Origin of the sequence: Bradyrhizobium sp. 45 (assembly GCF_023073155.1) — a bacterium.
In the GTDB taxonomy this organism is placed as follows: domain Bacteria; phylum Pseudomonadota; class Alphaproteobacteria; order Rhizobiales; family Xanthobacteraceae; genus Bradyrhizobium; species Bradyrhizobium canariense_D.
On record NZ_JADPIX010000144.1, the window covers coordinates 1 to 111182 of the forward strand.

Here is a 111182-nt window from a genome sequence, read left to right on the forward strand (position 1 = left end):
TCAACAATTGCAGAAGGTCCCCGCCGCCAGGACGATAGCGCAGCTGATGACGACGAAGCGCGACCACCTAACCAGGGCGGAGACCGTCACGCTTGCGGTCATCGAACAAAACGTTCCTATGCTGGCCGATGCCCAAGCTCTCGTTGGCCGCTTCCACGCGATGATCCGAAAGAAGGCCGAGATGGAGCTCGAACCTTGGATTGATGACTCCAAGCGGAGCCTCATTGCCTCGTTCGCGAATGGCATTGCCAACGATAAGGCCGCGGTGCACGCGGCTATCACGCAACCATGGTCCAATGGCCAAGTGGAAGCTCAGATCACCAAGCTCAAGCTGGTCAAACGGCAAATGTACGGGCGCGCTAAGCTCGATCTCCTTCAGGCTAGGCTGATTGGCGCGCCATAAAAACAATCACGATCATCGAATATGCGTCAGAGCCAATTTTGGACGCCGATCCCCCGGCTTAGGGGGTCAATATTGCAGGCCGAATGACAAATTGGTGTCAGCGCGTCCGACGGGATGCTTAGGCTCGCATCCAATCGTTCCGGATAGGCCTCGATCGCTCCGACGGCGGTCGGTTTGAGGTCCTTCCGACGCTCTTCCTCCAGGCTGATTGACGGAAACAACGACACCTCCATGCGGTCGGTCTTCAGCCCGGTCGGCCGCAGAAGCCGGCCCTTGATCTCCACGTGCCGGTGCTCGTGATAGGGATCGAGCGCGTTACGAAGGGTGTTGAGCGCTAGCCAATAGGTGAAATCCCAGTTTTCGACCTGCACGATGTAGTCAATGATCTCCTCCGTCGGCTTGCGCCGGCGCTTTGCCCTTCTAGACGCCTTTTTCTTCGGCTCGGTGACCATCGCGGCCTGTCCGAGAGTTTAGGCTGGAGCGTCGGCTCTACGGAGCTAGATGATCATAGAACACGATCGTTGACACGAATTTGGATAGGGCTGCCGGATCCTCGATTACCATGTCGACTCATCAGAATCTCGCGTCTGCACCCGTTCGGCGTCCTCGTCGTCGACGAGTTGCTCGAGCATCTGCTTCTGCTTCTGGAGCGCGGCGCTTTGATCTTCCGCCTCGCTCGCTTCGATCTCGCCCAGGACCTTTCGCCGTTTGGCCTCCGACTCCTCCACTCTTTGGTCGAGATTCGGCAGCCATCCGACTTCCAGATAATGCGGCGACGTGGATCGCTCGTCGTGGACGCCCAAAATGCGAATACGACGATTGCGAGGCTCCGCGAACCAAGAGGTCGGAAGCCCGAGATTTTTCCAGCGGATTAAGGTAATGACCGAAGACGGGTCGATGACGACTGCCCACCGGGGCAGTCTTTCGATGCCTGCTTGTCTCGCGAGATCGGCGAGCAATGTAACGCCCCAACGGAAGACGGGAGGCTTCTCGAAAAAACGGCCGAAGCTGATGTAGATAGCGTGCTCGCGTTCGTTCCCGACAATCCTATCCTGCTCGATTTCCGCCGCCAGTTTAAGCAGCCCGATATCTTGGAAGCGAAGCGTGCTTTCTTCAATCGTATCGAGGATTGCCAGAAGGCCGGACCAGTTTTGCCGATCATACTCGGCGTATGCGGCAGCGATTGCGAGTAGAGTAAAGTCCTCCGCGGTTCCGTCGGGAATCTTGCCGTTCAGTCTTTTGATTAGTCCCGCGGGATCCGCTATGTTCAATCGTCCGACCGTTAGAAGCTCGTCCCACTCCCTCAGAGAAGTTTCAGAATAGGGCTCGGCGCGAATTCCGCCTTCCGTCTCGAGCACGGCGACGGGCGTTGCCAGGGCCGGAAGCACCCAAATTTCGAATTGATCCCTATTCCGAACCGCGATCGGGGTCACGGTCGCGTCGGTGAGGTCGGGCTCGTCGGGTCGTACCAGTTCCGGGCCGAAGACGTCATCGCGCCGGTAGCGGTTGCGGAGGGGCTCGAGGCCGATCCCCTGCGGCAACTGCACCGTGTCGGCCTTGACGCCGACCCTCAGTCTTCTGGTCCAACGGCCCCAGGGTAGATCGATAGTGATCCGGTACTGGCCGGGAGCGAGCAATTCGATCGGATGATCTTCCAGGTCCTGAAGCGACATCTTGCGGGAGGGCATTTCGTCGGAGAAGCTCTCCAAGGTCACGCACTCGTCGTCCTTCAGAAAGCCGCCGAGCAGTGCAGCGCCTGATTTGTCGAAATCGAAATGGACGTTCGGCTCGGCGTTCTTGGGTTGTCCGAACGGTGACATGATCACGCGACCGCCTTCGCCCGGGCTCCCGCGTCTCAGGATCTTCAGCCAATCGATCGCGATCTCGTGCGCATCGCGGATCGAAGTGTCCTCGATATGATTGAATGTGAGTGATGGGCCGTTGGCGTCCTTCCTGAAGGTCAAATTCGGCGGAAGTCTCGCTCCGCCTATTTCTCCGACGGGACTGAGTTGCTTGGCGATTTCCGCCGACATGGGTCCACCCCCCGGACCAGGACCCACCACGATGTTGATCTCGTCCGATCCATCGGTTCCTTTTGGGGCGACGGGAGGCGGCTGCCTCAATTGAAATATAATGTCGGCGGTCGGATTCCCGAGTCTCTGCTGCAGAGGGACGTTCACCGGCTTCCAAGCGCTTTCGCGAGCCACCGTGCAACCGGCATTGATCAGATCCTGCAGGGGAAACTGCAGCGTGACAGGTATCCTCAAGGGGGCGCCCTTCGTGGGCATGAAGCAATCGCGCGGGATAAGTTGGGATTGCAGCCTGATCGAGCGTACGTCGCCGACCGCGACGGTCGGATCGACATCGACCGTGACCGCGGCCGTAGGCAGGGCGGATAGCTCCACGATGGGCGAGAAGCCATCGATCAGAGCCCTGCCGTGGGGTTTGCAGAACGGAGTTTGAAATTTCTGAGCGTCGGCCGCCGCTTGAGAGATCTTCACCGAGACGATGTTCGTAAAAAGCCTGCCCAGATCGACCGTTCGTGCTCCAGTCATCCAGTCGTATTGGATCGCGTCCTGCTCGGGATCGTCGGCCTGCAGATTCGCCCAAAGCGTCGGATCGAGTTCTTCCAAGGAGTATCGAACGAGAACGCCTCGGCCGTCTCCAGCCCATGCTCTCTCGCCTGCCGAACAGGCATAACAAGTCGTCAGCGCGTTGCCGGGAGCTGGCTTGTAGCTGCCGGGAGGAGCGTCAGGCCCCTGCGCCTGAACGCTGCTGATCTGCCCGATGCTCGCAGTAGTATCTTGGCACGCATCGTAAAACAGGAACTGGTCCTTGTACTTCCAGCTCTGAAACCACTCGATGTATTCATCGATCTTGAGATTCGCGCGGGTGATGTCGTTGACGAGATAATTCTGGCAGAGAAAGACCGGACCGGCGCCGGGTACTGACTTTCCATGGCCCGACATGAAGACGAACAGCTTGTCGCCTTGACCCGCCTTGGCCAGTTTTCCGAACGATGCCAGGATGGTGTCGATGTCGGCGGCCTGCACCACGACACCGGGCGGGAATTGTGCGCCAGTTATCGGTGCGACATGGACGACTATGCGGGCTGGGGGGACGCCTATCGAGGTCAGCCACTTCGCCGCTGCGACGGCGTCGTTGATGCAGCCCGGCAGCGTCGGGATGTCCGAGCGATCGTACTTGTCGATGCCGATGATCAGTGCGTCTGCGTTCATGGTCACTATTTCGGCCAGCTCTGGGTGATCTTCTCGTAGAACGAGGGTTGACGGAAATATGCGCTGTGCGCTTCCGGGAACGGAACATTCGACGCGATCTCGAAATCCTCGATCCCGTCGGTCACGCCGGGGAACGCCCGACTGGCGCAGAACGACAGCAAGTCGTTGCGGTCGAAGATGTTGAGCCACGGCTGGTACGGAGTTCCTGCTGGAAGCGCTTGCTTCAGCCGCATCGTTCCGAGCGCGTCGAACTTGAACAAGACGGGCGCTTGGGAGCCGACCGTGATCAATTTTTCGACTGGCAACCGGCCCGCCTGGCGAGCGCGCGAGAGCAAGTCGACCATGATGATGCCGCCCAGGCTGTGTCCCAGGACGACGACGCGCTTTTTCTGTTCGGCAACACCGACGATCTTTTTCTCGATCGCGGCAAGAATGTCGTCACCGCGGCGTTCGTACAGCAGGATGTCGCCGACGCCCGGAGACACTCCGTTCATAAGGCCAGTTCTTCGGTCCCGTCCGTAGTAGGTCGCGACTCCTTCGGCCAGGGATTTCACGCCGTCCCAAAGCCATGAACCTATTCCCTTCGTCCCCGGAAAAAGACCGACGATCTTTCGAACGAGTTCGTCGCGCTCATCCGCGACGTAAAGCGCGCTCGGACCTGTGCCAACTTCGTTGCGATAACCGATCAGGGCCTTCGCCACGATCGCGCGAGCGACGGCGTTCACGAGGTCCGTGTCCAGGGCATCGCCTGCCGCCGCCGCGGCGGAAGCGAGCAGGGGCTCTTTCAGCAGCCAGAGCGCCGCCTGCCGAATGTCTTGCGCTTTCATCTCGCCCGGAAGCGGGTCCGAGACCTTTTGCGCCACGTCGGCAAGCATGTTCGTCATGGCGATATCCGGGGTCTGAATGCCCGGCATGGCGGCGTTCTGATCGACCTGAGCCGGAGGTCGCATCGAGGCCATCCGCAGTTCGAGCAGCGGATCGCGGAGCAGTTCGGCCCAAAGTGCCGCCTTCATGCCTATCTCTTCGGGACCGATTTCGTCGGCTTTCGCCGCAGTCGGCGGCAGCACCTGCTCGATAGCCTCGTCGTCGACGTTGACGCCGAGGTCGGGGCCCCAGCAGAGGCCCTCGATCTCGATCGGAAGCTTTCCCTCGAATCCTTTGCGCAAAAGAGCCATCGTCTGGTCGAAGGCGCTCTTGCGAACGCCCGTTCCGTGGATAAAGAGCAAGGTATCTGGCATATCCTCCTCCACAATTCTCTAAAAGCCAGTGTCGCATCGAGATCTTTCGTTCGGGTCGCGCGTCTTTCGTGTCGCGAGTTTAAGCGGTCGTGCACGTTCGCGTCCGATGCTGCCGTAATTCCGGCGCGCATGCGCAGAAAAGTCGTCAGTCCTACGACTTCGTGAACGAAGACATCGAGATGTAGAAAGCTTAAGTTTTTCTGATCGAGAGATATTTCACTTTAGCACACTGAGCTGTCGCAACAGGAGTCTTGCTCTACCGAGGCATTGGTGAAGTGCGACGCTTACCAACGCCCAGGCAGCTGCAAAGCTGGAGTTTGACCAGCCTCGCGCACTATTGCGGTCCCGCGGGAGGAGCCGCGGTATCAGGTGGCGAGGGCGCCGCCGCGGCCGGCGATACGTTCGACGACGGTGCGGCGTTTCCTGCCTGAGTTAATGGTTGCGGGACAGTTTGAGTGAGATCTGGTCGTTGAGACGAGCCGCCCACGTCCAGATTAGCAAATGAACCGTAATCTGGGATGATCGTCGCTCGAAGCCGACGAATCGCATTTGCCCAAGCCTCAATCCGATTGTCTCTCGTGACAGATTTCCTTTGTGAGTCGCATTTCACGGCGAGGATGATTTCCTGATGCAGCTGGCGCAAGTCGAGCAAGGCACGAGTGTTCTGCGACAATGTTCTTGTCGGATCATAAACCTGCTTCAAGCCAGTTAGCGAGGTGCCGGCAATCGATAGAGCTATTGCAAAGAAGGCGACCCACCTAAAGCCTGAGCCGGGGCCAAAGCTCACATACCAAAGCCGCCTTCTCAATTTTTCTCGTTGAAGCGCCTTCTGTTCGTCGTCGGTCAGCTCGACGGGACTCATCTTCCCTTGCAGCGTCACAAAGAGAGTTGCGAATGCAGACACAATCAATGTAGCCAATCCGAGCCTTTGGACCCAAGGAAAATTCGCGCCGGCACCCTCCGCCGCCGCTATTCGGGCGCGCGCAATCGAATCGCTAAGGGCCAGGAGCTCGCGGTCATCACCGGTCAGCTGCAAGACCTTCTGGTCTTTATCTCGGTTTGCAAGAGCGGCCTCATCTCCCGACTTCATAAGAAACACATGGCTTCCGGATGGCGTCAGATCGAGCATCAACGCGCTGAAGGCGTGCCGGGGCAGTACATCGGTCGCAACGTCAGATAATTGTTTGCAATTAAAGACCCCGTAGGCAACTAGCTGATGGTCGGAACGCGCCGCGGACCATTCGGTATCGTTTGAGCCCGGTTGCGGTTTCAAGCCGTCGAGGAAGAAAACTTCCGTGGGGCGTGTCGCATTGGATCCGATTGCAGTGGCCTGAGAAGGTTCCGATTTGCCGATCAATGGCAAGCTACCGCCGCGGTTCATCCACAAAATGCCAGCGACCGCGATCAAGGCTAGTACTACAAGCCCTGCGATTGATCCAAGGAGAGTCCATGACAAGCGGCGTTGCGGTTCACCAGGATACGGCGACGACATTTCCCAACCACCTTTTGCTCACTGGCCTGAGCGCAAAATCGATCTAAAAGTCTTGAAAGTGTATCGCGCCACTTCTCTTTAAGGTTGACATCCTAATCAGCGGCTCTGTAGCATCCTAAGCTAGTATTGAGAAAACATGCAATTGGCCTGTTTGTACTGAACCGGGATCGGGCGCCGGACTCCTGGGATATGATTGCGCCTTTCAAGGAAGGTTAAAGCGACGGCGCGGGCCGCGACCTTCGTCGAAAGCGGATTTTTCAGCGGGGGAGCGTGGCGGCTTACGCTGTGAGTACCTTAGCTCAGGACCGCACTGTGCTCGATCGCTCGGGGCCATGATGCAGACGTCAGCGCCAATCAACGATGTCAGGGACGGCGCAAGCTCCGCAACGCGCGTTGGCCGCTCTCCAGCCGGTGGTTTCGCGCCCTCGCTGAACCTTCCGAAAGGGGGTGGCGCTCTCAGAGGGATCGGAGAAAAGTTTTCATTCAATGCTCACACAGGCACCGGGTCTTTGTCGGTGCCTTTGCCGTTTTTGGAGGCGCGTGGCGGCTTCGGGCCCAACCTCCAACTGACCTACGATTCAGGATCCGGAAACGGACTTTTTGGGGCGGGTTGGCAGTTGGGAGTTCCCACTATCGGCCGCAAGACCGACAAAGGATTGCCCAAGTACGAAGATGGCGACGTCTTCATTTATTCTGGCGCGGAAGACCTCGTGCCGGTCGCGCCGACAGAAGTGCGGGGTGAATATGACTTGCGACGCTTTCGCCCGCGCGTTGAAGCAAGTTTCGCTCGCATCGAGCTGTGGATCAGCCGAAGAAACGCCGCGGACACCCACTGGCGAGTCATTTCGCGAGACGACGTCACGCATATTCTTGGCTTTACGTCGGAAGCGCGCATTGCCGATCCAGGCGATCCAACGCGTGTTTTCCAATGGCTGCTGCAATGCTCCTTTGACGATAAGGGCAATGCTGTCGCCTATCGCTACCGTCCGGAGGACCTGGTCGGAGTGGATGCGCTGCGGCTTTCCGAAGCGCATCGCGTCGAGGGCCAAGCGCGCTTTGCCGGCAGTCACATCGAGTCAGTCGTTTATGCAAACCGCGAGCCGTTCTTTGCTGAATCTGGCCCGAATTACTGGCCAGCAATTGGCGGCCTGATAGAATCGACGGCTTCGTTCGTCGACAATTGGCAATTTCGCGCCTTTTTCGACTATACGGTTCGGCCGGCCGATGAGCCCACTCTCGAAAATGGTGCATGGAATCTGCGGGCCGATGCCTTCTCGAGCTACCGCGCCGGCTTCGAAGTCCGTACGGCCCGTCTGTGTCGGCGAATCGTGTTCGAATCGAACCTGTCGGTCGAAATCGAAGGGCGGGAGACCGGTTATGCCGGGCTGACGCACGCGCTTGTGTTCGAATACGGCTCCGCCGATCCGTCAGCCACTGAGACGGCCGCAATCGTTGAATCGCCTATCCTGGCAAAGCTCCGGTCCCTCCAACAGATCAGCCTCAGGCGAGGCAATCAGGCGACCTCCTACGATCATGCCGATTGGCCACCTCTTGAGTTTGATTATTCCGTTGCGGGAGCGATGCAGCTTAGGTCGATCGGGCACACCGATGCGCCGGCGCTTGCCACGGGCGTCGACGGCGCGCGAAATGAATGGGTCGATCTCGACGGCGAAGGCATTCAAGGCGTTTTGTCACGCGGGGACGACGCCTGGCGGTACGCGCCGAACCGCTGGTCTCCGCTCGCGGATTCTGGCGGTTTGTCACCACACGAGCCGTTGTCTGCGGGAGCATTTCGGTCGCCTCAGCCGTTGTCTTTCCAGCCTTCCGCGGCATTCAGCGGCGCGACGCTGGTCGATCTTGCTGGGGACGGTTCGCTCGATGTCGTCGCGTATTCGCCGCAAGCAGCCCTGGTTTACGAGCGAAACGAGCGAGGAGGATGGCACGCGCCTCGTGCTCTGCCTCGGCGGCCGGCATATGCGCTGAACGATCCCAATGTCCGGCTTGTGGATCTCGATGGGGACGGACGCGCGGAGATCGTAGTGGCGGAACACGACTGCTTCGTGTGGCAGGAGGGCCTCGGCGAAGATGGTTACGGCGCGGTGCATCGCGTCTCGAAACTTCTCGACGAGAAACTTGGCCCGGTATGCGTCTTCAGCGAGGTGGTGCAAACGATCTTCCTTGCCGACATGTCGGGCGACGGCCTGACCGACATCGTGCGTATTCGCAATGGCGAAGTCTGCTATTGGCCGAACCTCGGCTATGGCCGGTTCGGCGCGCGAATTGAGATGGATAATGCGCCGATCTTCGCCAGCCCCGATCAATTCGATCCGGCGCGCGTGCGCGTTCTCGACGTCGATGGTTCGGGCGTTGCCGATCTGGTCTATCTCGGGCGGCAGGGCGCTGCGTTCTGGGCCAACCATTCCGGTAACGGCTGGTCGACGCGTCAGCCCATTCCGTTCCGCATCGCGCATAATTTAGCGGAGGTCACGAGCGCGGACTTCTTCGGTCGGGGGACAGGCTGTCTGATCTGGTCGTCGGCCGCATCCGCTGACGCGGGCAGCCATTTCTGCGTGGTCGACCTCACGGGCGGCGTGAAGCCCCACCTGCTCACGCGGATTCGCAATAATCTCGGTGCCGAAACGAGGCTCTCATACCGCAGTTCGACCGAATTCTATCTGTCGGACGTTGCGGAGGGGCGGCCGTGGATCACGCGGCTGCCTTTTCCGGTGCACGTCGTGCAAACCGTCGAGACCGAGGATGCCATCGCGCGAAATCTGTTTGTCTCCCGTTACGCCTATCATCACGGCTTCTTCGACGGCGTCGAGCGCGAGTTTCGCGGATTCGGGATGGTCGAGCAATGGGACAGCGAGCATGTCGAGGCGGTGTCCTATGCCGGCAGTTACGACAACTGGGATTCGACGTCTTACGTTCCGCCTGCGCTGACGAAAACCTGGTTTCACCACGGCGCCTGGTACGACGATGACTCGCTGGTCGCAGCGTTCAAGCGGGAGTACTGGGACGCAGATTCGGGTGCGGTCGATGTCGCCGACACCGTGTTTCCGCCAGAGCTGAGTCCAGATGAGGCACGCGAGGCCTGTCGCGCTTTGCGCGGGCGCATGCTGCGGCAAGAGGTCTACGCGCTCGATGCGGAGGCCGATTCCACGGCCGAAGTCAAGGCGCGCGCTGCGAGGCCGTATCAGGTCATCGGGCAGAATTTCAAAATTCGCATGCTTCAGGCTCGCGGCAACAATCCGCATGCGGTCTTTTTCGTGCATCCACGCGAGACTGTGCAGGCTCACTACGAGAGGACCGATCCGCCCGACCCGCGCGTCAGCCACGCGCTGAGCCTGAAGGTCGACGACTACGGCAATGTCGAGCAGGCAGTCGCCATCGGGTACGGACGTAGGCAGCCGGAGCCTGAGGATCCGCAGACAAAGCCCCGGCAGAAGTTGACACCCGACGAGCAGGCGACGCAACGACGATCGTTGCTGACTCTTACGGTGAGTACGTTCACGAAAGCGGTCGACACGCTGCCCGATGCTTGGCGAACGCCGCTGCCGGCCGAGCTGCGCATCTATGAGCTTGGCGATTCCGAATGGGAGAAGGCAACGGCGCTTTCGTTCGAGGCGCTGCAGGAGGCGGCAGAACATCTCGCTGATATTCCTGAACTCGCCTACGGGACAGCGCTGAGCTACACGCGCCGTGAACGCCGATTGATCGAGCAGGCGCGTACCCACTACCGTCGCAACGACCTCAAAGGGCTACTTGCGCTCGGCGAATTGGAATCGCTGGCGCTTGTCGGCGAGGAGCTCAAGCTCGCGATCACGCCCGGCATGGCTGACAACTTTGAAGGTAAGGTGGACGCGACCGCGATGACGACCTACCTGCGTGACGGCGCTGCCGGCTATTCGGAGCCGGAAGGTGACGGATCGTTCTGGATCTCCTCCGGCCGCACCTTTTTCGCACCTGACGCCAACGGTACTCCGCAGGGCGCGGCGGCTGAGCTGGCGTTCGCGCGCAAGCGCTTTTTCCTGCCGCATCGCTTCGTGGATGCTTTCGGCAATGCCACTCGTGTGGCTTACGAAGACGCCATTCTGCGCATCGCCGAAATCACCGATGCTGCAGACAACAGCACGCGTGCTAGCTACGACTACCGTGTGCTGCAACCCAAGCTGATCAGCGATGCGAACGGCAATCACATTGCAGCCGTCTTCGACCTGCGGGGACTGGTCGCCGCGACGGCGGTGCTGGGCCAAGCCGAATCGATCGGCGAGTTCGGGGATACTCTAGAGGATGTGAATCGGGATCCAGGCGATAGCGAAATCACGGCGTTCTTTGCCGACCCGGTCGGAAAGGCTTCGGCCCTGCTTGGGACGGCCACCTGTCGTTATCTCTACGACGTGATGCGTTTCCGCCGTTCGAGCCTCGCCAATCAACAACCGGGCTCACCGGTATACGCCGCGGCGCTCGAGCGCAGATTTCATGTCAAGCTACCATTCGCCGACGATGACAGGGCGACGGCCTGGATCGGCGCGGATTTGCCGGCGGCTGAACAAATCGAGTGCCGCTTCAATTATTCGGACGGGTTCGGTCGCGCTGTTCAGCAGAAGATTCGCACGGCGCCACAGATCAAAGATACTCCGGGACCCGCCAAGCCCCGTCGCTGGCTCGGCAGCGGCTGGACCATCTTCAACAACAAGGGTCACCCCGTACGGCAATACGAGCCCTTCTTCGTCGAGGAAGGGGGCGGCGCTGCACCTCATGAGTTCGAGTTTCGCCGCGATGGCGTGAGCCCAATCCTGTTCTACGATCCGCTCGGGCGTCTCGCCGCCACGCTTCATCCCGATCATAGCTGGGAAAAAATCGTCTTGGATCCGTGGAAGCAGGTGACCTCGGACCGCAACGATACGGTTCTCATCGATCCGTTGAACGACCCCGACGTGGCCGCGTTCTTCCGGCGACTGCCGAGCGACGAGTGGAAGCTGATCGAGGGCGCTTCGCCTACCTGGTATAGGTGCCGCACCACGACGAGCGGGCTGAACGACTTGTTCCCGGGCAACAGCGAGGCCATTAACTGGCGCCGCCAGCACGAGCATGATGCCGCGCTCAAGACTGCCTCTACCCCTGACGATCCCGGGCACGCGGGCACCCCGACACGGACGCACTTCGACGCGCTCGGCCGGGCGTTTCTCGTCGTCACCCACAACCGGTACGTCGATCCTCGCTCACAGGCAAAGAAAGAGGAATTCGCGCATACGCGCACTTTGCTTGACATCGAGGGCAATCGTCGCGCGGTGTTCGATGCGCTGGAGCGCGCAGTGACGACCTGGGATTATGACTTGCTTGGACGTCCGCTGCGCGAGGCCGGCATGGACGCCGGGCGGCGCTGGACCCTGCCTGATGCGGCAAGTCAACCGTTGCGGCGGTGGGACGATCGCGATCACGCGTTCCGGCACCGCTACGATGCTCTGCGCCGGCCGCTCGAAAACTGGCTCGCAAAGGCATCCGACGCCGCGCAGACTCAGGGGGTCTGCTACGAGCGATTCACTTACGGCGAGCATGAAGGCGCGCCGGCAGACCGGAATCTACGCGGCCGGTTGTGGAAGCACGAGGATACGGCCGGGCTTGTGACCGTCGGCGGCTACGATGCGAAAGGCAACCTCGCGTCCTGGACGCGCCGATTCTGCCGCGACTACAAGACGACGCCGGACTGGTCGACAGGCCCCGCTCTCGAGGAAGAAACCGCGGGCTGGCGCACTGACTACGACGCGCTCAACCGTCCAATCCGGCTGATCACGCCGTACGCCCGCAAGAACGCCGGCGATTGCCAGACTTTCGCGCGCTACAACCTCGCCGGCCAATTGTTCGCGACGACTGTCAGGACACCGGCTGAACCGTTCCTCGTCGTGCGCGGAATCGACTACAATGCGCGCGGCCAGCGGCGTGTGATCCAGTATGGCAACAACAAGGGTGGTCATGGCCTGCGCACGACGCTGAGCTACGACGACAAGACGTTCCGGCTGCTCAGCCTGGTCACCGCCAACACCGATCCAGACGCAAGGACCGACAAATACCAAGCGTTGGATTATGTCTACGATCCGGTCGGCAACGTCATCGCCGTCAGGGACACCGCACAACCCACTTTTTACTTCAAGCAAAAGGTGGCCGCGCCGGACGCGGACTATGAGTATGATGCGCTCTATCGGTTGACCTCGGCTTCAGGGCGCGAGCATGAGGGTCAAAACCGCCCACCGAACGCCTGGGACGTGCAGCGCGCTGGCACCTTCGACGGCGGCTGCGGCTTCACGTTCTTTCCCAATCCGAACGACACCAAGGCAATGCGCCCCTATACCCAGCGCTACGCCTACGACATGGTCGGCAACATCGAGGAGATGCTGCACCAGGCCGGCGGCCAGGGCTCATGGCGGCGCGTCTATGGCTACGAACTGGTGGCTGGATCGCGCGATAAGGGATCGAACCGCCTGGTGTCCACAGTGATCGGCGGCGTGACCGAGCGGTACAATTACGACGCGCATGGCAGCATGGTCGCGATGCCGCACCTTGCCGCGATGGAGACTGATTTCCGCGACCAGCTGTCGGTGACCGCGCGTCAGAGCGTGCGTTGCGAGCCCGACCGGCCCTACGCACGGGGCGACGTCACCTATTATGTGTACGACGCGGCGGGCGAGCGCGCCCGCAAGGTGACGGAGCGTGAAGGCCGGCGGGTGAGCGAGCGACGCTACCTCGGGGCTGCCGAGGACTATCGCAGCTACGCGGCAAACGGCAAGGATCTCGACGTCGAACGGATGTCGCTGCACGTCTCTGACGGAGAGCGGCGCTTTGCGTTATTCGAGACGGTGACGAACGGCGGCGACGACGCCGCCAAGCATCTCATCCGCAGCCAGTTTCCGAACCACCTCGGCTCGGCATCCCTTGAGGTGCAGTTCGACAAAAAGGCGCCGGTGATCTCGTACGAGGAGTTCTATCCTTTCGGCACCACCGCCTATCTGTCAGTCAACGCTTCGATCAAGGCGGCCTCCAAGCGCTATCGCTACACCGGCAAAGAGCGCGACGAGGAGAGCGGGCTCAATTACCACGGCGCGCGCTATCTCGCCGTGTGGCTCGGGCGATGGGTCTCGGCGGATCCGAGCGGGCTGGCGGACGGACCGAATGTCTACTGGTACTCGCGTTGCAATCCCCTAATGCGCAAAGATGATAAAGGGACACGGAGTGCAGAGGTTGCAGAAGAGCGACAACTTCAGCCTCAAAGCCAATCCAGAACGGATGCACCCGGCTGGCTCGTCCCGGGATCGACGTCATTGCTGTCTACGGTCGATGCTTTCAAACGCCTTGATTATGCCGCCGAGATCAGCACAAATCGCGATCTGTTACTTAAAGTTTTTGACAAAGCCGAGAGCTTGGATCACGAGTTTATTGCGAGAAGCGCCTTCGACCTTCGCGAAGAGACGCGCGGCGTTTTCCAGGAAAAACTTTCTCAGGCTGGAAAAGCGTTCTCCGAGGCAGTCGAAAAAGAAAAGACATTTGAGCAGTTGTTGGAAAACAAAAGTTTCCGACAGATTGTTGATTCGAGCGGCAAAACTACCAAGCTCACTAAGAGTATTTCGCTTACAACCGTTGCTAAGGGATTTGCTGTTGTCGGTACGATCTCACTCGCCTTCGACGCCAAGAATAGAGTTGAGCGTGTTGTTGCGGAACGGCCTCAGGATCGTACGAGGCGAGCAGCTTATGAAGCCTATGATTTCGCCGGCAGTGCGCTCGCCGCCTCTGCGGGCGCGGCCGCCGCTGTTGGATTTGCTTCTGGTGTAGCAGCGGGACTCGCTGGAGCTGCAGTCGGCACGGTTGCCCTGCCTGTTGTTGCTGCCTTGTTGATTGGGGGGCTGGGAGCGTACGCCGTGTCACAACTGTTTGAGCACACGAAGCCGACATTCGAGCAATTCAAAGCGGCCCTGCCGTAGGATTTTGCCGCGAGAAGCTGATGAGGCTGGTTAGGGGGAATTGATGAAAGCCATATTGCCGATCAACGATCCCGCGCATCCCGACGAGGATCGACTTTCCGGTCTGCACGGTGCACTCGAATTGCTCTGGGACGTCAAGGATTCGACGGTGTCCACGCCGGACGATCTTGACGGTTTCAAGAAAGAGAAGACCACCCATGTCTACGGCCCGATCACCCGCGGTGTCGTGAAGGGCTTTAGGGACGCGCAAAAGCTGGAGTCTGGCGAGAACGTTGACGGCGCGACCGCGGCGCGCCTCAACGAGTTGCTGCTTGGTCAGCGCAAGCTTGCAAAGATCGTCGGTGCGCTGCGCGACGTCTCCAAGCCGGCGACCGGCAATCCGCCGATGCGGCCGAAGCTTGATCATCCCGGTCTGATCGTGCGCGCACTTCACGATGACGAACCTTGGGCGGATGTGGCGATCACCGGCGCTGACGACGCTTTCGTCTTGTATTTGGATCTGGCCGAGCCGGAGGAAGAGCGCAAGCCGCAGCGCCCGAAAGTCAGGGTGTTCTACCGCGAAAACAACATTGCGGAAACGGCGGTGCAAGCTGACGTGTTCACGCCAAATGCCGCGCTCGTGCTCCGGCTCGATATTGACGTGAACCCCGCGCTGCTCGCGCCTTATGAATTTAGCAGCGTACGCGATCTCGTCCTGAAGGGCTTGAAGGTACTGAAACCCTTCGAGCCGGGAAAGGAGGACGAGGCGATCGCCCGGCTTCGGCCGGATGACGTGGCAAATCTTGAAACCCTGGCTGATATGCCGCCGCAAGAGCGGATCGAACATCTGGCCATCGCACATCTTCTCGCCAGCGATGCCGGCAAACAAAATAAGACAACCAAGAAAAGCGTGAATCCCGATGCCGCACTGATTTACGGGCTGTTGCGGCTGCAAAAGCTGCTTTACGTTCTGTGGCGGATTCCGCCCCAGGCCCAGGTCAGTCTGAAGTTCGAATCGCTTGCCGGGCCGCCCCCGAAAGCACCGAAAGACAAGGGAGACCCGTCGGATGACAATCAGCCGGCGCGGCTCCAGCTTCTCGCGCAACTTGTTTTCTACTCGGAATTTGTCGGGAAGGAATCGTACGGCAAATCTCCCGAAGGCGAACTTGTCGGCGCCATCAGGGACGTCGTGAAAGCCGGCGTCGTCGAGAACCGATATCTCGACCCCCCACTAGCAGTCATGAATGACACCCTGGCGCAGGGGCTCGCAGATTTGCGTGCCTCCTTTGTCACTCAACAGCCGGCTTTGGTGCCCGCGCAACCATTCCATAACAACGTCGATGGGGAATGGTGTTTTTGTCGCGACGGAACCAAGAACAGCGCCGACCTGGTTCTGCAGCGTCTTTTGGACAGCGAGAAGCTTCCAAAGCCCTATGCCGATGTCGCGCGGTTGGTTGCCGACGGCCAAAAACCTGACGCGCCGCAGGACAGCCCCCTGAAGGAATTCCGGCTGGGCTCCGGCAACGTGTACCACCTTGCCGCGGCGATGAAGTGGAAGACGGAAACCACCGATGCGCTGCTCTCGCTGCAGCGGGTCGTTCTGCTGACTGAGGATCCGGCCGAGGTCGCATTCCTGCTCGGTCCTGATCCGGACGGTGAATGGGACAAACTCGACGGCGCGTGGAAAATCCGGATGGTGGCCGGACTGAGCCGGTTCACGCGCGCTTACGTGGCTCTGCTGGGGCGTAAGGAGGACGATCAGGCGCTGCTCGCGCAGAAGGCCGAGGCCTTATTCGACAGCGCAAGTGCGCGCTCCGATGCCACGGCGCATGCCTTCGGCGAGGCGCGCGCGCTTGCCACCGCGCAGCATGTCGATGCCCTTACGACCAAGGCCGATCGCGCGAAGATACAGGCGCAAGTCAGCACGGTGCTGGCGGGGGGAGACAAGGTCACCGCAATTCCCTCATGGGAACGGCTGTTCGGATCGCTCGATGCCTGTGCGTGCGACGAATGCGATTCGATCTATGGACCAGCGTCGTACCTCGTCGACGTGCTGCAGTATTTCAAGCGGCTTGATGCAAGCGCGTCGTCCGGCGACTCGAAGAACGGCGCCGGAAACGGCAAGCTCGCGGGGCTGCCCCCCTGCCTGTCAGCGCAGGGCGCCAAGACGGTGTTCGACGTGCTGATGAGCCGTCGATCCGATATCGGTTACCTAGACCTCAACTGCGCCAACGCGATGACCGAGGTCCCCTACATCGATCTGGTCAATGAACTGCTCGAAGATCGCGTCAGTCCGCCGGTGAAGAAGTACTATGTCAAGCTCGAGCCGGGGCCGATTCCGGGCACCGTACTGAATGAGCTCCTAACAGACGGTTTCCACGAAGTTACCGAGAAAGCAGAGGTGACGGCCGACTCCAAAGATAACCGCTTGGTCAGGGATGAGCGCGCACTGATTCTATTCGAGCGGATCGCCGATGATCAAAAGGCAGGCTGCCCAGCCTGGCTTGTGCGCCAGCTGCGCCAGACGTTCGGCACCGCTGCGGAGATCGCCGCCGCGCCGGAATATGTCAACCAAGGTGCCGTGGAGAAATTGAAGGGAAAGGAATGCCACTTTGCCCTGGCTTTGCCGTTCGACGCCGATCGTATGGAGGCGGCGGCTTATCTCAGCAGGATGGAAACCGATCGCACAATCGCGATGCGCGCGTTTGCGAAATGGTCGGAACTCGGCGGCGAGGACTATCGCATCAAAGTCGCGACCGAGGCCCTCGGCCTGACATCGGTCGAGGTCGCTCTCATCACCGAGCCGAAGCCGGATCCGAACGGCCAGCACGAGTTCTGGGCCGAAGAACCCACGACGCTCGTCAAGAACATGTCTCAGCTGCGGCGCTTCCTCGACAAGACCGGATTGAAGACGGAGCCGGTCGGCAAGGGCGAACTGGATGAGCTGCTGGTCGGGAAATACATCAACCTGATTATCGAGCCGGACGAGCCAGACAATCCGGCCGCTCGCTGCGATACCGAAAAAATGCATATCAAGGAGCTGGATGCTCCCGCCCTCGATCGCATCAATCGCTTTCTCCGACTGCGACGAAAGCTCGGGTGGCGCATTGACCTGCTCGATCGGCTGATCAGGTCTCCGGCGGTCGGCAACGGTGAGATCACGAGCGGCTGTATCGTCGCGCTGGGCGATATTATTCGCCTCGCCCGCGAACTCGATATGGAGCCGGAGAAGATCGCGGCGTGGTTCGTCGATCTATCGGTATTCGGGGAACCTTCGGACTATCGGCGAATCTTCCTTCAGAAAGGGGAGGACGGCAGTCCCTATCCGCCGTTCCTGCTCCAGAACCTGAGTCCGCCGGGAGACGACAAGCCCACGGGAAAAAAGACAATCGCCGATCACGCAGAGGCGGTGGCAAGGGCCTTGGGCGTTACAGCCGAGCAACTCGCTACGTGGCTGGCCTATTGCGGCAGCGAGCCCGGAACCGACAAACTACCGGTGAAATTGTCATTGCGAAATCTCTCGCGCATCTGGGCCTGGTTCCGCCTGGCCAAGAAGCTTGGGCTGAGCATGCGCAATCTGACGCTGTTGCTCGCCATGCGCGGCATGAAGGACGCGCTCGAATCTCCGGCCGTGACCCGCGAGTTGTGGGAAATCGTCACGCTTCTGAAGGCGCAACGCATCGGCGTTGCCGACATTCGGTTTTGGCTTCTGCACCGAACCGAAAACGGAGGTGAGGCGGCCAAGCGCGTCATCCCGGACCTGGCCATCGTGTGGCTGCTTGCGAAGGTTCGTGTGGAGTTCATGAAGCTCGCAGCCACCCGCCTCGCCAGCGAAATCGTCGAGTGGAAGTCGGAGAAACAACCCGGCGACGCAATGGAGACGTGCCTGCAGAAGCTGCAGTCGGTGCTGGCGCGCGTGAAGGAGCTTTCACGGGACCATGTTCAACAGATTGCGACTTTGGTACAGAATCGCGCCAAGACGAGCGATGTGGAGACGCTGCAAGCGTTGCTGAAGGGCAAGCCTCTCGGGGAAATTCCAGGCGTTGGAGATCTTGCCGACGGCGCACCTGTGAATGCGCCGGGAAGCTGGATCGAAACAACCGAGGACCCAGCCAAGAAGATCAGTCATCGCGAATATCAGACCTGGACGCGCAAGCTGGTCAGTGCAGTGCTCGACCGCCTGGATGCCCTGGCGCGGCAGGAGACCGTCGTCCGAATCGCGAGCCAGGAGCTTCGTGCGCCCGTCGAACAGATATCTGCGATCCTGCCGGGGTGTAGGATGCCGAAGGATGGGCAGCCCGCGAACGGCGCGCCTTTGCTCGACATCCTCACGGCGCCGGATTGGGCCGTTGATCCGCGGCCCTTGAATCCGTCATCAGAGGCCGCCAAGGCGGCGGTCGCGCTTTTCGACGCGGCGTTTTGCTCAACGGATGAGTGCGTGCTCGCTCTGGAAGACAGGCCGCGCCGCTTCCGCCATGCGGTGCTTGCCGATACGAAGATCGACGCCTGGACGGATCCATTGACTGCTGCCGAGGTTGAAGGCTGGCGGACTTTGTTGAGCCCGCTGTTCACTGCCGTACGCCTCGCGCACAAGGTGGCCGGACTGGCCAAGGCTCTGCGCCTGCAGACCGACGAACAGCTCATCTGGGGACTGTGGCGCGATCCCAAAAAGCCCGCCGAGGGAAACCGATTCCACCGTCTTGATTGGTTCTCTCCCGACGAGATGCCATTGGCCCCGCCCTCAGACTCGAGCGAGCTTGTTCCAACGTTCGCAAAATGGCTAGTGTTCCTTCGGGGCCTGGACTTCATCGCCAAATATCCGCAAACGGAGACACCGAGCGACCCCAACGTCAAACTGGGCGGTTCGACGGCGTTCGAACTCGCGCTCGCAGATGCGCCTACGGATGCTGCGGGGAACAAGGCGACCGGACTCGACGCCATCCGCGACATCGTTGCGATCTGCTACCAGCTGTTCGGGTCGCCCGAGGTGGACCTGTTCAAGGTTGCCGAATATCTGGCCCCCCCGCGAGATGCCTTCAAGACGGCCAAGACGTATGCCCGGCTCGAGCGCGCCGCTGCGCTGATCGGCAAACTCGGTATTGCCTTCTCCGATCTTCCGGCACTCACGGCCGAAACCGTGACGCGTGAGCTTGCCCTGATGCTCCGTCAACTATTGAAACATCAATCGGATGACGCGACTTGGTTCGACACGCTCAAGGAGATCCAGGATCCGCTCCGCGAGTGCAAGCGCGATGCTTTGGTGGCTTACCTGATCGCCGATCCAAGCCACCATTGCTTCCGCGAAGTCAACGATCTCTACGACCACTTCCTGATCGATCCGCAGATGTGCGCCTGCATGCCGACGTCGCGAATCGTGCAGGCTCATGCGGTAGTTCAGCTGTTCGCGCAACGTTGTCTGATGGGACAGGAGCCATCGGTCGATCCGGGTGCCGATGCCCGGACTAGTCAGGATTGGCATGAGTGGACGTGGATGCGCAACTACCGCGTCTGGCAAGCGAACCGGAAAATCTTCCTCTATCCCGAAAACTGGATCGAGCCGGAGCTGCGCGACGACAAATCGCAGTTCTTCAAGGACTTCGAGCAGACGCTGCTGCAGACCGAGGTGAACGACAGCAACGTTGAGATTGCCGCGCGCAGCTATCTCGACAAACTCGACGACGCCGCTTTCATGGAGGTGATGGCGGCCCATTATCAGGAGACCCCTTATGAGGAGAATGGCAAGAGGGAAGGCCGGGTACTCCACATCGTGGCGCGCACCAAAGGAGGAGACCCACCGACATACTTCTACCGTCGATTCATCGACGAGCAATACTGGACGTCTTGGGAGAAGATTGAGGTCGACATCGCCACCGATCACGTCCTGCTGTTCGTGCGTAACAACCGCCTGAACATTGCGTGGCCGGTGTTCGTCGACATCGTGGATGAATCGGCTCAGTTCAAAGTGACAAATCTCAACGACCCCAACCCTCAGCAGCTTCCGAAAGCGCCAAGAGGCTGGACTATTCAGTTGGCCGTGAGCGAGCGCAGCAACGGTCTATGGCAGCCCAAACGAGTCTCGAAGGAAGCGATTCAGACGCCGAAGACGGAGATGGTGACAGCGACGAATGTCGACATGGCGGCGCAACGCCTGCGCTGTCGCTTCGTGATTCGCGACCGCGAGCCGCGAGGCTATTTTCTCGACACCGAGGGGAAAGCCGATATCGGCTTCTTCATTCTGGCGTACAGCCTTGTCAAAAAGGGCGAGAATGGCGAACTCATGCCGACCGGCCCGAACACCGAGCCGATCTTGATGGGCGCATTTAACCTTGCCGGCTGCAGGGGGTATCCGGAACTCGTGTCGCGGGAGAGTCTCGCCAAGATCGGGGCGGGAGCGCCGCTCAGTGTCCCGCGCATCAGGCATTCGGCTTTCGAAATGCAACGGTGGATCGAACAGGAAAGCGATGCCGAAAACAATTTCGTCATCGAAGGATTGCTCGCAAATAACTTCTCCCCGACCACGGTGTTCGACAAGACTCCTGGAACCTTCAAGGCCACGACCGTCCAGCAAACCACTCTGGTCGACAACTTCCTGATGGATGCGCTCAAGCTCGCGCATCAGGAGCCGAAGGAGTGGCAGCCTAATGGCATATTTGTTCCGTTCTTCTACGAGGATGGTCGACGCGGCTATGTGGCGGTTCCGTCGCTTCGGCTAATGGGTGGGCAGGAAGCGACGATCAGCAATCTCATTCCCAATCTCGATGCGCTCGACGGAGACTTGAGGGACGCGGCGAGCGACAAGGAGATGACGTGGCAGAAGCTGATCGATAAATGGACAAGCGATGACGCGCCGAAGAAGACCAAGGATGCCTTCGCCGAACTGAAAAAGCAGCTGGCCGGATGCTTTGGCCTGCGCTTTCTCGCCTTCTATCATCCGTTGGTGTGTCTGATGAAGCGCAGCCTCGCTGCAGGTGGTTTCGAGCGGCTGATGGGTGCATCTCCGCTGGAATGGCAGCAGAGAGGTCACGAATTCAACGACCTTTTCGGTCCGAAGGATGTGGTCCTCAAACCCCATCCAGCCGAAACGGTCGGCTTTCAGTTCGACCGCAACGATGGCTATGCGAGCTACAATTGGGAGGTCTTTTATCACCTGCCCTCGCTTGTCTCGCAGAAGCTGGTGCTGGGACAGAAATTCGCGGACGCACTGCGCTGGTTCCACTTCGTCTTCAATCCGAGTGGAATCCCCGAACCCCCGGAGGGCTACGGAGACGCCACGATGCCTCCGGCCGCAAAGGGGCCTGGACGCTATTGGCTGACCAAGCCGTTCAGAAGCCGTAGCGACGCCGACACACCGCTGGACCGTGACAGTTATGTCGGACAACGCATCGAGACCATCCTGCGGCTGTTAGGAGATCCTGACCACGCCGGGCTCGGCGACGAGTGGATCGCAGAGGTAAGGCACTGGCGGCAGAATCCGTTTGTCCCGCACCAAGTGGCGCGCGGCCGCACCGTGGCGTATCAGAAGGCCACGGTCATGCGCTATCTGGACGCGCTCATCCAATGGGGCGACTTCCTGTTCCGGCAGGACACCCGCGAGTCGGTGAACGCTGCTCTGCAGCTTTACGTCACCGCCGAGCGCCTGCTTGGCCCGCGTCCCCGAATCGTCAAAGCGCCCGGCAGCTTCCACAGCCGGACCTTCCGCGAGCTGGAACGCGTCATTATTGGGGAGCGGCCGGACCAGGAGGGGATCGATCCATTTGGAAACAGCCTGATCGAACTTGAAAACCTGCTGCCGCCGCAGCCGCCGACTCAGCAGAGGCCGGCCTGCATGCCTCCGCTGCCTGCCGGCTGCCTGACGACCGTCCCTTACTTCTGCATCCCGCGCAACGAAAAGCTGATGGGCTATTGGGACACGGTGGCAGACCGGCTCTACAAAATCCGGCACTGCCAGAACATCGAAGGTATTGAGCGCCGTCTCGCTCTGTTCGCGCCGCCAATCGATCCCGGACTACTTGTGCGCGCAGTAGCGGCCGGGCTCAGCATTGGTGAGGTGCTGGCCCAGGGCGCGGGCGAAGTCCCGCACTATCGCTTCCAGACGCTCGCCCAGAAGGCGACCGAGCTCACGCAAATGGTCGCGGGACTTGGCAACGCGTTGTTGCAGACGATCGAGAAGAAAGATGCTGAAGGCTTGGCGCAGCTGCGCTCGAATCACGAGATCAGCCTCCTGAAGCTGGTTCGCGAGATCAAGCTGCAGGCAATTCAAGAGGCAGACGCCAGCCTGGAAGGATTGAATAACGCGAAGGCCACGACGGAAGAACGGCGGCTTTTCTACAGCGCGATTCAAAACATCAGCGGCGGTGAGCAAAGCGCACTCGACCTCAACGAGGAGGGGGCGCGGTTCGAGACGGCGGCCCTCGTGTTCAGTACCGGGGCCAATATCGCACACATGCTGCCGGACTTCACGATCGGCGCATGGGGTTTCGGCGGCGCGCCGGGCACGGACGTCAAATGGGGCGGTATCAACGTCGGCAACGCGCTCAGCGCCATGGGCCAATTCACTGGTGGTATGGGCGGGTTAAAACGCGAGGCTGCTGCTGTTGTGGGCACCAGGGCCGGATACGCACGGCGCTGGGATGACTGGAAGCTGCAAGAGCGGTTAGCGAACCGGGAGCTTGCTCAGATCGTACGGCAGATCGACGCGGCAAAGATCCATTTGCAGATGTCGAAAGACGAACTGCGCGACCATGACAAGCAAATCGAGCAGGCACAGGAAATCCTTGCCTACCTTAAAGATCGCAAGTTCTCCAACCAGGACCTCTACGACTGGATGCTTGGCCAGATTTCGGCCAGCTATTTCCAGGCGTGGCAACTCGCCTACCGATTTGCCTTGCGCGTGGAACGTGCTTTCCACTTCGAACTGGGCCCCCACGACCGTGGCGAGTTTGACAGCTATGTGCGGCCCGACAGCTGGAACAGCCTGCATAAGGGGCTGCTCGCTGCAGATCGCCTGCTGTTCGATCTGAAGCGGTTGGAGGTCGATTACATGGACCGAAACCGGCGCGAGCTCGAGATCACCAAGCACATCTCGCTGGTGCGCCTCGCCCCGACCGCGTTGCGTCGCCTGAAGGAAAAGGGGACATGCGAGATCGACATTCCCGACTGGCTGTTCGATCTCGACTATCCCGGTCATTATTTCCGTCGGATCAAGAGCGTAAGCCTCAGCCTTCCGTGCGTGGCCGGACCCTATGCGAGCGTGAATTGCACACTGACTCTGACGAAGAGCCAGATTCGCAAGCTCCCCAAGCGCGCTGACGACGAGAGCGACGAGGACAATCTGCTGCGCAACTTCTCGAGCGTCCAGTCGATCGCGACCAGCACGGGGCAGAACGACAGTGGCTTGTTCGAGGTCAATTTCCGCGATGAGCGTTACCTTCCATTCGAGGGTGCCGGTGCAATCAGCACCTGGACCCTCCAGCTCGATCGGCAAGACAATCTGCAGCTCGACTTCGGTACCCTCACCGACGTGATCATGCATCTGAAATACACGGCGCGGCGAGCCAGCAAGCAGTTCGAAACTACTCGGCGCGACGAGATGAAGAATTATCTGAAAGGAGATTCGAATCCGATCACCCACCGGCTATTTGTCATCAAGGATGAGTTCCCGGCCGAGTGGCACCGTTTCACCGTTACGCAGGATGCCAAACGCGTGCTCACCCTGGATGGATTGGCGGATCGGCTTCCCTATTTCTCGATGCCGATCGGCCAGCCGGCCGAGGTCCAGTTGGTGCGACTGGATTCGCTCAAGCCAATAGAACCGGCGTTCGAGTTCGCTGGGGGCAAGCCTAAGGAGGAATCGTCAAATACGTGGGTCGAGGCCGAGTGGGGTAAATGGGATTTTACGTGGACGGGCACTGATAAACAGCTTCCCCTTGGTTTGCTAGTAAGCTTTCCGCTTGTTAGCAATGGCTAGGGCGATGCCTACCCCTCCGTCTAATAAACTTGGGCTGTGTTCAAAGTCCGTTTAGTTGTCATGAAATCACTTATTCAGCGCCACCCGGCGTACCAAAATTGGGGGGCGATAGTTGGAATAGCTTAGCCGCCGTGTAGGCGAAGGCTTGAGTATTAGTTCGCCACGTGGAGTGCGCCTCCTCAAATGCAGTATCGCACGGAATGGAATTATCAGAGCTGGACCCCTCCCGATCTCGGCACAGATCAGCAAGCTGCCAGCGGTCGAGTTTTGCTCCTTTCAAAGTGATGCCGGCTCTTCTCTCAACCTTTTCAACCTGATCTAAAAAATCCTTGATCTCATCCCGTAGCAACATCGCATAATTTCGCATCGGGCCCGAGACTCCGGGGTATTTCGCTAATGCCTTTGTTATGTTCTCTCGGAGGCGGAAGGCGCTGTCAGTGACGGCCGAGACATAGTTAGGTTCATCGTGGTCCATCAGTGCTCTATGGTCTCGAAGATAAGTATCGAGTGTTGCCCAGAAATTCTTGTCGTCTTTGGCAGCCGCTACAGCATCGTCCGCCCTCTCAGAAAAGTGGCGGATTTCGAGGTTTGCGTGCCTACGGTTCGACGCAAACTGTCCCAAGAACAGCGCGATGGCGACAAGTACAGGCCACATCTTGCTCAATTCAGCGGCGTCTAGATGACCCTCTAATAGGTCCTTAGCCTTGAGGCCCTGCACCGAAATGGCGTAATAAAGCAGTAGGCCAACCGCGATCGCGCCTAAGTAGCCCACCGCTTTTGTGAATTCGAATACCGTCTTCACGGAGGCCCCATGTTCAAGCGCCCGCGCGTGGCTAGGATCAAGCGCCGTCGGGACGCAAAGCCGATCTTTTCAATTCCCCAGCCAAAACGGTCTACGAAAAGTTCAGTCTACAACTTCAGCGCGTTTTGGCAACGCTCGCTGGGCAAATGGCCAATTTTGGAGAGCATAATCCTAAGGCGTGCCACGGATGACTGGCGCGACGACACAGATCCTGGATCCATCTGGCGATCTGCGGGGAGCCCTGCCTTTCGTGCAGGCGAGGAGCGAATACTGATCGCGTCCCGGCGACCGAACTGCGTCGTTTCAGCGCAGCAAAGCGAGGCCCAAAATGCGTCCAGGAGTGCTGCGTGCCGCGAAGCAACGTATTCGTTCAGGCTGCCCGCGGCACGAACTCGGTCCTGCGGGATACCGAGGCCAAGACCGCGCCGAAGCAGGAGGGACACGATTAGTTGGAGGGCTCAGGGCGCGGTCGACTTCCATGGCGAGCATTCCGAGAGGATCACCGAGCCCCCGAGGGTGCGAGCGCGAAGACTGTTTGGGCACATCGAGCCGGAGCGTCGTCATTGTCAGGCCGCTGGCGTAGGCTCTCATTCTTATCGGTCCTTCAGGAGATCCATGTTGAGGTAGCGTGATGGTCGAGCCAAGTCCCCTCGCGCTCTACGGTCGGGGGCGGCGGTGTGCTAGCGGCAGGAAGTAGGTCAGGTCTTCTTCGACACTCTCCTCCACCCTAGCCGGTGAGCTTCGGCATTTGGCCTCACATTTATCAGCGGCACCACGAGAGATCACGCCGCACCCTCGGGAAGTCGCGCCGGTCGTACGTCCACCGCAGTTCCAGCCGGTGATCGTTGTTGCGGTACATAGCGAGCGCGTGCGCAGGAAATGAACATGGCAGTGCTTCCAGAAGGCCCCGCCGAGGTCCTCGGCTATCGCCCCCTTCGAGCCCGGGTGATCATTCGGGACGACGAACTGGTCGCCATGCAGGCCACGGATTCAACGCCTCCGAATTCCTTTCGGCTCGATCGGCTAGGCGAACTCGACCGCGGGCACTAGGCCTCCCTCCAACGGCGATCGCGATCAGCTCCGCTGGCCTTCCTAATGATCCAGACTTCCGGACTTGCTCGCAGCGGCATCCAGTATCAGATAAGGAACGCCTCCTTGAGCTTGCGCTAGCATGCGGGGTCCCTGAGGGAGGAGCCGGCCATGGGTCAAAAAAGGACCGGGGTCACAACGCTCGGACCAGAGAGCTCAACGATGCGTTCCGGTTGACAAGCATGGAAGCTCCGAGCAGACTTTCTAAGGTTGTAGGAGAACGATTGCTATGAGTGCGTCGTTAAGGTCGTTGATCCTGTTGGCTATAATCGCTATTTCGGCGCTTACGGCGGGCTCCTTAGAGCTAAGAATTTCTGAGGCTCGCGCGGCCAGCTCTGCTGGACCTAGATGTCCTCCCGGGTGCTGAAAAGTCATGGCAGCGCTTCGAGCCTTCTTCTCGAACGGTGGATATGCCACTTGGTTTCAAACCCTGGTAGTGGTGCTCAGCGTCGTCGTTGCCATAGTTGCAATCCGGAAGGGAGATACAAACCAGACCACCGCAAATTCAATTCTGCTTGCGCAGAAGTATTTTGCTGAGAAGCCTAGCTTGGCAAGCGCGAGCTTGCGATTGCGAGTCAGTCAGTACGTTCAAGTACAAGAAGCCAAGAAGACTTTCGGAACCTATGAGCCAAAGAACGACCCTGACTTTGCAGCGCTTTTCGAGAGGGCTCGACCGCTGGTCACAAAGCGTGTTCAGGAAAGCGAAGAACTTCAGGCGGATTTTCAGTCGCTGAGCGACTTCTTTGCTGGATTGCTCATCTGTACCGAAGCAGCCGTATGCGATCGAGCGACTGCAATCAAATTGCTCGGTTGGGAGTTGCTGGGCTTTTACAATGCGGTTTGTCCGTATCAAGAGGAGCAGGCACGCAGTTTTGGCTACGATGAAGATTCGGAGCGGTATTTAACGTTTTTGGTCGATCACGCGCATTACACGAGTTCTGATTTCTTTTGTCGCGAGAAGCTCGCCGCTCATGTCTCACGAAAGAAGTGACCCACGAGCACTTGGCGCGGACCAAGCTATTCACGTACGAAAAGATAGTAGCCCGCATGGAGGCAGGCCAAGTGAGCGAACTCACCGAGTGGGTTTTAGCGGCAGGGACAGTAGTTGGAGGCCTGGGAACAGCAGGCGGCCTCGTCTATGCCGCGAGGCAAATACAAGCTGCAAGGGAGGAGCAACGAACGAGTGAGCGATGGAAACGCACGGAGTTCGCTCGTGCCTTGATCGATCGGCTCTCGACCGATGAGGAGCTTGCATTCTGCACTAGAGCTTTAGATTGGGGCGTAGGGCCTCTGATCATACCTGCAAGATATCGCCCCTTGTTCCCGGTGGGCACTGCAACATTCGAACACAATGTGGTATTGATGGCTGCCGCTTTGAAGGCTGATCTTGATGTTGTTTGGCGACAACCTGAAGCGCTTACTTATCGGTACTGCTTTGATAGTTTCTTCGCGTATCTAGATGCGATTCGCTATCACGTCGCCGTCGGCAACGTTGATCTGAGTCAGCTTGTGGGACTGCAATACTATTTGGATTTGGTCCGAGTCCCTCGATACTCAGCGAAAGAGGAGGATAACACTTTTGGACCTTTCCTAGATCGCTACTTTCCAGGCCTCAAAAAATTTATCTGGACTACGTTGCCAGCCGAAGGCAAGGGAAGAAGAGGCCAGTGCACTGGTTCGGCCGCATAGGCAAGCGGTGGCTGTCGCACCGAAAACGCCTCTCGATTCGTGCTTGCAGGAGCGGTCGATGCGGGCAGAATCGATCGCTGGGGCGCCCTCACCAGCGCCGGCCGCAGCCTCACGGTCCCTTCGACGGCGGTCGCGGCGGCCGCTAGGTGGCGCAGCCTTGCCCGGGCCGTCGCGACGGATCTAGTTGATGTGACGCCAGTCAATTCTCGTTGTGCGACGGGCCGCCGGCAGGCGTTGGCCAGGCCGGGTGTCCTGCCTTTCGTGCAGGCTACGAGCGAATACTAGTCGCGTCGCCGGCGATGGACATACACCGCGCGAGGCTTCGAAGCATCGTCCTGGAGTGCAGCCCCGACGCGGCGTTTTCGTTCAGCCAGCTGGAGGCACGAACTCGGCCTGGGCGCGTCCTGCGGGCCCCGAGACCAAGAGCGCGGCGGAGCCCGAGGAACATAAGAAAGTTGGTGGGGCCCTGAAGGTTCGGTTGACTTCGTTGGCGAGGATTCTGAGACGATAGCCGAGATCTTGAAGGGTGCGGGCGCGACGGCGGTTCGGAGCCGAGCCATGCTAGCAACCGCTCTTCCAGGCGCAGCCGCGTGGCCCGTCAGCGGTCAGGATACGGTCGGCACGAGCACAGTCCAGAGGCACGAGCGTGAGACTTGGCGCAGAGGTAAGCGACTGTTTTAGTTTGACGGATCGAATCCCAATCCTTTCCTGGCGCAATCGCTCTTGTGAAATTCAAAGCAAATTAGCGAATCAAGGGCTTACCCGCTCGCGTACAGATGGTGGTCAATGCCGCGGCCATGTCGCGTCCGTGGAAGCTTCCCAAACCTGGCATCTATCAGCTTCGGAAAGCCGTTCTGGAGGAACTGCTAACCTCCTTGGCAAGCGCGAGGAGAAGGAACGACCCCGGGAGCGGCGTCGCTCACCGCGGAGCAAAAGGCGGCGTTGATCAAGGGTTCGAGCGAACTCTTGCGCGACGTGCTCGGAAAGCCGCTCGATTCCACTTTCGTGGTGATTGAGGAGGTCGACACCGACAATTGGGGCTGGGGCGGCCTGCCCGCGCTGGAATCCGGCGCCGTCGCGAGGTTGCCCCAGGATAATCCGCCTGGGCTCCGCACCAGATGAGCCGTCTGCCGGTCGACACAGAGGAAGCGATCATGAAAGGTCAACCCGGAGGAGGTCTATCCAACGGGTAAGATCTTGAATTCGCCTTCGACGGAACCTTGATCACCCGCATCATCAGCCGCGTCGGTGCTTCCGCCGTCTGGGGAAAAGAAGACTTCGCGCAGTCCGGTGTCCGCCAAGCGTGGCCTGCCATGCCGTAAACGCCGGCGATTGTCATGTTTCGGAGCCGAGCCATGCCAAAGCTCCCCAGCCGCCCTCCAGACGGAGCCCGCCGCCATCAGGCAGCGTCTCTCAAGATACGGTCGACACGAGCACATCCCAGTGGTACAAGCGGCAGAATAGGCGCAGAGATAAGCGGCTGATTTTGCTGACTTTTTTGGATAGGGTTCCAATCCTTTCCTGGGCACCATCAACTTCTTGATGTGCAGCAATTCGAGAAGTTATGCTCTTTCAGAGTGTTGCGCTGGCCCCGACTGTGTAACAATGGGGTGTAACATTGCTGTTCAGGGTTGTTCGGCCGATGCGCTGGGACGGGTCTTGCTTTCCTTCATTCGTGCGGCGCATTCCAGCGGACGTCCGCGCCAAGGCTGCGGGCATCGAGCTGGCTATTCCGCTCGGTGATGATTTCGTTTTTGTGACGCCTAGCGAGAGCGCTCAGGCCGTTCGATTTTCCCTCCGCACCCACAGAGCCCAGCGAAGCGAAGTCGCGCATGGAGTCGCCGCGGCCTATCTAGAGGGTGTTTGGCAGGCCGTCCGCAATGACGCTCCCGTGCATCCGACCCACCGCCAGGCAACGGCCTTGGCAGGCGAACTCCATCGCGTCTGGACGGACAGCGAGAGCCGCGCCCGGAGTGTCGCCATAGTTCATGCGCCGGGTGTCGGCTGGCTGGACGCCGGACACTGAGAGTCACGAGGAGCAGGAAGCTCACTGGGCGGCCGTAACGGAGATGTGGAGAGGGTCGGCCAAAAAAATAGAGAAGCTGCTCGGGCCCATCGTGGACCGCGTCTTACTGACCAAGGCATCCGCGGCGTGGACAGCGAATCGCGCGCTCTCTTGATCACCGGCTTTGGATGGCGCTGAGGGACGCGTTCGCAAGCCGGCACCGCAACGCTGGCCGCGACTATTCGTCCGACCCCAAGGCGGGCCTCTGGCGCCCGTGGAAGCGACCATGGACACCTGCCAAGCGCTTGATGCAACGTGGGCTCGATCCGGAGCGGGCATGGCAGTCGGCCTTCAACGGCCGTGGCCTGGTGGAATGCCGGGGCCAGCCACATGAACGACGCTTATCGCGCCGCCTTTTTCGTGCACCTCGGTCTGCCGTTCCTCATTGGACTGCACCGCCATCTCAATCGGGCTTGACTAACCGCGGTTTACGGGTCCGTACGTAGGGTGGTGTGGGAGGGGGAAGCCGCGAGGCTTCCTCCTACCCGATCGCTTGGTTATGAGTGACAGCACGGGATCATTCATTTTAACGTCATTGCGGGACGCCGGGTTCTTGCGTCGCATCTGTTATCATTCGGCAAGATATGAGGCCGGTGCTGTTAATCCTATCTGTCTATTGAAGGCTTTGGCGTCGTGTTCGTCCGGGTGGGTAGTATCGGATACTCGATCTTAGGTAGCCGCCCGGTAAGCGAATTCAGGAACGCGACAATGTCGTTTTCTTCCCCATCGCTAAGCTTGGCGCCGAGCTGGATTTCACTCATCAAGGCAACAGCTTGCTTCAGGCTCCAAACCTGGCCCGAATGGAAGTAAGGGGCTCGCAAAGCAACGTTCCGCAACGGCGCAGCGCGGAAGACATATTCGTCGCCGACCGCCTTGGTGACCGCGAATCGGCCCTTATCGGCTTGCGGAAGCAGGGTTGCGTCCGGCTTCTTCATCACGCCGAACTGGAAGTAGGCCTGTCCACCGACATTGATTCCATTGTGGCAAGAGGAGCATCCCTTCTCCATAAACAGCGCCAACCCTGACTTCTGCTGATCATCGAGAGCATGTGTATTGCCCTCCAAATACTGATCGAACGGGGCCGCAGGTGTGATGAGAGTGGCTTCAAAAGCCTCGATTGCCTTCGCAAAGTTTTCAAAGCTGACCGGTCTCGCCTCGTTCGGGAAAGCATTTTTGAACAAGACGACATAACTGGCCATTGAGTTCAAGGTGTCGAGCACATGATCCGGAGTCGCATTCATTTCGGCACTCGCCTGCACAGGGCCAGTTGCTTGCGCCTTGAGGTCCGCGGCGCGTCCGTCCCAGAATTGCGCCGAATTGAACACCGCGTTGTAGACGGTTGGGGCCCGACGTAGGCCGACCTTCCAGCCGTGACCGACTGAGGTCGGACCGGCATCGACTCCGCCGCTGCCGAGATTGTGGCACGTATTGCAGCTAATGATCTCGCTTGCCGATAGCCGCGGATCGAAGAACAGAATTTTGCCAAGCTCGACCTTTTCATGCGTGACTGGATTGTCCTTTACCGCAGGAATGATTGAGGGGATCGGATGGAAGATCTGCCTGGCGGTTCTCATCAGATCATCGTCCGCGCTAGCTCCTGACGACATCAACAGGCCAATCGCCAAAACAGATGCTTCAGCCACAAGCCGAAGCTCCCGGATCGATTTGTTCATACACCCGCCTCATCAGTTCTGATTGATACGAAGGAAACAGTCGAAAGCGATGCCACACTCTGTTCCCTCAACGGGCCGGCGCAGCATGCACCGGATCCTGTGAAGCGAGGCTGCATCAAATGTTCGATTTCGAGGTGCTCGCTGCCGGCGTTCGCCCAAGAGGCTTTAAGCCGTTATTTGATTCGCGAATTCGCTTTGAGCTTAGATCACGACCTTGGTAGATCAGACTAGCGCCTCAACCTTCGGAATGATGGCCGATCTGACAACAATAAGCGTGCCGAAAAAGGATAATCTGTCCGGTGGCCGCATCGGTTCTCCATTGAGCGATTGGGTGGCCAATACGCTCCAGCGAAGTCTATCCGTGTTGCACCGCTGGTCGCGCTCAGCGCTCACGGTGTCGCTGGACAATAGCAACCCCCATGCCAGTCTTGCATCTGACATGCAAGCTGCTGATTTAGGTACAAAACGAGTCCGGGCTGCCGAACAACGTCGGATGTCTTGCTTTGATGAATACATACAGTGTCACAGATGCGACAAGCGCCAGTCCCGGCTAGACATCATCGCTCAGGAAGATTTGTGATGAGATCCGATTGCCAGGCTTGCCGGCCACACGTGGCACGGCGGTACAAAGATCTACGCTGGCCTACGGCGAGACACTGAGCCGAGGCGCCCGGCGGTGCGCATCGCTCACGATTTCGCCTCGCCCTGCCGACTGAAGGTGAAGGCTCGCCGACTCAGTTCGAGTCGGCTCTTTGCGCGCCGCCTCCGAAATCGCGCTCGTTTGTAACAGACGAGCCCCGAAGCCTGAACATGGCTTGCCTTGAATCCCACCTGGGGTTCGCTGGCAGAGCAATTGCCCATCTCAAATCTGTTACCTAGACTAGAGTTTGACGGTACGACCGTCCGATTTACTCGGATATTCCCATTCGACACCAGCTGAAGTGCCGGCCTGACACCTGATCGGGCCGCGTGTGGGTTGGGATAAGATAACCATTCGACCCACTCACGGCCGAGTGGCAGCTTTTGAAATCCTGCGCGCTGGTCGCAAGAATCGCTGAACTTCTGCAGAAGCAATGGTCACTTCGTGCTCTTGCGTTGAAAGACTTCCGTACAAGAGGACATGTTGGTAGGAGATCTTTACATCATGTCCGCAGATGGCCAGGTCGTGAGATCTCATCCGCGTCTTACTGAGGGAAGGACGTGATTGACCAGTTGTCCATGGCTGGTTCAAGTTAGATATGGCGTCGGTGATGGCTGCGATTGACGATCGATTGAATGAGATCCGACACGTGCGGAATGACATTTGGCGCTGTCGAAGAAGGCTTAAAAGCGAGCTGAGTGATCTCGAGCGTAAGGTTCTCGAAGATCGCCTGCTTGAGCGGCAATCTGCCTTTGAACGGCTCCTAGCGACCACGTTTCCTTTTACATTGACACTGTCAAGCAAAATTCGGGAGCCGCAGGTCATTGGCGCGCAAAATGGCGTCGGCTCATAGAACGCATGCGCCTGCGTCAGAAACGTAGGCTCCGTCGCCGCGGACCGCCGCGCCATCATGACCGCCGCCGAGCTGAAATGCGTCGGTCCTCAGCCTTTTCACCGATGTGCTGGCCCGCGGCGCACGGTGAGCGCCGATAATGAAACCGTTCGGGCCGGCCATCCAGGACCACGGCTGGGGGACACCGATTGCGCCGTTTCTGCGAAACCGCGGTCACCATGAGTAGCTTTCATCCGACAGAGCGATCGAAGAAGCTTGAATCGGCCGTAGCGTCAGGTTGTACAGAGCAGGCGAACGATACTCCAGACTAGGTGTAGCCGAATGAGAAGAGCCGCTATCGCTTTTGCATTATGTTCCGCTCTCGAGCTGCTCGGGCTAAGCGCGAGCGCGGTTGCGGACACAAGGCGGTACGCGTGCACGATCACTGCCGCCGATCGAGAGCCGGTCGGAGTTCGGAACGAGCGGGTCATTCTCACGGTTCAATATGGCTGCCGGATCGCGGATGGTCTCTCGCGTGACGCGGGGATTACAGCAGTGTCGGTCAGCGAGTGGGCTGCTGATAAAGGAACGTACCTAGCGTCCCTGGAATTTCACCGCGCGCTGGAGGGAGTTGCAATTGGGCAACTCTCCGAGGCGACCGGCTTCTCTAGCATGGAAGGGGAGCAAGGCATTGCGGTCGCAACTTCCGGCACGACGGTATTCAAGTTCGCATCTGGCTCATTAGCAGCCCTTTCAGGGAAGACCCTTAAATTCACCACCAAACTTACTGGCCTACGTAGCTTCGAATTGGAGTTCATAGATTGGCCAGAATCTCTTTTTTGGAAGTGACTCGTGTCTTACGCTTTATTTCCGCAAGCGCAGAAATATCCAAAGGAGTGAAGAGGGCGACGGACATTCTGCAGCAGATCGCACTGGAGGGGACTCCGCGCGGAGCTCGATCGGATGTTGCCGCTGGTGCTGCGGGTGATCCGTCAAGAGCCTGGGCGCGCATCTTCCACGGCGACACTCATGTGGAAGATAAGGTTCTCAGCGTGTTCGAGCCGCCGGCCCGAGATCATCCGTAAGGACAAGCCGGCAAGCCCAATGAGTTCGGCAAAATGATCAAGCTGCAAGATTGTCGACTAACTCTATGTCCGGCGGCGCAATGGCGATCTGTTGATCACGGCCATCGCACCTACCAGGGGGCGTGCCGCGGCTGGTGGCGACTGACGCCGGATTCTACTCTGCCAGAACGAGGCCGCTGCGAGAGCATTGGGGGGTATGCATCCCCAATCGACCGAGCAAAAGCCCTGAGCGCAAGCGCGAACAGAAGAAGCGCTGGTTCCGCGATGCCAAGAATGGCGCACGCGATGGACGCATCAGCGTGGTTAAGCGGCGAAACGGCTTCAATCGATGCTGGTAGAAGGATGACGCCGGAATGCAGCGCTGGCTCGCCCTCGGTGTAATCTCAACCTCCGCAACATCGGCCGGACGATGAGCAGCCGAGCCGCTCCGTAGATCTCGGACCCATCATGCTCGCTTCAGGCCCCCGCCGTCCAGCCGGCGGGTTTGTTTTGCCCCATGCCGTTGGCCCTAAGGCTGGAAAGCATCAATGTCGCGCCGGGAAGTAGATAAAAGTAGGCTATCCACGGGCCCTATTTGCCGAACGGAGAATATGCGAAGCTTCATTGACGGAGGATGAACGCTCAACGCGAATTTGAGGGCAGCCCGCGCTGATCGAGCCGCTCTAGTGGTGTCCGTCTGTAGTGGGAGCAGCGCCTCGCGCTCATCATCAGACAGGCCTCGTTGTCGCTGCACTCGGTGCCGCGTGCCGGCGTCGGCTCACCGCGTCACGCTCCCGCAAGCGGCGTTAGAAAAAAGTCGACGGGCGAGCGATCCAAGCGCCGAATTGCGTCGGGGCGTGCCTTCCCGAGATGCTGAAGCGAGCTGCAACTGGGCTGCCGAATGACGCAGAACGACGACCTCTTTACCCCGAATGAGCAAGGGCCAGGAGCTTGCGCCTTTAAGGCTATCGCGGGTTGAGAATCGATCAGCCCCAATGCTCTCCACGAGATCGGGTGTCGCCACTTAGAGCGCGTCTCCACGAGAGATCAACTGGAATGACGAGCGAAGCGAAAGATCGCCTGTAAGTGAAACAACGCCTTCTGCTGACAACTGAGTTCTCTTAGTCATCCAGAAGAGGTGCTGCAACGCTCAACATCACTTGCTCAGTATCGATCGCAAACACCATGGGCGCATCTACGTGCGCTGAACTCTCTCGAGCCGATCGTGTTTGCGATCGATCGCTCGATGGGGCGCCAAGCAAAGCTGCGCACCGGAGTGACGCCGGCGCGCGGGAAGACTCTACCTATCTCGCTGGCGGAGAGCGCAAGTGATTGTTTTGTTTCAGACAGAGCGTTAGCGGGCACGCCTGTCGGTGCCACGTAGGGTCGGGTTTATAACATCCGCATCGTGCCAGCTATCTAGCTCTACAGACGTGGGTTTTTCGTGTTCAACCAGCGCTGGCACACTCGTTGCAAACCCCTGCGCAACAGGCGGCTGTTAGCCCTTTGCATCGACATGCAGAGGGGCAGGCCGCCCCTGATGGCACGCGAGCGAGTAAAGAAGCCGATATGACCAAGGCTGGAGGGCAGGCATGACATCACCGAGACGCGTCTTGGTCAGCGATTCCGTCGACAAATCAACAGCGTCACACATGGCGCTCGCAAGCGCTTAGCGGAGATGAGCTGCAACATTCTGATCGATCGCTGCGGCATGATCCAGAACCCCGCGGAGTTGCGTCCGGTAGGACCGGCCAGCGAGATTGCACGCTTTACACCTCAACGCCGGATCGGAAATCCGTCGGTCTACCGGAAAAGCGCCGCTTCTTCATTTGAGACGACAATCGAAAGGAAATTTGTATGAGCCGAGCAACTACCGAGAGCGTCGCAGAGATCAAGGCGCGCAACAAGCAGCTAATCGATGAGGTGTTGAAGGTCTACCCAGAGAAGACCGCCAAAAGGCGCGCCAAGCATCTGAGTGTTCACGAGGCGGGGAAGTCCGATTGTGGCGTCAAGTCGAATATCAAGTCCATTCCGGGCGTAATGACCATCCGCGGCTGCGCCTACGCGGGCTCCAAGGGCGTGGTCTGGGGGCCGATCAAGGACATGATCCACATTAGCCACGGTCCGGTCGGCTGTGGTCAGTACTCATGGGGCTCGCGGCGCAACTACTACGTCGGCACGACCGGCATCGACACGTTCGTGACACTGCAGTTCACTTCCGATTTCCAGGAAAAGGATATCGTGTTCGGCGGAGATAAAAAGGTCACCAAACTCATCGACGAGCTACAGGAGCTGTTTCCTCTCAACAGGGGCATTACCATTCAGTCCGAATGTCCGATTGGTTTGATCGGTGACGATATCGAGGCAGTCTCCAGAGAAAAGTCAAAGGAATATGGCGGCAAAACCATCGTGCCTGTGCGGTGCGAGGGTTTTCGTGGCGTGTCACAATCGCTCGGCCATCACATCGCGAACGACGCCATTCGAGATTGGATCTTCGACAAGAGCGCCCCAGAAGCCAGCTCTAAATTTCAGCCGACCGCATATGACGTCGCCATCATCGGTGACTACAACATCGGCGGCGACGCCTGGTCGTCACGGATCCTGCTCGAAGAAATGGGCCTGCGCGTCATCGCCCAGTGGTCCGGGGATGGATCTCTCGCTGAATTGGAGGCGACGCCGAAAGCGAAGCTCAACATATTGCATTGCTATCGCTCGATGAACTACATCTCACGGCACATGGAGGAAAAATTCGGGATTCCCTGGTGCGAGTACAACTTCTTCGGGCCTTCCAAAATCGCGGAGTCGCTGCGCAAAATTGCAAGCTTCTTCGATGATAAGATCAAGGAGGGCGCCGAGCGCGTCATCGCGAAATATCAGCCGCTGGTCGATGCGGTGACCGCGAAGTACCGGCCGCGGCTCGATGGCAAGACTGTAATGCTGTTCGTGGGCGGCCTACGTCCTCGCCACGTCATCGGCGCGTATGAGGACCTCGGCATGGATGTTGTCGGCACAGGCTATGAGTTCGGTCACAACGACGACTATCAGCGCACCGCCCAGCACTACGTCAAGGACGGCACGCTGATCTACGACGATGTCACCGGCTACGAATTCGAGCGCTTCGTCGAAAAGATCCGGCCCGACCTCGTCGGCTCCGGTATCAAGGAAAAATACGTCTTCCAAAAGATGGGCGTGCCGTTCCGCCAAATGCATTCCTGGGACTACTCGGGTCCTTACCACGGTTATGACGGCTTCGCGATCTTCGCCCGAGACATGGACATGGCAATCAACTCCCCGATCTGGGGGAAGACCACCGCACCTTGGAAGGACGCTCCGCGGCCGAGCCTCATGGCGGCGGAATAGGAAAGCCGACGCTCGGGCCCTTTCTTCCGCAGAGGAGGGAAGGGCAGGAGAACGAACACAAGAACCTGAAGAGTGCCATGATGACACAGAACGCCGAACACATCCTCGACCACTCTGAGCTTTTCCGGGGAGACGAATACCAGCAGATGCTGGCCAATAAGAAGGCGCTATTTGAGAATCCGCACGATCCCGCCGAAGTCGACCGTATCGGAGAGTGGTCCAAGACGCCCGAATACCGCGAGAAGAACTTCGCCCGCGAGGCGCTAACCGTCAATCCGGCGAAGGCTTGCCAGCCGCTAGGTGCGGTTTTCGCCGCGCTCGGGTTCGAGCGCACACTGCCGTTCGTCCACGGCTCCCAGGGTTGCGTCGCGTATTATCGCAGCCATTTGTCGCGGCACTTCAAGGAGCCGACTTCGTGCGTCTCCTCGTCTATGACGGAAGACGCGGCTGTGTTCGGGGGGCTCAACAACCTGACCGACGGGCTTGCCAACAGCTACAACATGTACAAGCCGAAGATGATCGCGGTCGCCACGACCTGCATGGCGGAAGTCATTGGCGACGACCTCAACGCCTTCATCAAAACATCAAAGGAAAAAGGTTCAGTCCCCGCGGACTACGACGTACCATTCGCTCACACTCCTGCATTCGTCGGTAGTCACATTACGGGCTACGACAACGCGCTCAAGGGCATCCTCGAGCATTTCTGGGATGGCAAAGCCGGCACGGCGCCTAAACTCCAGCGCAAGGCGAACAACTGGATCAACTTCATCGGTGGCTTCGACGGCTACACTGTCGGAAACATCCGTGAGATAAAGCGCATCTTCGAGCTGATGGGGATCGGCTACACGATCCTCGCGGATAACAGTGATGTGTTCGATACCCCCACCGACGGCGAGTTCCGCATGTATGATGGCGGCACGACACTAAAGGATGCCGCGAACGCAGTCCATGCGAAGGCAACCATTTCCATGCAGCAATATTGTACGGAGAAGACGTTGCCCTTCATCAAGGGGCACGACCAGGAGGTCGTCTCCTTCAATCACCCTCTGGGTGTCAGCGCCACGGACGATTTCCTGATGACGCTGTCGCGTATCACCAACAAGGCAATTCCCAATGCGCTGGAGCGGGAGCGCGGGCGTCTGGTAGACGCAATGGCTGACTCTAGCGCGCATGTTCACGGCAAGAAGTTCGCGATCTACGGCGATCCCGACCTCTGCTATGGCCTTGCCGCATTCTTGCTGGAGCTTGGCGCTGAGCCGACGCACGTGCTTTCGACCAACGGAAGTAAGGGCTGGGAGCAGAAGATGCAGGCGCTGTTCGCGAGCTCGCCGTTCGGTAGAAACTGCCGCGCCTTCCCGGGCAAGGATCTCTGGCACATGCGTTCGCTCCTGTTCACAGAACCAGTCGATTTCCTGATCGGTAACACCTACGGCAAGTATCTCGAGCGTGACACTGGAACGCCGCTAATCCGCATCGGGTTTCCCATCTTCGATCGCCATCATCACCATCGTTATCCAGTGTGGGGCTATCAGGGTAGCATGAATGTGCTGGTCAAGATTCTCGACAAGATCTTTGATGAGATCGATAGAAAAACCAGCTCGGTTGGCAAGACAGACTACAGCTTCGACATCATACGTTGAGGCGAGCGCCCCGCCTCATCGTCCGCAGGAACAGCGGCGCTGTGGCGGGGATCCCGGGTTTTCCGCCGGGCCATCCTCTTGGTCTGTGCGAATGTCTTGACATCCCCGAAAGAGACACCATGACTTCGCTTCCCACGACCATACAGGACGTCTTTAACGAACCGGGCTGCGCCAGGAATGCGAGCAAGTCGAACGTCGAGCGCAAGAATGGATGCACCAAGCAGCTGAAGCCGGGCGGCGTCGCCGGTGGGTGTGCCTTCGATGGCGCCAAAGTCGCACTGCAGCCCTTCACCGACGTCGCCCATCTTGTGCATGGTCCAATCGCCTGTGAGGGCAATTCTTGGGACAATCGCGGTTCCGCCTCCTCCGGCTCCGATCTGTGGCGCAGAAGCTTCACCACGGACATGAGCGAGACCGACATCGTGTTCGGCGGCGAGAAGCGGCTGTACAGGGCAGTCAAGGAGATCACAGAGAAATACGACCCGCAGGCCATCTTCGTCTACCAGACATGCGTGCCCGCAATGATCGGTGACGACATCGATGCGGTCTGCAAGGCAGCGTCCGCCAAACTTGGCAAACCGGTCATTCCCATCAATGCACCGGGATTTGTGGGGTCGAAGAACCTTGGCAACAAGCTCGCAGGCGAAGCACTGCTGGAGCACGTCATTGGTACCAGAGAGCCCGATTACACCACTGCTTATGACATCAACATCATCGGCGAATACAACCTGTCCGGCGAGCTCTGGCAGGTCAAGCCGCTGCTCGATGAGCTCGGAATCCGGATCCTGTCGTGCATCTCGGGGGACGGCAAGTATCGCGAGGTGGCTTATTCGCACCGAGCCAAAGCCGCGATGATGGTCTGCTCAAAGGCAATGATCAACGTCGCACGCAAGATGAGGCAGCGCTACGGCATCCCGTTTTTTGAAGGCTCATTCTACGGTATTGAGGATTCCAGCGATTCACTACGCCAGATCGCGCGCATGCTGATCGAACGCGGCGCGCCGGCCGAGCTGATGGAACGCACGCAAGCCCTGATCGCACGCGAAGAGACCAAAGCCTGGGCTGCGATTGAACGTTTCAAGCCACGCTTTGCCGCAAAGAGGGTTGTTCTCATCACCGGTGGCGTGAAATCCTGGTCGATGGTGTCCGCTTTGCAAGAGGCCGGGCTCGAGATCGTCGGCACGTCCGTGAAGAAATCGACCAAGAAGGACAAGGAACGTATCAAGGAGTTAATGGGCCAGCACGCCCACATGATCGAGGACATGTCACCTCGCGAGATCTACAAGATGCTAAAGGACGCAAAAGCCGACATCATGCTCTCGGGCGGCAAGTCGCAATTCGTCGCACTAAAGGCGGCGATGCCGTGGCTCGATATCAACCAGGAGCGCTGCCACGCCTATATGGGCTATATCGGCATTGTCAAACTCATGGAGGAGATCGAGAAAGCGCTCTACAATCCGATATGGGATCAGCTCCGCCAAGCCGCGCCATGGGATGAGTTCGACCGAATGCGTCAGGCAAGGACGTTTGCGCAGATGTATGCGCAAGCCGCTGATCCAGTTCGAGACGCGAGCAAGAACGGCGTCAATACGATAAGTCTCTCCAATGAAAATGAGGCCAGCGGTGGCAAGAGCGCGATTGCGGCGCATGGCCTGAACCTCGCCAAGCCATGCACCAATTCCACCGCACGGTGCGTTGCTTGTAAGGACATTCGTTCCGATTTGCAGCCCCCTGCGCTGCAGGCGGCGGAGTAGGGGAACGGCATGGCGATCGTCACTACCTCGAAGAAAGCCTGTTCGGTCAATCCGCTCAAAATGAGCCAGCCGATCGGCGGCTCATTTGCCTTCCTGGGACTGCGCGGCGCGATGCCGCTTTTGCACGGTCCGCAAGGTTGCACCTCCTTCGGGCTAACGCTGTTCGTGCGCCATTTCAATGAAGGCGTGCCGATGCAGACGACGGCCATGAGCGAGGTTGCCACCGTGCTCGGTGGCCACGAGAATCTCGAACAGGCGATCCTCAACATCTACAATCGGCTCGAGCCTGAGATCATTGGTATCAATTCGACTGGCGTCACCGAGACCAACGGCGATGACGTCGAAGCCTTCATCCGGTTGATCCGACAGAAGCATCCGAAGCTCGAAAAGCTCCCCCTCGTCTACGTCTCGACCCCGGATTTCAAGGATGCCTTTCAGGATGGCTGGGGCAAGACAGTGGCGCGGATGATCGAGATGCTTGTGGCTCCCGTCGACACGGCGAGACCGCGCGATATCTCCCGCGTCAACGTGCTACCTGGATGCCACCTCACGCCCGGCGATCTCGACGAGCTGCGCACGATTTTTGAGGATTTTGGGCTCAAGCCCTCGTTCCTGCCGGACGTCGCCGGTTCGCTGGACGGTCACATCCCCGACGAATTCACGCCCACCACGATCGGGGGCATTGGAGTGGACGAGATTGCGACCATGGGGCAGGCGGCCTGGACGATCGCGATCGGCGCGCAGATGCGCCGTGCGGCCGAGGCCATGCAGGTGCGGACAGGCGCGCCGTTCCGCCTGTTCGAGCGGCTCTGTGGCCTTATCCCAAATGACGAATTCATCGCCTTTCTGAGCCAGATCAGCGGCCGGTCGGTGCCCTGGAAATATCGCCGGCAGCGTGGACAGCTGGCAGACGCCATGCTGGATGCACATTTCCATATCGGCGGCCGCAAGCTCGCGATCGGCGCCGAGCCGGACTTATTATTCGATCTCTCCAGCTTGCTCCACGAGATGGGCGCACAGGTAAGTGCTGCGGTGACGACGACGAACTCACCGGTGCTCCAGCGGGTCAGGACCGAGGACGTCCTGATCGGCGATCTGGAGGACCTTGAAGAGCTTGCCAGGTCGCGTGACTGCGACCTCTTGATGTCGCATTCACATGGTCGCCAGGCCGCTTCGCGACTCAATGTCCCGTTCTTCCGGGTAGGCTTTCCGATGTTCGATCGCCTTGGCGCTGCGCACCTCACGATGGTTGGCTATCGCGGCACGCGCGATCTGATCTTTGACATCGCCAATCTGATCATCACCGACCGCGAAGCGAACCATGGGCCGACGCCCGACACCTGGCGATCAAGCTGCGGCGGCCCACAGGTCCGTCCACCCCAGTTGCATTGAGCAGGGAGAGAAAACAACCCGGATGAAAGTTGCATTCGCCACTCAGGACTTGAAGCACGTCGATGCCCACTTCGGCTGGGCCAAGAACATCGTGATCTACGAGGTCGGCCCGGACGGGCATCGGTTTATCGAGGCGATCCAATTCGACGGTGACCTCACCGAAGACGGCAATGAGGATAAGCTCGCGCCGAAGATCGAGGCGATCAGGGAGTGCGCAATCCTCTATGTTGCGGCGATTGGCGGCTCGGGTGCTGCGCGAGTCGTCGCCAGGAACATCCATCCGATGAAGGTGCTGCAGCCAGAGCCCATCCACGACCTTTGCGTCAAACTCGAAACCGTGCTGAAGGGGTCGCCGCCGCCCTGGCTGCGGAAGCTGCTCACCAAAAGCCGGGAACGTACGGTGGATTTCGAAGCCTGAAGGAATAAAGATGGCCGATCCGTCTGAAGTCACTCCAGCCGCCGCCGCCGCGGAATGGCCATTTCTGAAAGAGCTCATCAAGATCTGGCGCGCCCACGACACCCACGGCGCCTGGGAGGGCAAAAAGGATCTTGAACTGCTCGAACCCTACGTTCTCGACAAGCGCAAGCGCCGTGCGCTGCCGATCGTCGGCAATCCCGACCCGGACACGACATGGCGGCTGGAGCTGTTCTTCGACGCCGTTGCGCTCTCTATCGAGAAGGCAACCGGTGTGATGATCTCGCCAATGCTGAAGATGCATCACGAAGGGTTCGGTCGGATCGTGCTGATCGGCGGCCGGCTCGTTGTCGTGAGCAAGCAGCTGCGCGACGTGCATCGCTTTGGTTTCGACCATCTCTCTGATCTCGCCAATCAAGGCGACAAATTCGTCAACAGTGGCGTTGAGATGATCCGTAAGTTCCCGGAAGTGGCGAGTTGTTGAGGCAAGTGTGAGCGATATCGAAACTCTGAAAGCGGAAATAAAGAAGCTGTCGGCCAAGGCGACCCAGGCCAAGATGGACCTCCACGACCTCTCCGAGGAGCTGCCGGTCAACTGGTCGTCGATCCTGAGCGTGGCCCAGAAGGCCCACGCTGCCTTCAGCGAGCTCGAAAGCAAGCGCCAATATCTCGAGGCGCTGGACAAAACATAGCGGACGGTTAGCCATGTCATTCAGGACCCGCGACGGTCGCAATTGGAGGCCGGACTACCTGGTTTCTATCGATCCCAACAAGTGTATCGGCTGCGGCCGCTGCTACAAGATCTGCGGCCGTGAGGTCATGACGCTGAAGGGGCTAAGCGAGGGTGGCGAGATCATCGATCTCGATGAGGACGACGATGAGCTCGAAAAGAAGGTCATGGTGCTGAAGGACGAAGGCGCTTGCATCGGCTGCAGCGCCTGCGCCCGGGTGTGCCCAACAAACTGTCAGACCCACACACCACCTGGTTGATTCAGCTTTCTCCGTCGAGATCGACGAGTGAGTTGTCAGATACAAGCTGGTAGGGAACTCCCAGATCCGACCTGTTCTGGCGTGAAGCCGGCAGTTGCCGAATCGGGCCGCGACCTCGCATGGACCGCCGGCGGCGAAGGCCAGCAGGATCGTGAAAACGACAATGCCGACACCTCGTTGAAGAGTGACTCGCCCTGCATCTCGACCTCGAGACTTCAGGTGCCTTTACATTTTGAGCGTACCCATGACCGCCACCGGATCGGTCAGGCTGATGAGGCCGCCAGACACGAGCGCCAAAGACAGCGGCAGCGACTAACCAAGGAGACCAGCGGGCTGCCAAAATAGAAAGCCAAGGATAAACGTCGACGTGATCGTGGCGAAGGTGGCAAGCTCGATTGGGGGCACGGCGCGGCTTACCAAGGTTGCGAGATCGACGTGGAGCGCTCCCCCGAAGAGCAAGAATGCTAACAGTCCCGGACATCGCGACGGACCTGAAGTCGATCTGGAGCACTGTCTTTGTTAGCGCTTCGAGCAGATGCGTGGCGACGAAGGCAGAGATCCCGCCTTTGCCTGACGCTTCTGGCTCGATTGCAAGGTTCGCGATAGTGATGACGAAACAGTGGATCAGCATACCGTAAGCCCTGTGCAAAAAAGCGGGCTTCGTGCCCCAAACCTTCATTGGGAACGCGTGTGCGCGGATCTCATTATGGCCTGCCTGCAACAGCAGTCCACTTGCGAGAGGCCGCATATATTCCAGCAACTGGAATCGTCATTCAGGAGAACTGATAAAGAAGGTGTCGCCAGTCTGGCGTCTGACGACTATCCGACACTGTTCTGTCGCCTTTGTTGGTCCGCGACACTGGCCTAGTTCGCGAGCTCTTGTCTGGCCTCAGGCTAATCCGCTGAAAGCAATCACAATCTTTTCCTTCTGCTGGGTCGGCCAAATTGGCACGAGTTTTGAAGCTCCTTCGTTGCGAGCCGGGAGCCGCCGACCGACCTTCATTTCGTGAATGACACCGCGATCGATGGAACGAAGAAAGAAAAGCAAAATGTCAAATCCGCATCAGACAGCATTCTATGGGCAGGGGGCCTCGGCGAAATCGCCCCGATGTTCTCAGCAGTTTGCCCGAGCGCCTGGCGCGCGCCGGTCGGATCAGCCAGCCAACAGGTAAGGAAGATGGACGTGCAAGAAACCACGGCAGCATGCCGGGACGCCTTCGCCGAACTGGCGTCGCCAGCGCGCACCCACGACCCGTATCCGTTTATGCGGTGGTTGCGCGAGCACGATCCGGTGCATCGCGCGGCGTCGGGCCTCTTTCTATTGAGCCGCCACGCCGATATTTACTGGGCGCTCAAGGCCACGGGCGATGCGTTTCGGGCACCAGCGCCGGGCGAACTGGCGCGCTATTTTCCGCGTGCGGCGACCAGCCGGTCACTCAATCTGCTGGCGTCTACAATAGCGATGAAGGACCCACCGGCGCATACGCGTCTGCGCCGGCTGATCTCGCGCGATTTCACCATGCGCCAGATCGAGAACCTGCGGCCGAGCATCGCGCGCATCGTCGCAGCGCGCCTGGACGGCATGGCGCCCGCGCTGGAGCGCGGGGAGCCGGTGGACCTGCATCGGGAATTCGCGCTGGCCTTACCCATGCTGGTCTTGGCCGAACTGTTCGGCATGCCCCAGGACGACATGTTCGGGCTCGCCGCCGTCATCGACCCCATTCTGAAAGGCCTGGGCCCGCACGCCAGCGACCCCCAGCTCGCCGCGGCGGACGCGGCCAGCGCCAGGGTGCAGGCCTACTTCGGGGACCTCATACAGCGTAAGCGCACCGATCCCCGCCACGACGTCGTGTCGATGCTGGTCGGCGCACACGACGACGATGCCGACACGCTGTCGGATGCGGAGTTGATCAGCATGCTTTGGGGCATGCTGCTGGGCGGCTTCTCAACCACTGCTGCGACCATCGACCATGCGGTGTTGGCGATGCTAGCGTATCCCGAACAGCGGCACTGGCTTGAGGGAGACGCCGTGGGGGTGCAGGCATTCGTCGAAGAAGTCCTGCGCCGCGATTCGCCCGTCATGTTCAGCACCACTATGCGGATCGCCCAGCGCGACATCGAATTGGGCGGCGTGGTGATCCCGAAGAACGCGGACGTGCGCGTGCTGATCGCGGCCGGCAATCGCGACCCGGACGCCTTCGCCGATCCCGACCGCTTTGATCCCGCGCGGTTCTACGGCACCAGTCCCGGCATGTCGACGGACGGAAAGATCATGCTGAGCTTCGGCCACGGCATCCGCTTCTGCGTCGGTGCGCAACTGGCCAGGGTGCAGTTGGCCGAGAGCCTGCCGCGGATCCAGGCGCGCTTCCCCACGCTGGCATTGGCCGAGCCGCCGACCCGGGAGCCCTCCGAGTTCCTTAGGACGTTCCGCGCGCTGCCGGTGCGGCTGCGTGGGCAGGGGGGCTGAGATGCGCGTCGTGGTCGACCAGGATCTGTGCGCAACCACCGGGCAGTGCGTGCTGACGCTGCCGGGCGCCTTTCGCCAGCGCGAACCGGACGGCGTGGCCGAAGTGTGCGTGGCGACGGTCCCGCAGGCGCTACACGCCGCCGTGCGGCTCGCGGCCAGCCAGTGCCCAGTCGCCGCCATTCGGGTCATCGAAAGCGACGTTGGCGATGATGAGCGCGCCAGCGCCGACCCTGCGCCTTCTCCGGGAGAGGCCGAGCGGCATGCCGCGAAAGAACAACGCAATCCAGGAGGACACGATGGCGCGGTTTGAAGGCAAGGTGGCCGTGGTGACCGGCGCTGGCGCCGGCATCGGCAAGGCAGCGCCCTCGCCATCGCGCGCGAGGGCGGCAGAGTGGTGGTGGCCCACATTGATGGCTCGGCGGGCATCGCCTGCACCGCGCAGATCGCGGCCGAAGCGGGCCACGCAGCTGGCCGTGGCCATGGACATCGCGGACGCGCAGTCGGTGGCAGCGCTGCGCGAGACGGCGGAGCGGCACTTCGGTGGGGTTGACCTGCTGGTGAACAACGCGAGCGACATGCATCTGACCCCGCGCCACTGCGCGATCCTCGACCTGGCCCTGACCGTCTCGGATGAGACCATGGCGACCAATCTGCGCGGCACGCTGCTCTGCTGCCCGCAGGCCATATCGCTCGCGGCGGTGGCGCGATCGTCAACATGTGGTCGTGGCAGGGGCTCAGCGCTGACCCCGCGCAGACGTCCTACGCCGCGTCGAAGGCGGCGATGAAAATGCTGTGGGCCTCGCTCGCCACCCAGTGCGGTCATGCGCAGATCCGCTGGAACGCGATTGCGCCGGGTCTCGTCATGACCGAGCGTCTCCTCGCCAAGCTGGACGAGTGCATGCAACGGCATCTGCGGCGGCACCAGCTCCTGCCGCGCGTCGGCTGCGCCGAGGGACGTGGCCGCGCTGGTGGCATTCCTGCTCTACGACGATGCTGCGTTCATCACCGGCCGGGTCGTGTGCATCGACGGCGGCATGCTGGCGCATGTGCCGACGTACGCCCAGCGTGGCAACAGCCGCGCCGCGCGGCCTGCCGGCACACCGCCGAAGCGGCCGCGGCGCCGCGCTGCTGACGGACATGCTGCTCAACCCGCTGGACCGTCGGCACCGGCTGCGGCACGACATCCCGGTCGTGCCCGGCGCTTTCCCCCTGGTGGGGCATCTTCCCGCCATCGTCTGCGACCTGCCGCGCCTGCTGCGGCGCGCGGAAGGGATGCTGGGCAGCCACTTCTGGCTGGATTTCGGCCCTGCCGGACACATGATGACATGCGTGGATCCGGATGCGTTCGCACTGCTCCGGCACAAGGACGTGTCCTCGGCGCTGATCGAAGAGATCGCGCCCGAATTGCTTGGCGGAACGTTGGTTACCCAGGACGGCGGCGCGCACCGGCAGGCGCGCGATGCGATCAAGGCGGCGTTCCTGCCCAAGGGGCTGACCCAGGCCGGCATCGGCGACCTGTTCGTGCCCGTCATCCGAGCGCGGGTGCAGGCGTGGCGCGACCGCGGCGACGTAACTATCCTGCGCGAAACCGGCGACCTGATGCTCAAGCTGATCTTCAGCCTCATGGGAATCCCCGCGCATGACCTGCCGGAATGGCATCGCAAGTACCGGCAACTGGTGCAGTTGATCGTCGCGCCCCCGGTCGACCTGCCCGGACTGCCCCTGCGGCGCGGCCGCGCCGCCCGCGACTGGATCGACGCGCAGTTGCGCCAATTCGTCCGCGACGTGCGCGCGCATGCCGCGCGCACCGGGTTGATCAGCGACCTGGTGAGCGCCTTCGATCGCAGCGATGATGGGATGTCCGATGACGTCCTGGTCGCCAACATCCGCTTGCTGCTGCTTGCCGGTCACGACACCACTGCCTCGACGATGGCCTGGATGGTGATCGAGCTGGCGCGGCAGCCTGTGCTGTGGGACGCCCTGGTCGAGGAGGCGCAACGCGTGGGCGCGGTGCCGACCCGGCACGCGGACCTGGCGCAGTGTCCGGTCGCCGAGGCGCTGTTCCGCGAGACGCTGCGCGTGCATCCGACGGCCACGCTCCTGCCGCGTCGCGCGCTGCAGGAATTGCAACTCGGCCAACGGCGCATTCCCGCGGGCACCCATCTGTGCATCCCGCTGCTCCATTTCTCGACCTCGGCGCTGCTGCACGAGGCGCCTGATCAGTTCCGCCCGGCGCGGTGGCTGCAACGCACGGAGCCGATCCAGCCGGTGGACATGCTGCAGTTCGGTACCGGCCCACACGTCTGCATCGGCTACCACTTGGTATGGCTGGAACTAGTGCAGTTCTGCATCGCCTTGGCGCTGACCATGCACAAGGCCGGGGTGCGACCGCGGTTGCTCAGCGGCGTCGAAAAAGGCCGGCGCTATTACCCAACCGCACATCCGTCCATAACAATCCGCATCGGCTTCTCATGAGCTGGCATCGCATCACCGTGTGGCGAGGCAGCGGCGCCGGCGACGGGCGGCATTGCTGCACTGGGCGCGTCCGCTCGGTGCGACGCCGGCAACACCGCGGCGGCTCGGCGCTCGCCGTGGCCGTGTCAGGTACAAGGACATGAACAACATGCAGACCGGTTCTACGCTACACGACGACCGAACTGGCGTTTCCGCGCTCGGCGGATTGGGCGCGCAGGTGCGCGGCGCATCCGGCAGGCTGTTGCCGGAGATCTGGATGCAGGACGGCGCAAAGCGGGTCGAACAGGCGTTGGCGCGTCTTCTCTGCGCCGAAGACGATGGTGAGGCCGAGCTGTTGGCGGCGATGCGCTACGCCACCTTGAATGGCGGGAAGCGCACCCGCGCCTTGCTCTGTCTGGCTGCCGGCGCACTGGCCGACACGCCGGCGCACATGCTCGACGACATCGGCGCCGCCATCGAGATGATCCATGCCTGTACCCTGGTCCACGACGACCTGCCCGCGATGGACGACGACGTGCTTCGCCGCGGCCTTCCGACCGTGCACGTCAAGTTCGGCGAAGCCACTGCGATCCTGGTCGGCGATGCGCTGCAGGCGCACGCCTTCCTGACCCTGGCGAGCCTGGATGTGCCGGCCGACAACCGTATCGCGCTCGTGCGCGAACTGGCGCAGGCGGTGTCCGCCGAGGGTGCCGCAGGCGGGCAGGCCATGGATCTGTCGCTGGTCGGAAAGCACGTCGAGCTGGACAGGATCGTGGCGATGCACCGGATGAAGAGCGGAGCGCTAGTGCGCGCGTCCGTTCGCATGGGCGCGCTATGCACCATCGCCGAAGATGCCGTGCACGCTGCGCTGTACTGTGCGCTCGATCGCTACACGGCCTGTTTCGGCCTGGCTTTGCAGGTGGTCGACGACATTCTGGACGCGACAGCTGATGCCGCGACGCTGGGCAAGACCCCCGGCAAGGACGCGGCGGCGCAGAAGCCGACCTGCGCGTCGATCATGGGGCTGCAGGCAGCGCGCCAGTACGCGCTGGATTTATTGCGCGACGCCGGAGAGGCCATCGCCCCACTGGGGCCGCGTGCGGAACGGTTGGCGCAGATGCTGCAGCGGGCCAACGCGTATCTGTTCAAGCACGCGCCATGCGCATGAGCGCGCCCGTCTGCGTGGAGTCGCCCCTGTGCCGCTGCGATCGGCGGGCGGGAGCGGTGCATGCTGCACTGTGTCCGAGCCCGCGGCGCGAATCGCAGCGGTTGCCCAGAACGGCCGCGGCGCGCTGCGCGCAAGCCTATGCGGCGGACCGGCGCCAGCATCGGCGCGTCGCCGCACCGGAGCAGGGCGACCGTCCGGCGCTGCCCATGCGCGGGGCCGCGACCGGCCCGCGGCGACGTGCGCTGCGTCTGCCCGGACCGTCTGCAGAAGGAACATCCCGAGTGAACGCGCTTTCCGAACAGATCCTTTCCGAATTGCGCCACCTGCTGAGCGAGATGAGCGACGGCGGCAGCGTCGGCCCGTCGGTCTATGACACGGCGCGAGCTCTACAGTTCCGCGGCAACGTCACCGGTCGGCAGGACGCATACGCATGGCTTATCGCGCAGCAGCAGGCCGATGGCGGATGGGGAAGCGCGGACTTCCCGCTGTTCCGCCATGCGCCCACTTGGGCGGCGTTGCTGGCATTGCAGCGTGCCGATCCTCTTCCCGGCGCTGCCGACGCAGTCCAGGCTGCAACACGGTTCCTCGAGCGCGAGCCCGATCCCTACGCGCATACGGTGCCGGAAGACGCGCCGATCGCCGCGGAGCTGATCCTGCCGCAGTTGTGCGGCGAGGCCGCATCCTTACTGGGCGGCGTGGCGTTTCCGCGCCACCCGGCGCTGTTGCCGTTGCGGCAAGCGTGCCTGGTCAAGCTGGGGGCGGTAGCGACGTTGCCGAGCGGCCATCCGTTGCTGCACTCCTGGGAAGCCTGGGGAACCCCGCTGAGCACCGCATGCCCGGATGACGACGGCAGTATCGGCATCAGTCCGGCGGCCACCGCCGCGTGTCGTGCGCACGCCGTGACACAGGGGAGCACGCCGCAGGTCGGGCGCGCCGACGCGTATCTGCTAGCGGCATCGCGGGCGACGCGCAGCGGCATCGAAGGTGTCGTTCCCAATGTCTGGCCGATCAATGTGTTCGAGCCATGCTGGTCGCTGTACACCCTGCATCTGGCCGGGCTGTTCGCGCATCCCGCGCTCGCCGAGGCGGTGCGCGTGATCGTCGCGCAGCTCGACGCGCGCCTGGGCGTGCGCGGTCTGGGCCCGGCCTTGCACTTCGCGGCCGATGCGGACGACACCGCCGTTGCGCTGTGCGTCCTGCGCCTTGCAGGCCGCGACCCGGCGGTCGATGCGTTACGCCATTTCGAACTCGGCGAGCTGTTCGTCACCTTCCCCGGCGAGCGCAATGCCTCGGTGTCGACCAACATCCATGCTCTGCATGCGTTGCGACTGTTGGGAAAGCCCGCCGCCGGGACCAGTGCCTACGTCGAGGCCAATCGCAACCCGCATGGTGTATGGGACAACGAAAAATGGCACGTTTCGTGGCTGTATCCCACCGCGCATGCGGTCGCTGCGCTGGCGCAAGGCAAGCCCCAGTGGCGCGACGAGCGCGCGCTGGCGGCGCTGCTGCAGGCGCAGCGCGACGACGGCGGCTGGGGCGCCGGTCGCGCGTCCACATTCGAGGAAACCGCCTATGCGCTGTTCGCGTTGTACGCAATGGACCGGAGCGAAGAGCCGACAGGGCGCCGGCGCATCGCGCAGGCGGTGGCGCGTGCGCGCGAGTGGATGCTCGCCCGCCATGCGGCGCATGCATTGCCGCAGACGCCGCTGTGGATCGGTAAGGAACTGTATTGCCCCACCCGGGTCGTGCGCGTGGCCGAACTCGCCGGGTTGTGGCTGGCGCTTGGTTGGGGGCGGCGCGTCCCGGCCGAGGGAGCAGGAGCGGCGCCATGATCCAGACCGAACGCGCGCTGCAGCAGGTGCTGGAGTGGGGGCGTTCCCTGACCGGGTTCGCCGACGAGCATGCCGTGGAAGCGGTCAGGGGCGGCCAGTACATCCTGCAGCGCATCCAGGCGAGCCTGCGCGACACCAGCGCCCGCACCGGCCGCGATCCGCACGACGAAACGCTGATCGTGGCGTTCTATCGCGAACTGGCGCTGCTGTTCTGGCTCGACGATTGCAACGACCTTGGCCTGATCGCGCCGGAGCAGCTCGCTGCCGTGGAGCAGGCGCTGGGGCAGGGCGTGCCGTGCGCGCTGCCCGGATTCGAGGGCTGCGCTGTGCTGCGCGCTTCGCTGGCCGCGCTCGCCTACGATCGTCGCGACTATGTTCAGCTTCTTGACGATACCCGGTGCTACTGCGCGGCGCTGCGCGGCGGACACGCGCAGGCGGTAGGGGCGGAACGCTGGTCCTACGCCGAGTACCTGCACAACGGCATCGATTCGATCGCCTACACGAACGTGTTCTGTTGCCTGTCGTTGCTGTGGGGGCTGGACATGGCGACCTTGCGCGCGCGTCCGGCGTTTCGCGAGGTCCTGCGGCTCATCTGCGCGATAGGGCGCCTGCACAACGATCTGCATGGACGCGACAAGGACAGGTCGGCCGGCGAGGCCGACAACGCGGCGATCCTGCTGCTGCAGCGCTATCCGGCTATGCCTGCGGTGGAGTTCCTCAACGACGAGCTGGCCGGCCATACGCGCATGCTGCACCGGGTGATGGCGGAAGAACGCTTTCCCGCGCCGTGGGGACCGTTGATCGAGGCCATGGCGGCCATCCGCGCGCAGTACTACCAGACCTCGAGCAGCCGCTACCGCAGCGACGCTGCGGGGGAGGCCAGCGTGCGCCGGCCTGAACGCGCGGGAGGCGGCGGCGTGCGCGCGCTGCCGTCGGTCCGATCCGACGCAACGCCGTCGCCCGATGCGACGGACGGAGCGAGCATGAGCGACACCGCCCTGAGCCGGCGCAAGGACGACCATCTGGACATCGTGCTGGACCGACGAACGGCGCCGGCCACGATCGCCCCCGGCTGGGAGTACGTCCGTTTCGAACACTGCGCATTGCCCGATTTGGACCTGACGCAGATCGACCTGCGCGCCTCGCTGCTGGGCAAGACCATGCGCGCCCCGCTGCTGATCAGCTCCATGACCGGCGGCATGTCACGCGCCGAGGCCATCAACCGGCATCTGAGCGAGGCAGCGCAAGCCTTGGGGATTGCCATGTGCGTCGGTTCGCAGCGCGTGAGCCTGCAATCCCGCAACTCCCAGGGGCTGACGCGCGCGCTGCGCCGCCTAGCCCCAGACATTCCCTTGCTGGCCAATATCGGCGCCGCGCAACTGCGCGAGGCCGACGGCCTGGACCTGGCGCGCCGGGCGGTAGATGCGCTGGAGGCCGATGGACTCATCGTCCATCTCAATCCGCTGCAGGAAGCGCTACAGCCGGAGGGCGACCGCGACTGGCGCGCCGTCCTGGCGCAGATCGCTCGCGCCGCGCGCAGCGTGGGCGTGCCGATCGTGGCCAAGGAAGTGGGGTCGGGCCTGTCCGCCTCGGTGGCCTGTGCGCTCGTTGCGGCGGGCGTGGCGGTGATCGATGTCGCCGGCGCCGGCGGCACCAGTTGGGCCGCGGTGGAGGGCGAGCGCGCCCGCGATGCCGCCGACCGTACAGTGGCAATGGCGTTCGCCGATTGGGGGATTCCGACCCCAGCCAGCCTGCAGGCGGTACGTGAGGCGCTGCCAACGGTGAAGCTGATCGCGTCGGGCGGAATCCGCGACGGCGTCGACGTGGCCAAGGCCATTCGCCTGGGCGCGGACATCGCCGGGCAGGCGGCCGGCGTGCTGCGCGCGGCTACGGTATCCACCGAGGCGGTTGGCGCGCATTTCGAGATCGTCATCCGCCAGTTGGCCGTCGCCTGCTTCTGCACCGGCTCGGCTGATCTGGCGGCGTTGCGTCACGCGCGCTTGTTGCCATCGGCGCATCTGCCCGCCGGTTGATGGCGGCGTCGTCCGCACTTGCGGCGGGCGCCTAGTCTTACTCAGCCAGAAAGTCGCGGATGCGGGGATTCGCGGTGGTGGCGGATTTGCTCGGGTGCTGCTTCGTGCCAGGGAAGCGCCCCGCCATGCCCGACTGGACAGCCGAGAGTGAAGCCGCATTCGGCGCCTATGTCGATGCTTTGATCGGGGTGATCGGCCACGCCGAACGAGCTGAGCCCCTGACGGGGCCGGAACAAGGTGCGCCGGGAGACCGGCAAGGAGTAGATGGTGCAAGTCCATTGCAATGAAGGAGTAGCGATCGACCCCGAGTCATGGGCGATCCGTCGTGAGGAGACTTTCCGTGGTGTCAAACAAGGGTTGTTAGGCTCAAGCAGTCCGTCAGCATCGTTTTGAGACAAAGCGGTGGCGGTGGAATGAAGGTTACGATCGAGGGCCGGAACGAATTTGACGACACATGCCGGAGGAGGTCCGCATAGACAAAGAGCTGGGAGAGCCTGTTCGACGGCGACATCTTGCTTGTCGATGCGCCATACCAAGAAGATCATGGCAGCGCTGCAGAGCGCGGTCGTGAATCATGAGGCGGAGACATATGCCCTTCTCGCCGGTTTTGCCCGGACTGCCATACACTCCGACCGGTCAGCGACTAGACGACACGCCGGATCCGAACCGTCTGCGGCACCATTGAGGTTCGCAATCCCCGATTGCCATCCAGGGCCGATCGAACGACACCGGAGCTGATGGAACTGATGGCGCGGCTAGGAAGCATGCTGCCCTACCGGCAGGCGCCAAAGGTGCTGGCCGATTCCTGCCCACTGAACCGACCGAGACGCATGCGATCGTGCGCAAGGTACGATCAGGATCGGCAAGCGGCTCGACGACCAGGTCATGCAGGAAACTGGCGTGCGAGGTCCCAAACGGATGACCGATGGCACCTTGAGATGCAGCTTCCCGGAGCTCGGCGCAAAGAGTTCGTCATCAGCATCGATACGGCGTACGTTCGTAGCGCCTGATCAACATTCGGCGCGAATTTTCGAGCTCGTCGTGGCCAGATGCGCCCGCGGGGGATGGGGAGAAAGGGGCGGTTGCTATTTCTTAACCGGCAGCACCGACCATCAGGCAATCCGCGATCGTGCTCTTCGCCCTCTCTAGGAAGTCGGAATATCGCGGCTTTGGGGATGTGACGGTGATCTCGGACGGGGCCGAAATCTTAAAGCGGCTGCCCCGCGCCATGCCGAAACCAACGACCCACATCATCGACTGGTTTCATATTGCCATGGAGATCCAGCCCATACAGCAGATCGCCGATCGCATCGTACGATTCCGATCAGGCCCTTTTTGAGTGCTTCCAGCCATCGGCAGGGACGTCAGAACTGTGAAGTGGCGTCTGTGGCATGGGCGGGTCGGCCGCGCGATTCGCGACCTGGAGCAACTTCCCAGGACAGACTCAGTTGCGGCATGCTGCATAGCTTCGCTTCGTTCTCACAACATTGAAGACGTGCGGCCAAGTCTGCTCAGCTATCGCTTGGCCTGGCTCGACCAACCGGCACCCCGCCGTCGCGTTTTACGGCTCTGCGGAATTGCATGTACGAGGCAAACCGCTTGACACTGGCTCCCTGGGTTCTCTCGAACGATGCAAACGTGTGCGTTACTCAGTCCTCGGGTCGGTCTCCATCATTCATGGGCGCAGCTCGTCGATAATTTCGGTTGGCGAGCATCGAACGCGACATCTCTGCGCCACGCAGGCTGGCAAAGGCCTGGAGCACAGCGCCAAAGCCGAACCATACATCGGCGATCCGCCCTCTGAAATGTGACCGCGACCATCAGCCGATCAGCATTGGATTGTCCTGATCCCATGGATGCAGTCAAGCGCACGGTCGTGGCCGGCCGCCCCTCAGTGCAGTTGACGACAGTGCTCTTGGCCGACACACGACTAGCAGAGTGGCGGTGTGATCTCCCGAAAGGGAGGCCGGTAGTCCATCACCAGGGTTTGTCAGAGCCAGTCCCGGTGAAGCGGGCGCAGTGACCCTCTCCCCGGCATAGTCGTCGAGCTGGCGAGAGAGAGGTCTGCCTCAGACGGGGCGGTTTTCGCTTCTGTTTTTCACCGGCTCCATTTTGGCCAGGCCGTCCTCGTATGAAACTTCCCTGTATGATCCACCGATGTCCTTGGCCGCGTCGAGCAGGTAGTCGAGCCTACCGGCCGTACCGAGCTTCTTGATGTCATTCTTGTCGACGCCGGCGAGGTCCATCATCTCCTTCCAGACAGTTGATTCGTCGCAAGGCAGAATGCGGAAGGTGATGTCGCCTATCTTGGTGCGGTACTTCGCCAGCAGATCAATGTTGTTGCAGAAAATGAAATAGCTGCCTTTGGGGCTCAGCCTGCCATCCAGAACCTTTGCAGCCTCAGGTAGATACCCGAACGAATGCAGATATCCGGCAAGGACTGGGATAGTCGGTTCGCCTTCCTGCGCGATTGCAAGAACTTGTTCAATGGAATAGTCCGGCGGTCGTTTTTCGTCGGCGAGCTGGGCTTGGAACTTCAGCGCGATGTCGCCCCGAAATCCAAATCGCCCCGGCTTCGTTGTCTCGGTCTTAAGCACCGCATTCAGCAACCGCCCCTCCTTGTCCAACTGGCCAAGAGCGGTATTGTCGATCGACGTCATGGAAGGCTCCTCATCAATCTGTCGTGTACATGCATCGCCAATGCGGCGTGTCCGCTGACCTTATGCAAGTTGTTTGCCGTGCGCCCATGTCTGCAGCGACACACACGGTAAGCGGCGGATTGGCGCAATGTGCAGGGATAATACGTGCTGGCACCATCACGAGGTCTCGGCCGGATAAGGGCGGGACGCCCGAAAACCGCCTGTCGCAAATCAGACAGGTCGCAAATCGAATGGTCGCCGCCTTCAAAACCAATGGACTTCAGCTGCATCTCGATTGGCATGGGATTTGCGAATTGTGCCTCCGACAGAAACTGAGAGCGAGCCAGAAATGATCAGCCTAACGGATAGCGCCATCAACGCACTGAAGGCCGCAATCTCCTCGACGGCCCAGCCGGCAAGCGGTTTGCGGGTCATGGTCGAAGGCGGCGGTTGCCAAGGGTTCACGTACAAAATGGGTCTTGCTCATGAGCCGGTCTCCGATGAGCCCGTGTTTGAGCAAGACGGGATCAAAGTCTTCGTCGACAAGGCGAGCCGGGTGCATCTCAACGGCACCACGATCGATTTCGTGGTGTCGCTCGAAGGATCAGGGTTCCGCTTCGATAACCCAAATGCCAAATCGAGCTGCTCCTGCGGCAAATCGTTCAGCTGAGTCGCCTTCGGACCATTCGCAATGGAAGGAGCATCGAACATGGGCCTGAAGGCTGAACGAACGAAGCAGTCTTCGAGTGCAGAGGCTTCCGATCGCGAGCGGATTGTCCGTGCCGTGCTCGATGAGATTCGGCCAAGCCTCAGGCGTGATCGTGGGGATTGTGAGCTCGTCGAAATCGAAGGCAACAAGATCATGGTCAGGCTCACCGGCGCCTGCATGTTATGCAAGCTTGCGGGAACGACGCTCGCGGCCATTCAGGCGCGCCTGATCGAGCGGCTCGGCGAGTTCGTCCGCCTGATCCCGCTCCCCGCAGCTGCCAAAGAGGGGCCTTAAGTGCAGAGCGGACCGTCCGTGCAGCCGATCTACCTGGATAACAACGCGACGACCCGTGCACATCCATCGGTAGTCGCGTCAATGCTGCCGTTCTTCTCTGGGCAATTCGGCAATGCGTCGTCCGGGCATGCATTCGGCATTGAGGTTGCGCCCGCATTGAAACAAGCGCGCCGGAAGCTGCAGGCCCTCGTTGGCGCGGCATTCGATCACGAGATCGTCTTCACCTCGGGCGCGACTGAATCCGACAACACCGCGATCCTGTCCGCGCTCGCCGTGCAGGAGGGACGCGACGAGATCGTCACTACGGCGGTTGAGCATCCAGCCGTGCTGTCCCTTGCCGAGGAGCTGGGCCGACGCGGAATCAAGACCCATGTCATTCCGGTCGATGCAAGCGGCCGATTGAACATCGAGGATTATCGCAACGCATTGTCGAGGCGGACGTCAATCGCATCGGTCATGTGGGCCAATAATGAGACCGGTACGATCTTTCCGGTGAAATCCCTCGCCAAGATGGCGCGCTCAGTCGGCGCGCTCTTTCACACCGATGCGGTCCAGGCGGTCGGGCGGATTCCGATTGACCTGAAGACTACGGACATCGACATGCTATCGCTCTCCGGCCATAAGCTCCATGGTCCGAAGGGGATCGGCGCGCTGTATGTGCGCAAGGACATCAGGTTCCGACCGCTGATCTTCGGCGGCGCACAGGAGCGGCATCGCCGCGCTGGCACCCAAAACGTTCCGGGCATTATTGGGCTCGGCAAGGCGGCGGAACTCGCTGCGGCACACCTCATACAAGAGCAGACGCAGATTGGCATGCTTCGCGACCGGCTGGAGCAAGGCATTCTCGCTCTCGGCTGTTGCATCGTGCTTGGTGATATCAAAAACCGCTTGCCAAATACGTCCAACATCGCATTCGAGCATCTCGAAGCAGAGGCCATCGTCGACCACCTGAACCGCAACGGAATTGCCGCTTCGCTCGGTTCAGCCTGCGCGTCCGGCTCGATGGAGCCGTCCCATGTCCTGCGCGCGATGAGAGTACCACCGACTTTTTTGCGCGGTGCGGTTCGCTTCTCGCTGTCGCGCGAGACGGCGCCGGATGAGATCGATCGTGTCCTGCAAGTCCTGGCGGACATCAATGCCAAACAGAGAGCCTTGTGGCGTGCGTGTCAGGAGCGCGCGGGCGAGAGCTCACAAGTTGCGGAGCTCCTATGAAGGTCATGATTCGCCGTTCGCCCGAGACGGGGCTTTCGATTTATGTGCCCAAGAAGGATCTTGAGGAGTCGATTGTCGAATGTGAGCACGAGACGCTGTGGGGTGGTTGGATTAGAATCGCGAACGGGTGGGTGCTCGACCTACCCGCGATGGCGAGTGACACCATCCTTCCAATTACGATCAATGCCAGGAAGCGCGACGGCGAAGCAACCGAATGATGAATGCTGCGACTCCACAGAACCTCGCCAAACCAGCGGATGCGAAAGCTGTTGTTGGCGCAGCGGTCCGGCCTTTGCGAGGAAGGCCACATCAATCCCTGGCTTTGGCTTGGCGTGTGGTCGAAGGTTCCAGCCGAACCTGCCGATGACTCCGGAAGCGGTCGAACCGTCCTTGGGACCCAAGATGGCGCCGACGCATGGTGTCAAACGCAATACTCGGCCTAGGCCTGCACTGTTGGGCCAGCGAGATGGCGTTGCCGGGGAGGCCTCGCGAGGGCCCATTGTGCTGACATCGCCAGCCCGGTCGTTACATTCCGCACATCTTCACAGCGTCAGGCCAATCGCTGCAACTCCGCAAGATACAGTTTCGAGAGGATTGGATCTCGCACCGGGCCAAGTCGTAGCTCGCAAATCGTGATGCAACGGTCGCGATGCAAATCCTTGAATCAGTCGAATTGCGCGAAGACTAAGGTTGTAAATGACGCATCGTCATACAAGGAGCGTCGACGACTCGCGAACTGGAAGGCCAACGCCCTCCGCTCCTGACGATGATCCCTATCTGTGGTTGGAACAAATAGAAGGCGCGCGGGCGCTGAACTTCGTCGAACGGCAGAATAGCAGAACCCTGGAGGTGTTTGGCGGACCCGCAGCCGAACGAGACAGAGATGCGCTGACAGCGATTTACGACCGACCTGACAATATCCCCTATGTCAGCCGGCGCGGCGAGTATCTCTACAATCTGTGGAGGGACGCCAATAATCCACGCGGCCTCTGGCGGCGAACCACTCTGGAAGAGTATCGCAGGCTGAAGCCATCATGGGACATCCTGCTCGACCTCGATCAACTTGCGGTCAGTGAAGGCAAAGACTGGCTTCTGAACGCCACGGCCGCACCGCCTGGAGATCACTCGCGATGGATCTTGAGTCTATCGCGCGGCGGAAGCGATGCCGTCACCTTGCGTGAATTCGACTCAGACACGAAGCTCTTCATCCACGATGGCTTTGTCTTGCCGGAAGCCAAAGGCAGCGGCGTATGGCTCGATTTTGATACGCTGGTGTTGTTAAGCTCTCATGGTGACGGCATGGCCGCGACAACCGGCTATGCGCGCACGGTGAGGCTGTGGCGGCGTGGTACGCATGTTGACAACGCGGCAGTGATCTTTGAGACCAAGGCCGCTCATGTGTCAGTCGGTTGCAGTGTTGACGACACTGTCGTGCCGCCCAGGATCTGGTTCCTCGATGCGACAGACGTCTCCAATTGCGTGGTCTGGCTGGGCGATGAAACGGGAGCCAAGACGAGGCTCGATTTGCCAAGTAACATCTGGATGCGGTCGCATCGCAACTGGCTTGCCCTGAAGCCGCGCGAGTCCTGGTCTGTGGCAGGGCACACCTATGCCGCGGATACGGTGCTCGTCATCGCGCTGCCGGCATTCCTGGCGGGCAGCCGCCAGTTCGAGATTCTCTTCGAGCCGGGCCCGCGCCGTGCGCTGCAGAGCTTCTTTTGGAGTGCGGGCAAGCTTGTGCTTTGTATTCTCGACGAACTCCGCCCGGTCTTCGAGATCTGCACGCCATCCGATCATCGCTGGAACCGCGAGCAATTGGGCGGGCTTCCTGATCTTGGCGTCGTTGACATCTGGTCTCTCGATCGCAATCCGTCCGAGAGCAATGGCGACTTGCTGGCTCACGTCGAGGATGCGCTCACCCCGCCGTCTCTCATCCTGCTGGAGCGGGGCGTGGGCAGTCCCGCCGTGCTGAAGCAGGCGCCGAAGACGTTTGCCGCGGAGCACTGCGTGGTCACGCGGCACGAGGCCATCTCGATCGACGGTGAGCGAATTCCCTACCTACAGACCGGCCCGGTCAGACAGACCGGCAACGCGCCGGTCCATCTGAGCGGATATGGCGGGTTTGGAATCTCCGTGAAACCCTATTACAATTCCGCGCTCGGTAAGCTTTGGCTTGACTGCGGCGGCACCACGGTTCAGGCAAATTTGCGCGGCGGCGGTGAGTTCGGCACGCGCTGGCACGACGCCGGCCGGCTGGCCGGCAAGAGATTGTCGCATGACGATTTCGCAGCCGTCGCCGCCGATCTCGTTAAGCGCGGCGTGACACAGGCCAAGCGGATCGGGGCCGAGAGTGGATCGAACGGCGGCATCCTCATTACCAACATGCTAACGCGATATCCTGGGCTCTTTGGCGCACTGTTCTGCACCGTCCCGCTGATCGACATGCGCCGCTACACCAAACTGCTCGCCGGGGCGAACTGGCTTGCCGAATATGGCGATCCCGACAACGCTGAGGAGTGGGAGTGGCTGAAGACCTATTCTGCCTATCATGCTGCAAGACCCGGGCAGTCCTATCCACCGATCCTGATGGCCACCAGGCGGCGGGACGATCGCGTCCATCCCGGACATGCGCGCAAAATGGCAGCGAAGCTGCAGGCGATGGGCTATGAGGCTTATTTCTACGAGCATGCCGCCGGCGGCCACGGCTATGGCAAGGACAACAGGGAGCACGCCGGCTTGTTGGTGCTGGGTCTGCGTTTCCTGAAGAGCAGGATCGGCTGGCTGGATACCGAGGACGGAGCGACGTAGTGTAGTTGTTGGACGGCAGTTCGTGCGATGTCGACCGAGGCGGCTGCAGCTTTACGAATCTGAGGTGTCCACACCCGCACCACCTATTCGAGATGCCTACCAACGTTTGGACGCACGGTCCAATCCGTGGCCGTCGGGACCCTGGGCACCAGGCGTTTCTCTTCACCTGCCCGACAATGCGTCCGGAGTGTCAGGAAGGGGCCCGCGTGATCTTCACGTCATAGGTCGGTAACGGGTTTCTTGTCTGCATCTAGGAAGCATCGCCGGTTCAAGTTGTCCTTCAAAGCGCGTCCGGAACGTCTTTTGCGGATTGTGCTTTGCATACGCGTCACATTTCGGCGACAAGATCAACTTTCAACGACACCAGCCGCCATGCTCTTTGCTCAAGGGCATAGATGAACCAGCGTACCGCCCTCGTAATAGCGCTGCCGGGCGCTCTTGTGATCGCAATTCTGTCAGCTTTCGAACATGAGTTGATAAAACGGACATTCGAACGGACGGTGCCTAACTGCTTGACGCGAAACACAAATACGTTTGTGGCAGGTATGGCACGCCAGTTGCTCTTGCCTTTTCAGAACTCGGGGGATGCTTGCTGGAGGGATTCGGCTTGCGAAGAGAATTGGAAAAATGAGTACTTCAGCGCAACACCAGGTAGCCTGCGGCGGCGGCGAGATCAGCGAGACCATGCAAGTCATGGCTAAGCACAACAGTTGCGGTATGGTCGGTGGGAGCGGCAAGGCCAGGTGCCGATCTCAGGCCGGCATCGGCAATGTGCCAAATGAGGTCTGGGAAAAGGTGAAGAACCATCCCTGCTACAGCGAGGAGGCGCACCATCATTATGCCCGGATGCATGTCGCCGTCGCACCCGCCTGCAATATCCAGTGCAATTACTGCAATCGTAAATACGATTGCGCAAACGAATCGCGCCCCGGCATTGTCAGCGAGAAGTTGACGCCGGAGCAGGCCGCCAAGAAGGTGCTCGCGGTCGCTTCCGCCATTCCTCAGATGAGCGTGGTCGGCGTTGCTGGCCCTGGCGACCCCCTGGCGAATCCGGACAAGACATTCAAGACCTTCGAGCTCGTCAATAAACTCGCGCCAGATATCAAGCTGTGCCTCTCGACCAACGGTCTGGCGCTAGCTGATCATGTCGACACGATTGCAAGACTTAAGGTCGATCACGTGACGATCACGATCAACATGATCGATCCCGATATTGGCGCAAAAATCTATCCCTGGATCTTTTACCGCCACAAGCGCTACACCGGCATTGAAGCTGCAAGCATCCTCAGCAATCGGCAGCTCCAGGGCCTGGAGATGCTCACCGCGCGCGGCATCCTGTGCAAAGTCAACTCGGTGATGATTCCCGGGATTAACGATCAGCATCTGGTTGAGGTTAACAAGGCCGTGAAGTCGCGCGGCGCCTTCCTGCATAACGTGATGCCGCTGATTTCGTCACCCGAGCACGGCACCGTGTTCGGTCTCAGCGGGCAACGCGGCCCGACCGCACAGGAAGTGACAGCATTGCAGGATAGCTGCGAAAGCGAGATGAACATGATGCGTCACTGTCGCCAGTGCCGCGCCGACGCCGTCGGACTGCTCGGGGAGGACCGCGGCGCCGAGTTCACCATGGAAAAGATCATGGCCATGGACATCAAATATGATGAACAGGCCCGAAAGGAGTATCAGACCAAAGTCGAGAAGGCGCGCATCGCAAAGCTTGCGGCCGAGCAGGAGCAGCTTGCTGGGCTTGCCAGCGCGTCCAGCGAAATCAAGGTGCTGGTGGCGGTTGCAACCAAGGGCTCGGGATTGATCAACCAGCACTTCGGTCATGCCAAGGAGTTCCAGATCTACGAGCTCTCAACTTCGGGCGCAAAATTCGTTGGCCATCGTCCTATTCATTCCTATTGCCAGGGCGGCGATGGCGAGGACAGCAAGCTCGAAATCGCCATCGATGCCATCAACGACTGCCATGCCGTGCTCGTGTCAAAGATCGGCGGCTGCCCGAAGGCCGAATTGATCAAGGCCGGAATCGAACCGGTCGATCAGTACGCCTGGGAGTTCATTGATGGCTCGGCGATCGCCTGGTTCAAACTCTATCTCCATAAAGTCAATGAGGGGAAGATCAAGCACGTTGAGCGGGTCGATCCGGCGGCCCGCCGCAATGCGCTGATTTCCGCCGCCTGAGGATGGGTTCATACAATGCCGTTCAAGATCATCGCCTCGCAATGCACAGGCTGTTCGGCGTGCGAAACGCAGTGCCCGAACTTCGCTATTTCCGAGCGAGCCGGCGTTTTCCTGATCGATCCTGAGAAATGCACCGAGTGCGCCGCCTACTTTGATGAGCCGCAATGCGTGGCGGTTTGCCCGGTTGACAATACATGCGTGCTCGATACGGCGCTGCCGCGTCACCAGGCTGCTTGAGGGCCACGATGGATGTCACTACGACACTCGTTCAGAAACTCGGGCGGATGATGCTCCGCCTTCACGAGGCGCCGGCCACGACTTTCCCCTTCTCAGACCGGGTGGACGGCTCTCCCTGGTCGCTAACCTTTTCGCCAGTTGTCGACCCATATTCTGGCAACGCGCACGTGGGCGGGAGCGCTCGAGCTATTCCTGTCGACCCGAAGGCCGCTGTCTTGGGCGTCAAGGATCAATTTCGCCGATGGACCCACAAAGGGCTGACCCGTCTTCCACGATATCAATCCAGTCACGTGCGGCCATCATTGAACAGGCGATATTCATGCCCGAGGCCTTCTTCAGTTGGTCATCCGAGAGAGGGCGTCCTCACCGAGCCGTGTCTTGGTCGCACGGTATCGAGCCGGCTAAGCATCATCACAGGGCGACAGGGCTATCCTATCACCTCGATGAAGGTGCAGAAATACACCTGCGCCACGGCATGGCGTTCGGACCCGATCACGTGATGCGGAAACGAATTTCCTGCCACCGGTGCGGTCGGCGCCACCAAGTTGGAATTCGGCTGCTATGAGAGCACCTCGTGCGGGTCTTCCTGTTCTCGCTCAACGCCTATTGCCGACTTGCAGGTGCGTCTCGGGCAACCCGGCGAAGGACGACAACTGTCGGAGGCTGCTGGGGCTTTGTCCGGCGGACGATGCTAGCGCCAAGGTGTTGTTGGGCGAGCGTATGGGCGGGACCGTGAGTGATCACGTCCACAATGCCCTCGGTTGCCGGGGTAATCAGGTCGACTCTGTCAGCTGTGCGCATCCCGCGCTGAAGCACGCGGCTCGCGGCCGGCTCAAGCACGCCCGGCTCGATGACAGACGCGCGTGCCGCGTCGATGGCTTCTTCAACATCAACCATGGGCTCACGGATAGTTATCTCGATCGTCTCGATTTTTGGCTGCGGGCATTGATGTTGCTGCACCGGGATCCCGACAGGCTCATGCAATCCGTGACCCCAAGCGCCGCCGTGCGGGAATGGAGGGGGTCCATCGAGCATCATGATAGGGCGGTTCGTAAGCCCGGGCGCTCGCGAGGCGCGGTACAGTTGAACCATGGAGCGGGGACGGCAGCATGAGCAACATCGCCCGTGATAGTGACATCGTCGAGCTGACGGACGCCCCCTTCTTTGATTATGGTGACAACGTGCGGGCCAACCGCACCATCCGCAACGACGGCACCTATGTGGGCAAGGAGATCGGTGAGGTTCTGGTCAAGAAAGGGGAGCTTGGCTATGTCGTCTCGATCGGCACGTTCCTGCAACAATTTTATATTTATGGAGTCGAATTCCTCGGCTCCGGCAATCGCGTCGGCATGAAATGCAAGGAGCTCGATCTAGTCTCGCCAAGCCACGAAGGCGAGGAGCCGTTCTTGCCAGGAGCGGCACCCCGATGATCGAACCAAGATCGCCAAAATACCGGTCAGGCCAACGTGTCAAGGCGGCGATCGATCTGCTCAACGACGGTTCCTTTCCCGGCGCGTCGGCCGAAGAGTGTCTGGTCAGCGTCGGGTATATTGGTCAGATCGTCCAGGTCGGTCGCCATACGGGAGCGAACCTACCCATTTATATGGTCGACTTCGGCAAGCAGTTGGTGGTTGGCTGCCTCGAGGCAGAAATCTCTGCAGTCTAGGATATCGCGCAATGAACGCAGCAATCATCAGACGACATCATTCCGGATTGCCTGCGCATCCCAACGAGCTCGACCGGTGGCGGATCGTGCGCGCGCTGAAGAAGCGCGAGCACTACCGATATGTCTCGCCAAAGGTGACAGCGGTTGCTGGTGGCTATCTGGTCGAGAGCCCGTGCTGCTCAGGCAATATCAATGCGGAGGGCGGCCTCGTCGACGTCGCGCTGCTGCACCACGATAGGACTGCGGCGGCATGGCAGCTGCTCCGCAAAGATCACCGCAGGAGCCTTTGGGAGTGGCATTCAACCCATCAACGGCTTGGCCTGGCGACAGCGGTTCTGAACGCCGACCCTGAACGTTTGTTCTGGCAATAGATCGTGGAGATGGTGCTCGAAGGCGCCTTGACGGAGATCGAGTAGACGCTCGCCGCCATTCATAAAGCCTCTGAGCCCCGCCTGACGCTCCGGCACAAAGTTCCACATCTTGTGGATTTGTTGCGAGCCGTCCGACATGACGCAGAATCCGTTCCGCCGCGTTGGAAGTTCGACCTGCATCTGCTCGACGGCGGAGGTCACTGTTACAGATCACGAATGATCCGCAGCGCGCCGGCATTGTGCTGGCCAAGCGCTCTGGCAAGTCGATCAAGCAATGGCCTGCCGGTGCCAAGCTCACACAGGACGGCTAGGCCCGCGGGTTGCTTGCCATGCCGTAGTGCCGGGCCCGGGAACGTCACGATCAGGTCGCTCGCTCGTTCATCGGGTCCATAAGACGGGGGACAGGTGATGGTCTCGGAGGGACGGTTCGCTGGGACGGAATCGCCTGGGAACGTCAATGTGGCTTATTAGACCAAGAATACTGCGGTAGATGAAGTTTGGATCAGCGAGCCGTGCTCGATCTGCTGACGAGGAATAACGCTCAGGCTTTGTAAGATGTGCCTTTGTGAGTACTCGCCCTTAGGTCCACCGCCGTGCACTCGCCGTGAAGGCCGGTTGATGATGCGCGCGCAAGCGAGGCAGTGCGACTGTCCCGGCCCATCCGCTCTCTCTAGTGCATCAATAGTATTGGGGCTTGGAAATATCATACTACAAACTACTGAGTGAAGTCGGCGCGTTCAAGCAGAAGCGCTTTTCGAGTTGTTGTTTCGAAGACGCATCGAGTGTCCCATCTCTATCGCTTGCTTCCATGTTGAAGGCGCTGACGTGCACGTAGAAAATCAGGTTTGTCACGCGAATAAAGATCCAGATGACAGAGGACAAATTCGCGTGTAGTTCCGGTTCTTATCTCAAAGAGAAAAATCCGCTTGAATGGTTGTCGATGACCATTGATATGGTAATGGGAAGCAGTTGCGTCTTCGCCAAAAACAAGACGCTCCAGGCAGATGTGCAAAGCGAAATCGGAGAACACGTGGCAAAAAGCACCAAGCGCAAAGAGTATAGTAAGGATGACGTCAAGCTGCTCAAGGCGCACTCAAAGGCCCGCACCCCTGTAGCTAGGGTTTCAAAGCTTATGAAGCGATCCGAGGGCTCTCTAAGACAGAAAGCACGTACCTTGGGGATTGGCTTGGGTCACCAGCGCTGAGATCCGCCTCAATGTTCGGAAATTGACCGGCGTGATGATCGAGACGGCCAGGCGGCTTACGACCGCCAGGCCACCCGATCGCTTCAGGTCCCTGCGCCCAAGGGTCAGCTCGCCATGAACGAGCTGACCGATTTCCTGATAGACCGGCTCACTTGGCCTAAAACTCGTCGAGTCATGGTTTTAATCAGGGACTGATAAGCCCGACTCGTTCGTCTCATAGTGCGGCTTACATCGGTCAATATAGATTTATCGAGCCCGGAAATACGGTCCGCGAGCGTGCCGGCGGATCATCATCCCGGCCGGTAGACGTCATTCGGCGCTGAGCTATCTCCCTCTGCCTCCATCCTTCTCGAGGCGCGACTACTGGAACCTAGTTGCCCCGAAGAGGGAGCTTGGCCCGAGTCCGTGGGTGCCGGCATGTCGGCCTACAGCATTAGCGGCCTGCGGCTGACGCAGATCGCTCCGATGATGCTGCGGGCCGGCAAGGCGCAGAAAGAAGGGAATAGCCGCGGTCCGGCCTATGGCGACAACATAAAGGAACTCCGGCAGGAGATGTGCGTCGAGTAGGCGCAGAAGCGTACAAGTATTTTGTATGTTCATGCGGAGCTGCCTCGGCATCCTCTTGTATGCGGGATTTGTTATGAGGTGGGCAAGAGCGGTGGTGAACCTTGTTCATCGTCATCATCGAGACTGTCGATTGGCCGCCACGACTGCCGCGCGCGGACAGCGCGGCGGCCGCGGTAGACTCGATGGTGGCAATGAGATTTGAATTGCGTGCCGCACTCGCTAGCAGCAGGCCGCATTTGCGGTAAGATCGTCCGTATCCAGAAACGATTGAATCTGACGTCCTTAATTCGGGAGCTGCTCCTTGCTGCACTTTCGATATGTTGCCTCAGGCAATTTTAAGCGTGTCGCCGCCGATTTCGCGGTTGCAAGGGCAGAGCTCATCCGTCTGTATCGCATCCAGAACGCGTAACGTGTCCGTCGGGCTGCGGCCGACATTGAGGCTTGTCGCATAGACATGCTGGACCGTGTTCTCAGGATCGACGATGAACGTGTAGCGATGCGCGATGCCATCACGCGATCGCACTCCAAGGCCATCGACCAGTGCGCCCTTGGTGTCCGCAAACTGCCAGATCGATAGACGGTGCAGATCCTTGTGCTCACGCCGCCAAGCGAGCTTGCAAAACTCGTTATCGGTCGAGCCACCAAGCACGATTGCATCGCGATCGGCGAAATGCTTGGACAGGCGAGCAAACTCAGCGATTTCGGTTGGGCAGACGAATGTGAAATCCTTCGGGTAAAAGAAGATGATTTTCCATTTTCCGGGGAAACTCCTCTCAGTCAGCGTCTCGAAGGCGCTCTGCCCGTTCTCCTCTGGCAGGTGAAAGCCGGGCTTCACGCCTGTGATGTCGAACGGCGGCAACTTACTTCCAATTCCAGGCATATTGTCCTCACAGCATCGCGTCACACGGAAACAGCGTTCCGCGACTGGCAAAGCAAGCGATATGCCACCCCGCTGATGGCAAGCCCCATCATGCCGGTCGTGGAACATTCGCCTTTGATGATGGCGGTGTCCTCGGACCCTATCTGCACCGTGTGGTCTCCTCAATTGACTCGGCCCGGCATTCCCCATTGCGCGCTCCTTCGCCCGCCTCTCGCAGGGGAATCCACGCGCCCCGCTTTGTCGGCTTTCTGTCAGAGCCCTTGCCGCTGTCGGGTCCACCACAGCTTCCGGTCTCGGGCGCTGCGCTATTAGTCAAGCCTAATCAGATGCTTAACGCGCGTGCGAACGAATGGCACGCCAGTTGCTAACTGAATGCAGCAACAAGGAGTGAGGGCTGAGGGCACGCCGACGCCGATGGCGAGCGATGGCCTCCTTCCCGAAACCCGTGTGCCCACGTTTCTGAGAGAGAAACAGCCTCGCGCGTTCGGCGCGCAAAATTGGCAATCGGTTGATGGAGAGCAACATGTCTTCGCTGAGACAAATCGCGTTTTATGGCAAGGGTGGCATCGGGAAATCGACAACGTCGCAAAATACGCTGGCGGCTCTTGCTGAGCTGGGCCAAAGGATTCTCATCGTCGGCTGTGATCCCAAAGCGGACTCGACTCGCCTCATCCTGCACGCCAAAGCGCAGGACACCATTCTGAGTCTGGCGGCGAATGCCGGCAGCGTTGAGGACCTCGAAATTGAGGACGTCATCAAGCTCGGCTACAAGGACATTCGATGTGTCGAGTCCGGCGGTCCAGAGCCGGGGGTCGGGTGCGCCGGAAGAGGCGTGATCACTTCGATCAACTTTCTGGAGGAGAATGGCGCCTATGAGGACATCGACTACGTCTCTTACGACGTGCTGGGCGACGTCGTCTGCGGCGGCTTCGCGATGCCTATCCGCGAGAATAAGGCACAGGAAATCTACATCGTGATGTCCGGCGAGATGATGGCCATGTATGCCGCCAACAACATCTCCAAGGGTATTCTGAAGTATGCCAATTCCGGCGGCGTGCGCCTCGGCGGCCTGATCTGCAACGAGCGCCAGACCGACAAGGAGCTGGAGCTGGCAGATGCTCTTGCCAAGAAGCTCGGCAGCCGGCTGATCTACTTCGTGCCACGCGACAATGTCGTGCAGCACGCGGAGCTGCGCCGCATGACTGTGCTGGAATACGCGCCAGAGTCCAAGCAGGCGGATCACTATCGCAATCTCGCGACCAAGATCCACAATAATGCGGGACAAGGCGCCATCCCGACGCCAATCAGCATGGACGAGCTCGAGGATATGCTCATGGAGCACGGCATCATCAAGCCTGTCGACGAGAGCCTGGTCGGCAAGACCGCCGCCGAGCTCGCCGCTGTTTCGGCATAGTTCATCTTGTCGGCCTTCTCGACCGGGGAAGGCCGACATCGTCCACTGCGGGACCTTTATGATTGGCACACAAAGCGAATTTGCCAATACAGTGTCATCTCCTGTATCAGCAGCTCACGTCGCCGAGCAGCGCGATGGGAGTGAGCTCTACGGGCTTCTGACCGGGCGCCATCCAACAGAAGTCGACATCGGCGACGATAACGATTTCGATCGCCATGTGCTCGCTTGCGTTCTCGCCGCATCCGCTATGGATGGCGGCCAACTTCCCGAACGGGCCGGCTTGACTAACCAGGAGCTCGATGCGCTGTTGGTGCAATACTTTCCATCGACGCCGATCAGGAGTTGTACCTGGCGCGAACAGTCCGCGTTACCGGCTCCTGACGAGACGATTATGGTGCGAGACCTCCTGCTTGCGCAACGTTCCACTCATGGAGAGGTCGGCGGCTGGCTCGCGACGATGATCGCGCGGCGCGCCATGGAGCCTAATCACCTGTGGGAAGATCTCGGTCTGCGGGAGCGGGACGAATTGTCCCGCCTCCTGATGCGCCATTTCGGGCCGCTGGCGGCTCGCAACACCAAGAACATGCGGTGGAAGCGCTTCTTCTATCGCACGCTATGCGAAGATGACGGTCTGGTGATGTGTACCACGCCGGTCTGCACGGAATGCAATGATTTTGATCTTTGCTTCGGCGAGGAGAGCGGGGAGAGCCGGATGGCCGGACGCCGGCGGGATCATCTGCGTCGTCTCGATGACTCCGTCCAAGCCATCCGAAGTTCGCAGGGCTGAGCTCATATGGATGCCCGCTCCTCGGCGCGAGTCCCGGTGTATCGGACCAGCTTTCGCCCAACGGTCACATGACCGGACTGAGGGTTTGAAAAGACACCGGGTAAACAACTTCGCGCAGGCAGCCTAAGCAGGACGCGGCGGCGCCTGATCATCGGGCTTGATAACTGGTGGATGCGACCGTCACATTTACCGCCCAAATGTTCTATGTTGACGCGCGATCGAGGCCAACATCCGCCCTCTCGATCGCGCCCGCTGACTTTTTACGAACGACGACTTGTGGTTGGACGACCGGATGGCTCAAGAATCCTCCTCGATCAGCGCCGGGATGCACGCGCCTTTCCCTGAAGTGTTGCAGCTTGAGGTCAGGCCCGAACCGTTGCCCGGCTGCCAAGCTTCCAAGCTCGGCGCCTGCCTTCAGCTCGGTCGCAAGCGCACCGGACCTGGCGCTCCGCCGTTTCCACCCTGGCGGATTTGCGACACACCGGACTAATCTGAAATTCGACGTCATTCACAAGTTCTCGGGAATTCGAGCGGTTTGGCACAGCAGTTGCTGTAAAGCTTCCGGAATAAACCTACGGAGCCGCTGATGGCGTTAGCTGCCGCAATCACCGCGCCCGACAAAGATCAGTCGAGGTCCATAGTCCTTAATGACACCACCTTGCGCGACGGCGAACAGACACCGGGCGTGGCCTTCGCGACACCGGAAAATGTCTCGATGGCGCGTGTCGCTGGCCGCGGCCGGAGTCACGGAGATCGAGGCCGGCACGCCGGCGATGGGTCAGGAAGAGATTGCCGCGATCCGAGCGGTCGCCGAAGCTGGCCTCGCGGCCACGATCATCGGCTGGTGCCAGATAAAACCCGCGGATGTCGATGCGGAGATCGAGGCCGGTGTTTCGATGGTAATCCTATCGATTCCATGGTCGGACGCGCAGATTGCGGCGAAACTCGGTGGCGCCGTTTGGCCGTGCTGGAGCGGGTGAAGCGCGTCGTGGCCCACGCTCGCGACAAGGGACTGGGCGTCGCGCTAGGTGGCGAAGACTCCTCGCGTGCCGATGTCAACTTCCTGATCGACCCACCGCATTGTGATCGGCGAGCATTCAGAGCTTGCCGCTATCACTTCGCTGTTGTCCGACTTGCAGCTTTCGGTCACCGCCGACGAAACCCAAACCATTCTCGCGCGCGTTCGTAAGCATGCCGTCGAGCACAAAGCCCCGGTTTCCGAGGAAACGGCGCGACATTCATGAGAGATCGCTCCTCAACGGAGGGCGATCAGGTGGTCAGCCATGCGCTTCGCGCGATCAGGTTGGAACGTTCGGGCCAGGACGGCTTCTGGTCGCGGATCTAGATGGAGGTTGAGAATGACGACGGACGGGATCCTTTCGCAATTGAACAAGGCCTCCGCGGCAGAGGAGTTTTTTGCACTGCTCGGCGTCGAGTACGATGCGAAAATCATCGACGTGGCGCGGCTTCATATTCTGCGTCGCATGGGTGAATATCTCGCGGGCGAGGAGTTTACCGGTGCATCCGATCCTGACATCGCCTCGCGTTGCAAGGCCACGCTCGAGCGCGCCTATGCCGATTTCGTCACGTCCTCCCCGATCGAACAGCGCGTGTTCAAGGTCTTGAAGGATGCGGCCGCACCACAATCGAACAAGCATCCAGCATTGGTGCAGCTCGGTTCTTTGGAGTGAATTCAGTTTATATCGTGCTCTGGAGCGTGAAGGTTCAGAGAACCTGCCAACCACCCAGGGCGTCGAATTCAAACGCAAGTTGCAGTTACGGCCGCGGGTCCGCAACTTGGACACTCGGCTCCCTAAGAGCCAATCACGGCTCAGCGCTGATATTTCCGTCGTTTCAAGCTGGTGCCCATGGTGCACCTATCTCCTGCAATTGTACGCCGGCAGCGGGGAGCACATATTTGGCGAGGAAAGAGCACCAAGATGCGGATGACTGTCTTCTGTCGCATTCTGGACATAGGTCCAGCACGGTGTCGAATGTTCCGATCCTCGTGAGAGGCTGCCAATCCGATTTCCTTCAGTAAGATTCTGTATTGGCGGTCAATTTTCATCGTCTGCCCAATTGGTACGACAATTGCTGACATTTACTCAGCTAGTCTGGAGAAACGAATGCACATCTTGGTCCGCATCGAGTTTGTTTTTGACGCCGCGCAGTTTCGCGCGCGCTGCCTGTCGACACCATGATACGTCGCGACGCCAAAGCGATGGTTGCATATTCCGGCCCGGCTGAGCTGAAAGCTGCGCTTGATCCGCGCCAAAGATTCGTCGACGAAATCACTCCCGCTGGCCGATCTATGGCCGAGGTTTTCCGGGCGGCGCCCTTGCTCTCCGGCGCTGGTCGCGCGGCGCCGTTGACGGGCGGCTTCACCGCCGGCCCTCGTGCCCTCGCCAAGAGTTGCGGGCGTGTCGCTGCAATCGGGAATATTGCGAGGGCATTCGGAGTAATGGATCGCGTTTTCACCGGCAAGCTCGCGGCCGGCAATGGGACCAGCCGAGCCTCTGGCAGGTCCTCGGTCTGTTCCAGCTCGGTTGCATCTCGAAGATGAGGGGGACCAATCGATCGGATCGAGTGACCGCGCGGTTGCGTGCCTCACTAGTTCCATTGCCAAACGGTGACCCAGAATGCCGAACCGGGAAAGAACGCCCAAGCGCGTGCTTCCGGGCTCGTCGATCAAGGTCCAGCAACGGGTGTCTGGGCCCCGCGCTGCTGCCAGGCAGTGTTGAAAAAATGGCGGCGGGCACGCGGCCGAACTTTAACTGAAGCAATCTTCACCCGCGAATTCAAAGCTGGAGGCGGAGCACGCTTCGCTGGCGAGCCGCTACTGAACACGGATGGGAGTACAGATGATGAGCACCGCACCCAAAAGCGCAGCTCCGGCCCCGGGTGGTGGTCGCGCGGCGACCAAGAGGGAGCTGCCCGAACGATTCAAGGCTTATAGGCACGTCTGGGTCTTCATCGAGCAGGAACGCGGGATAGTGCACCCCGTCTCCTGGGAGCTGATGGGTGCCGGCCGCCGGCTCGCCGACAAGCTCAACGTTGACCTCGCCGCGGTTGTCATCGGCCCGGTCGGGGAGACAACGCAGCAGGCGGTCGCCGAATCCTTCTGCTACGGCGCCGATCTTGCCTATATCGTCGCGGATGATCTCTTGGCCGATTATCGCAATGAATCCTACACCAAGGCCCTGTCAGAGCTGGTCAATACGTACAAGCCGGAAATCCTACTCCTAGGGGCAACTACACTGGGCCGCGACCTCGCCGGCTCAGTGGCCACCACACTGCTCACCGGTCTAACTGCCGACTGCACCGAGCTCGATGTCGATGCCGACGGCTCGCTTGCAGCGACCCGGCCGACGTTTGGCGGCTCACTATTGTGCACGATCTACACACTGAACTATCGTCCACAGATGGCAACCGTCCGTCCGCGCGTGATGCCGATGCCCGAGCGCGTGACCGGTGCCGTCTGGCGCGTCATCTCGCATCCGCTCGGGCTTGTAGAGGAAGATATCGTCACAAAAGTGCTGTCGTTCCTCCCGGACCGCGATTCTACAAAGTCCAACCTTGCCTATGCCGACGTGGTCGTCGCTGGAGGGCTCGGTCTGGGATCGCCTGAGAACTTCCAACTGGTACAGCAGCTCGCGGACGTGCTTGGCGCCGAATATGGCTGCTCGCGGCCGCTGGTCCAGAAGGGCTGGGTCACCGCGGACCGACAAATCGGCCAGACCGGGAAAACCATTCGGCCAAAGCTTTATATCGCGGCCGGTATTTCCGGCGCGATCCAGCATCGCGTTGGCGTGGAGGGGGGCGACCTCATCGTTGCCATCAACACCGACAAGCACGCTCCGATCTTCGACTTCGCCCATATCGGCATCGTCACCGACGCCATTCGACTGTTGCCCGCGTTGACCTCTGCATTCCGCGCGCAGCTGTCGCCGCACTCGCACGACCGCATCGCTGGCTAGGGGAGCTTGTTATGATCGAGGAAAGATTCGACGCGATCGTCGTCGGTGCTGGGATGGGCGGGAATGCGGCAGCGCTTACCATGGCCGAGCGGGGCCTAAAAGTGCTGCAGCTGGAGCGCGGCGAGTATTCGGGGTCGAAGAACGTGCAAGGCGCCATCCTCTATGCCGACATGCTGGAGAAGCTGATCCCGAATTTCCGAGAAGATGCACCGCTTGAGCGGCATCTCGTCGAGCAACGCTTCTGGATCGTGGACGAGCGTTCGCACACGGGGATTCACTATCGCTCCGATGATTTCAACGAGGAGAAGCCGAATCGCTACACCATCATCCGCGCGCAGTTCGACAAATGGTTCTCGCAGAAGGTCCGCGAGGCCGGCGCCACGGTGCTGTGCGAGACCACGGTGACCGAGCTCCTCCAGGATTCCCATGGGAGGGTCGTCGGGGTGCGCACAGACCGAGATGGGGGTGAAATCCATGCAGATGTCGTCGTGCTGGCCGAGGGGGTAAACGGAGTGCTCGGGACGGGTGCGGGCTTAAGAGGGCGGCCGAAACCGGACAAGGTCGCACTCGCGGTCAAGGAGATGCATTTCCTGTCGCGCGAGACAATCGATGCTCGCTTCAATCTCAAAGGCGACGAGGGGCTCGTCATCGAAGCCGCCGGAACCATCTCCCGCGGCATGACCGGTATGGGCTTCATCTATTCCAACAAGGAATGCATATCGCTCGGTATCGGCTGTCTTGTTGCCGATTTCCAGCGTACTGGCGAGACGCCTTACGGCCTCCTCGAGGGCTTCAAGCGTCACCCGTCCGTCGCGCCGTTGATCGAGGGTTCGGAAGTAAAGGAATATTCCGCGCATTTGATCCCCGAAGGTGGATACAGAGCGATCCCGCAGCTTTGTGGTGAGGGCTGGGTCGTTGTCGGAGACGCCGCCCAGCTCAACAACGCCATCCATCGCGAGGGGTCCAATCTGGCGATGACGTCGGGCCGTATCGCCGCGGAAGCGATCTGTCTTATCAAATCGCGAAATGATCCGATGACGGCCAAAAATCTTTCGCTTTACAAAAAACTCCTGAATGAATCCTTCGTGATCAAGGATCTGAAGAAGTACAAGGATATGCCGGCACTGATGCACACCCACTCGCAGAACTTCTTTCTCACATATCCGCAGCTCTTCTCCAAGGCGATGCAGGATTACGTGCGCGTCGACGGCACACCAAAGCTTGAGAAAGAGAAGCTGATGCTGAGCTCGTTCATCAAGGCGCGGTCGTGGAGTGGATTGTTCAGCGATGCCCTGCGCATTGCCCGGGCCTGGCGGTGATCATAAACCAAAGACAACGACGAACGACGGAGCCAGAAACAATGCCGAGCGAGCCATCCCGACGTGTCGAAGACAAACTATTCTACAACCGCTATCTCGTTGATTCCGGCCGCGCCCATATCAAGGTGCGGCCGCACACCACACCTTCGTCGCGGCTCTTATCGATGCTGAAGGCCTGCCCTGCACGGTGCTACGAGCTCAGCGATAAAGGTCATGTTGAGGTGACAGTCGACGGGTGTGTCGAGTGCGGCACCTGCCGGGTGATCTGCGAAGAAAGTGGTGATATCGAGTGGAGCTACCCACGTGGCGGTTACGGTGTGCTATTCAAATTTGGTTAAAGCTTCGGGGTAGGGGCTGATTGGCAGGCTGCGGCGTTGTGGCGGTACAACGAGATCACGCGCGAGTTTGAGATTTCGCCTGATTCAATCGAGTCCCGATCTTTCCATCTACCGGGCGGGCCCTTCCCAGGTTCCGCTACAATATGCCCGGAGATACCCAAAGCGAGCCGGATCCGAAACAGGGCGCAACGCATTGGCGGGAATAGGTCGTCCATCTCGGATCGACCGATCCTGGTTCTCTTCCCCAAAATCTGGCCGGTTTCGTCCTTCTTGGAGTTCGCGGCGATCCGCCTGCTGCCACTGCCTCGCAACGCTGCCTATCACCTCAAACGGAACGCTGGAAGCAGGATTTCGCTTCGCCTTAGCCGCCGACCCGACAACGTGCCATCGAGCGCCTTGTAGACTAGACAAGCACGAGCGGATCACGAAACTAGCGATTTGCGACTCCTCCGCGCGACCCCCGGGGGGGTGCGCATCGTCAGGCGCGCTGCGCGCATGCAGCACACAATTTTGCCCTTTCATTCGCCTGTATCGCCGGGACATATGGTCGGCCGGAGAGCATGACGATGGTTGGATTACAAAGGAGCAGGGCAGCCGCTAACGCGCGGCGAGCAGAGGCACGCCGTGAGAGTTCGGTGGGCGACATCCAGGCCCGCATGGCCGAACTGAGAAGCTTGCCGCGCGAGAACCTCGAGGATGCGGTGTTCATGCTCTCGATGAATGCAAGACGGCAGGGCGAGTTGATACGACATGCGATCGAGAAGCGCGCCGAGGTCGACTTGGACTTTGATCCGCCGCCGAGATTTCGCGACCTATCTCGCAAATGATTTGGTCTCGACCTTACGCCACCACGTTGCTGACCTTCCGGCCTTGCTGGACCTGTTGGTTGAGCGAGCGCCTGACGTCTGCTTCACCGTCGATCGGGAGGAGGCCGTTTCGCTACTGGCCGCAATCATTCGCGAACAGCGGCTCGAAGGAGTCCTTGAAGGCCTCTAGGCTCGCCGGGCTCCTGAACGATCAGCGAAGGATCGCCAGGCCGGGATCGGTTCGGACGCGGATTTAAGAGCAGCTGCCGAGCGTGCGTGAGTGTCCAGGGCGCTTTGAGGGACAGTCCTGCAAGATTGAATGTCCAGAGCGGATGGGGACGTCAGAAAATCTCGGCGCCTGCTTGCGAGGTCAAAACCGCCTCGAAATTCGCGGCGTAGCTCCTTTGTCATCCGTTTCCCGTTTATCGCTGGCGCGGAGCCGCTATGCATGCCCGCTCGCAGTCCCCGGCCGCCTCAAGCTCGGTGACCTTCGCGTTAGCGAGGACGAGATCCGCACTCTGAGCTTTCATGTTCAGTTGCAGCGCGCGTTTGCCCGCTGGCGGATCATGGAACCGTTCGCTAACAGCCATGCAAGGGAAATCACGGCAGGACACGTCGACCGAGCCGCGGCGATGTGCCAAAGCGGCGAAAGGCGGTCGCTCAACTCGGTGAGGCGTCCTGGTGAAATCGACAGCCCTTGTTTCGGTAGTCGCTGGCTGCGCCCTGGGGGCCGCGGCCCTGGCAAGTATTCCGCGAGCGAGTCGAGAATAGCAGAAAAGCTGAGTGGCGGCCCGCTGCAAATTGGGCGAAAGGGCCTTCTTGGGTGGCGCTGGATCGTCGACATGAACGCTCCGCCGAGCGTCTGCCATAAACCCCCTATCCTTGCTCGAGGCCGAGAAATACGCCGAACTTGCGTCGGCTATTCGCTGTCTTCGCGAGCCGCACCGGCTTTCGCCGAACGTCGTGTCCACGAGCACGCCGAAGACACAGCCGAAATCCGCAGCTGAGTACGGCCGAACGGCGCGTCCCAGGTCAATGCCGGCCAGGTTGGTCAGTAGGCCTGCTCAAACCCCACGAAGGCGCCTCACGCGCTGCGGCCAGCCGCACGTCAGTGACCTGCTGCAATAATCTGAAAGCATCCGATCGCAACTTCCATCACGATCAGCACGACTATAACCCACTCAAGACGCAGCGAGCGCCGTGTGTCGATAATGTCCGTCAGTGCGTTAGCCGTTCCGGAGATGGCCGACAGCTTGCGCTCAAGCATCTCAAGACGCTCCTTCAGTTCGTATTCGTCTTTCAGACGCGCATAGAGCCGCTCGAGTTCCGGCTTCTCCCAGAGTGCGTCGGGCTTTTCGGCAATCGCGATGCGGCCCGCGACGCGCTGCTCGACCAGGAGCGCATTGCCGATCAGTTGGAGAATGCCCTTGCGGCCCCGCGGCGTCCGGCCGCGCTCGGCCAGTTCGCGTGCAAAGGGTTCGATCACGTCGAACACCGCGGCGACACGGCGCTCATCTCGCTCCAGCGCCGTGCTCTTGGCTAGCGTATCGGCGATCAGCAGCAGCCGATCGTCACTAAAATTTCTAAGACAAATCCGCCCGCCCGGCAGGATGACCTCAGCGCTCTGGTCGTTGCAGAGCTGCGCCTGCGCGCTATCCTCCTCACAGGAGGTGAGTTCACCAATGACGCGCGGCATCAGGGTTTCGATCAGAGCGGTTTCTTCGGAGGGCGACAGCCCGATGAGCACTACAACGCCATAGCGGAAGACCACGACAAGGCCCGCATGAATGCGGAAAGCGACCGGCGTCGAGGACACCAGCGTTCCGATTTCCAGAGCCGACGGGTTGATACGATCTCCCAGCATGACTGCCCGAATGCGCAGCACCGAGGCGGCCGCCGTCTGTCCGGAGACCACAGCCTTACCGGGCGTAAGTTGATCCATGTTCACTTTAGCATCCGGTTTGGCGCCACTGCGACGCGATAGCGTTCCCCCAGAAACACGTCCAGAACTTCGTCGCAGATGGTGCAGCGGAATTTGCCGGGCGCGTTGCTGAGAGATGACGCTGAGATCCAGCAAATGCCGGCTTCAGAGTTTGGATGGGTGGTCTCTATTTCATGTTCGTGCATGCTTGCCCGCAAGCTCAATCGAACGCCCAGCAAAGCTCTTCGAGGAATTCGACGATCCCCGGCCGCCACATTTGGCTGCGCCGTAGGCGCCTTCCTCGAACAACGTCGAGCAAGATTGATGCCGAACCGGTGTCTTCGCGCCAGCGGCGTCAGGATTTCCGCCTCAATGGGCGAGCGAAAATGATCGATTGGAACGGCGCAGGTTGATCAAAAAGCTGGTCGCGATGTGTGTTCAATTTCCTCCAGAGCATGTCGGCTACAGAACACGGCGGATCTTGGGCGCCGCACAAGCTTTCAAAGCGCAATCAGAGCCTTAACCGCGGCAGCGGCGCTGGCATAGCTGTTGCTATGAAATGTCGCAAAGACCGAGCGAAGGCTGAGTGCAGACCTGGTCCGATCGGGCGAAAACAGCACGTTGCCCGTGGACCGAGGATGGGGAAGGTGAAGCGCCGTTTCCGACCGTCAGCCACACGAACGTCGCGGCAAATTCTTGAGCCAAGGCCCGAGTACAACGGCAGAAAGGACTAGAGACCGTGCATATCGAATCGGGAATAGTAACAGGCGCCAAGTTCGTATTGAGCTGCGCGACAGGCATTGCGATGGGCTGCGTCGTCGCCAAGCTTGTGGTCGAGGCCATACACGAGCGGCGCGCTCTGTCATTTGCTGTGCAAGCCATCGCCGCGACGGGCCTTGTGTTCACGTTATTCGAATTCCCACCGCACTTTGCGGTTTGGGCCTCGGAAGTGCACCTCGTCCTGGGCTCCACGCTGTTCCTCTTGTTTGGCGCGGCGCCGGCGGCCTTAGGTCTTGCGCTCGGCCTCTTGCTGCAAAGCGTCCTCTTTGTTCCGACCGACCTGCCGCAATATCGGATGAATGTCACGACGCCTCTAATGCCGCTGTTTGCGATCAAGGCGCTCGCCAAGCGCCTCACTCCATCCAAGGCTGCCTATCGCGATCTGCAGTACAGCAAGGCGCTTGCGCTCTCGACTGCGTATCAATCCGGTATGGCTGTCTGGATCGCGTCTTTGGCGCTCTATCATGCGGGCTTCGGCGCCGCCAACCTCGGTAAAGTCGCATCGCTCGCGGTTTACTATGCAGTTGTGGCCTTGGTCGAGCCGCTGGCTGATCTGGCTGCGCTCGCGCTCGGGAAACAAATTGGGCGGCGTGACTGTGAGGGGATCTGTCGCCTACCGCTCCCAGAAGGCATATTGCTGTCGAAAGTAATGATGGCCGCCATCTCGGCCGCTTTGCTCAAGCGATACGTACGCTTTGCCCGATAGCAGCCGGCTGCAGCGATCCCGGGCGACGCGCGCTCGCTGTTATCCGCGAGGGGGCCGACTTTAGGCTCATTCCGCACGAGGCGACCAAGCAATCATTCTCTCCGAATTGCGGCCGGCGGTCTGCGCCGGCCCGGTCGCTGGTGATCGGACGCGCACTACCGATTTCGACCTGCTGGTGCGTGATGTGGCGAAGGCGAACTGCCGCCACGACGTGGAGGAATGGCGGGACGCGCTCAGGGCAGCAGCCTGGTCGCAGAGCATCGGGGGCGAGGTTGGACACGAGGTCGTCTTGCGCTGCTGATACACTGGGAGTCATCCGTCGAACGAGCTTATCCATGCAACATTGGCAGCCTCCTCAGCACAGCCGCGATGGACCACCGTTCGGCGGCTTCCCATGCTCTGCTGCACTCGGCCGGAATGTTCGCAGTTCGACAAAGAAGATCGCCATGTATGGATTGATCGTGGTGTTGACCACGCTCGCACTGTACAGCATCGTGTTTGCCGGCGAATTGACCGGGCCGGCAAAGGTCATCAGCACCGACACCCTTGAAATTCGCGGGACACGCGTTAGGCTCTGGGGCATCGACGCACCGGACAAGTCCCAAATGTGCCGAGATATCAACCTCAATCCTTATCGATGTGGCCTCATGGCCGCGAGCGATCTTGAAGCCTTCATTGCAGAGCGCGAAGTCAGTTGTCTGTCAGTCCTGGAGGATGAGTGTGGACGGACATTGGCGATCTGTTCAGCTGATGGCATCGATCTCGGAGAATGGTTGGTGCGCAACGGTCTCGTGCTCGATTGGGAGCGATACTCCAGGGGCCGATACCACGCTGCGCAACGCGCGGCCGATCGTGCCGGACTGGGCTTGTGGGCGGGCAGCTTTGCCGTACCTTGGCTATATCGAGCGTGCATTCGGTTAGGTGGTGGACCAGCCAGCTGTTCTGACGACGCGAATGCTCATCCTTGACCGGTATTCCTCACACCAGAATATATGCCAGAGTCGTTCCGTACAAAGTGACCGTCACGGGCGAGCTGGCGTCGGCCGCGAGTGAGCAAGCTTACCACTGCCGCGCCACCGTGCTCAAAAGGGGTAAGATGGTCTCAAGCTCTCGTAAGCGCGAAAGTCGCAAGACAGAAAATCGCGAGCTCCACAGGAACGCCATGGTTCTCGCCCTAATTCTTCGGAATCATGGACTCGCAGTCATGCCAAGGCGGCGCCTTTTGAGTGAGAGAGCCGCATTTACTCGGAAGAATGGCGGGCTCTCCGGACAAAGCAAAGGCGTGGCACGGAAAACAATCAGTTTCGCCGGGTACAGGTTGAGCGGAAGAAAGAAGGCCAGTGGCGTTCAAGGCACCATTGGGCGCGGTAGGCAACACGAATGAGGCTTGGGATGCAGCCGACCTCCACTCCATTCGACGCAAACTTTCAGGTTTTGACATGCCCAGGGCTCGCAGCCTGATTCCCAGAGGTCGCCAGATGCCGTCCCACCAAAACTCATGCACTCGCACTCAAATCTGATGCAGCAAGCCGGTGTGAGCGCTTGCTCAACGCCGGCTCCGCGGGGCGTATCGAAAGGACGGTAATCGAATTGGGCCCTTTGCCGCGGGAACGCCGCATAGGTCCCTTCCCGGACTTCGCTGCTGTTGGCGATATCGGCGGCGATTGCCTTTTCAAGCAACGGCTGCTCCGATTTACGCCAGAATTTGGCCGGGCGCGTAACAAGCTGAACACCACACGCGCGGTTTCGGCGATAAAGACGTGTGGACCTGCCTTGCAGGCGCCGATCACAACAATGCCTCAGAAGACAATGCAGCTGCTCGTTCGGTTGGAAACAGCACGGCTCGCTGACGACTGACCGGAGATCCGCTGAATGAGCAACCCAACAAGAACGTCAGATCGCATATCACCTACCGAACGCGAAGTGCGCGCGTCCCAGAACGAAGCGTGAGCCACTGAACTCGCAGCGTCGCTCCCGAAACCTAGTGGTGTGCAGACTCTGTGCCGACGGGCACCATGCAAGCTCCTGGCCTTTTTCGATCGCGATGTCACCAACCCGACGATAGCGGTCATTGCTCAAACAAGCCCGGGTTTGAGGTCGAACACGAATCGAATGCCGAGCGCCGGCACCGCCAGTTCGATGATTTCAGTGAACACTCCTGCGAAAGAGATTAGGTGATCGAGCTTCTTTGCAACCACACAATGAATTCGCACCTTAATTCGAGGCGCAGTGCTGAGCTCAGTCAAAGACCGCAAGCTCACCTCTGCCATCTAGGAATTGAACTGGGTCGGCAGTCCCTGATGATGCCGACGCGGCATAGTCGGAAGCGGTCCGAAACAAACGAACACGATCTGCCGATCTGCATCTTCTCCCCTGCTGCTCCGGAGATCAGGCGTCGTATAACTCCGGCAAGCGACCTTTCTTAACCGTCTCCCCGAGATCAGCCCCATAGCTGGGTTTCATTGCTGTTCTATTCGCACGGCGATCTCGGCAGCGAATTGTTCGTGCCGTTCTGGGTGGTGCTATTGTGCCAGACCGATGCAGGTGGGACCCCTGATGGGCAGCTGGCGTATCGTCCGCACTAGGGCTTTCGCGTGACGACCAAGTCGCGGCCAGGTGGTCTGGGCCCAGAGGCCTTGCATCCCTCTTTGTTCTTGGCGACTTCCGCGCCACTGTCGGCGCCGCGCCGCTCGGCGGTGCGCTGGAACGTGGCCAGCTCGATCGTCCATGCCTGGAGAATTAGCGTGCCGGCCTCGGCGATCGTTGCGGCGCTGACCTGGTGGGGTCAATGCTTTCGGTGTTTTCGTTAGGACACGAGCTTCAGCCCGACAATGCCGGCGACGATCAACCCGATGCTGGCAAGGCGAAACGCGGCGGCCGGTTCTCCGAACAGGATGATCCCGAGCGCTGCGGTGCCGACCGCACCGATGCCGGTCCAGACCGCATAAGCAGTTCCAATGGGCAGCGTCTTTAGAGCAAGGCCGAGCAGGATCACGCTGCCGGCCATGGCCGCGAGCGTGAGCACGGACGGAACGGGCTTGGTAAAGCCCTCCGTGTATTTGAGGCCGATTGCCCAGGCGACCTCCAGCAGGCCGGCGGCCAACAAAATGCTCCAGGCCATGGCGGCCCTCCGTTCATGGCAGGGTCGTCCCTGCGGCTGATGTGGTGATGAGCGCAGCGCCATCCTTGCCAGGGCTCGCGATTCGCTTCGAGCAGAGGTCAACTTCTCTCAAAGATCAGCATTCCGACGTTATTGGTTCGGCGAATTCACACGATCGACAAAGCAGAAAGCCATCCGTTCCGTTCATGCGATCGGCAATGTTGCAAAATGCTGCCCCCTCAAAGAGATCCTTGTACCTGTCGCGGAGGAGGTTGCCCAAAACGTGTCGTCGCTCAAAATCCATGCAGCAGAAAGTAACGTCGCCGTTTGGGAGAAGAACATTACGATATTGCCGTTCGTCAGGACATGTCAGTGCTCCAACGATTGGCTGCCGCGCTCCAACCATCTTCTCGCCGTTGCCAGCCCTGCTGCGCGGCGGACGCGAACGAACCAGCGCTTCGTCAGGAATTATGCCGACAAGGTCGGGATGCACCTCGCCCATGACTATGAAGAGCAACGACGAAAAGTCGGCATCGACAAGTTGGCGCATCAAATCGACATAGTTGCGCTTGACGAGACCACTATCCATGTGCGTGCCGTCATCAAAAACATGCACTAGGAAAACGCGGAACTGCATCGCACGCAAACGTGTTAGATCCCGCCCGTTCATTCCTACCAGGGTTGTGAAAATGCGGATTCCATGGCCACACGCATAGGCATGCTCAACCATTTCAGTGCAAGCTGGATTGAGCCAAGGCTCCGAATATCCGGAAAAGCTAATGTCGACGGCTGCTGGTACGCGCGCCAGACATCGCTTGAAATCTTGGAGAGAAAGATGCTTCACGTCGGATATCACTCTTTGCCGTTCGGCAAACTTGTCTTGCGGACAATAAGAACATCCGACGACACAGCCAGTTGTCGTAGTTATCTCCAAGACCCTGCCGCCACTGATTGCAGAGCGCAGCTCCTGTGGAGTCATCGATTCTATATTGTCCACTTCCGCGCTCCGCGTTTGGAACAAAGAGATATTGAGGGGACCGTCGATTTGCATCTCATGCCGGTTCGCTCATGCTTCAGTTCTCGATTCGTCGTCCACCAGCGCGACACGGCATGGTCGCAAGCGCGATCGCGGCAGATGAAGAATGCGCCACGGCTCTCTCCCATAACACCCCAGTCCAGCAGGATTGGACGGCTGCCGAATGCACATCCGTCGATGGGGCTCGTCTAACGTCTCGCTTATTCCAAGAAGCATCTCTCATGCCATTTGCGGTACTGTCCTTAACTCGACACGTCCGCGATGAATGTCCTCCCAAATGCGCGACCGAGGTGAAACTCTACGCAATCGATAGAGTACAATATGACGCTACGTACGATTCAAGCTCTCTCGAAAATGAGCTGAATGGCAGCTTTCTTATGAATCTTGACGGTGTAGCCTGCCCCGAGCACCACGTCATCATGATGGTCGGCATCGCGCAGCGACGGCAGGTGACTGACTTCTTGCTGATAAACATCGCCTTGAAATCTATATCAAGACGAGCACGGCAAAACAGGGGGTGGCGCGTACAAAGTCGCAGAGAGAAAGCACCACAACGGATTGGGCCTATCTGCCGATGAGCGCCGATATGACCGGGAAGTCCTCTCTTCAGCAAGCTCACAGATGTGAGCTCCGCATGTCGCGAGCCACCCGTCGAGTCTTGCGACGAGAGTTTACACGAGCCGGGAACAATTCTTCGATTCATCATCGGCACCTGCCTGGTATATGTTTGCCCTCAGGCCGCGGTAATATCATGATGGCGATGACAATCTCCTCATGGAGCCTGACCACAACCTATTCACAAGTTCCGCGAACAGCAGAGTCCCTCGGACTTTTCTTTCCAGGCTGTTGCACGGCGCATCTCCGCGGCATTGTTCAGCGATAGCGGCCCGAACGTAAATCGCATGGGAGGAGGGGCTCTCTACAGCAAATGCTGCTCGAATGATCCGCTCGACAGCATCTATCGCCTCGACGCGACATCGCTGTGGCGGCGCTCTTTGGCTTGCGCTGTATAGGTTTCTGATTCCTGGTGGAGCGAGTAACTCGAACCTCAACCAGACCATTATAAGCGGCAGGCTATCGATCCGATTGGTTGATTTTGCTGCAGTTTCGTTCGAGCTCGATCGCTTTCTTTGCGGTTTGAGCTGCTGCCGGTTTGATGGACACCTAGATTGGGTGTTTCATGAAGCCGGAGGTAGGTGATGCATCGACGGAAGTTCAGTCGAGAGTTCAAGGTCGGGGCGGTCAAGCTTGTCAGGGAACGCGGGGTCTCGGTGGCGCAGGCAGGCCGCGACCTGGGCGTCCATGAGAACGTGCTGCGCAAAAGGGTGAAGGAGTTCGGCTCCGCCCCGGTGCAGGCCTTCCCCGGCGAGGGCAGATGAAGCCTGAGCAGCAAGAGATCGAGCGGTTGCGGCGCGAGGTCAACAAGCTGAAGGCAGAGCGGGACATCCTAAAAAACTTCGCGAAGGAAGCGACATGAAGTTCGGCTTCATCGCGAAGCACCGGAACGTCTGGCCGGTGGCATGGCTATGCGAAGCAATGGGCGTATCGCGGTCGGGCTTCCAACTGGCTGGACCGATCGCCCAGCGCCAGATCCCGCAGCGACGAAGCGGTCGGCCTAAAGGTGAAGGCAAGCGTCCTTGCCAGCGACCGGACCTACGGGGCACGGCGTGTCTGGAGAGACCTTTTGGCAGATGGCGTCGAATGCGGACTGCATCGGATCGAGCGGCTGATGCGCCTGCAGGCCTTGCGCGCGAGGCCACGGCGCCGCCGTCTGCCGAAGGATGAAGGCGATCGCCAGGTAGCGAACGTGCCGGCGAACCTCCTGGACCGGCAGTTTGCAGCCGAGCGGCCGAACCAGAAGTGGATTGCCGACTTCACCTATATCTGGACGGCCGAGGGCTGGCTCTACGTGTCGGCCGTGATCGACCTGTTCTCGCGACGAGTGGTCGGCTGGTCGATGAGCGCCAGCATGACGGCGCAGTTGGTCGCCGACGCCCTTCTGATGGCCGTCTGGCGACGCGGCAAGCCGGATGCCCTGATGCATCACTCCGATCGTGGCAGCCAAGGCGGATTCAAATGGTCGTCGCAACACCAGTTGTTTTCACTCATAGCAGCAATTCGTCAAGCGCCTCCGCCGGCGTTTTCCAGCCTAGTGTCTTTCTCAGTCGAGCATTGAGGGCCGCTACCACAGCGGATATCTCCTCGGCGCTGTGGATGCTCAGGTCTGTGCCTTTCGGGAAGTACTGCCGCAGCAACCCGTTGGTGTTCTCGTTAGTGCCGCGCTGCCAAGGGCTTTGCGGGTCGCAGAAGTAGACCTGGATACCCGCCTCGATCTTGAGACGATCGTGCTGAGCCATTTCGGCTCCGTGATCCCAGGTTAGCGAGCGGCGCAGCTCTTCGGGCAAAGTGATGATGGTGCGCGTGATCGCGTCGCGCACGGCTTCGGCCCCGTGTCCCGCGAGCGCAGGTCCGTTCTTCGCGCGCGGAGCTTCGCCATGCCCCGCTAACCGGGGAAGGTGCAATAGCATCGTGAAGCGCGTCGTGCGCTCGACCAGCGTGCCGATTGCCGAGCTGCCAAGACCGAGGATGAGGTCTCCCTCCCAATGTCCCGGCACTGCTCGATCGGCAGCTTCAGCAGGACGTTCACTGATCATGATCTCCGGGGAGACAAAGCCCTTGCCTCGCCTGCGTATGCGCGCTCTGGGCATCCGTAATACACGCCCTGTTCGCAAGCAGGCCGTCAGCTCGCGGCGTAGCGCGCCGCGGCCCTGAACGAAGAGAGCTTGATAGATAGCTTCGTGGCTGATGCGCATCGTCTTGTCGTCCGGGAAGTCGATCGGCAAGCGTCGGGCAATCTGCTCAGGGCTCCAGGCTTTGGCCCATCGCCGATCCTTGCGCGGGCCATCCCGGCGCCCCTTCCACGGAACGGAGGGACCAGGAACGAGCGCGCCACTCGGGGCTACGACGCCGCCAGCAAGTCTCTCCTCTACATAAGTGCGCAAGGTTGCATTGAGCGCAAGCTTGGTCGGCTTGGGCCGGCGGGCGGCTCGATCCGCATGCCATTGGGCAGTTGTTGCCCGATACTCCAACCCGCCGCCGCGGGTGGCCGCATTGCGCCGCAGTTCACGGGAGACTGTCGAAGCAGCCCGCCCCAGGCGACGTCCGATCTCCTGTATGGAATGGCCCTGCACCTTGAGAAGTGCGATCTCCTCGCGCTCAATCAACGAGAGGTACCGCCCGGAGAGCGCCTTTGCCGAAGATCTGAACATCGCTGGTGGCATGCCGCCCGCCTTTCGGAATAATCTGCTTCCGACAGGTTGTGACAATCCGGCTTCGAGTGCAGCATCTTCGCTGCTTAACCCAGCGGCAATCGCCCGCCAAAATTTATTCTGTTCATTGCGCCCCGCAACAGAGGGCCGTCCTGGCGACGGCAATGGGGCTCGTCCTGACCGCGCCGATCTGCGCCTTACAGCGTTCATCGCAACCTCCAAACCTCTGGTGTTGCGACGACCATTTGAATCCGCCCAATACGCCAGCGAACAGTTCCAGCGCCTGATGGCTGACAGCGGCATCGTGTGCAGCATGAGCCGCTCCGGCAACGTCTGGGATAACGCAGCGATGGAGAGCTTCTTCTCTTCGCTGAAGACCGAGCGCACCGAGCGCAAAATCTATCGCACCAGGAACGAGGCCAGGGCAGATGTGTTCGACTACATCACGTCATTCCGCGATCGGATACATCAGCCCCGTTGAGTTCGAACGCAAGGTGGGATTAGCTTAACCCGGTGTCCATCAAACCGGCAGCAGCTCAGATGGCTTTGTCTGACCCGGATTATCAAACGGGGTTATGGCTCACCACGAGCACCGCTACGTCGCGTCGTGGGGACGGTTGCGCGAGAAGCCCGGACCCATCGGTTGGAAAACCCCATTAACTTTAACTTCGCCCCGGATGACGAGGATGAGGCTGATTGAGATCAGATCAGTCTATCGCGACAAATGCCGTCGGGTCGAGGAGAAGCTAAACGATAGAGAGAAACCACCCGGATTTGCTGTGGCCTCAACGATCTGTTGGCGAGGTCCTTCCTCGCACGAAGATGTCCGGCGTGGGCTCCGCAAGGACGTAGCAGACATCAAAGCGAGGCATTAATCATCGCTATAATCAATGTATTCGCGCCGTAACCGCGTACATCCAGAGTTACATAGCGGGCATACATAGGTGTAGGATATCGTCGTACTTCTCTCTTCGGGCCAGAACCAACCGGCTTCTCTCAGAACATAGCTTCGTTCGTGTTTGGTCCCGTTGCCACATCCGTTGCAGAAGATGTGCTGCGGATTGTTATCACATTCAAAAATCTCAACTTCGCCGTCGTCTGTCGGGAAGTTGCCACAGCGCGGACACCCCATAACGTGCTCCTGACGGCTCGCGGTCGTAGACAGTATCCATTAGTTCCTAGCCTCTTTGAGAACTGTACTCTCAGCCGCACACTATGGCCATCTTGCTCTGTCCCTCCCAGACTGTCGCATTCAGGTGAAACGGCCCGGGCAGCGACAGCCTTTTTGACGTTGTTCGGTGGTAGCTTTCAGTGGTAGCATTCGCGCGCAGGCAAGCCGATTTGTGTTGGTTTTATAAGGCTTTGTGAGGTCGCCCTTCGTCTCCCGTAGGGAGCGCCATCAAATCCCTAAGCCATTGAAAAGCTGAAAACTCTAAGCAATCATGAGCTTAGAGAGGCCGCCTTGCTACACAAACGTAGCCCACAAAGGTGGTCCACAATGGCGGCTTTGAGTTACATGCAACGGCGTGCGTCCGGCACCTACGAATTTCGCAAAAGGCTGCCTGAAGCGCTGGCGGGGAAGCCCGTGCCGTCTCACATGCGCGATGCTTTCCCCGACCTCATCAATCCGAAAACGCATCGCTTCAAGCGTGAACTCGTTCGCTCCCTCGCGACGAAGGAATTGAAGCAGGCAAAGCGGCGTGACCATCAGGAGGCCCTGCAGGCGGCTCAGCTATTTGACGCAGCGGTGGAAGCCCTGAAGCCGCCCGCCGTCGTGCCGCTGCCCGTGGACATCGATCTGAAGCAATTAGGTGATGAGGTCTTTGCCGTGTTGCTTGCGGAGGATGAAGCTGAGCGGATGGATGGTGGCGACCGGCGGCATCTGCAAAGCCCTCAGCTGCGAGCGGTGTGGCCCGACCTCGTGTCGGTGCCGCCAAGCACACAGATGGGAATGTCGGCCGATCATGCTCACATGTACGGTGAACTGCTGCCGGTGTTTGAAGACGAGTTCCGAGCAGCCTACGCCCGTCGTGATCCGAAGATCGTCTATCCGGAAACTAATGTCGCCCTGAAAGCGCGTGGCATCTACCTGAGCAAATCCTCGCCGGAGTTTCAGAAGGCCGCCCTCGTCGTCCTTGAAGCGCATGTGCGGGCTTACGATGCCATGAAGAAGCGGCAGCGCGGGGAAATCATACTGACTCCGGTAGTGGCCGAGCGGGCCACCGATGAGCGGGGGCCCAAGCTCTCGTCATGGGCTGCCGGTGGTTCGGCGCGACAATGCCAAGAAGCCAAATGCCAACCCGGTGACGGAGGCGGAGCAGGCCATCCGGTACTTCAAGGAACTGCACGGCGATCTCCGGCTTGGCGAGATTACCCGCGAGAGGGCCCGCCAGTTTCGTGATGCGGTCGCCATGGTTCCCGCTGCATTGCCGCGCGATTTCCGCAAGCTTCCCTTGCCGGAGCTGCTCAAGCGGGACCTTTCTGGGTTCAAACCCCGCGAGGCAAGCACCGTGAATAAGATCGTTCAGGTTCTGGGCGGGATCGTCTCTCGGGCCGAGCGCGAAGGCTTCCTCGATAAGGTCCCAGGCTTCGTGAATCCCTTTGGGAAGGCCATTAGGTTCTCGGTCGATAATTACCAGACGCGTCGGACGCATTCGAGAGGCTCGACTTGAAGGCGATATTCGCGTCACCCGTAGGCCGCAACGGCGGACCTCTGTGCAGCTAATCCGAGTCCGGATGCTCCCTGTTTCGCGGTCGATACGCGGTAGTAGGCAACGAAGCGGTTGATCATAGACGACATGAAGGGCTCCAACATTTGCAACAACGTCCGGTGACCCAAATGTTAGGGCTTTCCGATACGGCGCCAATGAGTCAGTTTGACTCAGGTGGAGGCTCCCTTTGGTTGGAAACCATTCGCTTCGGCACACAGCCGGTGTTGTCGTCGGGAGCCTGAGTAGCGCTGGAGATGTCGCTTGACGCCCCCCTGGGGCGGGGGAGCAATCCGCGACGTCGTTACGACGTCAGCTCTCTCATTTGCGACCCAAAATGTGATTCTGCCCGGTGTGATGACGCTGAGAGGCGATCAAACGGCATTGAGAAACGTAGAAGCTTCAATTTGCTTTTGAGACTGAATTCTCGATTCTCTCTAGTAATATAGTTGACCGATATTACTATGGCTATTACAGTTTCTCGGATGCCGAAAGTCAAAATTGCAGGATATCGCTGTGAGCGATGCAGGCACGAGTGGGTGCCGCGCAGCAGAGTTGGCGAGCCAAAAGTCTGCCCTCTGTGCAAGAGCCCGTATTGGGACACACCTCGGCAGCAACCTCTAAAATCAAACCTTCAACGTAGTCGCGCCGAGAGACGAGATGGCAATAAAAAAAGCTGAAAAACTATTGAAGCCCAGCGAGACAGAAGTTGAGGCGTATGAATTCATCAGGCAGCGGCTCCGCGATCTCGGATGGATTGTGAAGGACCCTTCGAAGGGCGCCGGTGGTCAGGTCTGGACTCAAAATCAGTGCTTGGGTGACGCCCACATAAAGAATTCCTTTGGTAAGGTTCGGCCGGAAAACGTCGTTAAGCTTTCCGAAAGATCGCTTTGGATCATCGAAGCAAAGCAGAATCGAAAGGATCTGGCCAAGGCACTGCAAGAAGCGACCGATTTCTATGGGGATAAGATCAATAGTTCCCCCGGCCAATACAAGGCCATCCTAGCGACCGGCGTGGCAGGCAATGAGGCGTCGGGCTATTTGATGCGCACGGCTGTTCGGGTCGACGGCAAATGGCGCACTGTCACAATCAACAAGAAGGAGGCGACCGGGCTTCTGTCGCCCGATGACGTGCGCGTACTATTGCAGGACGGGGGGGCGGACGTTCACGAATTCGCACCGCCGCAGTGGCTGTTCATTTCGGCGGCCGAGCGAATCAATGAGATTTTGCACGCAGGTGGCATCAATAAAGAGCAGCGGGCACGAACGATGGCCGCGTTGCTCCTCTCAGTGATTGATGAGCCTCCCAATTTAGAGACAAGCCTTCAGGTTTTGATCGGTGAAATCAATGCTAGGAGCGAGGCCGAACTTTCAAGTAACGGAAAGCCGGAATTCGCGCCCTTTGTCAGAATACTCGTTCCGACAAACAACACTAACCACGCCAAATTCAAGAATGCGTTGGTCAGAACTATTCTTGAACTGCAGAATTTGAATATCCGCTCTGCAATGAATTCGAGCACAGACGTCCTCGGTCAGTTCTACGAGGTGTTTTTGAAGTATGGAAATGGAGCCAAGGAGATCGGCATTGTGCTCACTCCGCGGCACGTCACGAGGTTTGCAGTTGAAGCGATCGGTGTTGGTCCCACGGACATTGTGCTAGATCCGGCATGCGGCACCGGCGGGTTCCTAGTTGCCGCGTTTGACTACGTCCGACGCAATAGCACGAAGGCCCAGCTAGACCGTTTCAAGAAGTACAATCTCTTCGGAATCGAGCAAGAATCGTACGTCGCGGTCCTTGCGATCGTGAATATGATCTTTCGGGGTGACGGGAAGCACAACATCACTGAGGGAAATTGCTTCTCGACTTATATGTCTGCAAAATCCGTGAACGGTCATTCGTCGGCTAGATTTTCGAAGACACTTCCGGCCACTAACTCGGCCCCGGTAACGAGGGTCCTGATGAACCCGCCCTTCGCGTTGCGAGACAGCGAAAAAGAGTATCGTTTTGTCTCGCGAGCTCTAGACCTGATGTCTGATGGGGGGATTCTGTTTGCGCTTCTTCCGCTTGATGCGTTGTTTGGCTCGCGGGAAGAAAAGGTGTGGCGTCGAGATGAGCTACTAAAGAAACACACACTCCTAAGCGTGGTGACCCTGCCAGACGAACTGTTTTATCCGACTGCGCTGAAACAGGTCGCCGGTGTGATCATCAAAAAGGGCGTTGCACATCCGGTGGAACAGGACGTGTTCTGGGGGCGCATCGCGGAGGACGGACTATTAAAGATAAAATCTAAGCGTCTGCCTGGCGTCGAAATGCGGCCACCTCGGAGCGTTCCGGATGACATCCCCAAACTACTGCCCTCTTTGCGAAGTTTTGTGGCACATCCCGGATCGGTTGCGGTGAACGAGCCCATGCTTTGTAAGACCACTCCCATTGACTACGACGATCCTCTGCTGGAACTTGTTCCTGAAGCATACATCGAAAGTAAGCCGGTGACTAAGGCCGACATCGAGAAAGCCGCAGACGATCTTGTGAGGGAAACGGCTTCGTTTCTAATTCGATTCCGGAAAGAATCCATTGCGGACAAACTCGATGCCGACAATTGAAGACATCTTTGAACCCCATACTGCGACCGCTTCGAGTTTCTCTACCTACGAAGCGGGCGATGTGGCGTATGTCACGAATGGATTTAAAGACAACGGTGTGCTCGGTTTCGTGGCAGCCAAGCCGGATGATCGCGTGTATGAGTTCAACGGTATTGTTCTATCTGCTTTTTGCGAGGCAACGCTTCAAATTGCTCCTTACATTGCACGCGGAAACGGTGGAAGCGGCCTAATAGTTTTAGAGCCAAAGGTGCCCCTCAGCACCGCAACGTTGGGCTATTTAGCCGCCCATATCAACACTGCATTGAAGTGGCGATTCAATTGGTATCGACAGGCAACTACTGATCGCATCCGGCGTTTGGCTATTCCAGATCCCATCGAAGCGAATGTTTCCTTCCCGGTGAAGGAATTCCTGCCAGTTGTCTCGCAAACGAAGCAAAAGAAAAATTGGGAAGTAAAGTTTCGCCCGTTTGCGTTGGATGAGCTATTTGAGCTCGCTTCCGGTGATTATCATAACGCGGCGGAATTGCCGGATGGTGATGTTCCGCTCATATCTTGCGGGGATGCGGATAACGGCATCACGCGGTTTGTCTCCGTGCCCCCTGAGAACATCTATAATCGTAAGCTAACAATTGCCTTCAATGGGATGAATACGCTGACTACGAAGTATCACCCCTATGACTTCGCCACGAAGGACGACGTTGCGATCTGCACGGCAAGATCCCCGCTAAAAGTTTCGACCCTGATGTTCATTCAGCTTATGATGGCGCGTGAGAAATGGCGTTATTCTTATTATCGAAAGTGCTTCATGGAGAAGCTAAGTCGCCAGAGTGTCCTTCTGCCTGCTAAAAAAAGCGAGGTTGACGAAGAAACAATCGAGATAATCATGAAATCTACAGCGTATTGGGACGGGCTGAGGAGTCGACTTGAGTGACGCTGTTTGGCCCGGCGGTCGTTTACGGAACATTGGAAGAGCGCTCCTCCGGGATCATTAGTTTGGTGAGGGGAGGGGGAATGATTAAGGCGGCGCGCTTACGTAAACGCATTGTTGTGCGTAAGGGGTAGAGGGTGCGGCTGATGGATTTGGGCGCCGGACACATTGGCCAACACTGGTGATGCCATGACGGATGTAGAGGCGGATAAGGAAACGCTCGTCGACGAGGCCGTTTCGACTGCGTTGGGCGTTGAAGAGGAGCGGCTTGATCAAGGATGGATCATCGATAAGCCGTTTGATCCTGACAAGATAAAGGTAACGACAGAAAGAAAAACGATCGATCTAATTATTCGGAGGATTGATCACGAGGAGGTGGACCTCGCTCCGGAATTTCAGCGCCGGGCTCGCGTCTGGCACCCTCGAAGAAAAAGTCAACTTATCGAATCATTGCTTCTTCGCATTCCACTTCCGGTCTTCTACGTGGCGGCGAACCACCGTGATGACTGGGCGGTGGTCGACGGCCTGCAGCGTTTGACAACGATATTTGATTTTATGAAGAACGTGTTTCCGCTCACGGGACTCGAATACCTGGATGCTCTAGATGGCCTGACTTTCGGCCGCCTTGATAGATCAATGCAGCGGCGCATTGAGGAGACAGAGTTGGTCATCAACGTGATCCAGCCCGGTACTCCCGAGGAGGTTATGATCAATATCTTTAAGCGCATTAATACCGGTGGCACACCCCTCACCGGGCAGGAAATACGGAATGCCTTAAATAAAGGGCCTGTGCGCGAATTCCTGCGGGGCTTAGCGGATTGTGCCGAATTTAAATCTGCAACGGACAATCGAGTTCGTGATGAGAGAATGGATGCGCAGGAGATGGTCTTGCGCTTCCTAGCGTTCAGAATGACCCCTTGGGCGGAATACAAGGTAAATGATTTGGACGCGTTTCTAAACGACGCGATGCGGCAAATCAACAGTATGCCTCAAGAGGGAAGAGACTCTTTAGGGATGGAATTCAGGCGAGCGATGATCGTGGCAACAAGCATCTTCGATGGAGATGCATTTCGCAAGCCACGTACTCTAGGCGGAGGCAGAAATCCAGTTAGCAAGCCGTTGTTCGAAGCGTGGAGCGTCAATCTATCTTGCTTGAGTGATAGTGCAGTTTCCCGCCTAATAGAACAAAAGCAAGCCGTGCGCGACGCCTTTCAATTGCTTGTCCGTGATGACCCCGAGTTCGTCATCTCAATCTCGTATTCGACCGGAGTTCCTCGTCGTGTCTCCAAGAGATTCGGTGAGGTGGGACGATTAGTCCACGAATTTCTGTCGGAGTAAGCCAGATGATCGATGAACTGCATCTTATAAATTTCAAATGTTTCGCCGATCAGCGCATTCGTCTCGCGCCGCTCACCTTGCTTACCGGTCTTAACGGCATGGGAAAAAGCAGCGTGATCCAAAGTGTGCTTTTGCTGCGGCAATCTTATCTGGATGGAATTCTTCGACACGGAACTCTGCTAACCGCCGGTGACCTAGTTCAACTTGGAGCGGTCACCGACGTTTGGTTTGAACGTGCTAAAGAAGACCTTTTGGGTATTCGCCTTTCGTTCAGTAGGCGGAACAAATTCGGCAAAAGGGCGCCTAGCGTCGCGCAGTTTAATTTCCATGTGATTGCGGAAGAAAATCTAACCCTCTTCGGTGACGAGGAAAGTATTCGGTCGTCTATCGAAGTGGTCGAAGCACAAGATGGTGGCTCAATTTTCTCAAAGAATTTGCGCACCGATCACATAGGCAACTTTCAGTATCTTGGTGCGGAACGGAACGGTCCGCGCAAGTTTTCGCCCATGTTGCATTCAAGAGCATCTCCCTTGGTTCTTGGTAGCCAGGGAGAATATACGCTGCACGTGCTTGAGATGTTTCAGGACGCCATTCGAATTCCACCTACAGATCCTCGCCTAGTGTCCGCACCAAGCGAGCGGTTGCGAGATCAGATTGAGGTCTGGCTGGGAGAAATAAGTCCCGGTGTTAATCTGTCGATCAAAACAATCCCAGATGCTGATTTGGTTGTAAGTGGGTTTTCATTCGGCTCAGCTGGTCAGCTTCGCAGTAGAGACTATCGGGCAACGAACGTTGGATTCGGATTGTCATACGTTTTGCCGGTCCTGGTGGCGTTGTTGGCAACCCCTCGTGGCGGGTTGGTCTTAATCGAAAACCCGGAAGCACATCTGCATCCACAGGGACAGACGAAATTGGGCGAGCTTTGCGCCAGAGCGGCCGCGGCCGGAGTTCAGCTTATAGTCGAAACACATTCTGACCACGTCATGGACGGAGCTCGCATCGCCGTTCGGGACGGCATTTTAGATTCTAGCAGCGCAGCCTTCCATTATTTTCAGAGAACGTCCGGTGAAATCGGTGTTTCAAGTCCGACGCTGAACTCCGAGGGAAAGCTGAGCGAGTGGCCATCGGGGTTCTTTGATCAGAGCCGGCGCAACATCGCTCGTCTATTGCGTCCGAAGCAGTGATGCCATGGCGGACTACGTCTTCAACTCGGCAACACTGAATCCTCCCTATCCCACCAGAGCAGAGGCAGAGCCACATCTGGCTTTGCTGCTGGAGGGTCTGGCGGCCCTCGACGCAGAGAGTGATGTACTTCCGACGTTTAGGCTGCCGAATGATCCTTGGTACGTTGTTCTGGCTCGGCACGCCGACGGGTCTGAGGTCACGCTGGGCGAAATGGCGCATGCCTTCTATGGAACCACTTATCATGATTATGCTGCGTTTTTCGACCAACTCAGCAGGGCAATCCCTTCAGACGTGGGCCTAGAAGACAGTGTCGTCGATGAATTGCTTCAGGTCGCGCCAGAGGAAGCTGCTGTGGGATATGAGCAGACGTTTCCTAGTGTTCAAGCAGCGGCCTTCGATGCGGTGTTGTGTGCCGTAACAAACTCGATCCTCGTGGGCCTGTTTAGGAGCGGGCTTTGGGACTTTGACTCTATGGGTTTCCTGTCGAAGGAAATCGCCTATTGCTTCGATCATGTTGCGATTCCAAGCCATGCTGTGGCGATAGCTGATCGTCGGACGCGGCTCGTTCGAAGTGATTTGACGTCTAGAAACTTCTGGCAAAGGAGGAGCGAAGCGTTTCCGCATTTGGCCTTCGGTTTGGATGTCGAGTCCCAAATCGGAAAGTTTAGCGCCACGTTGCTGCCCCTTCTATTTCGACGTTTGTCAGAACTTGATAATCTAGCGGGGGCTTGGCGAGAATCGGCAACCGCTCATCCCCCAGCAATGCTACCTCCGATCACTCGGGAATCCGAGGCGACGATGGCAAGATATGCCAACGCTCGTAAGTTTCGCGGCGAAGATGGCGTCAGTCGTACTTTTGAAGATCACATTTGGGTCGATAGAACTCATCGGGTTCATATCTTCTTGCACGACAAAGAGAAAAAAATCGAAGTAGGCTATGTTGGGCGGCATCTTCCGATTTCGTCACAGCCTACCTGAGCGCCGCCAGGCTGCTTCCCTAACTTACCAGCGGCTCTCATGATCCGTTCGACGGACGTCTCGTGGACTGGCTTGATTACGGGAGAGCCGAGAAATGTCTGATTCGGAGCATGGAAAGCGAGAGCCCGAACGAGAGCATTTAGGGTTATTTCTGACCGCGTATCAAATCATTACGTCGGAGAGTTTCATCCTGGACGACTCTGAGACGCCGGACTTTGTGGGCTGGGACAATGTGGGACGGAGCGTTGGCATTGAGATTACCCAGCTTCGTTTCAGTCCCTCTGAACGAGGTTTGAGAAGACTAGCTCCGAACAGCGTTGTGGATCACGATGCATGGTGGCGACTACGCCAATATACTCAGCGGCCTGCATGCGTGACAGTCCGCGCGGCGGCAATGATGTAGGCAGATCGCTTTGACGTTGAGGTCGGAGACTAGCTTCGTTCATTACTTCAGTCCCGAATACAAAAACGCAAAACCTGTTCGGTCTATTGCGGACGATTTAGTTTTGGTTCTACGGCCAAGCCGATCTCACTTCGGCTGTGTACCATCATTAAAGAGTTCCGCTAGAGACCAGAGAGTGAGCATTCCAAATGACCTCATTTGTACAAAGTCTATTTGCGGATCGGGTGAATCCATCGGCTCGTCATCGATGGCCGGATAGTAATGGATCGTCTCCGCCAAATCGGGCTCGAACGAACCCTCAGGTGTGCGTTCGATTCTTATCGTTGAGTCGATCTAGGGGCGTAGAGATCAACTTTGATATTGATGTGATAGGGATATTCGCCGCGCTGAGGGATGATCCCTTTGCTGTTTGGCAGCAGCGCGCCTTTCGACAAATGGTCGATTATCCACGAAAGAGCTTCCAACAATGAGTGTCCATCAGAAAGGCCGCACAACGATTCTATTGTCAGCCAGCTGCCAATGTTGCCCTTCAACAGATCTACGGCATGCAGGTTCGCATAGGATTCGTAGTTGGCGATGCTCATTGCCGGTCCGGATATCGGCGTGGCGGCGACGGCAATGAGAAGAGCGGCTGCATCACTTGGTGACGCAGTCGCCGATCGGCCGCGACCTGAGATCTTCCACTGCCCGTTGATATTCCTGAAGATAATCGCGTAACGACGGGTTGATGAACGAAACGGTGGTCGAGCTGATAGCGACGATTGTAGAGGATGTGCGCCTTGATGCGCCTTATGTACTTGCCGAACCCAGATGGTCCGCAGCCTCTTTTCGATCCGGCTCGTCCACACCATTCAGGTCGACCGCCCCGTATCCGGTCGCCGTTCCAGGCGTCGCTGCCGAATCCTTGGTATGGGACGACCTGGGGCCGCCCGGCGCCCGGACGGGTCAGCCGTCGCGATGAGACCCACCGCCGAATTCGCCGAACGCGGCGCCGCCCCCCACAGGTCAGCGTCCGGGCGAGAATCGACGAGAGGAGGGAAGCACGCCTGCCCCCCAGACGCCTCCAAATCGCCTGAGGTTGATGGCCTGCCGGGCCGATCCGGTGATACACAGCGGTGGTCACAAAACTCGACCCGTTTTTTTGCATCCTTGTTTTTAGGCGGTTTTAGTGTATTCGCGGGATCGGGGGAGGGCGAAAGTCCGGGCGACAGAGGCGATCGGCGCTGAATCCTCGCGCAGCCGCTGGATCGACGCTCGCGTCGTTTGGAGAGCGCAAGGAGCGTACCGTGAGGGCCGACGGCGAGGGGGTTTCAGGTGCTCGACGGCAAAGAGGGCGCGCCCTCACGGGTCAATTTCACTCCGTTCCCACCAGAGAGGGCTTGTCCGCCTCGCGAGTCATTGCTTCCCGTGCACGTCGTCCGCGGCTGCGCGCAACCTGCTGGGCCCGAGAAAGCCGTCCTGCCCGACGCGCGCCTCGCTCCGGGTTAGCCGCTCTCCGAGTGATGGAACGGTATTGCGTTTCGTCACGAAAATCCAAGAGCAGTTCTGCGCCGCAGGCAGCACTGAGCCGCTTTCTTGCAACCTTGAGACTGGCATGAGATGCCTATCGCGCAGCGGTCGACAAGCGAAATGTCCTTGCGCAGGAACAGCCAGCGCAACCTGATGATCAGCGAGACCAAATGGCGCTCAAAAGACACTCCACTTTGCTCCGGGAAAATACATTTCGCCCCAATCAGCCCGTTGTAGTGAAAGAACTAAAGAGCTCTTGTTGAAACAAGAGCCCTGATCGGGTGGTCGAACCGGCGGCAGCTTATGATTCGCTTCCGTGAGTTAAGTCGCCGCCTGCGCGATAGAGTTTCCGATTCTCACTAGGCAATTCGCTTGGACCTGGCCCACATACTTGCAAGTCTCGGTGGCCAACATGAAGAAGGATCTACACGAGGCCTCCACAGCCGGGAATTGGTGCGAATAACTCTAGCCAAAATCGTCACACTCGGCTGCCCACCCTGATCGATGAGCTGTCCCTGGTTAAGGGTGACGGTCGCATCGCCGCGCGCATGAAAAGCCTCGCCAGGGTCGATCTCCTCATCCTTGATGGTGTGAACGGCCTCACCTCAACGGCATCATAGTGCCAAGGCGTGGCCGCCAGAGCGCCACAAAGAAGGAAGACCGTCCGCGACGAAGTTTACGTTGATCCGCCAGAACGTCAGGCCGCCGTAGCTCGCGATCGCCGAGCTCGGGGATCTTCATACACAGCCCTGTCTGCCAATCCGTAGCGATCAGAGATGCAAGCTGTGCTTATGACGTAGGGGCGATCGCCAGATCCACAGCACGGAGACCGCGCCCAGCACGCTGCTGGCCAATAGCGTAGTGCGCAGGCCAGGCCCGGCGCCGACCACACCGCCAAGCAGTGCACCTAGTGGTGCAAGCCCCCACACTACGCTTCGGATGCTCGCGTTGACACGACCCTGCACCCGGTCCGGAGCTAGCGCGTATCGAACGAGGACCTGGTGCACGTTGTAGATCTCCTGACCGAACCACAGCACGAACTGCGAAAGCGCCACGCACACGATTGCCGCCCATCGCGGCTGCGTGAGAAGCGCTGTCAGAGTCATGCCTGCGGCGCTGAGCGCCAGGGCGACCATCAACACAGGCCCAAGGCCTATCGTGCGGCCGGCCCACGATGCGGTGAGCGCACCCACCACACCACCGAGGGCGCCGATGCTGAGTACTACCCCTGTCGTCCAGCCGTCCAAAGCTAGATGCTTCGTCAAATAGAGCAGAAAGACAGCGGAGTAAGCGTTGTAGCAGAAGATGAAGCTGCCGGTGGCCAACGTGACAGCACGCAGAATTGGGTTGCCAAACACCGTCGTCAGTCCTTCCGTGATCTGACCGAGTACCGAACCTGATCCAGCGGGCGGTGGCTCAGCCGCCCGCATTGGCACCAGTAGCAGCAACGCGGTCGCGAGCACGAAAGAGGCCGAGTCGGCGAGAATTGCGAACGGCGCGGAGAACGCGCTGACTAGCCAGCCCGCGAGGAATGGACCGACTGCCATAACGCCAGATCTGCTGAGCTGCCAGGAACTCTGCGCCCTGACGAGTCGAGCCCGATCCACGACCGTCGGCACACATGCCAAATAGGCCAAGTCGGCGATAACTGCGGCCGTCCCGACAAGCGTGGTCGCCATATATAGCAGGAACATTCCGAGTTGCCCAAGGCTGGCGAGTATCGGAATGGTTGCGAGCGTTACCGCCATCATCAAATTGGCGGTCAGCAGGATGCATCGGTGTGGGAGGCGGTCCACGAGCACCCCGGCGAACAGGCCGATCATCAGGTTCGGCGCCCGGCCGCAGGCAAGCAGTAGCCCGGTCTGTGCCGGGCCGGCCTCCAGCAGAGTGATTGCCGTCAGCGGTAGCGCCAGCACGGTCACTTCGGAACCCAATTCCGACACCGTACGCCCGGCGAGTACTGCCAAATAGCTGCGTGGCAATCCACGAGCTGTTGTGAAGATCTCAGCGGGATTCACGCGTCGATGACCAGGCTCGAGGCCGACAAATAGCCCAATCGGGCCAATTCACTGCTGGCGATGCCCTCGAACTCCGCGATCTGCGCGGGCGTCAAATCCTGCGTGTGGCGACCAAGGCGACCCGCGTGCAAAGGCTTGCCCGTGGACTCGGCCGCCGGGTGGCCGTAGGGCCGTTCGAACAATGCGTGCTCACATTCGGCGTGTCGCAGCACGGCCCCGTGCCAGGGCAAGTGCAAGTGATTCAGAACTCGCATAAGGCTGGAGCGGGGACTCGTCACCAGATCTTCATAGCGAACCTCAAGATAGCGCTCTGGCGGCGCGAGGCGATGCGGCTGAGATACAATCTCGCGCCAGCCGTGCGCGGCTTCAGCTACGGTCCGGTAACCCCACTCCGGTACGGTTCTCAAATGCGAGGCCGCTAGGTCGCGACCATCGCGTACGATGTGCACGAAATGCGCATCTGGCCACAGACCAGCGAAGGCGTCGATTTGGGCGATCTTGCGTTGCAGCTTCAGGCCCCATCGCTTGGCTCCGGTTTGCGCTCTGCGGAACTCACCAATCTCGTTGATCAGACTGCATCTGTCGGTGAACGAAACGATGTCGCTCGCTAACTCCTTCATCACGTTCGTGACGAGTCTACGCACGTCGTCGAAGTTCAAGCCGAACCACAGGCATTGCACTACGAAGTGCGCTCCGTCATACCAGAACGGGTCGATTGCGCTTTCGACAATGCCGGTGACCCGTGGGTCATTAGCAGCGAGCAAGTCGGTCGCGTCCAGGACATGCGGGCCGAGGTTCGGCGGTTCTAGGAAATCGATCTCCGGCCCAACGACCAGATCGCGATGCGAATCCAGCACGACGCTCAGCAAGGTCGTGCCGGACCGGTTATCGCCCCCGAGCAGAACCGGCGAGGTGGAGAACGCGGCGGCCTCGGGCATGGCGGTGTCCCCTATTCGACTTCTCGTGTTCATGGATGGCTCGGCTCGGTGAACCAACGCCGGACCAAATCCGCGGTTGCGAGGAAGTGATCACCGGCAAACCGCACCGCCGCGGCCATCAGGTCCGTATCGCGGCCAGTACTCTCTAGTCGGACCAGAGCCGCCGGCAACGCCTGCCCGGCGGCTTCAATCGCGGCCTGCACGTCTGCATCGGACAGCGCGGCAGACGGCATGAAACGGCCACCGTACTGCATAAGGAAGCCGCGCGACCACATCTCCTGGAAGAACGCGAAACCAAGATCGGCGTTGGCAAACACGACGTCGAACATCGTGGGCCATGCGACCGCGCGAGCCCGCACCTGTTCGCTAGCGAAGACCCCGTTGAGACCGTTGATAATTTGCATGCCAACCTGTCGCATCCGGGCGAGCGCGGCGCCGTTGCGCAGGGCGTCCAGGGTGCTCAGCGCTGCCGCAATTGGGGTGATCTCGCGTTGATAGGTGTTGCCCAGGTAGGTCTTCTCGGCGGCGTTGAGCACCTCCGCTCGCCCTGCGACCGCCGAAAGTGCCATGCCGTTGGCCAGTCCCTTGCTAAGTGTGATCAGGTCGGGTGCAAGCCCGACCGCGGTGTGATAGCCGCCGAGGCCGTAGCGGAATCCTGTCATAGCCTCGTCCAGGATAAGCAGGGCGCCGCGCCGGTGGACGAGATTTTGCAATTCCCGGTGATATTCGGGTGGGAAGAAGTTGACCTCGGGTGTGATGATTACCGCAGCCACGCGCTGCTCACCGGAAAGTTTCTCGAATAGGTCGAGATCGTAGCGGAAGTCGACACTGTCCCGGTCCCGGTCGGGGTAGCCCCATCGCGGGACGGTCCTGCAACTGCCAGTCGTGCCAACCGTGATACCCGCTGGTAAGCACCAGATTCGTACCCATGTGCGCGCGAGCTAGGCGGGTTGCGGCGGTCGTAGCGCAGGAGCCGGTGCGGAAAAACAACGAGCGTTGCGCTCGTGGGAATATCTCCGCGAGCCGTTCGGCCAGCTCGATCCGGTGCACGGACAATGGCCCGGGCAGGATGCCGCCGGTGCGGCGCAGCTCTGAGACGACATGATCGACGACCGGTTCATATCCGGCTCCGAGCGGTGCAGCTCCACTACAGGAGGTGAGATCCACGTATCGTCTTCCGTCGACATCCCAGACATGCGCGCCGGAGGCACGGCTCATCACGAGGGGAAAACGCCGATTGAGATCCCATTTCTCTGACGCGGTAACCCGTAAGGCACGGCGCAGTGCCGATTTGTGCGTTTCCGTCACCGCCAACGTGGCATGGGGCGTGCTGAGCATAAGAATTCTCCGGTCTCAGCCGATCAAGCCAGTTGCGTGATGATTCTGCGCGCGATCCGCAGCGCATTCGCCTGAATGGTGAAGGTCGGGTTGACCCCTCCGGGATACGGGAAGAACCCGCCGTCCGCGACGTAGAGATTGTCGATGTCGTGCACGCGACCCCAGCGGTCGACCACGGACTCCCTTGGATCATTCCCCGCTCGACAGCCACCATGCAGATGACCGCTACCGAACTGATACATGGACTCCTCGTAAGCGATCTTTTTCACGCCCGCCGCAGCAAGCAGGTCCGACGCGCGCCGGGACAAATAACCTAATCGCCGTTTGTCCAGTGGATGAGTCCGGTATTCGAGAATGATGTTGGACAAGCCTAGCTGATCTTGACTGTTAGCTAGTCGAACCGCGTTGCTGCGCATAGGTTGGTCGGCCGCCAGGAAATGCACTCTCAGCGTGACGTTTCGGCCACGGACCTCCCGCTGTGCCGGACTAGCTTCGTAAATAAGTCCGCCTAGCCCGGAGGGTGCCTCGGCGTCGAGGTAATGATCGGTCATTGCAACGGTTGAGAACGGCCCGCCGGGCGGATGCGAAGGCACGCGGTCGATCGTGACGGTGCCAGACACGTAGCCGCTGACCTTGAAGCAGATGCCGCGCCCGAGCATGCCACTGGCGTTGCCGATGCCGTTAGGCGCCGCTCGCTGCGCTGAGCGTAGCAACAAGGCGGCAGATTGAATCGCATTGCCAGCGAGCACCACGCAGCGGGCGCGGACCCGGGCGCGGTGCCGAGTGACCAGGTCCAGCCATTCCACGGAGTCCGCGCGGCCAAGCCTACCAAGCGCGATATGTACAGCTTTGCTGCCAGGGGCGATCGACAGCGCGCCCGGCGGCAGGGAGACGTCAGTGAACGAGGACCGCGCATCGGCCCGCGCGCCGCTTGGACAGAGGTGTTCGTTACAGGGGCCGCAGCGGTCACAAGCCGCGTGGCCGCGGTACGGGATAGAATTGATTGCCAGCGGGGTGGGAAATGGCAGCCGGCCGAGACGTCCGCCCGCAGTCGCGATCAGTTCGCCCTGCAAGCTATATCTGTGCGGCGGCAGCACGGCGGGATCGCTGGGGGGCTCGAGCGGATCGGCACCAGCTAGTCTAGCTATCCCGATCCGCTGTTCGAGCTCCTCGTAGTAGGGACGTAGTATATCGTAATCGACGGGCCAGACCGGATCGAGCGCGTCCGCGGCGACATGCGCTCTCGCGTCGAAATCGACGGTGCGATAGCGGAATGCGATGCCTGCGTACAATGTCAACCCACCGCCGAGCGCCGAGACTGTCCAGGGTCGACCCAACGGCCTCAATGTACCGGTAGGAGCGCGCGCCAGGGCGGCATCATCGACGCCGTTTCGAACCGTTGCCAGTGAGGCACCGGCGGGAAGCGTCCGGCCTGCTTCGAGGACGAGCACCCGGAATCCTTTTCGGGCGATCTCGTGGGCGACGATTGAGCCACTGGCGCCACTGCCAACTACACATACGTCAACGGACTTGGACGTCATTGTCCCACCTGTCGCAAGAGATAGCTGCTAGAAAGGCTGCTTGTGCTGGGGGATGATCGCAAATGGCGGACCCTGCATGGTCGGGGGTGTCGCCAGACGTGTCCCATCAAAGCTCATGTAATCGTACTCGAATTTCAAGGACCAAGCAGGCGTGAGCGCTTGCTCAATGCCGGCTCCGACGGTCCAGCCGAAACGGCCGTAATCGAATTGCGTGACGTGCCGCGGAAAGCCGGCAAAGCTTTCATCCCAGAATTCGTTGTTGTTGGCGATCTCGCCGCCATTGCTTTGCCAGGCGACCCCTGCCTTGACGTAGCCCAGCGTGCGGCCCTGCGGGCCAAACGCGTAGCCGACACGAGCGGTCCCTGAGACAAAGACGTTTGGACCTGCCTTGCAGGTAGCAATCACGACATTGCCTGAGAAGGCAAGGCAGCTGTTCGTGCCATCGGAGACAGCATGGCTCGCGTCTAACTCGGCGCCGAACACCCAGCCATTCGTCTGCCAATTGTAGCCGATCTGTCCTCCGGCCAGAAACACAGGCGTGTTGACGATGTCGCCATAAATTGATGGACCGTAGGGGTCACTGAAGGAAGTGCGGCCATGGCCGCCGCCGCCGTGCACGCCGATATATCCTCCAGTCCAGCTCCACAGAGCCACTTTCATGGCCGGATGGAGATCCGCTGAATGGGCGGCGCCAGATGCGACGAGTGCAAATGCTGCTGCGCCCCAAAAAACAACTCCAGAGCCCATATCACCTCTCAACAAACGACGATCTTCAACGCAGCTCGAGGCGTGCGTTGTGTTATCGCTTCTACGCCGCGTGTGGTGTGCAGGATCCGGGCCAGCGCGCGCTATGCACATTCCGGGTTTTTTGGTCGCGATGTCATCTTTCCGACAAGACCCGTTGTGATCGAAACAAGCCGTGCGTCTTTGGTGAAACACAACGCATGCTGTACGCGGCACCGCCGATCGACCGTTCCAGCCAACGCTCTTGCAAAAGGCGGTGATTGCTTCAATCTTCTTGCACCCGCGCGGTGAAATAGCAGTCCAAGAAAGTTCAGCTGAGATAGATCAAATCGCAGCTGAATTGCTGGACATATAAACACCGATCGCAAACGCTATCTGGGCCGCGTGATCACAGCAGCAGGCTATGTCAGCTGGGAGGAGTTCATGGCCGACCAGGGGCGACTGGCAGATAACGTCTGCCGCTATGAGGCGGGACACTCTGGCGTTCCGCGCAAGGGGCCGCTCTGTTACAACGAATTGCGATCTGCGGCCGTTGCGGACGGCGCATGAGCATGCGCTACACGGGCCCGAATGCCGATTATCCGGTCTATTGCTGCCGTTCAGATCGGGATCAGCAAGGCAGTGCACTTTGCCAGGAAGTCCGGACCTTTAGCGATTGACCCGCTGGTTGAGCCGGTGGTCCTCGATGCCCTGGTGCCGGATCAGATTGAGATCGCACTCGCGGCGGCGGGCCAACTGGAGCAGGAGAGCCGTCAGCTCGGGCGCCAGGCGCTTCGGGTGGAGCGCGCCCGCTACGAGGCCGAGCGCGCTCGGCGTCAGTATGACGCCGTAGAGCCCGAGAACCGTCTTGTGGCGCGCTCGCTTGAGCGGGTTTGGGAAGAGAAGCTGCGTGTCGTCGAGACGGTCGAGTAGCAGGATCGGTCATCCCCTCCGGAAGCGGCCAACTTGACCCAGCAGAGCGGGCGCGGCTCAGATAGCCGTACACAGCGCCGTTGCTGACGCCGACGCTCCGTGCGAAGGCCCGCTCCGGTGCGCCTTGAACATGCTTCAACCGAAGGACTTCCTTGATCCGGCGCATCGACAATCTCTCGGGTAGGCATTGGGCTTCCTCGTTAACGACGAGGTCATCCCTAAGCCGTAGAGTTGTCGGCCGAAGCGGCGCAAGCCTCCGAAAACCTTGCTCACGATCCCGCGAAATCGTTGCTCACGATCGTCTGAAACCTCTGCTCACGATCCCCTGAAATCCGCGCTCACGATCCTGCGAAACGCGCACGCATTGGATTTGGCTCGGGCCGATAAAGACCAGATGCTCCTGCGTTCCGAATGGATTCTCACTATCAGCGCTTCCAAGAGGAGGCGCTCAGTTGGCCAAGAACCAATCCGGGATGAAGAACGTGGCCGCGCGCATGGAGCACTGCCAGCTGGCTATTTGCCCCCCGTGACGCCGCTAAAGAAGCTGGCAAAGACCGGTCAGCCGAAAATCTCCAAAAATCGCAAGCTGGCGCTAGGATTTCAGTTGCGGTCTCCCGCTGAGAAAGCGGTGACATACGACACACCCGAGCGCTTACTTTTGACTTATTTCGCCGCCGCCTTCATCATCGCTTCGACTTCTGCGCGAAAAGCCTGGCCCGATGCATCACGCGAGTAGAACATGAGGCCGCCCGGATAGACCGTGAGTTTGACGCGCGGCCCTGAGGCAAAGGCGGGCAACTGATCGAGCACGAGCTGCGAGCGGAAATAGGGCGTTACGAGGTCGAACAGGCCGTGCCCGACCAGCACCTTCATTTTCGGATCCGTCGCAAGGATCTGGCGCAGCTCAAACAAGGACTGCGGGGGACCGGCGCCAAAATCCCAGGCCCACGTAACCGCGGCGTTGCTCAACTCATGAGAGCCATCTGGCCGCCAGTTCAGCTTGCGCGTCAGGAGATCGACGGCTGCACTGGTCAGCGGCGCCCGACGCGTCTCGCCCGAGGGATCCCCAAATCCGGGGCTACCGAAATCCGGATAGGGATCGAAGCCACGCACGGAGGCGTCGTAGAGGCCGGTCACCTCGCCGTTGTTGCGGTCGAGCTCGCGGCTGAATTCGGTGATACCGAAGCGACGCCGACCAGCACGGCGTTACGTTGCTGGGCGATGAAGCCGCCGGCGGCGAGATCATTGACCAGGGTCTGGTTGATGGGGGTGCCTTCGAACTGGAAGTCCTCAAGGTCCTTGGCCAGCGGCAGCTTGGCGATGGTGAGCTGGTACTTGATCGAGCGGGCCTGCTTCTCGTTGATCTCGGCATTGAGCAGGTCGCCGACAATGCGTTGGGGTTCGTGCTGGCGTTTGACAGCGGTCGCCATGATCTCGTCGAAGGCAGCCTTCATGCCGTAGAGCTTGAGCTCACCCATGAGGTCGAACAGTTGAGTACGCTCCATCAGATGGTTCTCCTGAGGTGGTCGTAACGAGCACAGTCGGCGATCGGGGCATGGCGCAATGTCAGCGCAACCGGGGTGAGGATGTTGGCCGGCGGCGCAGGATCACGCTGGCGGGCCAGAATGTTGAGCACGACATCGGCGGAATGAACGCCGTGAGCGATCGCCTCGGCACAGGCCGCCTCGACGGCCGGCAAGCCGTCGGTCAGAACCGCGTTGAGCATGTCGACCATCTGCCGGTTACCATCGTCGACACTGGCGAGCTTGCGCCGTACACGCTCAATCGCCGCCGGCAGCACCCAGTCCTTGAAGGGAGCGCCGTTGCGCAAGGCACCGGGTTTTCGAGCCAGCACCGGCACATAATGCCAGGGATTGTAAATCGTCTCGCCGCGGCCAAATGAACGCGGATGCTCGGCAACAATGCGCCCGTCCTGGCGGATCACGATGCGGTCTGCATAGGCATGAACCTCAACCGGACGTCCGACGGCGCTGGCTGCGACCGAGTATTTGTTGTTGTCGAAGCGTACCAGGCAGGTCTTGGAGACCGATGCCGGCACCGCGTGGAAGCCGTCGAACCGGCCGGCATAGGGAACGAGCTTCGGCCGCTCGGCTTCGAACACCTCCCAGACCGTCTGTTCGGGCAGTTCCGGATGCCGGTGCGCCTTGGCGTAGGCGATGCACTTGTCCAACAGCCAGGCGTTCAACTCGTCGAGGGTTTTGAACCGCAGTCGCGGCGTGAAGAAGCGTTCCCTGACCAGCCCGACCTGGTTCTCGACCTGACCCTTCTCCCAGCCCGACGCTGGCGTGCAGGCAACCGGATCAACCAGGTAATGGCTGCACATCTGCATGAAGCTGCGATTGTAGAGGCGCCCTTTGCCGACGAAGATCGTCTCCACGGCGGTCTTCAGTTGTCGTAAATGCCGCGCCCGCAGGTGCCCTTGAACAGGGCGAACGCCCGGTCGCGGGCGTCGAACACCATCTCCTGCGTCTCGCGCGGATAGCACCGCACGAACAGCATCCGACTGTGGCAGAGCCGGACATGGGCGGCCTTCACCATCACCGTCACGCCATTGATCAGGACGACCTCGTGGCTCCAGTCAAACTGATAGGCTTCACCCGGCGCAAAGCTCAGCGGGACGTAGGCCGCCGCGGTCGATTGTCCGCGCTCCTGGCTCCATCGCCTGGCGTAACGCCGCACGGCGTCGTAACCGCCGTAATAGCCGCGCTCGCGCAGTTCTTCGAAGATCCGGATCAACGTCAGCTGCTCGCGAGCAGCCTTGGCCGCGTTCCCTGCCAGCAATCCGTCAAGTTCTACTGCCCATCTTCCCAGCTTCGGCCGTGGCTGGACCACACGCTCGTACTCGAATGAGGTCTCTTCCGACCTCAGCACCTTCCGGACCGTGTTCCGCGACACCTTCAGGTCACGGGCGATCTCTTTGATCGTCTTGCCCTTGATGAAGTGCTCGCGCCGTCCGGGCAATCGTCTCCACGATCAGCATCCCCGACCACCTGCTTCATGACAAAGCAGGCAGCGCAACAGACTAACCTGTACGGGGGGTCAATATTGGGCTCTGACGCAATTTTGGTGCAGCACGTCATGTGGCGCCGATTAGCCGAGCCTGTAGCAAGTCGAGCTTGGCGCGTCCGTACATTTGGCGTTTGACCAGTTTGAGCTTGGTGATCTGGCCCTCGGTCTGTCCGTTGGACCATGACGTCGTGATCGCTGCGCTGACAGCGGCCTTGTCCTTGATGACGCCATTGGCGAAAGACATGACGAGGCTTGCGCGCGCTCGTTCCAACCATGGTTCAAGCTCTACGTGAGCCTTCTTGCGGATCATCGCATGGAAAGCGGCTATGATCTCTCGAGCTTCCACCAAAAGAGGAACGCCTTGCTCGATCGCCGCGATGGTGACGGTTTCTGACTTTGATAGCGTATCTCGGCCATTGGTCATCAGGCGAGCGATCGTTCTGGCGGATGGTACCCGCTGCAGGCTCTGAGCATCGGGCATTTCGGCACGTCGACGGCGTGTCGTCCATTCGGTAACGACCCGCACCGAGCCTCTAAATCCCTACGCCTTGAGGCAACGCCAAAGGTCGGCGCCATTACAATGGCCAGCAGCCCACTGAGCGTCGAGCCACGGCAGGTAGTGCTCGAGCGAGCTCTCGCGCACCCTGAACACGTCGGATCGCTGACCTCGCAATACCCTGCGGATGAGGCCCCGGCTATGGCCGGTGAGCCGTACGATCTCCTTTATGGAGATGCCCGTCTCAGCCTGTTTGAGGATTGCCGCGTTGGTATCTACTCGCCGAAGATAGCCCTCATATTGAATGCGCGTGGCGGATGCTGAAGCCATTTGTGAGGCGGTCACCCGCCCGACAATGCGGTTCGTACCGGTGAAGACTGCCGAACAACAAGCGGCCAGCATGATTTTGCGAACGCGAGAGCTGCTGATGAGGCGCGCAGCCAGACTGCAAACGCCCTACGTGCTCATATGGCCGAATTGGGCATTATCGCCGGCACAGGCATGGCAAGCATCGCAAAACTCCTGGTGCTTCTCCGGGACGAAAAAGACAATAGGATCCCCGGCGCCGCCCGCTTTGCCCTGATCCTATTCGCTGAACAGATTGAGCTGCTTACAACCCGCATAGAGAAGCTCGA

Annotated in this window: 74 protein-coding genes and 12 pseudogenes; 59 read left to right on the forward strand and 27 right to left on the reverse strand. The window is 59.7% G+C overall.

What is annotated here, in order from left to right; all coding sequences use genetic code 11:
• Positions 1-403, forward strand: a 403-nt coding sequence (locus IVB42_RS35675) for a transposase (protein WP_247471932.1), incomplete at its 5' end; no start/stop codon positions are given.
• Positions 404-429: 26 nt separating this feature from the next.
• On the opposite strand, the gene IVB42_RS35680 is transcribed toward IVB42_RS35675, so the two are convergent.
• From IVB42_RS35680 to IVB42_RS35695, 4 genes are all read right to left on the reverse strand, one after another.
• Positions 430-855: a hypothetical protein gene (locus tag IVB42_RS35680; RefSeq protein ID WP_247471933.1), complete on the reverse strand. Its 426-nt coding sequence runs from the start codon at positions 853-855 to the stop codon at positions 430-432.
• Between the two features lie 105 nt (positions 856-960).
• The gene (locus IVB42_RS35685; protein WP_247471934.1) at positions 961-3642 is read right to left on the reverse strand and encodes a caspase family protein; all 2682 of its coding nucleotides are present in this window, start codon (positions 3640-3642) and stop codon (positions 961-963) included.
• 5 nt (positions 3643-3647) lie between these two features.
• Positions 3648-4655 (reverse strand): hypothetical protein, encoded by a 1008-nt coding sequence (locus IVB42_RS35690; RefSeq protein WP_247471935.1) that lies wholly within the window; start codon positions 4653-4655, stop codon positions 3648-3650.
• A 559-nt stretch (positions 4656-5214) separates the two neighbouring features.
• Positions 5215-6288 (reverse strand): hypothetical protein, encoded by a 1074-nt coding sequence (locus IVB42_RS35695; RefSeq protein ID WP_247471936.1) that lies wholly within the window; start codon positions 6286-6288, stop codon positions 5215-5217.
• Positions 6289-6704: 416 nt separating this feature from the next.
• Between IVB42_RS35695 and IVB42_RS35700 the strand changes: the two genes are divergently transcribed.
• Together IVB42_RS35700 and IVB42_RS35705 are read left to right on the forward strand one after the other, a co-directional pair.
• A complete protein-coding gene (locus tag IVB42_RS35700; protein WP_247471937.1) occupies positions 6705-14348 on the forward strand; it encodes a SpvB/TcaC N-terminal domain-containing protein in 7644 nt (2547 codons plus the stop codon).
• Between the two features lie 43 nt (positions 14349-14391).
• Positions 14392-24294, forward strand: a complete 9903-nt coding sequence (locus IVB42_RS35705) for a neuraminidase-like domain-containing protein (protein ID WP_247471938.1) — start codon at positions 14392-14394, stop codon at positions 24292-24294.
• 70 nt (positions 24295-24364) lie between these two features.
• On the opposite strand, the gene IVB42_RS35710 is transcribed toward IVB42_RS35705, so the two are convergent.
• Positions 24365-25096 (reverse strand): hypothetical protein, encoded by a 732-nt coding sequence (locus IVB42_RS35710; protein WP_247471939.1) that lies wholly within the window; start codon positions 25094-25096, stop codon positions 24365-24367.
• An 885-nt stretch (positions 25097-25981) separates the two neighbouring features.
• Between IVB42_RS35710 and IVB42_RS35715 the strand changes: the two genes are divergently transcribed.
• The 4 genes and pseudogenes from IVB42_RS35715 to IVB42_RS35730 form a co-directional block, all read left to right on the forward strand.
• On the forward strand, positions 25982-26146 hold the full coding sequence (locus IVB42_RS35715; protein WP_247471940.1) for a hypothetical protein: 165 nt from the start codon (positions 25982-25984) through the stop codon (positions 26144-26146).
• A gap of 412 nt (positions 26147-26558) precedes the next feature.
• Positions 26559-27176, forward strand: a complete 618-nt coding sequence (locus tag IVB42_RS35720; RefSeq protein WP_247471942.1) for a hypothetical protein — start codon at positions 26559-26561, stop codon at positions 27174-27176.
• A gap of 71 nt (positions 27177-27247) precedes the next feature.
• Complete coding sequence (locus IVB42_RS35725) at positions 27248-27874, forward strand: hypothetical protein (protein WP_247471943.1); 627 nt, start codon at positions 27248-27250, stop codon at positions 27872-27874.
• An 891-nt stretch (positions 27875-28765) separates the two neighbouring features.
• Positions 28766-28996, forward strand: a pseudogene (locus IVB42_RS35730) (4-oxalocrotonate tautomerase family protein); the annotation flags it as partial.
• Between the two features lie 547 nt (positions 28997-29543).
• Here the strand turns inward: IVB42_RS35730 and IVB42_RS35735 are convergent.
• Both IVB42_RS35735 and IVB42_RS35740 read right to left on the reverse strand, forming a co-directional pair.
• Positions 29544-29708, reverse strand: a complete 165-nt coding sequence (locus IVB42_RS35735; RefSeq protein WP_247408877.1) for a hypothetical protein — start codon at positions 29706-29708, stop codon at positions 29544-29546.
• A gap of 836 nt (positions 29709-30544) precedes the next feature.
• A complete protein-coding gene (locus IVB42_RS35740) occupies positions 30545-31612 on the reverse strand; it encodes a cytochrome-c peroxidase (RefSeq protein ID WP_018457668.1) in 1068 nt (355 codons plus the stop codon).
• A 247-nt stretch (positions 31613-31859) separates the two neighbouring features.
• Here IVB42_RS35740 and IVB42_RS35745 point away from each other — a divergent pair, with 247 nt between their 5' ends.
• The 20 genes and pseudogenes from IVB42_RS35745 to IVB42_RS35840 all read left to right on the forward strand — a co-directional run bounded on the left by IVB42_RS35745 (position 31860) and on the right by IVB42_RS35840 (position 54992).
• Positions 31860-32192: a hypothetical protein gene (locus IVB42_RS35745; protein ID WP_247372000.1), complete on the forward strand. Its 333-nt coding sequence runs from the start codon at positions 31860-31862 to the stop codon at positions 32190-32192.
• A 1447-nt stretch (positions 32193-33639) separates the two neighbouring features.
• The gene (locus tag IVB42_RS35750) at positions 33640-33933 is read left to right on the forward strand and encodes a hypothetical protein (RefSeq protein ID WP_247299071.1); all 294 of its coding nucleotides are present in this window, start codon (positions 33640-33642) and stop codon (positions 33931-33933) included.
• 2072 nt (positions 33934-36005) lie between these two features.
• Positions 36006-37508 carry a nitrogenase molybdenum-iron protein alpha chain gene (gene nifD / locus IVB42_RS35755; RefSeq protein WP_018457672.1) on the forward strand — a complete coding sequence of 501 codons (1503 nt, stop codon included), beginning with the start codon at positions 36006-36008 and terminating at the stop codon, positions 37506-37508.
• A gap of 80 nt (positions 37509-37588) precedes the next feature.
• Positions 37589-39148 (forward strand): nitrogenase molybdenum-iron protein subunit beta, encoded by a 1560-nt coding sequence (gene nifK, locus IVB42_RS35760; RefSeq protein WP_247299153.1) that lies wholly within the window; start codon positions 37589-37591, stop codon positions 39146-39148.
• A 119-nt stretch (positions 39149-39267) separates the two neighbouring features.
• Complete coding sequence (gene nifE, locus IVB42_RS35765) at positions 39268-40902, forward strand: nitrogenase iron-molybdenum cofactor biosynthesis protein NifE (RefSeq protein ID WP_247299151.1); 1635 nt, start codon at positions 39268-39270, stop codon at positions 40900-40902.
• A gap of 9 nt (positions 40903-40911) precedes the next feature.
• Entirely contained in the window at positions 40912-42294 is a 1383-nt protein-coding gene (gene nifN / locus IVB42_RS35770) for a nitrogenase iron-molybdenum cofactor biosynthesis protein NifN (protein WP_247471945.1), read from the forward strand.
• Between the two features lie 22 nt (positions 42295-42316).
• Positions 42317-42712, forward strand: coding sequence for a nitrogen fixation protein NifX (gene nifX / locus IVB42_RS35775; RefSeq protein ID WP_247299065.1), 396 nt, complete (start codon positions 42317-42319; stop codon positions 42710-42712).
• A 10-nt stretch (positions 42713-42722) separates the two neighbouring features.
• The gene (locus IVB42_RS35780; RefSeq protein ID WP_247299062.1) at positions 42723-43193 is read left to right on the forward strand and encodes a NifX-associated nitrogen fixation protein; all 471 of its coding nucleotides are present in this window, start codon (positions 42723-42725) and stop codon (positions 43191-43193) included.
• Between the two features lie 7 nt (positions 43194-43200).
• Complete coding sequence (locus IVB42_RS35785; protein ID WP_018457678.1) at positions 43201-43401, forward strand: CCE_0567 family metalloprotein; 201 nt, start codon at positions 43201-43203, stop codon at positions 43399-43401.
• Between the two features lie 13 nt (positions 43402-43414).
• Positions 43415-43699, forward strand: coding sequence for a ferredoxin III, nif-specific (gene fdxB, locus IVB42_RS35790; protein ID WP_018457679.1), 285 nt, complete (start codon positions 43415-43417; stop codon positions 43697-43699).
• An 81-nt stretch (positions 43700-43780) separates the two neighbouring features.
• Complete coding sequence (locus IVB42_RS35795) at positions 43781-44044, forward strand: hypothetical protein (protein WP_247359571.1); 264 nt, start codon at positions 43781-43783, stop codon at positions 44042-44044.
• Between the two features lie 832 nt (positions 44045-44876).
• Positions 44877-46166: a cytochrome P450 gene (locus IVB42_RS35800; RefSeq protein ID WP_247359599.1), complete on the forward strand. Its 1290-nt coding sequence runs from the start codon at positions 44877-44879 to the stop codon at positions 46164-46166.
• Between the two features lies 1 nt (position 46167).
• Positions 46168-46476, forward strand: coding sequence for a ferredoxin (locus tag IVB42_RS35805; RefSeq protein WP_247285933.1), 309 nt, complete (start codon positions 46168-46170; stop codon positions 46474-46476).
• A pseudogene (locus IVB42_RS35810) lies at positions 46463-47298 on the forward strand (SDR family oxidoreductase). Before IVB42_RS35805 ends, IVB42_RS35810 begins: the two are co-directional and overlap by 14 nt.
• A gap of 5 nt (positions 47299-47303) precedes the next feature.
• On the forward strand, positions 47304-48641 hold the full coding sequence (locus IVB42_RS35815; RefSeq protein WP_247471948.1) for a cytochrome P450: 1338 nt from the start codon (positions 47304-47306) through the stop codon (positions 48639-48641).
• 148 nt (positions 48642-48789) lie between these two features.
• A complete protein-coding gene (locus tag IVB42_RS35820; RefSeq protein WP_247471979.1) occupies positions 48790-49788 on the forward strand; it encodes a polyprenyl synthetase family protein in 999 nt (332 codons plus the stop codon).
• 281 nt (positions 49789-50069) lie between these two features.
• A complete protein-coding gene (locus IVB42_RS35825) occupies positions 50070-51620 on the forward strand; it encodes a hypothetical protein (protein WP_247471950.1) in 1551 nt (516 codons plus the stop codon).
• Positions 51617-52518: pseudogene (locus IVB42_RS35830) on the forward strand (hypothetical protein). Before IVB42_RS35825 ends, IVB42_RS35830 begins: the two are co-directional and overlap by 4 nt.
• An 85-nt stretch (positions 52519-52603) precedes the next feature.
• Positions 52604-53653, forward strand: a complete 1050-nt coding sequence (gene fni / locus IVB42_RS35835; RefSeq protein ID WP_247471952.1) for a type 2 isopentenyl-diphosphate Delta-isomerase — start codon at positions 52604-52606, stop codon at positions 53651-53653.
• A gap of 1129 nt (positions 53654-54782) precedes the next feature.
• Complete coding sequence (locus tag IVB42_RS35840) at positions 54783-54992, forward strand: hypothetical protein (RefSeq protein ID WP_247285936.1); 210 nt, start codon at positions 54783-54785, stop codon at positions 54990-54992.
• A gap of 730 nt (positions 54993-55722) precedes the next feature.
• On the opposite strand, the gene IVB42_RS35845 is transcribed toward IVB42_RS35840, so the two are convergent.
• Positions 55723-56313, reverse strand: a complete 591-nt coding sequence (locus tag IVB42_RS35845) for a hypothetical protein (protein ID WP_247285937.1) — start codon at positions 56311-56313, stop codon at positions 55723-55725.
• A 328-nt stretch (positions 56314-56641) separates the two neighbouring features.
• Between IVB42_RS35845 and IVB42_RS35850 the strand changes: the two genes are divergently transcribed.
• From IVB42_RS35850 to IVB42_RS35905, 12 genes are all read left to right on the forward strand, one after another.
• Positions 56642-56962, forward strand: a complete 321-nt coding sequence (locus IVB42_RS35850) for an iron-sulfur cluster assembly accessory protein (protein WP_247395810.1) — start codon at positions 56642-56644, stop codon at positions 56960-56962.
• A gap of 39 nt (positions 56963-57001) precedes the next feature.
• Positions 57002-57295, forward strand: coding sequence for a NifU family protein (locus tag IVB42_RS35855; RefSeq protein WP_247299047.1), 294 nt, complete (start codon positions 57002-57004; stop codon positions 57293-57295).
• 18 nt (positions 57296-57313) lie between these two features.
• Complete coding sequence (nifS, locus tag IVB42_RS35860) at positions 57314-58507, forward strand: cysteine desulfurase NifS (protein ID WP_247471982.1); 1194 nt, start codon at positions 57314-57316, stop codon at positions 58505-58507.
• The gene (nifT, locus tag IVB42_RS35865; RefSeq protein WP_247336471.1) at positions 58504-58725 is read left to right on the forward strand and encodes a putative nitrogen fixation protein NifT; all 222 of its coding nucleotides are present in this window, start codon (positions 58504-58506) and stop codon (positions 58723-58725) included. Before nifS ends, nifT begins: the two co-directional genes overlap by 4 nt.
• Positions 58726-59203: 478 nt before the next feature.
• Complete coding sequence (locus tag IVB42_RS35870; protein ID WP_247471954.1) at positions 59204-61315, forward strand: prolyl oligopeptidase family serine peptidase; 2112 nt, start codon at positions 59204-59206, stop codon at positions 61313-61315.
• A 627-nt stretch (positions 61316-61942) separates the two neighbouring features.
• Complete coding sequence (nifB, locus tag IVB42_RS35875) at positions 61943-63499, forward strand: nitrogenase cofactor biosynthesis protein NifB (protein ID WP_247471985.1); 1557 nt, start codon at positions 61943-61945, stop codon at positions 63497-63499.
• Positions 63500-63514: 15 nt separating this feature from the next.
• Positions 63515-63736 (forward strand): 4Fe-4S binding protein, encoded by a 222-nt coding sequence (locus IVB42_RS35880; protein ID WP_247299039.1) that lies wholly within the window; start codon positions 63515-63517, stop codon positions 63734-63736.
• A 1109-nt stretch (positions 63737-64845) separates the two neighbouring features.
• A complete protein-coding gene (locus IVB42_RS35885; protein WP_018457701.1) occupies positions 64846-65166 on the forward strand; it encodes a nitrogen fixation protein NifZ in 321 nt (106 codons plus the stop codon).
• Positions 65163-65402 carry a nitrogen fixation protein NifZ gene (locus IVB42_RS35890; RefSeq protein WP_018457702.1) on the forward strand — a complete coding sequence of 80 codons (240 nt, stop codon included), beginning with the start codon at positions 65163-65165 and terminating at the stop codon, positions 65400-65402. Before IVB42_RS35885 ends, IVB42_RS35890 begins: the two co-directional genes overlap by 4 nt.
• Positions 65403-65413: 11 nt before the next feature.
• Positions 65414-65773 (forward strand): hypothetical protein, encoded by a 360-nt coding sequence (locus IVB42_RS35895; RefSeq protein ID WP_247471956.1) that lies wholly within the window; start codon positions 65414-65416, stop codon positions 65771-65773.
• A gap of 868 nt (positions 65774-66641) precedes the next feature.
• Positions 66642-66977 (forward strand): hypothetical protein, encoded by a 336-nt coding sequence (locus IVB42_RS35900; RefSeq protein ID WP_247299032.1) that lies wholly within the window; start codon positions 66642-66644, stop codon positions 66975-66977.
• 417 nt (positions 66978-67394) lie between these two features.
• Positions 67395-67544 carry a hypothetical protein gene (locus IVB42_RS35905; RefSeq protein WP_247299031.1) on the forward strand — a complete coding sequence of 50 codons (150 nt, stop codon included), beginning with the start codon at positions 67395-67397 and terminating at the stop codon, positions 67542-67544.
• Between the two features lie 325 nt (positions 67545-67869).
• Here the strand turns inward: IVB42_RS35905 and IVB42_RS35910 are convergent, their stop codons facing one another.
• Positions 67870-68424 (reverse strand): peroxiredoxin, encoded by a 555-nt coding sequence (locus tag IVB42_RS35910; protein ID WP_247285950.1) that lies wholly within the window; start codon positions 68422-68424, stop codon positions 67870-67872.
• Positions 68425-68947: 523 nt separating this feature from the next.
• Between IVB42_RS35910 and nifH the strand changes: the two genes are divergently transcribed.
• From nifH to IVB42_RS42410, 3 genes and pseudogenes are all read left to right on the forward strand, one after another.
• Complete coding sequence (gene nifH, locus IVB42_RS35915) at positions 68948-69838, forward strand: nitrogenase iron protein (RefSeq protein ID WP_026233535.1); 891 nt, start codon at positions 68948-68950, stop codon at positions 69836-69838.
• A 58-nt stretch (positions 69839-69896) separates the two neighbouring features.
• Complete coding sequence (locus IVB42_RS35920) at positions 69897-70625, forward strand: nitrogen fixation protein NifQ (RefSeq protein WP_247471958.1); 729 nt, start codon at positions 69897-69899, stop codon at positions 70623-70625.
• A gap of 586 nt (positions 70626-71211) precedes the next feature.
• A pseudogene (locus IVB42_RS42410) lies at positions 71212-71697 on the forward strand (homocitrate synthase); the annotation flags it as partial.
• 25 nt (positions 71698-71722) lie between these two features.
• Here IVB42_RS42410 and IVB42_RS35930 read toward each other — a convergent pair.
• Positions 71723-71863, reverse strand: a complete 141-nt coding sequence (locus tag IVB42_RS35930; protein ID WP_247471962.1) for a hypothetical protein — start codon at positions 71861-71863, stop codon at positions 71723-71725.
• Between the two features lie 120 nt (positions 71864-71983).
• Between IVB42_RS35930 and nifW the strand changes: the two genes are divergently transcribed.
• From nifW to IVB42_RS35955, 5 genes are all read left to right on the forward strand, one after another.
• Entirely contained in the window at positions 71984-72316 is a 333-nt protein-coding gene (gene nifW, locus IVB42_RS35935) for a nitrogenase stabilizing/protective protein NifW (protein ID WP_247285952.1), read from the forward strand.
• A 1173-nt stretch (positions 72317-73489) separates the two neighbouring features.
• On the forward strand, positions 73490-74602 hold the full coding sequence (locus IVB42_RS35940; protein ID WP_247299025.1) for an electron transfer flavoprotein subunit alpha/FixB family protein: 1113 nt from the start codon (positions 73490-73492) through the stop codon (positions 74600-74602).
• A gap of 11 nt (positions 74603-74613) precedes the next feature.
• The gene (locus tag IVB42_RS35945) at positions 74614-75921 is read left to right on the forward strand and encodes an FAD-binding protein (protein ID WP_247285953.1); all 1308 of its coding nucleotides are present in this window, start codon (positions 74614-74616) and stop codon (positions 75919-75921) included.
• Between the two features lie 41 nt (positions 75922-75962).
• Entirely contained in the window at positions 75963-76259 is a 297-nt protein-coding gene (locus tag IVB42_RS35950; RefSeq protein WP_083926516.1) for a ferredoxin family protein, read from the forward strand.
• A gap of 635 nt (positions 76260-76894) precedes the next feature.
• On the forward strand, positions 76895-77086 hold the full coding sequence (locus IVB42_RS35955; RefSeq protein WP_247471963.1) for a hypothetical protein: 192 nt from the start codon (positions 76895-76897) through the stop codon (positions 77084-77086).
• A 1087-nt stretch (positions 77087-78173) separates the two neighbouring features.
• Here IVB42_RS35955 and IVB42_RS35960 read toward each other — a convergent pair.
• Positions 78174-79007 carry an RMD1 family protein gene (locus IVB42_RS35960; RefSeq protein ID WP_247471986.1) on the reverse strand — a complete coding sequence of 278 codons (834 nt, stop codon included), beginning with the start codon at positions 79005-79007 and terminating at the stop codon, positions 78174-78176.
• Between the two features lie 718 nt (positions 79008-79725).
• Between IVB42_RS35960 and IVB42_RS35965 the strand changes: the two genes are divergently transcribed.
• Both IVB42_RS35965 and IVB42_RS35970 read left to right on the forward strand, forming a co-directional pair.
• Entirely contained in the window at positions 79726-80472 is a 747-nt protein-coding gene (locus IVB42_RS35965; protein WP_247471964.1) for an energy-coupling factor ABC transporter permease, read from the forward strand.
• Between the two features lie 446 nt (positions 80473-80918).
• Positions 80919-81440: a thermonuclease family protein gene (locus IVB42_RS35970; RefSeq protein ID WP_247471965.1), complete on the forward strand. Its 522-nt coding sequence runs from the start codon at positions 80919-80921 to the stop codon at positions 81438-81440.
• A gap of 1107 nt (positions 81441-82547) precedes the next feature.
• Here IVB42_RS35970 and IVB42_RS42110 read toward each other — a convergent pair.
• The 3 genes from IVB42_RS42110 to IVB42_RS35980 form a co-directional block, all read right to left on the reverse strand.
• Positions 82548-82670, reverse strand: a complete 123-nt coding sequence (locus IVB42_RS42110) for a hypothetical protein (RefSeq protein ID WP_256465021.1) — start codon at positions 82668-82670, stop codon at positions 82548-82550.
• 608 nt (positions 82671-83278) lie between these two features.
• Complete coding sequence (sugE, locus tag IVB42_RS35975; protein ID WP_018458212.1) at positions 83279-83593, reverse strand: quaternary ammonium compound efflux SMR transporter SugE; 315 nt, start codon at positions 83591-83593, stop codon at positions 83279-83281.
• A 115-nt stretch (positions 83594-83708) separates the two neighbouring features.
• Positions 83709-84416: an SPASM domain-containing protein gene (locus tag IVB42_RS35980; RefSeq protein WP_247471966.1), complete on the reverse strand. Its 708-nt coding sequence runs from the start codon at positions 84414-84416 to the stop codon at positions 83709-83711.
• A gap of 1391 nt (positions 84417-85807) precedes the next feature.
• Between IVB42_RS35980 and IVB42_RS35985 the strand changes: the two are divergent.
• Positions 85808-86673: pseudogene (locus tag IVB42_RS35985) on the forward strand (IS3 family transposase); the annotation flags it as partial.
• Positions 86674-86713: 40 nt separating this feature from the next.
• On the opposite strand, the gene IVB42_RS35990 reads toward IVB42_RS35985, so the two are convergent.
• On the reverse strand, positions 86714-88087 hold the full coding sequence (locus IVB42_RS35990) for an IS30 family transposase (RefSeq protein WP_247471967.1): 1374 nt from the start codon (positions 88085-88087) through the stop codon (positions 86714-86716).
• A 43-nt stretch (positions 88088-88130) separates the two neighbouring features.
• On the opposite strand from IVB42_RS35990, the pseudogene IVB42_RS35995 reads away from it, so the two are divergent.
• Positions 88131-88386: pseudogene (locus IVB42_RS35995) on the forward strand (IS3 family transposase); the annotation flags it as partial.
• 989 nt (positions 88387-89375) lie between these two features.
• A complete protein-coding gene (locus tag IVB42_RS36000; protein ID WP_247399405.1) occupies positions 89376-90278 on the forward strand; it encodes a DUF6538 domain-containing protein in 903 nt (300 codons plus the stop codon).
• A 291-nt stretch (positions 90279-90569) separates the two neighbouring features.
• Here IVB42_RS36000 and IVB42_RS36005 read toward each other — a convergent pair.
• Positions 90570-90668, reverse strand: a pseudogene (locus IVB42_RS36005) (resolvase); the annotation flags it as partial.
• Positions 90669-91245: 577 nt separating this feature from the next.
• Here IVB42_RS36005 and IVB42_RS36010 point away from each other — a divergent pair.
• From IVB42_RS36010 to IVB42_RS36030, 5 genes are all read left to right on the forward strand, one after another.
• Positions 91246-93189: an N-6 DNA methylase gene (locus tag IVB42_RS36010; RefSeq protein WP_247370207.1), complete on the forward strand. Its 1944-nt coding sequence runs from the start codon at positions 91246-91248 to the stop codon at positions 93187-93189.
• A complete protein-coding gene (locus tag IVB42_RS36015) occupies positions 93176-94120 on the forward strand; it encodes a hypothetical protein (protein WP_247399412.1) in 945 nt (314 codons plus the stop codon). Before IVB42_RS36010 ends, IVB42_RS36015 begins: the two co-directional genes overlap by 14 nt.
• Before the next feature lie 165 nt (positions 94121-94285).
• A complete protein-coding gene (locus IVB42_RS36020; RefSeq protein ID WP_247370211.1) occupies positions 94286-95455 on the forward strand; it encodes a DUF262 domain-containing protein in 1170 nt (389 codons plus the stop codon).
• A 5-nt stretch (positions 95456-95460) separates the two neighbouring features.
• A complete protein-coding gene (locus IVB42_RS36025) occupies positions 95461-96639 on the forward strand; it encodes a DUF3696 domain-containing protein (RefSeq protein ID WP_247370213.1) in 1179 nt (392 codons plus the stop codon).
• Between the two features lie 4 nt (positions 96640-96643).
• A complete protein-coding gene (locus tag IVB42_RS36030; protein WP_247370215.1) occupies positions 96644-97618 on the forward strand; it encodes a hypothetical protein in 975 nt (324 codons plus the stop codon).
• Between the two features lie 720 nt (positions 97619-98338).
• Here the strand turns inward: IVB42_RS36030 and IVB42_RS36035 are convergent.
• The 6 genes from IVB42_RS36035 to IVB42_RS36060 all read right to left on the reverse strand — a co-directional run bounded on the left by IVB42_RS36035 (position 98339) and on the right by IVB42_RS36060 (position 106112).
• The gene (locus IVB42_RS36035; protein ID WP_247471968.1) at positions 98339-98872 is read right to left on the reverse strand and encodes a hypothetical protein; all 534 of its coding nucleotides are present in this window, start codon (positions 98870-98872) and stop codon (positions 98339-98341) included.
• A 1428-nt stretch (positions 98873-100300) separates the two neighbouring features.
• Positions 100301-101548, reverse strand: a complete 1248-nt coding sequence (locus IVB42_RS36040; protein ID WP_247471969.1) for an MFS transporter — start codon at positions 101546-101548, stop codon at positions 100301-100303.
• Positions 101545-102486, reverse strand: coding sequence for a sulfotransferase (locus tag IVB42_RS36045; protein WP_247471971.1), 942 nt, complete (start codon positions 102484-102486; stop codon positions 101545-101547). The genes IVB42_RS36040 and IVB42_RS36045 overlap by 4 nt, the downstream gene beginning before the upstream one ends.
• A gap of 29 nt (positions 102487-102515) precedes the next feature.
• Positions 102516-103259: an aminotransferase class III-fold pyridoxal phosphate-dependent enzyme gene (locus tag IVB42_RS36050; RefSeq protein WP_247471973.1), complete on the reverse strand. Its 744-nt coding sequence runs from the start codon at positions 103257-103259 to the stop codon at positions 102516-102518.
• Between the two features lie 588 nt (positions 103260-103847).
• Positions 103848-105365, reverse strand: coding sequence for a GMC family oxidoreductase (locus tag IVB42_RS36055; RefSeq protein ID WP_247471975.1), 1518 nt, complete (start codon positions 105363-105365; stop codon positions 103848-103850).
• A 27-nt stretch (positions 105366-105392) separates the two neighbouring features.
• Positions 105393-106112: an outer membrane beta-barrel protein gene (locus IVB42_RS36060; protein WP_247370231.1), complete on the reverse strand. Its 720-nt coding sequence runs from the start codon at positions 106110-106112 to the stop codon at positions 105393-105395.
• A gap of 567 nt (positions 106113-106679) precedes the next feature.
• On the opposite strand from IVB42_RS36060, the gene IVB42_RS42415 reads away from it, so the two are divergent.
• Positions 106680-107021: a hypothetical protein gene (locus IVB42_RS42415; protein WP_247370239.1), complete on the forward strand. Its 342-nt coding sequence runs from the start codon at positions 106680-106682 to the stop codon at positions 107019-107021.
• A 4-nt stretch (positions 107022-107025) separates the two neighbouring features.
• On the opposite strand, the pseudogene IVB42_RS36075 reads toward IVB42_RS42415, so the two are convergent.
• The 5 genes and pseudogenes from IVB42_RS36075 to IVB42_RS36095 form a co-directional block, all read right to left on the reverse strand.
• Positions 107026-107187 (reverse strand): annotated as a pseudogene (locus tag IVB42_RS36075) (IS21 family transposase); the annotation flags it as partial.
• Positions 107188-107684: 497 nt separating this feature from the next.
• Complete coding sequence (locus IVB42_RS36080) at positions 107685-108158, reverse strand: hypothetical protein (protein ID WP_247471977.1); 474 nt, start codon at positions 108156-108158, stop codon at positions 107685-107687.
• A 53-nt stretch (positions 108159-108211) separates the two neighbouring features.
• Positions 108212-108526, reverse strand: a pseudogene (locus tag IVB42_RS36085) (ATP-binding protein); the annotation flags it as partial.
• Positions 108492-110022: pseudogene (istA, locus tag IVB42_RS36090) on the reverse strand (IS21 family transposase). The pseudogenes IVB42_RS36085 and istA, both read right to left, overlap by 35 nt.
• A gap of 96 nt (positions 110023-110118) precedes the next feature.
• Positions 110119-110865, reverse strand: a pseudogene (locus IVB42_RS36095) (transposase); the annotation flags it as partial.
• Between IVB42_RS36095 and IVB42_RS36100 the strand changes: the two are divergent.
• Positions 110861-111182: pseudogene (locus IVB42_RS36100) on the forward strand (IS110 family transposase); the annotation flags it as partial. The pseudogenes IVB42_RS36095 and IVB42_RS36100 overlap by 5 nt on opposite strands.

Bases quoted from the DNA above. Each gene is read 5' to 3' on its own strand.
- IVB42_RS35680 (WP_247471933.1), bottom strand. From the start codon at position 855: ATGGTCACCGAGCCGAAGAAAAAGGCGTCTAGAAGGGCAAAGCGCCGG.
- IVB42_RS35685 (WP_247471934.1), bottom strand. From the start codon at position 3,642: ATGAACGCAGACGCACTGATCATCGGCATCGACAAGTACGATCGCTCG.
- IVB42_RS35690 (WP_247471935.1), bottom strand. From the start codon at position 4,655: ATGAAGGCGGCACTTTGGGCCGAACTGCTCCGCGATCCGCTGCTCGAA.
- IVB42_RS35700 (WP_247471937.1), top strand. From the start codon at position 6,705: ATGATGCAGACGTCAGCGCCAATCAACGATGTCAGGGACGGCGCAAGC.
- IVB42_RS35705 (WP_247471938.1), top strand. From the start codon at position 14,392: ATGAAAGCCATATTGCCGATCAACGATCCCGCGCATCCCGACGAGGAT.
- IVB42_RS35715 (WP_247471940.1), top strand. From the start codon at position 25,982: ATGGCAGTGCTTCCAGAAGGCCCCGCCGAGGTCCTCGGCTATCGCCCC.
- IVB42_RS35720 (WP_247471942.1), top strand. From the start codon at position 26,559: ATGGCAGCGCTTCGAGCCTTCTTCTCGAACGGTGGATATGCCACTTGG.
- IVB42_RS35735 (WP_247408877.1), bottom strand. From the start codon at position 29,708: ATGCGCGACTTCGCTTCGCTGGGCTCTGTGGGTGCGGAGGGAAAATCG.
- IVB42_RS35740 (WP_018457668.1), bottom strand. From the start codon at position 31,612: ATGAACAAATCGATCCGGGAGCTTCGGCTTGTGGCTGAAGCATCTGTT.
- IVB42_RS35745 (WP_247372000.1), top strand. From the start codon at position 31,860: ATGATGGCCGATCTGACAACAATAAGCGTGCCGAAAAAGGATAATCTG.
- nifD (WP_018457672.1), top strand. From the start codon at position 36,006: ATGAGCCGAGCAACTACCGAGAGCGTCGCAGAGATCAAGGCGCGCAAC.
- nifK (WP_247299153.1), top strand. From the start codon at position 37,589: ATGACACAGAACGCCGAACACATCCTCGACCACTCTGAGCTTTTCCGG.
- nifE (WP_247299151.1), top strand. From the start codon at position 39,268: ATGACTTCGCTTCCCACGACCATACAGGACGTCTTTAACGAACCGGGC.
- nifN (WP_247471945.1), top strand. From the start codon at position 40,912: ATGGCGATCGTCACTACCTCGAAGAAAGCCTGTTCGGTCAATCCGCTC.
- nifX (WP_247299065.1), top strand. From the start codon at position 42,317: ATGAAAGTTGCATTCGCCACTCAGGACTTGAAGCACGTCGATGCCCAC.
- IVB42_RS35780 (WP_247299062.1), top strand. From the start codon at position 42,723: ATGGCCGATCCGTCTGAAGTCACTCCAGCCGCCGCCGCCGCGGAATGG.
- fdxB (WP_018457679.1), top strand. From the start codon at position 43,415: ATGTCATTCAGGACCCGCGACGGTCGCAATTGGAGGCCGGACTACCTG.
- IVB42_RS35800 (WP_247359599.1), top strand. From the start codon at position 44,877: ATGGACGTGCAAGAAACCACGGCAGCATGCCGGGACGCCTTCGCCGAA.
- IVB42_RS35805 (WP_247285933.1), top strand. From the start codon at position 46,168: ATGCGCGTCGTGGTCGACCAGGATCTGTGCGCAACCACCGGGCAGTGC.
- IVB42_RS35815 (WP_247471948.1), top strand. From the start codon at position 47,304: ATGCTGCTCAACCCGCTGGACCGTCGGCACCGGCTGCGGCACGACATC.
- IVB42_RS35820 (WP_247471979.1), top strand. From the start codon at position 48,790: ATGCAGACCGGTTCTACGCTACACGACGACCGAACTGGCGTTTCCGCG.
- fni (WP_247471952.1), top strand. From the start codon at position 52,604: ATGAGCGACACCGCCCTGAGCCGGCGCAAGGACGACCATCTGGACATC.
- IVB42_RS35845 (WP_247285937.1), bottom strand. From the start codon at position 56,313: ATGACGTCGATCGACAATACCGCTCTTGGCCAGTTGGACAAGGAGGGG.
- IVB42_RS35850 (WP_247395810.1), top strand. From the start codon at position 56,642: ATGATCAGCCTAACGGATAGCGCCATCAACGCACTGAAGGCCGCAATC.
- IVB42_RS35855 (WP_247299047.1), top strand. From the start codon at position 57,002: ATGGGCCTGAAGGCTGAACGAACGAAGCAGTCTTCGAGTGCAGAGGCT.
- nifT (WP_247336471.1), top strand. From the start codon at position 58,504: ATGAAGGTCATGATTCGCCGTTCGCCCGAGACGGGGCTTTCGATTTAT.
- IVB42_RS35870 (WP_247471954.1), top strand. From the start codon at position 59,204: ATGACGCATCGTCATACAAGGAGCGTCGACGACTCGCGAACTGGAAGG.
- nifB (WP_247471985.1), top strand. From the start codon at position 61,943: ATGAGTACTTCAGCGCAACACCAGGTAGCCTGCGGCGGCGGCGAGATC.
- IVB42_RS35880 (WP_247299039.1), top strand. From the start codon at position 63,515: ATGCCGTTCAAGATCATCGCCTCGCAATGCACAGGCTGTTCGGCGTGC.
- IVB42_RS35885 (WP_018457701.1), top strand. From the start codon at position 64,846: ATGAGCAACATCGCCCGTGATAGTGACATCGTCGAGCTGACGGACGCC.
- IVB42_RS35890 (WP_018457702.1), top strand. From the start codon at position 65,163: ATGATCGAACCAAGATCGCCAAAATACCGGTCAGGCCAACGTGTCAAG.
- IVB42_RS35895 (WP_247471956.1), top strand. From the start codon at position 65,414: ATGAACGCAGCAATCATCAGACGACATCATTCCGGATTGCCTGCGCAT.
- IVB42_RS35900 (WP_247299032.1), top strand. From the start codon at position 66,642: ATGACAGAGGACAAATTCGCGTGTAGTTCCGGTTCTTATCTCAAAGAG.
- IVB42_RS35905 (WP_247299031.1), top strand. From the start codon at position 67,395: ATGTCGGCCTACAGCATTAGCGGCCTGCGGCTGACGCAGATCGCTCCG.
- IVB42_RS35910 (WP_247285950.1), bottom strand. From the start codon at position 68,424: ATGCCTGGAATTGGAAGTAAGTTGCCGCCGTTCGACATCACAGGCGTG.
- nifH (WP_026233535.1), top strand. From the start codon at position 68,948: ATGTCTTCGCTGAGACAAATCGCGTTTTATGGCAAGGGTGGCATCGGG.
- IVB42_RS35920 (WP_247471958.1), top strand. From the start codon at position 69,897: ATGATTGGCACACAAAGCGAATTTGCCAATACAGTGTCATCTCCTGTA.
- IVB42_RS35930 (WP_247471962.1), bottom strand. From the start codon at position 71,863: ATGTCGCGCCGTTTCCTCGGAAACCGGGGCTTTGTGCTCGACGGCATG.
- nifW (WP_247285952.1), top strand. From the start codon at position 71,984: ATGACGACGGACGGGATCCTTTCGCAATTGAACAAGGCCTCCGCGGCA.
- IVB42_RS35940 (WP_247299025.1), top strand. From the start codon at position 73,490: ATGAGCACCGCACCCAAAAGCGCAGCTCCGGCCCCGGGTGGTGGTCGC.
- IVB42_RS35945 (WP_247285953.1), top strand. From the start codon at position 74,614: ATGATCGAGGAAAGATTCGACGCGATCGTCGTCGGTGCTGGGATGGGC.
- IVB42_RS35950 (WP_083926516.1), top strand. From the start codon at position 75,963: ATGCCGAGCGAGCCATCCCGACGTGTCGAAGACAAACTATTCTACAAC.
- IVB42_RS35960 (WP_247471986.1), bottom strand. From the start codon at position 79,007: ATGGATCAACTTACGCCCGGTAAGGCTGTGGTCTCCGGACAGACGGCG.
- IVB42_RS35970 (WP_247471965.1), top strand. From the start codon at position 80,919: ATGTATGGATTGATCGTGGTGTTGACCACGCTCGCACTGTACAGCATC.
- sugE (WP_018458212.1), bottom strand. From the start codon at position 83,593: ATGGCCTGGAGCATTTTGTTGGCCGCCGGCCTGCTGGAGGTCGCCTGG.
- IVB42_RS35990 (WP_247471967.1), bottom strand. From the start codon at position 88,087: ATGAACGCTGTAAGGCGCAGATCGGCGCGGTCAGGACGAGCCCCATTG.
- IVB42_RS36000 (WP_247399405.1), top strand. From the start codon at position 89,376: ATGGCGGCTTTGAGTTACATGCAACGGCGTGCGTCCGGCACCTACGAA.
- IVB42_RS36010 (WP_247370207.1), top strand. From the start codon at position 91,246: ATGGCAATAAAAAAAGCTGAAAAACTATTGAAGCCCAGCGAGACAGAA.
- IVB42_RS36015 (WP_247399412.1), top strand. From the start codon at position 93,176: ATGCCGACAATTGAAGACATCTTTGAACCCCATACTGCGACCGCTTCG.
- IVB42_RS36025 (WP_247370213.1), top strand. From the start codon at position 95,461: ATGATCGATGAACTGCATCTTATAAATTTCAAATGTTTCGCCGATCAG.
- IVB42_RS36030 (WP_247370215.1), top strand. From the start codon at position 96,644: ATGGCGGACTACGTCTTCAACTCGGCAACACTGAATCCTCCCTATCCC.
- IVB42_RS36035 (WP_247471968.1), bottom strand. From the start codon at position 98,872: ATGGTGTGGACGAGCCGGATCGAAAAGAGGCTGCGGACCATCTGGGTT.
- IVB42_RS36045 (WP_247471971.1), bottom strand. From the start codon at position 102,486: ATGCCCGAGGCCGCCGCGTTCTCCACCTCGCCGGTTCTGCTCGGGGGC.
- IVB42_RS36055 (WP_247471975.1), bottom strand. From the start codon at position 105,365: ATGACGTCCAAGTCCGTTGACGTATGTGTAGTTGGCAGTGGCGCCAGT.
- IVB42_RS36060 (WP_247370231.1), bottom strand. From the start codon at position 106,112: ATGGGCTCTGGAGTTGTTTTTTGGGGCGCAGCAGCATTTGCACTCGTC.
- IVB42_RS42415 (WP_247370239.1), top strand. From the start codon at position 106,680: ATGCCGATTATCCGGTCTATTGCTGCCGTTCAGATCGGGATCAGCAAG.